The sequence below is a fragment of the Ralstonia sp. 25C genome (assembly GCF_051904805.1).
GTDB lineage: Bacteria > Pseudomonadota > Gammaproteobacteria > Burkholderiales > Burkholderiaceae > Ralstonia.
In genome coordinates this window covers 2,328,778-2,440,004 of sequence record NZ_CP196737.1, presented here as the reverse complement: position 1 = coordinate 2,440,004, position 111,227 = coordinate 2,328,778, and the positions used below count along the sequence as shown (strand labels likewise).

The 111,227-nt window shown below is 64.6% G+C and carries 112 protein-coding genes (2 of these 112 only partly in view); 68 read left to right on the top strand and 44 right to left on the bottom strand.

Annotated elements, in window-relative coordinates; genetic code table 11:
• From ACS7SF_RS11385 to ACS7SF_RS11350, 8 genes are all read right to left on the bottom strand, one after another.
• Positions 1 to 42: the 5' end (the start) of a DUF1120 domain-containing protein gene (locus ACS7SF_RS11385; protein WP_439889892.1), read on the bottom strand. It extends 624 nt beyond the left edge of the window; the window shows 42 of its 666 coding nt (coding positions 1-42); its start codon is at positions 40 to 42; its stop codon lies off the left edge, out of view.
• A gap of 76 nt (positions 43 to 118) precedes the next feature.
• Complete coding sequence (locus tag ACS7SF_RS11380; protein ID WP_439889891.1) at positions 119 to 760, bottom strand: DUF1120 domain-containing protein; 642 nt, start codon at positions 758 to 760, stop codon at positions 119 to 121.
• Between the two features lie 77 nt (positions 761 to 837).
• Positions 838 to 1,476, bottom strand: coding sequence for a DUF1120 domain-containing protein (locus ACS7SF_RS11375; protein WP_439889890.1), 639 nt, complete (start codon positions 1,474 to 1,476; stop codon positions 838 to 840).
• Positions 1,477 to 1,565: 89 nt separating this feature from the next.
• Positions 1,566 to 2,204, bottom strand: coding sequence for a DUF1120 domain-containing protein (locus tag ACS7SF_RS11370; protein ID WP_439889889.1), 639 nt, complete (start codon positions 2,202 to 2,204; stop codon positions 1,566 to 1,568).
• Between the two features lie 246 nt (positions 2,205 to 2,450).
• The gene (locus ACS7SF_RS11365; RefSeq protein ID WP_439889888.1) at positions 2,451 to 4,844 is read right to left on the bottom strand and encodes a fimbria/pilus outer membrane usher protein; all 2,394 of its coding nucleotides are present in this window, start codon (positions 4,842 to 4,844) and stop codon (positions 2,451 to 2,453) included.
• 139 nt (positions 4,845 to 4,983) lie between these two features.
• Positions 4,984 to 5,709 (bottom strand): fimbria/pilus chaperone family protein, encoded by a 726-nt coding sequence (locus ACS7SF_RS11360; RefSeq protein WP_439889887.1) that lies wholly within the window; start codon positions 5,707 to 5,709, stop codon positions 4,984 to 4,986.
• A gap of 236 nt (positions 5,710 to 5,945) precedes the next feature.
• Positions 5,946 to 6,332, bottom strand: a complete 387-nt coding sequence (locus ACS7SF_RS11355; RefSeq protein ID WP_439889886.1) for an antibiotic biosynthesis monooxygenase family protein — start codon at positions 6,330 to 6,332, stop codon at positions 5,946 to 5,948.
• 20 nt (positions 6,333 to 6,352) lie between these two features.
• On the bottom strand, positions 6,353 to 7,432 hold the full coding sequence (locus tag ACS7SF_RS11350; RefSeq protein WP_439889885.1) for an MBL fold metallo-hydrolase: 1,080 nt from the start codon (positions 7,430 to 7,432) through the stop codon (positions 6,353 to 6,355).
• A 173-nt stretch (positions 7,433 to 7,605) separates the two neighbouring features.
• On the opposite strand from ACS7SF_RS11350, the gene ACS7SF_RS11345 reads away from it, so the two are divergent.
• The 23 genes from ACS7SF_RS11345 to ACS7SF_RS11235 all read left to right on the top strand — a co-directional run bounded on the left by ACS7SF_RS11345 (position 7,606) and on the right by ACS7SF_RS11235 (position 30,099).
• Entirely contained in the window at positions 7,606 to 8,103 is a 498-nt protein-coding gene (locus ACS7SF_RS11345; protein ID WP_439889884.1) for a MerR family transcriptional regulator, read from the top strand.
• 167 nt (positions 8,104 to 8,270) lie between these two features.
• Entirely contained in the window at positions 8,271 to 9,452 is a 1,182-nt protein-coding gene (locus tag ACS7SF_RS11340; protein ID WP_439889883.1) for an isovaleryl-CoA dehydrogenase, read from the top strand.
• Between the two features lie 159 nt (positions 9,453 to 9,611).
• Positions 9,612 to 11,462, top strand: coding sequence for a bifunctional isocitrate dehydrogenase kinase/phosphatase (gene aceK / locus ACS7SF_RS11335; RefSeq protein ID WP_439889882.1), 1,851 nt, complete (start codon positions 9,612 to 9,614; stop codon positions 11,460 to 11,462).
• A gap of 23 nt (positions 11,463 to 11,485) precedes the next feature.
• Positions 11,486 to 12,166, top strand: coding sequence for a carbonate dehydratase (gene can, locus ACS7SF_RS11330; RefSeq protein ID WP_439889881.1), 681 nt, complete (start codon positions 11,486 to 11,488; stop codon positions 12,164 to 12,166).
• Positions 12,167 to 12,827: 661 nt separating this feature from the next.
• The gene (locus ACS7SF_RS11325; protein ID WP_439889880.1) at positions 12,828 to 14,009 is read left to right on the top strand and encodes an acetyl-CoA C-acetyltransferase; all 1,182 of its coding nucleotides are present in this window, start codon (positions 12,828 to 12,830) and stop codon (positions 14,007 to 14,009) included.
• Between the two features lie 17 nt (positions 14,010 to 14,026).
• Entirely contained in the window at positions 14,027 to 14,740 is a 714-nt protein-coding gene (locus tag ACS7SF_RS11320) for an SDR family oxidoreductase (RefSeq protein WP_439889879.1), read from the top strand.
• 10 nt (positions 14,741 to 14,750) lie between these two features.
• Entirely contained in the window at positions 14,751 to 15,881 is a 1,131-nt protein-coding gene (locus ACS7SF_RS11315; RefSeq protein ID WP_439889878.1) for an acyl-CoA dehydrogenase family protein, read from the top strand.
• Positions 15,882 to 15,902: 21 nt separating this feature from the next.
• A complete protein-coding gene (locus tag ACS7SF_RS11310; protein ID WP_439889877.1) occupies positions 15,903 to 16,328 on the top strand; it encodes a rhodanese-like domain-containing protein in 426 nt (141 codons plus the stop codon).
• On the top strand, positions 16,325 to 17,023 hold the full coding sequence (locus ACS7SF_RS11305; protein WP_439889876.1) for an HAD family hydrolase: 699 nt from the start codon (positions 16,325 to 16,327) through the stop codon (positions 17,021 to 17,023). Before ACS7SF_RS11310 ends, ACS7SF_RS11305 begins: the two co-directional genes overlap by 4 nt.
• Positions 17,023 to 17,463 carry a YchJ family protein gene (locus tag ACS7SF_RS11300; protein ID WP_439889875.1) on the top strand — a complete coding sequence of 147 codons (441 nt, stop codon included), beginning with the start codon at positions 17,023 to 17,025 and terminating at the stop codon, positions 17,461 to 17,463. The genes ACS7SF_RS11305 and ACS7SF_RS11300 overlap by 1 nt, the downstream gene beginning before the upstream one ends.
• A gap of 16 nt (positions 17,464 to 17,479) precedes the next feature.
• Positions 17,480 to 19,087, top strand: a complete 1,608-nt coding sequence (locus tag ACS7SF_RS11295; RefSeq protein ID WP_439889874.1) for a carboxyl transferase domain-containing protein — start codon at positions 17,480 to 17,482, stop codon at positions 19,085 to 19,087.
• A 34-nt stretch (positions 19,088 to 19,121) separates the two neighbouring features.
• Positions 19,122 to 20,030 (top strand): dienelactone hydrolase family protein, encoded by a 909-nt coding sequence (locus ACS7SF_RS11290; RefSeq protein ID WP_439889873.1) that lies wholly within the window; start codon positions 19,122 to 19,124, stop codon positions 20,028 to 20,030.
• On the top strand, positions 20,027 to 20,821 hold the full coding sequence (locus tag ACS7SF_RS11285; protein WP_439889872.1) for an enoyl-CoA hydratase/isomerase family protein: 795 nt from the start codon (positions 20,027 to 20,029) through the stop codon (positions 20,819 to 20,821). The genes ACS7SF_RS11290 and ACS7SF_RS11285 overlap by 4 nt, the downstream gene beginning before the upstream one ends.
• Positions 20,822 to 20,872: 51 nt before the next feature.
• On the top strand, positions 20,873 to 21,955 hold the full coding sequence (bioB, locus tag ACS7SF_RS11280) for a biotin synthase BioB (RefSeq protein WP_439889871.1): 1,083 nt from the start codon (positions 20,873 to 20,875) through the stop codon (positions 21,953 to 21,955).
• 680 nt (positions 21,956 to 22,635) lie between these two features.
• Entirely contained in the window at positions 22,636 to 24,660 is a 2,025-nt protein-coding gene (locus tag ACS7SF_RS11275; RefSeq protein WP_439889870.1) for an acetyl/propionyl/methylcrotonyl-CoA carboxylase subunit alpha, read from the top strand.
• Between the two features lie 92 nt (positions 24,661 to 24,752).
• On the top strand, positions 24,753 to 25,049 hold the full coding sequence (locus ACS7SF_RS11270; protein WP_439889869.1) for a type II toxin-antitoxin system Phd/YefM family antitoxin: 297 nt from the start codon (positions 24,753 to 24,755) through the stop codon (positions 25,047 to 25,049).
• 7 nt (positions 25,050 to 25,056) lie between these two features.
• Positions 25,057 to 25,452, top strand: a complete 396-nt coding sequence (locus tag ACS7SF_RS11265) for a type II toxin-antitoxin system RelE/ParE family toxin (RefSeq protein ID WP_439889868.1) — start codon at positions 25,057 to 25,059, stop codon at positions 25,450 to 25,452.
• Positions 25,453 to 25,543: 91 nt separating this feature from the next.
• Positions 25,544 to 26,485: a 2-hydroxyacid dehydrogenase gene (locus ACS7SF_RS11260; RefSeq protein WP_439889867.1), complete on the top strand. Its 942-nt coding sequence runs from the start codon at positions 25,544 to 25,546 to the stop codon at positions 26,483 to 26,485.
• A gap of 1 nt (position 26,486) precedes the next feature.
• A complete protein-coding gene (locus ACS7SF_RS11255) occupies positions 26,487 to 27,416 on the top strand; it encodes a hydroxymethylglutaryl-CoA lyase (protein ID WP_439889866.1) in 930 nt (309 codons plus the stop codon).
• 19 nt (positions 27,417 to 27,435) lie between these two features.
• A complete protein-coding gene (locus ACS7SF_RS11250; RefSeq protein ID WP_045202349.1) occupies positions 27,436 to 27,936 on the top strand; it encodes a YbaK/EbsC family protein in 501 nt (166 codons plus the stop codon).
• A 10-nt stretch (positions 27,937 to 27,946) separates the two neighbouring features.
• Positions 27,947 to 28,213 (top strand): DUF1289 domain-containing protein, encoded by a 267-nt coding sequence (locus tag ACS7SF_RS11245; protein WP_439889865.1) that lies wholly within the window; start codon positions 27,947 to 27,949, stop codon positions 28,211 to 28,213.
• 11 nt (positions 28,214 to 28,224) lie between these two features.
• A complete protein-coding gene (locus ACS7SF_RS11240; RefSeq protein ID WP_439889864.1) occupies positions 28,225 to 29,178 on the top strand; it encodes an MBL fold metallo-hydrolase in 954 nt (317 codons plus the stop codon).
• A 135-nt stretch (positions 29,179 to 29,313) separates the two neighbouring features.
• A complete protein-coding gene (locus tag ACS7SF_RS11235; RefSeq protein ID WP_439889863.1) occupies positions 29,314 to 30,099 on the top strand; it encodes a hypothetical protein in 786 nt (261 codons plus the stop codon).
• A 37-nt stretch (positions 30,100 to 30,136) separates the two neighbouring features.
• On the opposite strand, the gene ACS7SF_RS11230 is transcribed toward ACS7SF_RS11235, so the two are convergent.
• Together ACS7SF_RS11230 and ACS7SF_RS11225 are read right to left on the bottom strand one after the other, a co-directional pair.
• Positions 30,137 to 30,643: an AAA family ATPase gene (locus tag ACS7SF_RS11230; protein ID WP_439892746.1), complete on the bottom strand. Its 507-nt coding sequence runs from the start codon at positions 30,641 to 30,643 to the stop codon at positions 30,137 to 30,139.
• Entirely contained in the window at positions 30,643 to 31,569 is a 927-nt protein-coding gene (locus ACS7SF_RS11225; protein WP_439889862.1) for an alpha/beta fold hydrolase, read from the bottom strand. Before ACS7SF_RS11225 ends, ACS7SF_RS11230 begins: the two co-directional genes overlap by 1 nt.
• A 118-nt stretch (positions 31,570 to 31,687) precedes the next feature.
• Between ACS7SF_RS11225 and ACS7SF_RS11220 the strand changes: the two genes are divergently transcribed.
• The 5 genes from ACS7SF_RS11220 to ACS7SF_RS11200 all read left to right on the top strand — a co-directional run bounded on the left by ACS7SF_RS11220 (position 31,688) and on the right by ACS7SF_RS11200 (position 36,134).
• Positions 31,688 to 32,236, top strand: a complete 549-nt coding sequence (locus ACS7SF_RS11220) for a type 1 glutamine amidotransferase domain-containing protein (RefSeq protein ID WP_439889861.1) — start codon at positions 31,688 to 31,690, stop codon at positions 32,234 to 32,236.
• Between the two features lie 80 nt (positions 32,237 to 32,316).
• Positions 32,317 to 33,300 (top strand): NAD(P)H-dependent flavin oxidoreductase, encoded by a 984-nt coding sequence (locus ACS7SF_RS11215; RefSeq protein ID WP_439889860.1) that lies wholly within the window; start codon positions 32,317 to 32,319, stop codon positions 33,298 to 33,300.
• 204 nt (positions 33,301 to 33,504) lie between these two features.
• Positions 33,505 to 34,950 (top strand): DUF1254 domain-containing protein, encoded by a 1,446-nt coding sequence (locus ACS7SF_RS11210; RefSeq protein WP_439889859.1) that lies wholly within the window; start codon positions 33,505 to 33,507, stop codon positions 34,948 to 34,950.
• A 54-nt stretch (positions 34,951 to 35,004) separates the two neighbouring features.
• Positions 35,005 to 35,601 carry a helix-turn-helix domain-containing protein gene (locus ACS7SF_RS11205; RefSeq protein WP_439889858.1) on the top strand — a complete coding sequence of 199 codons (597 nt, stop codon included), beginning with the start codon at positions 35,005 to 35,007 and terminating at the stop codon, positions 35,599 to 35,601.
• A complete protein-coding gene (locus ACS7SF_RS11200; RefSeq protein ID WP_439889857.1) occupies positions 35,598 to 36,134 on the top strand; it encodes a GNAT family N-acetyltransferase in 537 nt (178 codons plus the stop codon). The genes ACS7SF_RS11205 and ACS7SF_RS11200 overlap by 4 nt, the downstream gene beginning before the upstream one ends.
• On the opposite strand, the gene ACS7SF_RS11195 is transcribed toward ACS7SF_RS11200, so the two are convergent.
• Positions 36,131 to 36,988, bottom strand: a complete 858-nt coding sequence (locus tag ACS7SF_RS11195) for a PhzF family phenazine biosynthesis protein (protein WP_439889856.1) — start codon at positions 36,986 to 36,988, stop codon at positions 36,131 to 36,133. The two genes, ACS7SF_RS11200 and ACS7SF_RS11195, sit on opposite strands and share 4 nt — an antisense overlap.
• Positions 36,989 to 37,140: 152 nt before the next feature.
• On the bottom strand, positions 37,141 to 37,995 hold the full coding sequence (locus tag ACS7SF_RS11190) for a 3-hydroxybutyryl-CoA dehydrogenase (RefSeq protein WP_439889855.1): 855 nt from the start codon (positions 37,993 to 37,995) through the stop codon (positions 37,141 to 37,143).
• 173 nt (positions 37,996 to 38,168) lie between these two features.
• On the opposite strand from ACS7SF_RS11190, the gene ACS7SF_RS11185 reads away from it, so the two are divergent.
• From ACS7SF_RS11185 to ACS7SF_RS11155, 7 genes are all read left to right on the top strand, one after another.
• Positions 38,169 to 39,101 (top strand): LysR family transcriptional regulator, encoded by a 933-nt coding sequence (locus tag ACS7SF_RS11185; protein ID WP_439889854.1) that lies wholly within the window; start codon positions 38,169 to 38,171, stop codon positions 39,099 to 39,101.
• Positions 39,102 to 39,290: 189 nt separating this feature from the next.
• A complete protein-coding gene (locus ACS7SF_RS11180; protein WP_439889853.1) occupies positions 39,291 to 39,977 on the top strand; it encodes a hydrolase in 687 nt (228 codons plus the stop codon).
• A 130-nt stretch (positions 39,978 to 40,107) separates the two neighbouring features.
• The gene (locus tag ACS7SF_RS11175; RefSeq protein ID WP_439889852.1) at positions 40,108 to 40,929 is read left to right on the top strand and encodes an alpha/beta fold hydrolase; all 822 of its coding nucleotides are present in this window, start codon (positions 40,108 to 40,110) and stop codon (positions 40,927 to 40,929) included.
• A 54-nt stretch (positions 40,930 to 40,983) separates the two neighbouring features.
• Positions 40,984 to 41,271 carry a XapX domain-containing protein gene (locus ACS7SF_RS11170; RefSeq protein WP_439889851.1) on the top strand — a complete coding sequence of 96 codons (288 nt, stop codon included), beginning with the start codon at positions 40,984 to 40,986 and terminating at the stop codon, positions 41,269 to 41,271.
• A gap of 15 nt (positions 41,272 to 41,286) precedes the next feature.
• Positions 41,287 to 41,694 (top strand): DoxX family protein, encoded by a 408-nt coding sequence (locus ACS7SF_RS11165; RefSeq protein ID WP_439892745.1) that lies wholly within the window; start codon positions 41,287 to 41,289, stop codon positions 41,692 to 41,694.
• Positions 41,695 to 41,704: 10 nt separating this feature from the next.
• Positions 41,705 to 43,543 carry an amidohydrolase gene (locus tag ACS7SF_RS11160; protein ID WP_439889850.1) on the top strand — a complete coding sequence of 613 codons (1,839 nt, stop codon included), beginning with the start codon at positions 41,705 to 41,707 and terminating at the stop codon, positions 43,541 to 43,543.
• Positions 43,533 to 44,240, top strand: coding sequence for a YoaK family protein (locus ACS7SF_RS11155; protein WP_439889849.1), 708 nt, complete (start codon positions 43,533 to 43,535; stop codon positions 44,238 to 44,240). Before ACS7SF_RS11160 ends, ACS7SF_RS11155 begins: the two co-directional genes overlap by 11 nt.
• Before the next feature lie 19 nt (positions 44,241 to 44,259).
• Here ACS7SF_RS11155 and ACS7SF_RS11150 read toward each other — a convergent pair whose 3' ends face one another.
• Positions 44,260 to 44,970, bottom strand: a complete 711-nt coding sequence (locus ACS7SF_RS11150; RefSeq protein ID WP_439889848.1) for a GntR family transcriptional regulator — start codon at positions 44,968 to 44,970, stop codon at positions 44,260 to 44,262.
• A gap of 298 nt (positions 44,971 to 45,268) precedes the next feature.
• On the opposite strand from ACS7SF_RS11150, the gene ACS7SF_RS11145 reads away from it, so the two are divergent.
• From ACS7SF_RS11145 to ACS7SF_RS11120, 6 genes are all read left to right on the top strand, one after another.
• Complete coding sequence (locus ACS7SF_RS11145; RefSeq protein WP_438931324.1) at positions 45,269 to 46,336, top strand: porin; 1,068 nt, start codon at positions 45,269 to 45,271, stop codon at positions 46,334 to 46,336.
• Positions 46,337 to 46,483: 147 nt separating this feature from the next.
• Complete coding sequence (locus ACS7SF_RS11140; protein WP_439889847.1) at positions 46,484 to 47,521, top strand: ABC transporter ATP-binding protein; 1,038 nt, start codon at positions 46,484 to 46,486, stop codon at positions 47,519 to 47,521.
• Between the two features lie 85 nt (positions 47,522 to 47,606).
• Positions 47,607 to 48,872 carry an ABC transporter substrate-binding protein gene (locus ACS7SF_RS11135; protein WP_439889846.1) on the top strand — a complete coding sequence of 422 codons (1,266 nt, stop codon included), beginning with the start codon at positions 47,607 to 47,609 and terminating at the stop codon, positions 48,870 to 48,872.
• Between the two features lie 24 nt (positions 48,873 to 48,896).
• Positions 48,897 to 49,817: an ABC transporter permease gene (locus ACS7SF_RS11130; RefSeq protein WP_438931321.1), complete on the top strand. Its 921-nt coding sequence runs from the start codon at positions 48,897 to 48,899 to the stop codon at positions 49,815 to 49,817.
• Position 49,818: 1 nt separating this feature from the next.
• Positions 49,819 to 50,715 (top strand): ABC transporter permease, encoded by an 897-nt coding sequence (locus tag ACS7SF_RS11125; RefSeq protein ID WP_439889845.1) that lies wholly within the window; start codon positions 49,819 to 49,821, stop codon positions 50,713 to 50,715.
• A gap of 10 nt (positions 50,716 to 50,725) precedes the next feature.
• Positions 50,726 to 51,448 (top strand): aspartate/glutamate racemase family protein, encoded by a 723-nt coding sequence (locus tag ACS7SF_RS11120; RefSeq protein ID WP_439889844.1) that lies wholly within the window; start codon positions 50,726 to 50,728, stop codon positions 51,446 to 51,448.
• Positions 51,449 to 51,461: 13 nt separating this feature from the next.
• On the opposite strand, the gene icmF is transcribed toward ACS7SF_RS11120, so the two are convergent.
• Positions 51,462 to 54,761, bottom strand: coding sequence for a fused isobutyryl-CoA mutase/GTPase IcmF (icmF, locus tag ACS7SF_RS11115; RefSeq protein ID WP_439889843.1), 3,300 nt, complete (start codon positions 54,759 to 54,761; stop codon positions 51,462 to 51,464).
• 286 nt (positions 54,762 to 55,047) lie between these two features.
• Between icmF and ACS7SF_RS11110 the strand changes: the two genes are divergently transcribed.
• The 10 genes from ACS7SF_RS11110 to ACS7SF_RS11065 all read left to right on the top strand — a co-directional run bounded on the left by ACS7SF_RS11110 (position 55,048) and on the right by ACS7SF_RS11065 (position 65,168).
• Positions 55,048 to 55,548 (top strand): hypothetical protein, encoded by a 501-nt coding sequence (locus tag ACS7SF_RS11110; protein ID WP_439889842.1) that lies wholly within the window; start codon positions 55,048 to 55,050, stop codon positions 55,546 to 55,548.
• Between the two features lie 136 nt (positions 55,549 to 55,684).
• Complete coding sequence (locus tag ACS7SF_RS11105; protein ID WP_439889841.1) at positions 55,685 to 56,710, top strand: hypothetical protein; 1,026 nt, start codon at positions 55,685 to 55,687, stop codon at positions 56,708 to 56,710.
• Positions 56,711 to 56,959: 249 nt separating this feature from the next.
• Positions 56,960 to 58,162 carry an ammonium transporter gene (locus ACS7SF_RS11100; protein WP_439889840.1) on the top strand — a complete coding sequence of 401 codons (1,203 nt, stop codon included), beginning with the start codon at positions 56,960 to 56,962 and terminating at the stop codon, positions 58,160 to 58,162.
• Positions 58,163 to 58,236: 74 nt separating this feature from the next.
• Complete coding sequence (locus tag ACS7SF_RS11095) at positions 58,237 to 58,599, top strand: DUF427 domain-containing protein (protein WP_439889839.1); 363 nt, start codon at positions 58,237 to 58,239, stop codon at positions 58,597 to 58,599.
• 155 nt (positions 58,600 to 58,754) lie between these two features.
• Positions 58,755 to 59,480, top strand: a complete 726-nt coding sequence (locus tag ACS7SF_RS11090; RefSeq protein ID WP_439892744.1) for an AraC family transcriptional regulator — start codon at positions 58,755 to 58,757, stop codon at positions 59,478 to 59,480.
• 121 nt (positions 59,481 to 59,601) lie between these two features.
• Positions 59,602 to 60,576: a DMT family transporter gene (locus ACS7SF_RS11085; protein ID WP_439889838.1), complete on the top strand. Its 975-nt coding sequence runs from the start codon at positions 59,602 to 59,604 to the stop codon at positions 60,574 to 60,576.
• 640 nt (positions 60,577 to 61,216) lie between these two features.
• Entirely contained in the window at positions 61,217 to 61,849 is a 633-nt protein-coding gene (locus ACS7SF_RS11080) for a LysE family translocator (protein WP_439889837.1), read from the top strand.
• A 23-nt stretch (positions 61,850 to 61,872) separates the two neighbouring features.
• Positions 61,873 to 63,075 (top strand): low temperature requirement protein A, encoded by a 1,203-nt coding sequence (locus ACS7SF_RS11075; protein ID WP_439889836.1) that lies wholly within the window; start codon positions 61,873 to 61,875, stop codon positions 63,073 to 63,075.
• 125 nt (positions 63,076 to 63,200) lie between these two features.
• Positions 63,201 to 63,908, top strand: a complete 708-nt coding sequence (locus ACS7SF_RS11070; RefSeq protein WP_439892743.1) for a glutathione binding-like protein — start codon at positions 63,201 to 63,203, stop codon at positions 63,906 to 63,908.
• A 63-nt stretch (positions 63,909 to 63,971) separates the two neighbouring features.
• Positions 63,972 to 65,168, top strand: a complete 1,197-nt coding sequence (locus tag ACS7SF_RS11065; RefSeq protein ID WP_439889835.1) for an MFS transporter — start codon at positions 63,972 to 63,974, stop codon at positions 65,166 to 65,168.
• A gap of 307 nt (positions 65,169 to 65,475) precedes the next feature.
• Here the strand turns inward: ACS7SF_RS11065 and ACS7SF_RS11060 are convergent, their stop codons facing one another.
• From ACS7SF_RS11060 to ACS7SF_RS11035, 6 genes are all read right to left on the bottom strand, one after another.
• Complete coding sequence (locus ACS7SF_RS11060; protein ID WP_439889834.1) at positions 65,476 to 65,724, bottom strand: hypothetical protein; 249 nt, start codon at positions 65,722 to 65,724, stop codon at positions 65,476 to 65,478.
• A complete protein-coding gene (locus ACS7SF_RS11055) occupies positions 65,721 to 66,137 on the bottom strand; it encodes a VOC family protein (RefSeq protein ID WP_439889833.1) in 417 nt (138 codons plus the stop codon). Before ACS7SF_RS11055 ends, ACS7SF_RS11060 begins: the two co-directional genes overlap by 4 nt.
• On the bottom strand, positions 66,137 to 66,634 hold the full coding sequence (locus tag ACS7SF_RS11050; RefSeq protein WP_439889832.1) for a helix-turn-helix domain-containing protein: 498 nt from the start codon (positions 66,632 to 66,634) through the stop codon (positions 66,137 to 66,139). Before ACS7SF_RS11050 ends, ACS7SF_RS11055 begins: the two co-directional genes overlap by 1 nt.
• A gap of 27 nt (positions 66,635 to 66,661) precedes the next feature.
• Positions 66,662 to 67,873 (bottom strand): PLP-dependent aminotransferase family protein, encoded by a 1,212-nt coding sequence (locus ACS7SF_RS11045; protein ID WP_439889831.1) that lies wholly within the window; start codon positions 67,871 to 67,873, stop codon positions 66,662 to 66,664.
• A 164-nt stretch (positions 67,874 to 68,037) separates the two neighbouring features.
• A complete protein-coding gene (locus ACS7SF_RS11040) occupies positions 68,038 to 68,226 on the bottom strand; it encodes a hypothetical protein (protein ID WP_426396492.1) in 189 nt (62 codons plus the stop codon).
• A 58-nt stretch (positions 68,227 to 68,284) separates the two neighbouring features.
• Positions 68,285 to 68,680 carry a PRC-barrel domain-containing protein gene (locus ACS7SF_RS11035; RefSeq protein ID WP_439892742.1) on the bottom strand — a complete coding sequence of 132 codons (396 nt, stop codon included), beginning with the start codon at positions 68,678 to 68,680 and terminating at the stop codon, positions 68,285 to 68,287.
• 270 nt (positions 68,681 to 68,950) lie between these two features.
• Here ACS7SF_RS11035 and ACS7SF_RS11030 point away from each other — a divergent pair, with 270 nt between their 5' ends.
• The gene (locus tag ACS7SF_RS11030; protein WP_439889830.1) at positions 68,951 to 69,427 is read left to right on the top strand and encodes a hemerythrin domain-containing protein; all 477 of its coding nucleotides are present in this window, start codon (positions 68,951 to 68,953) and stop codon (positions 69,425 to 69,427) included.
• A gap of 23 nt (positions 69,428 to 69,450) precedes the next feature.
• Positions 69,451 to 71,247 (top strand): thiamine pyrophosphate-requiring protein, encoded by a 1,797-nt coding sequence (locus ACS7SF_RS11025; RefSeq protein WP_439889829.1) that lies wholly within the window; start codon positions 69,451 to 69,453, stop codon positions 71,245 to 71,247.
• Positions 71,248 to 71,265: 18 nt separating this feature from the next.
• On the opposite strand, the gene rtcA is transcribed toward ACS7SF_RS11025, so the two are convergent.
• The 4 genes from rtcA to ACS7SF_RS11005 form a co-directional block, all read right to left on the bottom strand.
• On the bottom strand, positions 71,266 to 72,339 hold the full coding sequence (rtcA, locus tag ACS7SF_RS11020) for an RNA 3'-terminal phosphate cyclase (RefSeq protein ID WP_439889828.1): 1,074 nt from the start codon (positions 72,337 to 72,339) through the stop codon (positions 71,266 to 71,268).
• A gap of 68 nt (positions 72,340 to 72,407) precedes the next feature.
• A complete protein-coding gene (locus tag ACS7SF_RS11015; RefSeq protein ID WP_439889827.1) occupies positions 72,408 to 72,992 on the bottom strand; it encodes a hypothetical protein in 585 nt (194 codons plus the stop codon).
• Positions 72,993 to 72,997: 5 nt separating this feature from the next.
• Positions 72,998 to 74,212, bottom strand: coding sequence for an RtcB family protein (locus ACS7SF_RS11010; protein ID WP_439889826.1), 1,215 nt, complete (start codon positions 74,210 to 74,212; stop codon positions 72,998 to 73,000).
• Between the two features lie 380 nt (positions 74,213 to 74,592).
• The gene (locus ACS7SF_RS11005; RefSeq protein ID WP_439889825.1) at positions 74,593 to 76,152 is read right to left on the bottom strand and encodes a vWA domain-containing protein; all 1,560 of its coding nucleotides are present in this window, start codon (positions 76,150 to 76,152) and stop codon (positions 74,593 to 74,595) included.
• A 197-nt stretch (positions 76,153 to 76,349) separates the two neighbouring features.
• Here ACS7SF_RS11005 and rtcR point away from each other — a divergent pair, with 197 nt between their 5' ends.
• The gene (gene rtcR / locus ACS7SF_RS11000; protein WP_439889824.1) at positions 76,350 to 77,951 is read left to right on the top strand and encodes an RNA repair transcriptional activator RtcR; all 1,602 of its coding nucleotides are present in this window, start codon (positions 76,350 to 76,352) and stop codon (positions 77,949 to 77,951) included.
• On the opposite strand, the gene ACS7SF_RS10995 is transcribed toward rtcR, so the two are convergent.
• Both ACS7SF_RS10995 and ACS7SF_RS10990 read right to left on the bottom strand, forming a co-directional pair.
• Positions 77,948 to 78,853, bottom strand: a complete 906-nt coding sequence (locus tag ACS7SF_RS10995) for a patatin-like phospholipase family protein (protein ID WP_439889823.1) — start codon at positions 78,851 to 78,853, stop codon at positions 77,948 to 77,950. The genes rtcR and ACS7SF_RS10995 overlap by 4 nt on opposite strands.
• A gap of 75 nt (positions 78,854 to 78,928) precedes the next feature.
• Complete coding sequence (locus ACS7SF_RS10990; protein WP_439889822.1) at positions 78,929 to 79,207, bottom strand: hypothetical protein; 279 nt, start codon at positions 79,205 to 79,207, stop codon at positions 78,929 to 78,931.
• Positions 79,208 to 79,689: 482 nt separating this feature from the next.
• On the opposite strand from ACS7SF_RS10990, the gene ACS7SF_RS10985 reads away from it, so the two are divergent.
• The gene (locus ACS7SF_RS10985) at positions 79,690 to 80,835 is read left to right on the top strand and encodes an ABC transporter substrate-binding protein (RefSeq protein WP_439889821.1); all 1,146 of its coding nucleotides are present in this window, start codon (positions 79,690 to 79,692) and stop codon (positions 80,833 to 80,835) included.
• Here the strand turns inward: ACS7SF_RS10985 and ACS7SF_RS10980 are convergent.
• Complete coding sequence (locus ACS7SF_RS10980) at positions 80,804 to 81,337, bottom strand: hypothetical protein (RefSeq protein ID WP_439889820.1); 534 nt, start codon at positions 81,335 to 81,337, stop codon at positions 80,804 to 80,806. The genes ACS7SF_RS10985 and ACS7SF_RS10980 overlap by 32 nt on opposite strands.
• A gap of 214 nt (positions 81,338 to 81,551) precedes the next feature.
• Here ACS7SF_RS10980 and ACS7SF_RS10975 point away from each other — a divergent pair, with 214 nt between their 5' ends.
• Both ACS7SF_RS10975 and ACS7SF_RS10970 read left to right on the top strand, forming a co-directional pair.
• A complete protein-coding gene (locus ACS7SF_RS10975) occupies positions 81,552 to 81,815 on the top strand; it encodes a hypothetical protein (protein WP_439889819.1) in 264 nt (87 codons plus the stop codon).
• A complete protein-coding gene (locus tag ACS7SF_RS10970; protein ID WP_426396428.1) occupies positions 81,812 to 82,018 on the top strand; it encodes a hypothetical protein in 207 nt (68 codons plus the stop codon). The genes ACS7SF_RS10975 and ACS7SF_RS10970 overlap by 4 nt, the downstream gene beginning before the upstream one ends.
• 56 nt (positions 82,019 to 82,074) lie before the next feature.
• Here the strand turns inward: ACS7SF_RS10970 and glmS are convergent, their stop codons facing one another.
• The 3 genes from glmS to ttcA form a co-directional block, all read right to left on the bottom strand.
• Positions 82,075 to 83,913, bottom strand: coding sequence for a glutamine--fructose-6-phosphate transaminase (isomerizing) (glmS, locus tag ACS7SF_RS10965; RefSeq protein ID WP_439889818.1), 1,839 nt, complete (start codon positions 83,911 to 83,913; stop codon positions 82,075 to 82,077).
• 116 nt (positions 83,914 to 84,029) lie between these two features.
• Complete coding sequence (glmU, locus tag ACS7SF_RS10960) at positions 84,030 to 85,397, bottom strand: bifunctional UDP-N-acetylglucosamine diphosphorylase/glucosamine-1-phosphate N-acetyltransferase GlmU (RefSeq protein ID WP_439889817.1); 1,368 nt, start codon at positions 85,395 to 85,397, stop codon at positions 84,030 to 84,032.
• Between the two features lie 270 nt (positions 85,398 to 85,667).
• Positions 85,668 to 86,600, bottom strand: a complete 933-nt coding sequence (ttcA, locus tag ACS7SF_RS10955) for a tRNA 2-thiocytidine(32) synthetase TtcA (protein WP_439889816.1) — start codon at positions 86,598 to 86,600, stop codon at positions 85,668 to 85,670.
• 150 nt (positions 86,601 to 86,750) lie between these two features.
• Here ttcA and panE point away from each other — a divergent pair, with 150 nt between their 5' ends.
• The gene (gene panE / locus ACS7SF_RS10950; RefSeq protein WP_439889815.1) at positions 86,751 to 87,707 is read left to right on the top strand and encodes a 2-dehydropantoate 2-reductase; all 957 of its coding nucleotides are present in this window, start codon (positions 86,751 to 86,753) and stop codon (positions 87,705 to 87,707) included.
• Between the two features lie 272 nt (positions 87,708 to 87,979).
• Here panE and ACS7SF_RS10945 read toward each other — a convergent pair whose 3' ends face one another.
• From ACS7SF_RS10945 to ACS7SF_RS10920, 6 genes are all read right to left on the bottom strand, one after another.
• Positions 87,980 to 89,377 (bottom strand): efflux transporter outer membrane subunit, encoded by a 1,398-nt coding sequence (locus ACS7SF_RS10945; RefSeq protein WP_439889814.1) that lies wholly within the window; start codon positions 89,375 to 89,377, stop codon positions 87,980 to 87,982.
• Between the two features lie 345 nt (positions 89,378 to 89,722).
• The gene (locus ACS7SF_RS10940) at positions 89,723 to 90,892 is read right to left on the bottom strand and encodes an ABC transporter permease (RefSeq protein WP_439889813.1); all 1,170 of its coding nucleotides are present in this window, start codon (positions 90,890 to 90,892) and stop codon (positions 89,723 to 89,725) included.
• A complete protein-coding gene (locus tag ACS7SF_RS10935; RefSeq protein ID WP_439889812.1) occupies positions 90,889 to 91,860 on the bottom strand; it encodes an ABC transporter ATP-binding protein in 972 nt (323 codons plus the stop codon). The genes ACS7SF_RS10940 and ACS7SF_RS10935 overlap by 4 nt, the downstream gene beginning before the upstream one ends.
• Positions 91,857 to 92,822, bottom strand: a complete 966-nt coding sequence (locus ACS7SF_RS10930; RefSeq protein ID WP_439889811.1) for an HlyD family secretion protein — start codon at positions 92,820 to 92,822, stop codon at positions 91,857 to 91,859. Before ACS7SF_RS10930 ends, ACS7SF_RS10935 begins: the two co-directional genes overlap by 4 nt.
• A 12-nt stretch (positions 92,823 to 92,834) precedes the next feature.
• Positions 92,835 to 93,602 (bottom strand): TetR/AcrR family transcriptional regulator, encoded by a 768-nt coding sequence (locus ACS7SF_RS10925; RefSeq protein WP_439889810.1) that lies wholly within the window; start codon positions 93,600 to 93,602, stop codon positions 92,835 to 92,837.
• Between the two features lie 84 nt (positions 93,603 to 93,686).
• Positions 93,687 to 94,610 carry a LysR family transcriptional regulator gene (locus tag ACS7SF_RS10920; protein WP_439889809.1) on the bottom strand — a complete coding sequence of 308 codons (924 nt, stop codon included), beginning with the start codon at positions 94,608 to 94,610 and terminating at the stop codon, positions 93,687 to 93,689.
• Between the two features lie 130 nt (positions 94,611 to 94,740).
• Here ACS7SF_RS10920 and rocD point away from each other — a divergent pair, with 130 nt between their 5' ends.
• Both rocD and ACS7SF_RS10910 read left to right on the top strand, forming a co-directional pair.
• Complete coding sequence (gene rocD, locus ACS7SF_RS10915; RefSeq protein ID WP_439889808.1) at positions 94,741 to 95,967, top strand: ornithine--oxo-acid transaminase; 1,227 nt, start codon at positions 94,741 to 94,743, stop codon at positions 95,965 to 95,967.
• A gap of 24 nt (positions 95,968 to 95,991) precedes the next feature.
• Positions 95,992 to 96,921: an arginase gene (locus ACS7SF_RS10910; protein ID WP_439889807.1), complete on the top strand. Its 930-nt coding sequence runs from the start codon at positions 95,992 to 95,994 to the stop codon at positions 96,919 to 96,921.
• 281 nt (positions 96,922 to 97,202) lie between these two features.
• Here the strand turns inward: ACS7SF_RS10910 and ACS7SF_RS10905 are convergent, their stop codons facing one another.
• Both ACS7SF_RS10905 and ACS7SF_RS10900 read right to left on the bottom strand, forming a co-directional pair.
• Positions 97,203 to 97,601: a dihydroneopterin aldolase gene (locus ACS7SF_RS10905; RefSeq protein WP_426396399.1), complete on the bottom strand. Its 399-nt coding sequence runs from the start codon at positions 97,599 to 97,601 to the stop codon at positions 97,203 to 97,205.
• Between the two features lie 21 nt (positions 97,602 to 97,622).
• Positions 97,623 to 98,438, bottom strand: a complete 816-nt coding sequence (locus ACS7SF_RS10900; RefSeq protein ID WP_439889806.1) for an SDR family oxidoreductase — start codon at positions 98,436 to 98,438, stop codon at positions 97,623 to 97,625.
• A 16-nt stretch (positions 98,439 to 98,454) separates the two neighbouring features.
• Between ACS7SF_RS10900 and ACS7SF_RS10895 the strand changes: the two genes are divergently transcribed.
• Entirely contained in the window at positions 98,455 to 99,648 is a 1,194-nt protein-coding gene (locus ACS7SF_RS10895) for a class I SAM-dependent methyltransferase (protein WP_439889805.1), read from the top strand.
• Positions 99,649 to 99,652: 4 nt separating this feature from the next.
• Here ACS7SF_RS10895 and ACS7SF_RS10890 read toward each other — a convergent pair whose 3' ends face one another.
• Positions 99,653 to 100,942, bottom strand: a complete 1,290-nt coding sequence (locus tag ACS7SF_RS10890; protein ID WP_439889804.1) for a muropeptide transporter — start codon at positions 100,940 to 100,942, stop codon at positions 99,653 to 99,655.
• A gap of 97 nt (positions 100,943 to 101,039) precedes the next feature.
• Between ACS7SF_RS10890 and ACS7SF_RS10885 the strand changes: the two genes are divergently transcribed.
• Positions 101,040 to 101,993 (top strand): M48 family metallopeptidase, encoded by a 954-nt coding sequence (locus ACS7SF_RS10885; protein ID WP_439889803.1) that lies wholly within the window; start codon positions 101,040 to 101,042, stop codon positions 101,991 to 101,993.
• An 11-nt stretch (positions 101,994 to 102,004) separates the two neighbouring features.
• On the opposite strand, the gene ACS7SF_RS10880 is transcribed toward ACS7SF_RS10885, so the two are convergent.
• Both ACS7SF_RS10880 and ACS7SF_RS10875 read right to left on the bottom strand, forming a co-directional pair.
• Positions 102,005 to 102,907: an EamA family transporter gene (locus ACS7SF_RS10880; RefSeq protein ID WP_439889802.1), complete on the bottom strand. Its 903-nt coding sequence runs from the start codon at positions 102,905 to 102,907 to the stop codon at positions 102,005 to 102,007.
• 50 nt (positions 102,908 to 102,957) lie between these two features.
• Positions 102,958 to 103,545 (bottom strand): nitroreductase family protein, encoded by a 588-nt coding sequence (locus ACS7SF_RS10875; RefSeq protein WP_439889801.1) that lies wholly within the window; start codon positions 103,543 to 103,545, stop codon positions 102,958 to 102,960.
• 121 nt (positions 103,546 to 103,666) lie between these two features.
• Here ACS7SF_RS10875 and ACS7SF_RS10870 point away from each other — a divergent pair, with 121 nt between their 5' ends.
• The 5 genes from ACS7SF_RS10870 (at position 103,667) to ACS7SF_RS10850 (ending at position 107,913) form a co-directional block, all read left to right on the top strand.
• Complete coding sequence (locus ACS7SF_RS10870; protein WP_439889800.1) at positions 103,667 to 104,188, top strand: MarR family winged helix-turn-helix transcriptional regulator; 522 nt, start codon at positions 103,667 to 103,669, stop codon at positions 104,186 to 104,188.
• Positions 104,189 to 104,211: 23 nt separating this feature from the next.
• Positions 104,212 to 104,817: a DUF6630 family protein gene (locus tag ACS7SF_RS10865; RefSeq protein ID WP_439889799.1), complete on the top strand. Its 606-nt coding sequence runs from the start codon at positions 104,212 to 104,214 to the stop codon at positions 104,815 to 104,817.
• 117 nt (positions 104,818 to 104,934) lie between these two features.
• Positions 104,935 to 105,690 carry a YdcF family protein gene (locus ACS7SF_RS10860; RefSeq protein ID WP_439889798.1) on the top strand — a complete coding sequence of 252 codons (756 nt, stop codon included), beginning with the start codon at positions 104,935 to 104,937 and terminating at the stop codon, positions 105,688 to 105,690.
• A gap of 314 nt (positions 105,691 to 106,004) precedes the next feature.
• Positions 106,005 to 106,913 (top strand): prohibitin family protein, encoded by a 909-nt coding sequence (locus ACS7SF_RS10855; RefSeq protein ID WP_439889797.1) that lies wholly within the window; start codon positions 106,005 to 106,007, stop codon positions 106,911 to 106,913.
• A gap of 124 nt (positions 106,914 to 107,037) precedes the next feature.
• A complete protein-coding gene (locus tag ACS7SF_RS10850) occupies positions 107,038 to 107,913 on the top strand; it encodes a hypothetical protein (protein ID WP_439889796.1) in 876 nt (291 codons plus the stop codon).
• Between the two features lie 78 nt (positions 107,914 to 107,991).
• Here ACS7SF_RS10850 and argC read toward each other — a convergent pair whose 3' ends face one another.
• On the bottom strand, positions 107,992 to 109,005 hold the full coding sequence (argC, locus tag ACS7SF_RS10845; protein ID WP_439889795.1) for an N-acetyl-gamma-glutamyl-phosphate reductase: 1,014 nt from the start codon (positions 109,003 to 109,005) through the stop codon (positions 107,992 to 107,994).
• Between the two features lie 124 nt (positions 109,006 to 109,129).
• On the bottom strand, positions 109,130 to 109,915 hold the full coding sequence (locus ACS7SF_RS10840; RefSeq protein ID WP_439889794.1) for an exodeoxyribonuclease III: 786 nt from the start codon (positions 109,913 to 109,915) through the stop codon (positions 109,130 to 109,132).
• Positions 109,916 to 109,947: 32 nt separating this feature from the next.
• Between ACS7SF_RS10840 and pyrE the strand changes: the two genes are divergently transcribed.
• The gene (gene pyrE, locus ACS7SF_RS10835; protein WP_004635818.1) at positions 109,948 to 110,625 is read left to right on the top strand and encodes an orotate phosphoribosyltransferase; all 678 of its coding nucleotides are present in this window, start codon (positions 109,948 to 109,950) and stop codon (positions 110,623 to 110,625) included.
• A gap of 64 nt (positions 110,626 to 110,689) precedes the next feature.
• On the opposite strand, the gene ACS7SF_RS10830 is transcribed toward pyrE, so the two are convergent.
• Positions 110,690 to 111,227, bottom strand: partial view of a polyphosphate kinase 2 family protein gene (locus ACS7SF_RS10830; RefSeq protein WP_439889793.1) — the 3' portion only. It continues 290 nt past the right edge of the window; only the last 538 of its 828 coding nucleotides appear in the window; the start codon falls outside the window, past its right edge — the gene reads right to left on this strand; its stop codon occupies positions 110,690 to 110,692.

The following is a 111,227-nucleotide window of genomic DNA, read 5'->3' as shown; positions in this document are numbered from 1 at the left end:
CAGCGCGGCCAGTGCGGCGAGGTTGAGCGAGCGAGCTTGCATGTTGAGACTCTTGAATGGATGGGGCGCAATGGAGAGCCAGTGGCCTCTGCCCGATCGCTCAGGCAGGCCGCGTGCCTCACAGACCGAAGGCGTAGTTCAGCGTGATCGAACCGTCGAGATCCACCTTGTCGGTGATCGCGCCGTTCATGGTGGTCGTGCCACCAAGGTAGGGCGTGACGGCGAGGGTTATGCCGAACGCTCTGCCGGACTTTTGCGCGGCACCGACAGCCCAACCGTGCTTAAAGCCAGCGGCCGTGTTGAGAGCACCCGTTGCCACAGGGCTCACGGTGGTACCGGTGGTGCCGAAGAGGCTGGTCGTTACACCGTTGACAGTCGGGTTCGACATGAGTGCCTGGTAGTAGCCAATGTTGCCGGTACCGTTGACCTTACCCATGCCAAAGTTGTTGTTGCCCGCTGTACTGAGCGAGGTCGATCGGTTGTCGATGGAGGTATAGGTCAGGTAGGTGTCGGCATCACAGGTGACCGTCCAGACCTTGCTGATCGGGGTCAACGCGGTGTGCGCGGTACCGGGCTGAATGCGCGTGGGCGAGATGGAACCGAAATCGTAGACACCGTCATCGGCGACGGCCACAGTGCACGTGGGCGCCTTGATGGTGCCTTTCACTTTCAGTTCTGCCGTGGGTGCGGCGGCGTGTGCGGTGGCAGCAGCCAGGGCCAGCGCGGCCAGTGCGACGAGGTTGAGCGAACGAGCTTGCATGTCGAGACTCTTGAATGGATGGGGTGCGATGGAGAGCCTGTGGCCCCCGCCCGATCGCTCGGGCAGGTCGCGCTGTCTTACAGACCGAAGGCGTAGTTCAGCGTGAGCGAACCGTCGAGATCCACCGTGTCGGTGATTGCACCGTTCATGGTGGTGGTGCCGCCAATGTATGGCGTGACGGCCAGCGTTGCGCCAAACACCTTGCCCGACTTGAGCGCTGCGCCCGTGGACCAGCCTTGCTTGTAGCCGGTATTGAGGTAGGCGGTCGCGGCGCTTGTGATGGTCGTGGTGTTGGTCGTAAACGTGCTGGACGCAACGCTATCGACCGTCGGGCTCGACAGGAGCACGTAGTAGTAACCGATCTTGCCTGTGGTGTTGACCATGCCCAGGCCGAAGTAGCCTGGGTTACCTCCAGTGCTCACCGAGGTGGCACGGTTGTCGGTCACGGAGAAGGTCAGGTAGGTGTCGGCATCGCAGGTGACCGTCCAGTTCTTGCTGAGCGCGGTCAGCGCGGTATGCGTGGCGCCGGGCTTGATCAGCGTGGGGCTGACGCTACCGAAATCGAAGAGGCCATCATCGGCGGCGGCCACGGTGCAAGTGGGCGCCTTGAGAGTGCCTTTCACTTTGAGTTCAGCCGTGGGTGCGGCGGCGTGCGCGGTGGCAGCAGCCAGGGTCAGCGCGGCCAGTGCAGCGAGGTTGAGCGAGCGAGCTTGCATATCGAGACTTTTGAATTTGTGGGATGCAGTGGAGAGCCGGTGGCCCCAGCCCGATCGCTCGGGCAGGTCGCGCTGTCTTACAGGTTGAATTACAGGCCGAAGGCGTAGTTCAGCGTGAGCGAACCGTCCAGATCGACTTCGTCAACAAGCGCGCCGTTCATGGTGGTGGTGCCGCCAATGTTTGGCGTGACGGCCAGGGTTGCGCCAAACACCTTGCCCGACTTGAGCGCTGCACCCGTAGACCAGCCCATCTTGTTGCCGCCGGCATAGAGATTGGTGGACGCTGCGCTGCTGATAGTCGTACCGGTGGTCGCAAACGTGCTGGAGGCAACGCTATCGACCGTCGGGCTCGTCAGGTTCACGGTGTAGTAGCCGATCTTGCCGGTGGTGTTGACCGTGCCCAAGCCGAAGTTGTTGGTGGCAACGGTGCTGACCGAGGTCGCCCGGTTGTCAACCACTGAGAACGTCAGAAAGGTGTCGGCATCGCAGGTGACCGTCCAGTTCTGGCTGAGCGGGGTCAACGCGGTATGCGTGGTGCCGGGCTTGATGAGCGTGTTGCCAATGCCACCGAAATCATAGACACCGCTATTGGCGGCAGCCACGGTGCAGGTGGGCACGTCGATGGTGCCTTTCACCTTCAGTTCTGCCGTGGGTGCGGCGGCGTGTGCCGTGGCAGCAGCCAGGGTCAGCGCGGCCAGTGCGATGAGGTTGAGCGAGCGAGCTTGCATGAAAAAACTCCTTGGGGATGCGATGAAAAAGCGGTCGAAATGTGTACTGGGCTCCGGCCTCAGGCCGCCACCTTCTTGGGCGGTAACCGGTGCAGACCTGCCTGGCCACAACTTCATCGTATGAGGCAAGGGGTTTCGAAAAAATGAGAAAAGTCCGATATTCCAGCCCCAGTTCTTCACTGTTGTCCGACCGCGACGCGCATACGTGCGCCGCACCGGGCTAGCCCTCAGCAAGCGGGTTGCTGTTCAACGGCACTGCGCCTCGGCCTCTTCGTATGGGCTGTTCTCGTCGAAGTGTTCAGGAGCGGTATATGAGATCTGGCAACGGGTACCGTTGCCGCCAACCAGGGTCAGCGTTTTGCCGATCTGCTCGTTGGTCAGCATGAAGTTGCCCTCGCCAACGACAATGCCCATGAAAGCGCCGCTTTCGTCATACACGCTGGCGCCCAGCGCGGCCGGGTTGCCTTCGGCGTCTTTGATGGTCAGTAGGAGTTGGCGCTGCGTGGATGCGCCGATGTGGTAAACGCCGACGCTGCCGCGCGCCTGGCCAAGGCTGAGCGTGGTGGTGTCCAGCCGCGTGTTGAGGGGCACGCTGCGCGAGTCCACCTGCAATTGCGAGCGCATATAGGGCAGCACGTTCGGAATGACGGCGGTGCCCAGCGCATTCGTTTTGGACGAGCCTCCCGGCGCCTGCACGCGCAGACCGGCCTGATCCTGCACCGTGAGCAACGCAAAGGTATCGCTGACCGGCGCGGGCGATGTGCCAAAGCCACCGCCGCGAACGTACACCAGCGAGCCTGTCGCCGAGCCGTACACCGAGCGGGCATTGTTGGTCGACTGCCCCACGCCGGCCGAAACCTGGCTGTATGCCGTGCGCAGGTTGGTCGATGCATTCAAGCGTTGATTGTCTTCGGTGCCGGTAACGCCCACCGTGTAGCTTTGATCAGGCCCGATCTTGCCGTCATAGGTGGCGCCGGCTGAGAGTTGGCCGTTGGCATCGCGGTACACGTTGCCGCGCAGCGAGCCACCGCCCAACGGCATGCTGAAGATCAGATACGCGGCGAAGCCTTGAAACGGCTGCTTCTGCAAAGACAAGCTGAGATTGGCCGGCCCGAATTGCCGCGCTAGGTTCAAGTTGTGCGACAAGCCACCGCCCGCGTTGCCAACGCTCTCGTTCGCGTAGTAGCGGTTGTAGCCAACGGTGTAGGAGGCCACGCCCCAGCGCGGGTGGGCCCACACCACCGTGGCTGCCGGGGCATGCTGCAAGCGTGGCGTTTCGTTCAGCCGGTCGGGCGACTCGAAGGCTTCCGTGGCGTTGGCATAGCGTTGGGTGCGCGCCAGCCACGAGGCCGAGGCCGACAGGTTGCCGCCCAATTGGAGCGAGCCCTGGGCACTCACCTCCGCCCCCGAGCCGAAACCCTGCGTGTGTGCGAGGCGCGAGCCCATGGTCAACCACGCCGCGTCCGACACCGACCATGTCGACTCCGCTCCCACGACCTGGTGCGGGGCCGAAAACACGGCACCCGACGTGAGGCGAACCTTCTCGGTGGCATTGAACGACAGCTCGCCCGTTGCCAGCAGCGGGGCCTTGCGTTCGCTCTCGCGATCATACGAACGATAGCGGCCCACAGCGGCCGACCAGTTCGTGGCCTGCTGCGCGGGCCGCCCTGCGGCGAGCGCCGGTACGGTGAAGTGGCGGCGTTGGCCGGTGTCTTCGATCACGTCGACATCAAGGTCGACGCCGCCCGTCATGCCGCTGATTTCCGCCAGCGTGAACGGCCCCGGCTGCACCACGGTGCGATACAGCAGGCGCCCGCGCTGACGCACCTCGATCGTCGCCTGGCTGGTGGCCAGCCCTTGAATCGGGACGGCCAGCGGCGTGGCGCCCAGTTGGGCGTGGTCGACACCGATCTGTGCGCCCAGCATGGGCAGGCCGCCAAAGGTCTGCCCGAAGCCGCTGATCTGCCCCAGTTGGGTCAGCGCTTGCAGCGATTCGACCGGCCGCTGCACATAGGCTTCTTGCTGCTGGTAGCGGCTGCCCTGATCGCCGTGCGTATACACACCGCGCGAGCGCACGCTCCAGCCGCCGGCATTGAAACCGGGCTGCAGGTCTGCCTGAAAGTAGTTGAAGCTGTTGGAGTTAGATTGAATCTGCTGCGCAAACAGGTTGTAGTTCAGCAGCGCCGCCGTGCCACCGCGCAGCATGCCGTCGTCACGCCCTTGCGCGGGGAAGGCGGCTTCAGGCACGGTCAGTTCAATGCGGTATTCCCCCGGAAACAGGCGCGCGTTGGCGCCAGGCCAGAGAGTTTGGAGATCGGAGCACCCATCAGGCACGCCATCGGCCTTCAGGCGCAGCGAAGACAGCAGCCCCGGCGTGATGCACAGATTGCCGTCGTTATCGAAGGTGGCGTCGACCAGGTACTTGCGGCTGGCGTTGACGTTGATCGTCACGGGTTGGACACCCGGCAGAAAGCGCGGCGCCTTGCTGAAGTAGCTGGCGAGGTCGGCCGTAAAACCGAGCCCCTGGAGCGTCTGCACATCAAACGTGACATCCTTGTCTGTCGCGGCCGCGGCATGACTTGCCGGGAGCGCAAGCAGCAGCGCTGCGCACAGTGGCAAGAGCCGGCTCGGAACAGACATGGTTTTCCCTCCCAGAGGAATGTTGGTGAGTCGCGGTGAAGCCGGAGGGAGATTGTGCGGTAGCGCCGCTTGAGTTGAATGGTTGCCTGTCCCTCAGGGCAGGCAACCCGCAGCATGCAGCGGTGCCAAGCGGTGGCGCTTAGTTGACTGTGGCCACCGGCAATTCCACTGGGTCCAGCGTAAAGCCGTAGCGGCTCAGCGGCACGATACCGAGTGTCGTGGGCTGCGAGGTGATCGGTGTGCGCTTGGTGGCCCCGGGCATGACGTACGCGCCGTCCAGGTTCACGACTTGACCGCTGGGCTTGAGCGTCATCGAGCGGCCCAGCCGGATCACATGCTTGCCAGGGTTGTGCAGCACCAACTCGCTGGCCGAGGCGCTGACCTCAAGATCACGCCATGGGTCGCTCACCTTGGGCACTGCCGCCGGCTGGATCATGAAACCGACGTCTTGGCGCACGGGAAACACCATCCCGCTTTTCTCGCTCTGCTGGGTCACGCCTTCAAACGAGGCCTTGAGCATGACTTCACGCTCCAGCGCCGGGCCTTTCTTGAGGATGAAGTTCACCTGCTGGCTCTGGCCCGGATCAATGCGCGTCACCGGCGGCGCCACCAGCACGCGCCCGGCGAAATTGCCGTCGTCCAGATCTGCCAGCTTGGTGACCAGCAGCATCGGGCTCTCTCCGTCGTTCTTCACGTTGAAGGCTACGCGGGAGTCCTGTTCCGACAGGACTACGCCCGGGCTTTGCAAGGTGAAGGTGCCTGCCGCAGCGGGGGTGGCGCAAATGGCCGCGCCCAGTGCCGCGCTACATAGAGCCAGCTTGAGGAACGATCCAACCTTGCGTTGGGTTGCAGTGTGGTGGTTCATGAAGCCTCCGTTGAGATGTGTACTTGGATGACTTCATGCTACGGATGATGGAGATTTGTATAAATGAGAAAAGTCCTATTCGACGCCTCCTGAGGAATTCAAGAAACCCCGATTATTCAAGGACTTACTCGCAACACGGTGCCATACGCCTTGGCACGTTGCTTTGCGTCGCGTGAGCCGAGCATAGCCTTGTCGGCAAGGGCTACGATTTGACTGCGGCGTTGGGCGAACGCGTACTACCGCTCGAACCCATAGTCGTACTCCACCCTGGCAATGCGCAGGTGATACGACGCATACCACTGCTCGCGCCCCATCTTCTGCGCGGCCAGGTGCTCGCTCTGGTTCTTCCACTCGCGGATGGCCTCCAGCGATGACCAGTACGACACCGTGATACCCGGCCGCCCCTGATCGCCCGCCAGCTCATCACGCACGGACTCGATGCCCAGGAAGCCCGGCATGTCGCGGGCCAGTTCGACCATGCGATCGGCCATCGCACCGTAGCCGTTATCGCCATCGGTGCGCGTGGAGGAGAAGATCACGGCGTAGTACGGCGCCGTGGGCGTCTGTGCAGGAAACGGCAACGCGAGGGCGCTGTCGTCGAGAACGTCGTGTTGGTCAGCCATGGTGGGCTCCGGGTCTTCGGTCAGGTTGCGGCGTGAAAGCGGACGATGCCATCGGTGCCGGTCTCGCGCACCAATTCGCTGCGGTGCCAGAGCGCATGCAGGTGGGCCAACGCCTCGCCCATCGCAAACGTCATCTGGTGCACGTCAAACTGGCGCTTGAAGATGACGTTGACGATGTCCCGCGCGGATTGCGGCGCGGTTTTGCATGCGGCCAGCGTATCGGCGAGCCGGTCGGCATGGTGGTAGCGCAGTTGCTGAATGCGCGTATGCAGCCCGCGAAACGGCCGGCCATGCGATGGCAGGATCAGCACATCGGCCGGCAGGGGCTCGTACTTGGTCAGCGAGTCGAGATACAGCGTGAGCGGATCAGCCTCAGGCTCAATGTCGAACACGCTCACGTTGGTGGAGATGCGCGGCAGGACCATGTCGCCGGAGATCAGCACGTTGGCATCCTGGCTGTAGAGCGCGACATGCTCGGGCGCATGGCCAAAGCCGGTGATGACGCGCCAGGTGTGCCGGCCGATGGTGACGACATTGCCATCCATCAGGCGGCGGTACTGACCGGGAACACCGGGCACCAGCGTGCTGTAGTAGTCCTTGCGGTTGCGGATGCGCTCGATGGAGTCGGGGTCTGTCAGGCCATGGCGCTCGAAGTGGCGCGCGGCAAATTCTCCGCCGGCGTTCGACGCCCCTGTGCCGCCCACCAGCATGCGGGCGAAGGCGTAATCGCCCAGGCTCATCCACAGGCGCACGTTCCAGCGTTTCTCATCGCCGCCCTCGCACAGCCAGCTCGACAGACCAACGTGGTCCGGATGGCAGTGCGTGACCAGCACGCGCAACACCGGCAGGCCATCAAGGTGGTTCGCGAAAATGCTTTCCCAATACCCGCGAATGGCTTCGTGGTTGATGCCGCAATCGATGATCGTCCAGCCGTCTTGCCCGTCCTGGTGATCGCGCAGCAGCCAGAGGTTGATGTGGTCCAGCGCAAACGGCAGCGGCATGCGCAGCCAATAGACGCCAGGGGCGACTTCATACCGCGTGCCACCTTCGGGCAGCGTGTCGCCAAAGGGATAGTCGAGTTGGTGTTCGAGCGCGTTCATGGGAATGTGGTCTCGGTCGCCGCCTTGGGAGCAGTCATCAAGCGGTCTTTGCAATTGCGATTTTTGGCAATTGACGCTAACGTAAACGTCAATTCGCCGCCGGCCTTCCATCTTAAGCGAAAACTTCAAGGCACAGCCCGGCGTGCTTCTGCCATCACTGGATTCTCCGCCGTATGTCCGCTTCCACTCCGTCTGCCGCCGCCACGCTGACCGCCGATCTCGAATCGGGCGACGCCTGCGAACAAGCGGACGCCAGCTACACCATCACCGACCTCGCACGTGAATTCGACATCACGCCGCGCGCCATCCGCTTCTATGAAGACCAGGGCCTGCTGGCACCGGATCGCCAGGGCCCGGGCGGACGCCGCCGCGTGTACTCCGCCGGCGAGCGCACGCGCCTGAAGCTGACCCTGCGCGGCAAGCGGCTCGGGCTGTCGCTGGGCGAGATCAAGGAGATCCTCGATCTGTACGAGTCTCCGCGCGATACGGTGCCGCAGCTGGAGCGCTTTCTCGCCTCGCTGGCGCAGCATCGCGCGGTGCTCACGCAGCAGTTGGATGACCTGAACGCCCAGTTAGCCGAGATCGACCAGCACGAGCGTCAATGCCGTCGCCTGCTGGAAGACGCACAGGCCGGCACCGCCAAGCCGCCGAAGCGACGCAAGACCGCGTGATTCGGTGATCTTACGTAGTTGACGTTTACGTCAACGTCAATACAATACGCAACACCCTGCAGCACCCTCCCGGCATCGGTGCGCCTGCCACAAGCGGCGTGCACCGCACCGCGCCAGACCACTTACCAGAGACACTCGCGGCTTGAACCGCGCCCAAGGAGACCACCATGATTGACCTGCCCGGCTTGAAATTCGACTTGGGCGAAGACATCGAGATGCTGCGTTCGGCCGTGCGCGACTGGGCGCAGGGCGAGCTGGCACCGCGTGCAGGCGAGATCGATCGCACCGACCAGTTCCCGATGGACGCGTGGCGCAAGATGGGTGAGCTGGGTGTGCTGGGCATCACGGTGGCCGAGGAATACGGCGGCGCCAACATGGGCTACCTGGCGCACATGATCGCCATGGAAGAAATCAGCCGTGCCTCGGCGTCGGTCGGCCTGTCGTATGGCGCGCACTCGAACCTGTGCGTCAACCAGATCCACCGCAACGGCACGGCGGCCCAGAAGGCCAAGTACTTGCCCAAGCTGGTGTCGGGTGAATGGGTTGGCGCGCTGGCAATGAGCGAGCCGAATGCCGGCTCCGACGTCGTCAGCATGAAGCTGCGCGCAGAGCTGAAAGGCGACCGCTACGTGCTCAACGGCACCAAGATGTGGATCACCAACGGCCCGGACTGCGACGTGCTGGTCGTCTACGCCAAGACCGAGCCCGAGCTGGGCGCGCGCGGCATGACGGCGTTCATCGTCGAAAAGGGCATGAAGGGCTTCTCGGTGGCGCAGAAGCTGGACAAGCTCGGCATGCGCGGCTCGCACACCGGCGAGCTGGTGTTCGACAACGTAGAAGTGCCGGTGGAAAACATCCTCGGCCAGGAAAACGGCGGCACCAAGGTGCTGATGAGCGGCCTGGACTACGAGCGCGCGGTGCTCTCCGGCGGCCCGATCGGCATCATGCAGGCCTGCATGGACGTGGTCACGCCGTACATCCACGACCGCAAGCAGTTCGGCCAGAGCATTGGGGAATTCCAGCTCATTCAGGGCAAGATGGCCGATATGTACACCACGCTGCAGGCGTGCCGCGCGTACCTGTACACGGTCGGCAAGAACCTCGATTCGCTGGGCCGCGACCACGTGCGCCAGGTGCGCAAGGACTGCGCCGGGGTGATCCTCTATACCGCCGAAAAGGCCACCTGGATGGCCGGCGAAGCCATCCAGATCCTCGGCGGCAACGGCTACATCAACGAATTCCCGGTCGGCCGTCTGTGGCGTGACGCCAAGCTGTACGAGATCGGCGCCGGCACGTCGGAAATCCGCCGCATGCTGATCGGCCGGGAGCTGTACGCAGAAACGATGTAAGGCAGGCGGGGGCGGGCGGATGGCACGGCGTCATCCGCCAAACGGATAAGGAGGCGCAACGGTTTCAGGACGCGAACACGACACCGAAGACCCTACAATCGAGGTCTTCCGTGGTCTGCTGGTTTTGTTGCTCTCCCGCCCTCCCCCCGCGCACACGCCATGTCCCACTTCCCCAAGCTCCTCTCGTCGCAGATCGCCTTTGACGTCGCCCGCACGATGCTCGACGGCTTCGACAAGCACTACCGCTTGTTCCGCGAGGTCTGCGTGCAGGCCAAGGCGGCGTTCGAGCACGGGGATTGGGCAGCCATGCAGCAGCTGCAGCGCGATCGCATTGCCTACTACGACGAGCGCGTGCGTGAAGCGTCGGTCATCCTCGAAGACGAATACGACGCCGAGAACATCGACGACGAAATCTGGCGCCAGATCAAGCTGCACTACATCGGCCTCTTGACCAACCATCACCAGCCGGAGCTGGCCGAGACCTTCTTCAACTCGGTGTGCACGCGCATCCTGCACCGCTCGTACTTCAGCAACGATTTCATCTTCGTGCGGCCAGCCATCTCGACGGAATACATCGAGAACGAAGAGTCGCCCACCAAGCCGACGTACCGCGCCTACTACCCTGGCACACGTGAAGGTCTGGGCGATTGCTTCGAGCGCATCGTGCACAACTTCCAGCTCGAAGCCCCGTTTGAAGACCTGCGCCGCGACATCGGTTACCTGATGCGCGCCGTCGAAGAACACTTTGGCGACTACCGCATCGCGCCGAATTTCCAGATCCACGTGCTGTCGTCGCTGTTCTTCCGCAACACGGCGGCGTACATCATCGGGCGCGTGATCAACGGCGATAAGACCTATCCACTGGCCGTGCCCATCATGCGCAATGCGAGCGGCCAGCTGCGGCTGGACACCGTGCTGCTGCGCCCGGAACAGTTGCTGATCCTGTTCTCGTTCACGCACTCGTACTTCATGGTGGACATGGAGATTCCGTCCGCCTACGTAACCTTTTTGCGTGACCTGATGCCGCGCAAGCCGCGCGCCGAGATCTACACCTCGCTCGGCCTGCAGAAGCAGGGCAAGAACCTGTTCTACCGGGATTTCCTCCACCACCTGCAGCATTCATCGGACAAGTTCATCATCGCGCCCGGCATCAAGGGCCTGGTGATGCTGGTGTTCACGCTGCCGTCGTACCCGTACGTCTTCAAGGTCATCAAGGATTACTTCCCGCCGCCGAAGGAAACCACGCGCGAGCTGATCAAGAGCAAGTACCAGCTGGTGAAGCGTCACGACCGCGTGGGCCGCATGGCTGATACGCTGGAATATTCCGACGTGGCCTTCCCGCTCTCGCGCTTTGACGAAGCGCTGATCAAAGAGCTGGAAAAGCATGCGCCCTCGATGGTCGAATACCAGCGTGGCGAAGACGGCAGCGAAGAGATCGTCATCCGCCACGTCTACATCGAGCGCCGCATGACGCCGCTGAACATCTGGCTGCAGGAAGGCACCGATGCGCAGGTCGAGCACGGCATCATCGAATACGGCAACGCCATCAAGGAACTGATCGCCGCGAACATCTTCCCCGGCGACATGCTGTACAAGAACTTTGGCGTGACGCGCCACGGCCGCGTGGTGTTCTACGACTACGACGAGATCGAATACCTCACCGACTGCAACGTCCGCAAGGTCCCGCAGCCGCGCAATGAAGAAGAAGAGATGTCCGGCGAGGTCTGGTACAGCGTCGGCCCGCACGACATCTTCCCGGAGACGTACGGCACCTTCCTGCTGGGCGACCCGCGCGTGCGCGAGGCCTTCCTCAAGCACCATGCGGATTTCTTCGACCCAGCCATGTGGCAGGCCTACAAAGACCGCCTGCTTTCGGGGCAAACACACGATTTCTACGCGTATGACGCGAGCGAACGCTTCGTCAACCGATACGGCGCCGGCGCACAGGGGACTGCAGCCGAACAGACAACGGAACACACAACGTCTGCGCTGCAACGCGCCGCCGCCTAACTCTCTCAACACGACGGGAAACCATGCCGAATCGCATCAAAGCACTGTTTGAAAACAACCGGAAGTGGGTCGAGCGCGTCAATGCGGAAGACCCGACGTTCTTCTCGGCGCTCGCCAACCAGCAGAACCCGGAGTACCTGTGGATCGGCTGCTCGGACTCGCGCGTGCCTGCCAACCAGATCATCGGCCTGCCGCCGGGCGAGGTGTTCGTCCACCGCAACATCGCCAACGTGGTCGTGCACTCGGATCTGAACTGCCTGTCGGTGCTGCAGTTTGCGGTGGAGGTGTTGAAGATTCGGCATATCACCGTGGTGGGGCACTACGGGTGTTCCGGTGTGAAGGCTGCGTTGACCAAGCAGCGCTTTGGGCTGGCGGATAACTGGATTCGTCACGTGCGTGACGTGGCAGAGCAGCATGAGACGTATCTCGGCACGGTGGTGCGCCAACAGGACCAGCATGATCGGCTGTGTGAGTTGAACGTGATCCACCAGGTGAACAACGTCTGCCTGACAACGATCGTGCAGGACGCGTGGGATCGTGGGCAGCCGCTGACTGTGCATGGGTGGATTTATGGCGTGAAGGACGGGATGCTGCGCAATCTGGGCATGGCGGCGAGTTCGAATGAGGAACTGCATGCGCAGTTGGGTGAGGCTTGGAAGAACTACGGGAAGGAAGGGAGTGTGCCGACTCCTGTGGGGTTCTGATTTTGTTGCTGTTTGGGGGGTGGTTTTTTTGTTGGTGGTCCATCCCTTGTTTCATCCCCTGCCGGGGCTGACTCACTTTCTTTGTCTTGCCAAAGAAAGTAAGCAAAGAAAAGCGCGCCCGAGATGGCGACCCATCCCTTGAATTTATGTCGCAAGGAGGGGAAGGGGAAAACTCGCTGCGCTCAAACAGTTCCCCTTCCCTTTTCCTCCTTGCAACAGAAATTCAAGGCGCCATCAAGGGCAGGAACGTCAAAAGCCAAACCATCGACCACCAGTGCAGTAGGGACCGGCAACACAACGCGCAGCAAAGCGAGCAACACAGCAACAAACAAGAGCCACCTAGGACAGCACACCGATGGTGTGGCCGTACCCTGCCCTAGATGGCGCCTTGGATTTTTGTAAGCGGGCGGAAAAAAGACGGGGAACTGTCTGAGCGCAGCGAGTTTTCCCCGTCTCCGCCCGGTTACACAAAGTCAAGGAGGGTGTCGCCATCTCGGGCGCGCCTTTCTTTGCTTACTTTCTTTGGCAAGACAAAGAAAGTGAGTCGCCCCCGGCAGGGGGTGAAAGGGAGATGGACCAACAAGGCCCACCCAAAGCAAGAGACACATAGCCCCTGCACCACAAGTGCAGACCATGTTGAACAGCACACCAGGAGATAGTCATGTCCGACCGCATCATCATCGCCTCAGCAGCCCGCACCCCGATGGGCGCCTTCCAGGGCGAACTCGCCAGCCTCACCGCTCCGCAACTCGGCGCCGCTGCCATCCGCGCGGCAGTCGAACGAGCGGGCCTGAAGCCCGAGCAGATCGAAGAAGTCATCATGGGCTGTGTGCTGCCGGCTGGCCAAGGCCAAGCACCAGCACGCCAGGCCGCATTGGGCGCGGGCCTGCCGCTGTCGGTCGGCTGCACCACAGTCAACAAGATGTGCGGTTCGGGCATGCGCGCCGCGATGAATGCCTACGACGCACTGCTCGCAGGCTCGCTGGATGTGGTGGTGGCGGGCGGCATGGAAAGCATGACCAACGCCCCGTACCTGATCCCGAAAGGCCGCGGCGGCTACCGCATCGGCCACGGCATGATCTACGACCACATGATGTTGGATGGCCTGGAAGACGCTTACGACAAGGGCCGCGCCATGGGCACCTTCGGTGAAGACTGCGCCGAGAAGTACGGCTTCACCCGCAAGGCGCAGGACCACTTCGCGATGACGTCCGTGCGCCGCGCGCAAGAGGCCACCGAGTCCGGCGCGTTCCGCTGGGAAATCACGCCCGTCACTGTGTCGAGCAAGGCCGGCGACACCGTCATCGACACCGATGAAGGCCCGCGCCGCATCAAGGTCGACAAGATCCCCTCGCTCAAGCCCGCGTTCAAGAAAGACGGCACGGTAACGGCCGCTTCGTCCTCGTCGATCAACGATGGTGCGGCTGCACTCGTGATGATGCGCGAGTCGACTGCCAAGCAACTCGGCATCACGCCGCTGGCGGTGATGCTGGGCCACACCACGCACGCGCAGGCACCGGGCTGGTTCACCACTGCGCCGGTCGCGGCCATCGACAAGCTGTTCAAGAAGCTCGACTGGAATTCGGGCAACGTCGATCTGTTCGAGATCAACGAAGCGTTTGCCGTGGTGCCGATGGCTGCCATGCACGACCTGCACATCCCGCACGAGAAGGTGAACGTGAATGGCGGCGCATGTGCGCTGGGCCATCCGATCGGCGCATCGGGCGCGCGCGTGATGGCGACGCTGCTGGGCGCGCTGCGCCACCGTGGCGGCAAGCGCGGCGTAGCTAGCCTGTGCATTGGCGGTGGTGAAGCCACGGCTGTGGGCATCGAACTCTACTAAACGGAACCGCCAGCACGATGACGAATGCAACATCCCGCCGCACGCGCACTGCACTCATCCTGGGCGCGTCGCGTGGCATCGGCCTGGAAACGGTCAAGCAGTACCGGGCCGACGGCTGGCGCGTGATCGCCACCGTGCGCTCACAAGAAGCGGCACAGGCGTTGCAGGCCCTGGGCGCGGAAACGCACGTGCTGGACCTGACGGACGCCAATGCCGTCGCGGGCCTGGCGTGGAAGCTCGACGGTGAAGCGCTGGACGTGGCGATCTACGTGGCGGGCATCTACGGCCCGCGCACGCAGAACGCCACGCCCGTCAGCCAGGCCGACTTTGATGCCGTGATGCACACCAACGTGTGGGCGCCCATGGGCGTGCTGCCCGCCGTGCTGCCGATGGTGGAAGCCGGCCGCAATGGCGCCGACGAGCCCGGCGGCGTGCTGGCCGTCATCTCCAGCCGCATGGGCAGCATCGGCGATATGCAAGGCAACGGAGGCTGGCTGTATCGCGCCAGCAAGGCGGCGGTGAATGCCGTACTGCATGCGCTGTCATTCGACGCCAAGAACGCCACGTGCCTGACCTTCCACCCCGGCTGGGTGCAGACCGACATGGGCGGCGCCGGCGCGGCCATCACGCCGCAAGAGAGCGTGGCCGGTATCCGCCGCGTGATTGCCAATGCCACGCGCGCCGACAACGGCGGCTTCCGCAACTACGACGGCAGCGTCATTGAGTGGTGAGGCAAGAACGATGCTGTTGACCCAAGAACAAGAGATGATCCGCGACGCCATCCGCACCTTCGTGCGGGAGGCGATCACCCCGCACGCGGCTGCGTGGGACCGCGATGGCACGTTCCCGAAAGACGTGCACCGCCAGCTCGGCGAGCTGGGCGCGTATGGCGTGGCGGTGCCGGAAGAACTCGGCGGCGCGGGGCTCGACTACCTGTCGCTCGCGCTGATCCTGGAAGAGATTGCCGCCGGCGATGGCGGTACCTCCACCGTCATCAGCGTGAACAACTGCCCGGTGTGCAGCATGCTGATGGCGTTTGCGAACGACGCGCAGAAGCAGCAGTGGCTCGTGCCGCTGGCGCGCGGCGAGATGCTCGGCGCGTTCTGCCTGACCGAGCCGCACGTCGGCTCCGATGCCTCGGCCCTGCGCACCACTGCCACACGAGACGGCGACCACTGGGTGCTCAACGGCGTGAAGCAGTTCATCACCAGCGGCAAGCATGCCGATGTGGCGATCGTCATGGCCGTAACGGACAAGGCGGCAGGCAAGCGCGGCATCAGCGCGTTCCTGGTGCCGACCAAGACACCGGGCTACATCGTCGCGCGGCTGGAAGACAAGCTCGGCCAGCATTCGTCCGACACGGCGCAGATCGTGTTTGAGGATTGCCGCATCCCCGCCGATTGCCTGCTGGGTGAAGAAGGCGCGGGCTACAAAATGGCACTGTCCGGGCTGGAAGGCGGGCGCATCGGCATTGCCGCACAGAGCGTGGGCATGGCGCGTGCGGCCTTCGAAGCGGCGCTGGCCTATGCCAAGGAGCGCGAGAGCTTCGGCCAGCCGCTGTTTGCGCATCAGGCGGTGCAGTTCCGCCTGGCCGAGATGGCGACGCGTGTGGACGTGGCGCGGCAGATGGTCTGGCATGCCGCCAGCCTGAAGGACGCCGGCCTGCCATGCCTGAAAGAAGCGGCCATGGCCAAGCTCAACGCCAGCGAGATGGCCGAGCGCGTGTGCTCCGACGCCATCCAGGTCTTCGGCGGTTACGGCTACGTGAGCGACTTCCCGGTGGAACGCATCTACCGCGACGTGCGCGTGTGCCAGATCTACGAAGGCACCAGCGATATCCAGAAAATCCTGATCGCCCGCGCCCTCGCGTAGGCCAACAAAGAGCGCACTGCCATGCCCATGAAGAAAGGATTCCGCGCACTGGTCGACCAAGCCATGGCCGAAGTGCGCACGCTCTCGGTGGACGAGGCGCGCGCCTTGATCGACGACCCGGCCGTCCAGTTTGTCGACGTGCGCGACATCCGCGAGTTGGAACGCGAAGGCGTGATCCCGCACGCGCTGCACGCCCCGCGCGGCATGCTGGAATTCTGGGTCGACCCCGAATCGCCGTATCACAAGCCGGCCTTTGCGCAAGACAAGACCTTCGTCTTCTTCTGCGCGGCCGGCTGGCGCAGCGCGCTGGCCACCAAGACCGTGCAGGACATGGGGCTGGAACGTGTCGCCCATATCGAGGGCGGATTCACCGCCTGGAAGGCAGCCGGGGCCCCCGTCATTGCCTACGAAAAAACCGCTTACGAAAAACCGACGAAAAAAGCATGACTGCAGTCTCTCAATCCGCCGCGACCCAACCTCGCCACCCACGCTTTGACGCCATCCTGTTCGATTGCGACGGCGTGCTCGTCGACAGCGAACCCCTCGTCAACCGACTGATCTGGGAGATGCTGACCGAGCTTGGCATCAACATCAGCCCGGAAGACTCCATCAAGCGCTTCCTCGGCAAGGCCATCCGCGAAGAATTGGACGCGATTGCCGAGATGCGCGGCGCGCCGCTGCCGCCCAACTGGCTGTCCACCTTCCACGCGCGCCGCAACGCGCTGCTCGAAGCCGAAGTGGAAGCGGTGCCGCATATCGCGCATGCCATTGATGTGCTCTCCAAGCTGGGCCTGCCGATGGCCGTGGCCTCGGGCGCCGATCGCACGAAGGTGGAGTTGCAACTGAATCGCACCGGTTTGATCGAGCACTTCCGTCCGACGGACGTGCGCATCTTCTCGGCCACCGAAGTCGCGCGCAGCAAGCCGGCGCCCGATGTGTATTTGCTGGCGGCCCGCAGCCTGGGGGTCTCGCCGTCGCGGTGCCTGGTGATCGAAGACAGCCCGACGGGCGTCACCGCCGGCCACGCTGCCGGCATGACGGTGCTGGCCTACGCCGGCCGCAACGCGCCGGGCCCGCTGATCGCCGCCGGCGCCACGCGCACGTTTACCGACATGCGCGAACTGCCGGACCTGCTGGCCTGATGTCCGCGCCCCAAGCCAAGTCCATCGGCCCGACCGACGCGTGCCCCTGCGGCGGTGGCGCCTATGCGCGCTGCTGCGGCCCATTCCACGCGGGCGAGGCGGTGCCGGCCACGGCCGAATTGCTCATGCGCTCGCGCTACAGCGCCTATGTGCTGGGTGACACGACGTATCTGCGCCGCACGTGGCATCCGTCCACCTGCCCCGTCGATCTGGAAACGACTGAAGCGGATGCCGCCGCCACCCGCTGGCTCGGCCTGGACGTGAAGCACCACATAACGCAAGACGCTACGCACGCGACGGTGGAATTCGTCGCCCGCTACAAGGTGGGCGGCCGCGCGCATCGCCTGCATGAAACCAGCCGCTTCGTCCGCCTGGACGCCAGCGGCGCTGAATCCCCTGAGGGCCGTTGGCTGTACGTCGACGGCACCTTCCCCGACTGAACCTCGCACCTCCGCCATGCCGACGCTCGAAACCAAGCTGAACCCCCGTGCCGAAGACTTCAAGGCCAACGCCGATGCCATGCGCACCCTCGTCGCCGATTTGCGCGACAAGGTGGCCCGCATCGCCCAGGGCGGCGGTGATGACGCCCGCGCCAAGCACCTCGCGCGCGGCAAGCTGCTGCCGCGCGACCGCGTGCAGCAACTGCTCGACCCCGGCACGCCGTTCCTGGAGTTCTCGCAGCTGGCGGCGTATGGCATGTACGACGACGCAGCGCCTGGCGCCGGCATCATCACCGGTATCGGCCGCATCTCGGGGCAGGAATGCGTGATTGTCTGCAACGACGCCACAGTCAAGGGCGGCACGTACTACCCGATGACGGTGAAGAAGCACCTGCGCGCGCAGGAGATTGCCGAGCAGAACCACCTGCCCTGCGTCTACCTGGTCGACTCGGGCGGCGCCAACCTGCCGAACCAGGATGACGTCTTCCCCGACCGCGACCACTTCGGCCGCATCTTCTACAACCAGGCCAATCTGTCGTCCAAGGGCATTCCGCAGATCGCGGTGGTGATGGGCTCCTGCACGGCCGGCGGCGCGTACGTGCCCGCCATGAGCGACGAGTCGATCATCGTGAAGGAACAGGGCACGATCTTTCTGGCGGGCCCGCCGCTGGTGAAGGCTGCGACCGGTGAGGTGGTGAGCGCGGAAGACCTGGGCGGTGCCGATGTGCACACGCGCCTGTCTGGCGTGGCGGACTACTTCGCCAACAACGACTCGCACGCACTGGCACAAGCCCGCAGCATCGTCGCCCACCTGAACCGCCGGAAGCCCGAGCAGGTGCAGATTCACGCGCCGGTCGAGCCGCGTTTTCCGGCGGAAGAACTGTATGGCGTGATCCCGACCGATACGCGCAAGCCGTTCGATGTGCGCGAGGTCATCGCTCGCATCGTCGATGATTCCGCCTTTGATGAATTCAAGGCGCGCTACGGCACCACGCTCGTCTGCGGCTTTGCGCGCATCTGGGGCTACCCGGTCGGCATCATCGCCAACAACGGCATTCTGTTTTCAGAGGCGGCCCTCAAGGGCGCGCACTTCATCGAACTGTGCTGCCAACGCAAGATCCCGCTGGTGTTCCTGCAGAACATCACCGGCTTCATGGTCGGGCGTAAGTACGAGAACGAAGGTATCGCCAAGAACGGCGCGAAGATGGTGACGGCCGTGGCGACGGCGCAGGTGCCCAAGTTCACGGTCATCATCGGCGGTTCGTTTGGCGCGGGTAACTACGGCATGTGCGGGCGGGCGTATTCGCCGCGCTTCCTGTGGATGTGGCCGAACGCACGCATCTCGGTGATGGGCGGCGAGCAGGCGGCCAGCGTGCTCGCCACGGTGCGCCGTGACGGCATTGAAGCCAAGGGCGGCCAGTGGAGCGCCGATGAAGAAGCCGCCTTCAAGGCGCCGATCCGCGACCAGTACGAGCGCCAAGGCCACCCGTACTACGCCAGCGCGCGCTTGTGGGACGACGGCGTAATCGACCCGGCCGACACGCGCAGCGTGCTGGGCCTGGGCCTGTCGGCCAGCCTGAACGCGCCGATCGGCGACATGAACTTCGGCGTGTTCCGCATGTAAGCGGGCCGCCGGTTGAATTGAACTGGGGAATGCAGTGAACAAGAAGGTCAGGCGAGCATGGAGCGGCGCGTGTGCGGCCATTGGCTGCGCCGCGCTGCTGACCACCGCCGCCTATGCGCAAGACAAGTCTGCCAGCGGCCTGAGCGAAGCGGTTGTGGAAGTCCCCAAGTCTGCGGGCATCTTCACCGTCAAGCTGGAAACCACGGTCTACAAGCCGGCCGGTGACGGGCCGTTTCCGCTGATCGTGCTCAACCATGGCAAGGCGCACGGCAACCCGGCGTTCCAGAGCCGCGCGCGTTATACCGCACAGGCCGCGGCACTGGTCGCGCGGGGCTATGTGGTGGTGATCCCGATGCGCCAGGGCTTCTCCAAGTCGGGTGGTGCGTATATCGGCGGCGGCTGCAATGTCGAGGCTAACGGCATCGTGCAGACCGAAGACGTGGTCGCCACGCTCGACTACATGACCAAGCAGCCGTATGTGGACCGCGACCGCATCGTCATCATGGGCCAGTCGCACGGCGGCCTCACCACGATGGCCTTCGGCACCATCAGCTACCCCGGTGTACGCGGCCTGGTGAACTTTGCCGGCGGCCTGCGCAACGACACCTGCGTCTCGTGGGAAGACAACCTCGTGCGCGCCTTCGAAAACTACGGGCGCCAGTCACGTTACCCATCGCTATGGTTCTACGGCGACAACGACAGCTACTGGCCCAAGCCGCTGCCGGAGAAGATGTTTGCTGCCTATACCAATGCGGGCGGCAAGGCGCGCTTGGTCGATTACGGCAACTTCCAGAGCGATTCGCACGGCATGTTCGCCAGCCGTGCAGGCCTGGACATCTGGCTGCCCAAGGTGGATGCCTTCCTCCGCGAACTCGGTTTGCCCGCCGGCCCGGTCCCCGCCAACGCGAGCACACAAGACGGCCCCAACAAGGACACGCAATGAACGCCTTCGAAACCCTCGCCTTCGCGCAACACGGCGCGGTCGCCACGCTCACGCTCAACCGGCCCGACGTGCGCAACGCCTTCAACGAGACCGTCATCGCCGAGCTGACCGGTGCGTTCCGCGCACTGGCCGATGAGCCGAGCGTGCGCGCCATCGTCCTAGCCGGCACCGGCCCTGCCTTCTGCGCCGGCGCCGACCTGAACTGGATGAAGAAGATGGCCGTTTACTCCGATGACGAGAACCGCGCCGATGCCCTGCGCCTGGCCGAAATGCTGCGCGCCATCTACACCTGCCCCAAGCCCGTGATCGCGCGCGTGCAAGGCGACACGTATGCCGGTGGCGTCGGCCTGGTCGCCGCGTGCGATATCGTGGTGGCGGTGGAGACGGCCAACTTCTGCCTGTCGGAAGCCAAGCTCGGGTTGATTCCGGCCACCATCAGCCCGTACGTGATCCGCGCGTTGGGCGAGCAGGCCTCGCGCCGCTACTTCATCACCGCCGAGCGCTTCTCTGCGGCCGAGGCGCATCGCCTTGGCCTCGTGCATGAGCTGGTGAACGCTGACTTGCTCGACGCCAAGGTGAACGACATCACCGCAGCACTCGTCGCCAACAGCCCGAACGCCGTGCGTGAGAGCAAGCGCCTCGTGCGGGAGGTGGCCGGTGCGCCCGTCAATGACGCACTGGTGGCCGATACCGCTGAACGTATCGCCGCCATTCGCGCCTCAGAAGAAGGCCGCGAAGGCGTGCAAAGTTTTCTGGGCAAGCGCAAGCCGAATTGGCTGCTGCCGGCCTGAACCGTATAACTACGAAACCACGCATCAAAAAATCATTTGAAGGAAGTCCCCATGCAACACACTCCGCTCAACTTCGTTCCGAACGCCGGCAAGGTGCCCGTCACGCCGGGCCAAGCCCCCGACGCGCGCTGGAGCCGCGAAGCCATCGAAGCGCTGTTCGCGCTGCCGTTCAACGACCTGCTGTTCCAGGCGCAGCAAGTCCACCGCGCCAACTTTGATGCGAACGCGGTGCAGCTCTCGACGCTGCTGTCCATCAAGACGGGCGGTTGCCCGGAAGACTGCTCGTACTGCCCGCAATCGGCGCGCTACGACACGGGTGTTGAGGCTGAAAAGCTGATGCCGATCGACGAAGTGCTGGAAGCTGCATCGCGCGCCAAGCAGAACGGCGCGAGCCGCTTCTGCATGGGTGCCGCGTGGCGCAACCCGAAGCCGCATCAGCTCGATGCTGTGGCTGACATGGTGCGCGGCGTGAAAGCGATGGGGCTGGAGACCTGTGTGACGCTGGGCATGCTCAAGCAGGAACAGGCTGCGCAGTTGAAGGACGCAGGCCTCGACTACTACAACCACAACCTCGACACCGCGCCCGAGTTTTACGGCGAGATCATCACCACGCGCACGTACCAGGACCGGCTCGACACGCTGGAGCATGTGCGTGATGCGGGCATCAACGTGTGCTGCGGCGGTATCGTTGGCCTGGGCGAATCGGTGCACGAGCGTGCGGGCCTGATCGCCGAGTTGGCGAACATGGAGCCGTATCCGGATTCGGTGCCGATCAACAACCTGGTGAAGGTGGAAGGGACGCCGCTGGCGGGGAACGAAGAGCTGGATCCGTTTGATTTTGTGCGGACGATTGCCGTGGCGCGGATCACGATGCCCAAGGCGATGGTGCGGCTCTCCGCTGGCCGTGAGGCGATGGATGATGCGTTGCAGGCGCTGTGCTTTATGGCGGGGGCTAACTCGATCTTCTATGGCGAGAAGCTGCTGACGACCGACAACCCGGAAGCTGACGCTGATCGGAAGTTGCTGGCGCGGTTGGGGATGCGGGTTGAGGTGCAGGATCACATGCACCACAGCGCTGATGCTGCGCACTCGCATTCTTCGCATTGCCATATCGACATTACGCCGGCTGATTGATTTGCTTGGCTTTGTCGGGAGGTGGGTTTTTGTGTTGGTGGTCTGCCTCCCTTTCGTCCCCTGCCGGGGCCGACTCACTTTCTTTGTCTTGCCAAAGAAAGTAAGCAAAGAAAGGCGCGCCCGAGATGGCGAAACACTCCTTGAATTTCTGTTGCAGGGAGGGAGGAGAGGCAAACTCGCTTCGCTCAAACAGCCTCCCCTCTTTTTCCTCCCTGCAACAGAAATTCAAGGCGCCATCTAGGGCAGGGTACGGCCACACCATCGCAGCACAAACGCAGTAGTAGGTACGCGGCAAAACGCAGAGCGAAGCAACCGGAAAGCAACGGCAACACAGCAACAAACAAGAGCCTGACAGAGCACGCACACCAACGGTTTGGCCGTTGACGTTCCTGCCCTAGATGGCGCCTTGAATTTTTGTAAGCGGGCGGAAAAAAGACGGGGAACTGTCTGAGCGAAGCGAGTTTTCCCCGTCTCCGCCCGGTTACAAAAATTCAAGGAGGGTGTCGCCATCTCGGGCGCGCCTTTCTTTGGTTACTTTCTTTGGCAAGACAAAGAAAGTGAGTCAGCCCCGGCAGGGGGTGAAACAAGGGATGGACTACAAGGCCCTTCCTTGGCGAAAGCCAAAAAAGGGATGCACCACAAGTGCAAAAGATGCAGAGAACACCGGAGACAAACACCAAATGATCACCAAACTCCTCATCGCCAACCGAGGCGAAATCGCCTGCCGAGTCGCCGCCACCTGCCGCAAGCTGGGCATCCGCACGGTCGCCGTCTACTCCGATGCCGACGCCAACGCCCGCCACGTCGCCGCCTGCGACGAAGCCATCCACATTGGCGAACCCGCCGCCCGCGACAGCTACCTGCGCGCCGACCGCATCCTCGAAGCCGCACTCGCAACAGGCGCCCAGGCCGTCCACCCCGGCTACGGCTTCCTCTCGGAAAACGAAGCCTTCGCCAAAGCCTGCGCAGACGCCGGCATCATCTTCGTCGGCCCGCCAGCCTCGGCCATTGAAGCGATGGGCAGCAAGAGCGCCGCGAAAGCACTGATGGAGAAGGCCGGCGTGCCGCTCGTGCCCGGCTACCACGGCGACAACCAGGACGCCGCCTTCCTGCGCACGCAAGCCGACCGCATCGGCTACCCCGTGCTCATCAAAGCCAGCGCCGGCGGCGGCGGCAAGGGCATGCGCGTGGTGGAATCGAGCGATGCATTCGAAGCCTCGCTCGCCTCCGTCAAACGCGAAGCTTCAAGCAGTTTTGGCGACGACCGCGTGCTGATCGAGAAGTACCTCACCCGCCCGCGCCATATCGAAATCCAGGTCTTCGCCGACAGCTTTGGCGATGCCGTCTACCTGTTCGAGCGCGACTGCTCCGTGCAGCGCCGCCACCAGAAGGTGTTGGAAGAAGCCCCCGCCCCCGGCATGACGCTGGACCGCCGCCGCGCCATGGGCGAAGCCGCCGTGGCCGCCGCGCGCGCTGTCGGCTACGTCGGCGCCGGCACCGTCGAGTTCATCGTCGATGAAGACGGCACGTTCTATTTCATGGAGATGAACACGCGCCTGCAGGTCGAGCACCCCGTCACCGAAATGATCACGGGCGAAGACCTCGTCGAATGGCAATTGCGCGTGGCCTCCGGCGAGCCGCTGCCGCGCACGCAGGATGAACTGCACATCCACGGCCATGCGCTCGAAGCACGCATCTACGCCGAGAACCCCGACCGCGATTTCCTGCCCTCCATCGGCACGCTGAAGGTGCTGCGCACGCCCACGGCGGTGGAGTTCACCGTCGGCGCGCAGGCCAATGGCGAACCCGCGGCCGTGCGGATCGACGCCGGTGTGCGCGAGGGCGACGCCATCAGCCCCTACTACGACCCGATGATCGCCAAGCTGATCGTCTGGGGCCGCGACCGCGAAGAAGCACTCGCGCGCATGCTTCAGGCGCTGGGCAGCTTCCACCTGGTCGGGCTGTCGTCCAACGTGGCCTTCCTGCGCCGCTTGGTGGCATCGAAGCCGTTTGCGACCGCCGATCTGGATACGGGCCTGATCGCACGCAATCACGACACGCTGTTCCCCGCTGCGCCTGAAGTGCCGCAAGACGCCATCGCCCTGGCCGTGGCCGCACTGCTGGCGCGCGAGGCGCGCAGCCTGCGCACCGACACACGCGATCCGCACTCCCCATGGGCGCGCGGCAGCGGCTGGCGCCTGAACAGCGCGGCAGAACGCTCGCTACGCTTCACCCACGGCGATCAATCCATCGATGCCACGCTCGTCTACGGCCGCGACGGCTCGCGCCTGAAAACCAATGGCGCCGACGCACCCTTCACCACGCAACGCCACAGCGAGACCTTCACCATCGCGCTCGGCTCGCACAAGGCCACCGGCCAGGTGCACGCAGATGGCGACGTCTTCCACGTCTTCACCGGCGGCGCGCACTGGACGCTCGAGCGCCACGACCCGCTCGCCCACGCGGGTGAGACCGACGACGAAGGCGGCAAGCTGACCGCACCGATGCCCGGCAAGGTCATCGCCGTCCTCGCCACGCCCGGGCAGAGCGTCACCAAGGGCGCACCGCTGGTCGTCATGGAAGCGATGAAGATGGAACACACGCTCACCGCGCCTGCGGATGGCGTGGTCGAATCCGTGCTGTATGGCGTGGGCGATCAGGTGACGGAAGGCGTGCAGTTGCTGGCGTTCAAGCCGGCAGAGTGACGCGAAAGCGGGCCGCCAAGAGCCTCGGCGGCTCACTTCTCAGTGCGTGTATTATGTACAGAATTATGTACTGATTTTATGAGGAGCCTGCCATGGCTTTTTCAGCACGCGACGTGATTCCGCTGTCCCAAGCGCGAGCCAACCTGTCAGAGTTGGCCGAGCAGGTCAAAGCTGGCGCAGAGAAGATCGTCACCAAAAACGGCGAGAGCTATGTTGCCTTGATCGACGCGCAACGGCTCGACTACTACCACCAGCTTGAGCGCGCACGGATTCATCTGCTGCTGCTGGACGATGCCGCCAAGGGGCTGGCTGATGTGGAGGCTGGGCGCGTCAAGGATGCCCGACAAGCACTCGGCGCATTGAAGCGCCAGCGTAGCCGCAAGGCATAACTGACGAATGGCGCGCAAACCACGCTTATCCGTCAAGTTGACGGAGAACTTCGAACATAACCTCGAAGCCATTGAAGCGTTCTGGATCGAACGCGATTTTCCAGAAGGCTACGACCGCCTGCTCGATGAATTGACGGAGACCGTTGTTCCCAATCTGGAGCAATTTCCGACGATGGGGCCACCACTACTATCTAGGGCAGCGACATCGGTCGAGGCGCTTACAAAGCAGGGCCAACTGAAACGTCAACTGGCACACGCTGCTGACGGCGAGTTGCGTGAGTACGTCCTTCGGGAGTACCTCGTCTTGTACGCCCATCTCGGTGAAACGATCTACCTGCTGTCGATCCGACACCACCGACAACTGTCCTTCGACTTTGCGCACCTGTGGCCCGGACAGCCCTAAAACCAGCCGCCACGCGCCTCGTCGGCCCCTGCTACACTGCTTGACGTATACGTCAACCGTGCGTCAACCACGCATCTCGAAGTCGCCCCACATGCACATCCAGATCTACACGCCCGACGGCAAGCCCCAACCCTGGCTCGATGGTTTTGCGCAGGCGCTGCCTGAGGCGCGGCTGTCGGTGTGGGAACAAGGTGCGGCGCAGGATGCCGACTACGCGGTGGTCTGGCAACCGCCCGCCGATATGCTGCGCGGGCGCCAGGACTTGCGCGCGGTGTTCAACCTCGGTGCCGGTGTCGACGCCATCCTCGGCCTGCGTGCGCAATCGCCCGACGCCATCCCGGACGGTCTGCCAATCGTGCGCCTGGACGACGCCGGCATGGCCGCGCAAATGGGCGAGTACGTCACGCATGCCGTGCTGCGCTTCTTCCGCCGCCTCGATGAATACGAGCGCCAGCAGCAGGCCAAGATGTGGCGCTTCCTCAAACCGTTCAATCGCGATGAGTTTGTCGTCGGCGTGCTGGGCCTGGGCGTGCTCGGTACGCACATCGCCAAGACGCTAGCGGGCTTCGGTTTTCCGGTGCGCGGTTGGAGCCGTTCGGCGAAGACCATCGACGGCATCGATTGCCGCGCAGGCACCGATGCGCTGCCCGGCTTTCTGTCGGGCACGCGCGTGCTGGTGAACGTGCTGCCGCTCACCGCTGACACCGAGAACGTGATCGACGCCAAGCTGCTCACGCAGCTCACACCGGGCGCGTTCCTCGTCAACGTGGCGCGTGGCAAGCACGTGGTGGAAGACGATCTGCTCGCCGCTGTGCGCAGCGGGCAGATTGCCGGCGCCGCGCTCGACGTGTTCCGCACCGAGCCGCTGCCCGCCGATCACCCTTTCTGGACCGAACCGCGCATCCACATCACGCCGCACATTTCGGCGCTGACGCTGCGCGAGGTGAGCATTGCCCAGATCGCGCGCAAGATCCGCGCGCTGGAAGCCGGCGAACCGATCGTCGGCATCGTCGATCTGCAACGAGGTTACTGAGATGAGCTATCCGCATTTTGTGAAGGTGGTCGAAGTCGGCCCGCGCGACGGTCTGCAGAACGAGAAGGCGCCGGTCTCCACCGACACCAAGGTCGAACTGGTGAACCGCCTGTCAGACGCCGGTTTCGTCAACGTGGAAGCCGCGTCGTTCGTGTCGCCCAAGTGGGTGCCGGCGATGGCCGACGGCGCTGACGTGATGGCGCGCATCCAGCGCCGGCCGGGCACGCTGTATTCGGTGCTCACGCCCAACATGAAGGGCTTCGAGGGTGCCGCTGCGGCGGGGGCCGATGAGATAGTGATCTTCAGCGCCGCCAGCGAGGCCTTCGCACAGAAGAACATCAACTGCTCGATTGCCGAATCGATCGAGCGCTTCGTGCCGGTGGCCAAGGCAGCGAAGGATGCGGGCATTCGCGTGCGCGGGTCGATCTCGTGCTCGCTTGGGTGCCCGTATCAGGGCGAGGTGCCGGTGTCTGCCGTGGTCGACGTGATCCAGCGCATGGCCGACCTCGGCTGCGATGAGATCGACATTGCTGACACCATCGGCGTGGGCACCGCCGGGCGCGTGAAGACGGTGATGGAAGCCGCTGCAGCGACCTTCCCGATCGACCGCCTCTCCGGCCACTTCCACGACACGTATGGCCAGGCGCTGGCCAACATCCTCGCCAGCCTGGAAGTCGGCATCAACATCTTCCACGCATCGGTGGCGGGGCTGGGCGGCTGCCCGTACGCCAAGGGCGCGACCGGCAACGTGGCGACCGAAGACGTGCTGTACCTGCTGCATGGCCTGGGCATCCGCACCGGCATTGATCTGGACAAGGTGGTGCTGGCGGGTGATTTCATCTCGCAAGCCATCGGCCGACCGACCGCTTCACGCGCGGGCCGCGCACTGCTGCTCAAACTGCAGGACCAGATCGCCCAGGCCTGCATCTGAACCTTCACGAAGAACAACGATGACCGCTACCGACACCAACGCCCCCCTGCCTGAATCCGCCCAGCGCGTGGCCGACCACTTGCGCACACTCGGCTACGAGAAAGCCATCGTCATGCTGCCGGCCACCGGCAAGACCTCCGCCGAAGCGGCTGCCGGCCTGGGCTGCTCGGTGGCGGAGATCGCCAAGTCGATCATCTTCCGCCGCGCAGAAGACGACGTGCCGGTATTGGTGATCGCCAGCGGCACCAACCGTGTCGACGAGGCAAAGGTTTCCGCGCACGTGGGTGCCCTCGCCAAGGCCGACGCCAAATTCGTGCGCGAGAAGACGGGTTATGCCATCGGCGGCGTGTGCCCCGTCGGCCATGCGGTCAAGCCCGTGATGCTGCTCGACCGCGACCTGTTCCAGTACGACAGCGTGTGGGCCGCGGCTGGCCATCCGCACGCGGTGTTCAATCTCACGCCCGCCGAGCTCGAGGCGATGACCGGCGCACCCGTCGCCGACATCGCCCAGCGAGATTGATCGAACGCTCATGGACGGCTGTACACGCGCCCAACTCAAGCTCGCGCTCGGCAAGCTGCGCAACAGCCGCGCGCAGGCTGAGCGTGCACTGCCGGTCGCGTCGCCATGCATCAACGTATGCAAGATGAACGATGCGCGCGGCCTGTGCATCGGCTGCATGCGTACCCTCGACGAGATTGCCACGTGGTCGACCATGAATGACGCTGCACGCCTCGCAGTCTGGAAGACCTTGCCCGAGCGCGCGTGCACGTGGCTTAACGACACGCCCTGCGCCTAACCGCCCCCAACATGGCCGAACACGACATCGTCACCCTCCCAGACTCGATGCGCGTGTTCGAGCGTGGTTGGCTGTCGTCCAACAACATCCTCTTCTTCGATGAGGACGCGCACGGCGGCTGCTCGCTGGTCGACTCCGGGTACCTCACACACGCCCCGCAGACCGTGGCGCTGGTGCAGCACGCGCTACAAGGCAGGCCGCTGCGCCGTCTGCTGAATACGCATCTGCATTCCGACCACTGCGGCGGCAACGCGGCACTGCAAGCGCTGTACGACTGCCACACCCGCGTGCCTGCCGCGCAAGTCGCCGACGTGCGCCGCTGGGATGCGGAGGCCCTGAGCTACACCCCCACCGGCCAACAGTGCGCGCGCTTCACGCTGCCCGAAACGGATGCCGACGCCGGCCTCGCAGACGGCATGACCTTGCGCCTGGGCGACTTCGACTGGCAGGTCATCAGTGCACCGGGGCATGACCCGAACGCGGTCATTCTCTTCAGCCCCGATACGCGTGTGTTGCTCTCCGCCGATGCACTGTGGGAACGCGGCTTTGGCGTGATCTTCCCCGAGCTGGAAGGCGAGAGCGGCTTTACCGAGCAGCAGGCGATTCTCGAACGTATCGCGCAGCTCGATGCGCGTGTCGTCATCCCCGGGCATGGCCGGCCGTTCACCGGCGTCAATGCCGCCATTGATGCGTCGCTCAGTCGGTTGGCCTATCTTCGGGTGGATGCGGAGCGCAATGCGCTGCATGCCATCCGCGTGCTGGTGAAGTTCAAGCTGCTGGAGCAGCAAGCGCTCGCCCATGAAGCGCTGGCCGCGTGGTTCACGCAGACGACGTTGATGCCGCGGTTGCAGGGGCGGTTCTTTCCCAACACATCATTGGTCGAGATGCTTGATGCGGCCATTGCTGCGCTGGTTAAGGCGGGGGCGGCAACAGTCGAGCACGGACAGATTCGCAACCGCGATTGACCGCAGAAACACAACCCGGCACGAACTGATGTCCCCTCCGGCGCAGGGTTGCGCCATCGTGTGACCTATCTACGATCGAGCCCGATGGCAAAATGCCATCGCGACGCATTCAATACACAAAAAAGGGGAAGGGGTATGAGGGTCATCCAGTGGCTGCTGCTGGGCGCTTGCTGCGCCATCACGGGCTGCGCATCCATCGTCAGCGGCACCAATCAGGTCGTTTCAGTGGAAACACGCAAGAACGACGTGCCGGTGACCGGCGCAAACTGCAAGCTCGTCAACAGCAAGGGCACGTACTACGTGACAACGCCGGGCACTGTGACGATCCACCGCGCGTATGGGGATCTCAGCGTGCGATGCGACAAGGACGAGATGGCCGCTGGCCTTGCGACCGTGAAGTCGACTACCAAGGCGATGGCGTTCGGCAATGTACTGTTCGGCGGTGCAATAGGTGTTGCAGTGGACACGTCATCAGGCGCGGCCTATGACTATCCCGACGTCATCATGGTGCGCATGGGCACCAACTCGATCGTCAGCATTCCGGCGGTGGCCGGTGGCATGGCCCACACCGAGGTCTCCCTGCCCGCACCGTCGGGCTACGCGGATGCCAGCAACGTCGATGCCGTACCCTACGCGTTTGCCCGAAAGGGCTACACCCGCTACCTCGCGAGCAAGGCTCCCAAGGCATTCGTGCTTGCAGACGGCGGCCACCATACGTATTGGTGGTCCGACAAGGATTCCATCGAGAAGGCCATGACGCTGTGCCACTCGAAGCAGTTCACCAACTGCCAGCTCTATGCCTATGACGATGTCGTCGTGTGGCCACGCAATGCGGTCATTACGCCGGCCGTGCCCGCAGCCACCGCGAACCCGACCGTATCGACAACCGGGTCGACCAACGCGGGTCCTGTCTCGCCTTGATCGCGCGGAAGAACGCCACTCAACGCTGATGTCCTGGTCAAAACGCTGAAGCCGAGCCGTCCAATCGCAACACCTCGCAAAACCCCTCGCCCACGGAGGGCGGCTCGAACAGTGTGGCAACGCTTCTAATGCTCGCCTCCGGCACCCGCTGGTCAGCCGCGCGCAGCGCATTGCGCGCAAGCGCCAGGTCGATTGGCGTGTCGATCCATACAGCGATCACGCCAGCCCCATATCGACGGGCCAGTTCTAGAATCGGCTGCCGATGCCGGATACCGGGCAGCGCAGCATCGAACACAATGCAGGGCGCATAGCGCCGCGCGTTCAAACGGATCCAGTGCGATTTTCCTGCGCCTTGCAGGCCGCAGACGATCAATAGCCGATGCATGCCAGTTGGTGCGGGCCGCTGCAGGTGATCCTCCAGCAGCCGAAAGCAGCGCGCCCAAGCGTCCTTGCTATGCTCGGGCGTCCAGACACGTCCGGAAGGCGTTGCCAGAAACGCATCGGGGTTGATGATGTCAACGTGCGCCACCATCGCTTCCTGCATCACGCGAAGAACGCCTGCATCTCCGTCAACAACGCCTCCGGCGCCTCCTCCGGCACGTAGTGCCCGCACGGCACGGTGCCGCCGCTCACGTTCTCCGCTACGGCCTGCCACAGCTCCAGCGGCTTGAAGCACCGCTGAATCACCCCATGCTCGCCCCACAGCACGCGCAGGGGCACACGCACACGCTTGCCGGCTTCGCGATCGGCGCGATCGTGTTCGAGGTCGATGGTGGCGGCGGCGCGGTAGTCCTCGCACATGGCGTGCACGCAGGCGGGCTCGCGCATGGCGGCGGCGTAGGTGGCCATGGCTTCGGGCGCGAATGGCTGCAGGCCTGCATGGCGCAGCCCCATCAGCTTGCTGATGTAGAAATCGGGCGTCGCGTTGATGAGCGTTTCGGGAAACGGGTGCGGCTGGATCAGGAAGAACCAGTGCCAGTAGGCGGACGCAAACGCCATGTCGGTGTGTTCGTACATCGCCAGCGTGGGCGCGATGTCGAGCAGCATGGCGCGCTCCACGTGCGCGGGGTGATCGACGCACAGGCGATGCGCCACACGGGCGCCGCGGTCGTGCGCGCATAGCCGGAAGCGGCCGAAGCCGAGCGCGCGCATCACCTCCACTTGGTCCTGTGCCATGACGCGTTTGCTGTATTCCACATGCCGGGCGCTGCCTTCCGGTTTGGACGAGGCGCCATAGCCGCGCAGATCGGTCGCGACGACGGTGTAATCACGTGCCAAGTCCTGCGCCACCTTGTGCCAGATCACATGGCTTTGCGGATGCCCGTGCAGCAACAGCAAGGGCGGACCACTGCCACCGATCACCCCCGCAATCTCCACCCCGTTGACGGTCTGGCGGAACGGGCGAAAGCCGGGAAACAGCGCGGCGTCTGCGGCGGCGGTAGCGGCGTCGATGGATAGCGGCGTGGTCATGCGGGTCTCCGTGGTGGTGTGCGATGCGTGCGATGGATGCTCCGCATGCTAGCGCACCGCGGGCATGCACGTTGCGAAGCTGTCCGCTCCGCCCATCTCCATCTGACAGGAGCGCACCATGACTACGCTATCCGGCACCCGCATCGCCATCCTCGTCGACGACCTCTTCGAGCAAGCCGAGCTCGCCAGCCCCAAGCAAGCGCTGGAAGAAGCCGGCGCCACCACCGCCATCATCGCGCCCAAGGCCGGCAGCGTGACAGGGTTGCATCACGACACCAAGGCCGACAAGTTCAAAGTGGATTTGGTGCTGGACTACGCCCGCGCGGAAGACTTCCATGGCCTGGTGCTGCCCGGCGGCGTGTTCAACGCGGATGCGCTGCGCATGGTGCCCGCCGCGCAGGCCTTTGTAAAAGCGTTCGAGCGCGAGCAAAAACCCATTGCCGTGATCTGCCACGGGCCGTGGCTGCTGGTGTCGGCCGGGCTGGTGCGCGGACGTACGCTCACGAGCTGGCCCACGCTGCAGGACGACATCCGCAACGCAGGCGGCATGTGGGTCAACCAGGAAGTCGTGACCGACCGCAACTGGGTCAGCAGCCGCAAACCCGACGACCTGCCCGCCTTCAACCGCACCTTTATCGAATTGCTTGCGCAGCATGCGCATGCCTGAGGCGGATTGCGGCGATGCGGGGTGCGGGATCGTTCCTATAATCGAACGACGCCCTCCGCACACCCTCACCAGGAGCCGCCATGCCCGCCGCCAAGCATCTGCCGCCCGCCCTGCAACATCTGACGCTGCCCGTAATCGGCTCGCCGATGTTCATCGTGAGTTATCCGGAGCTGGTGTTGGCGCAGTGCAAGGCGGGCATCGTCGGCGCGTTTCCGGCGCTCAACGCACGCCCCGCCGAGGTGCTGGACGACTGGCTCACGCAGATCAATGAAGACCTGGCCGCCCACCGCGCCGCACATCCGCACGATGTGGTCGGGCCGCTCGCGGTCAATCAGATCGTGCACCACTCGAATGCACGGCTGGAGCAGGACGTGGCCACCTGCGTCAAGCACAAGGTGCCGATCTTCATCACCTCGCTGCGCGCGCCGGTCAAGGAGATCCTGGATGCCGTGCACAGCTACGGTGGCATCGTCCTGCACGACGTGATCAACCTGCGCCATGCCGAGAAGGCGCTCGAAGCCGGCGTCGATGGCTTGACCCTGGTAGCGGCGGGTGCGGGCGGACATGCCGGCACGCTGTCGCCATTCGCGCTGGTGGGCGAGGTGCGGCGCATCTTCGACGGGCCGATCGCGCTGTCGGGCGCCATCGCCACGGGCGACGCCATCCTGGCCGCGCAGGCCATGGGCGCGGACCTCGCCTACATCGGCACACGCTTCATCGCGAGCAAAGAGGCGCATGCGGCAGAAAGCTACAAGCAAGCGATCCTGCGTGCGGCCGCGTCGGACATCGTCTACACGAACCTCTTCACAGGCGTGCACGGCAACTACATCCGCGAAAGCATCGAATTGGCGGGCCTGGACCCTGCCGCCCTGCCCGAAGCCGACAAGTCGACGATGAACTTTGGCGATGGCAGCTCGCGCGCCAAAGCCTGGAAAGACATCTGGGGCGCGGGTCAAGGTGTCGGCCAGATCGGGGATGTTCCACCCGCCGGGGAAATCGTCGCCCGCCTGAAAGCCGAATATGACGCGGCGAAATTGCGTCTGGCGATCCACCTGCGTCTGTAAGCACGGGCTGGATGGGCGTACCCCACTGCACTTCGATTGACTTGCGGCGGTCGCACTTCTAAATTCAAAAATGCTCAAGAACAAGCGCGGCGACGGGACGCTTATCCCGGGCGACCACGCAAGCGTGTGCGCAATCATCCTTGGGGGGATGTTAGACAGGCGTCTGATTTCCTGTTGCCGCGTACCGACAAGAAGGAGAACACGATGACGCACTGTCTCGCGCCTGCGCGCTGGCTTGCAAAGCTGGCGGCCGTGGCGCTGAGCGTGGTGGCGCTGGCTCTGTCAGGCTGCGCCACCCGGACTCCGGATACCGCTGCAGGCGCCGAACTGCGCTTGCCCCAACCTGGCGAAGCCCAGGTGCGGGCCGCCTACGTATATGCGTTTCCGTTGATGATGACGGACGCCCTGCTGCAGACCACTTCCGCCCAGGCACCCACGGGCCGTTTCATGCACCAGCGCACACTCGACGAAGCGGCTACGCCCGCCGGCGCGCGCACCCGCGTGGATGCGCTCACGAGCAGCGCCTTCGTCGATTTGCGCAACGGCCCGGTGGTACTGAGCCTGCCCGACGTAGGCCGCCGCCACATCTGGGTGGCATTGCATGACGGGTGGACAGACATCTTTGAATCGCTGGGCAACCGCACCACCGGCACGCGCGCCGCGCACTACGCCATCACGCCGCCGGGCTGGGAAGGCACGTTGCCGGCGGGCGTCAAACAGGTCGCCGCGCCAACCAACTTGGTGTGGATCGTGGCCCGCACGCAGACGGCCGGCCAGCGCGATCTGCCCGCCGCACGCCGGGTGCAAGACCGCTATCGCATCACGCCGCTGGACGCCTTCGGCAAACCCGCCGCCCGCGACACCGAAGCGGAAGCCGACGCCGACAAAGCCACCGACATCGACATCAGCCTGGACGCCGCGCGCCGCCGCGTCACCGCGCTCGACGCCAACGCCTACTTCACCCGCTTTGCCGCGCTGCTCAAAGACAACCCGCCGCACCCGGCGGATTCCACGATGGTGCAGTCCCTGCGAGATCTGGGCATCACGCCCGGCGCGCCGTTCGATGCCAAGGCGGTGAACGCCTCCAGCTTGAAAGTGATGGACGCCGGTGTCGACGCGGCACGCAGCACGCTGGAGCTGGCCGTCAAGCAGCCGACCATCACGCAGAACGGCTGGTTCATCCCCCGCTATGTCGGCGCGTATGGGCTGGACTACGCGCAGCGCGCCATCGTGGCGTGGGACGGCGGCGGTGCCGACCTGCCGCAAGACATGCTGATCGCCACTGCCACGACGGACGCCAACGGCCTATCGCTCGACAGCGTGCACCCGTACGTGCTGCATTTCGATCGCAACCAGCTGCCGCCCGAAAACGCCGGCTGGGCCGTGGCCGCCATCGCCATGGCGCCGCAGCCCGCACGTGCAGCGGCGCGGTGGGAACTGCGCAACATGCTCAGCGAAGCGGACCGCCCGCGCCTGAACCCGGATGGTTCGCTCGACATCCTGATCCAGCGCCTGCCGCCCAAGGGCATGCGCAACAACTGGCTGCCACCGCCGACGGGGCCGTTCCAACTGCGCATGCAACTGACCTGGCCCAAGGAGGCTGCGCTGGATGGCTCCTGGGTACCGCCGGCTGTGCAACGGCGAAATTGACTTCCTCCCGCACAATCCAGTTTACTGGACGTGAAATTCCATTAAACTGGATGCATGGACATCCACCAACGCATTGCCCGCCGCCTGCGTGAATTGCGCGACGCGCAGGGCTTCTCGCTCGAAGCCCTGGCCGAACGCAGCCAGGTCAGCCGTTCGGCCATCTCCCTCATCGAGCGCGGTCAGAGCAGCCCGACTGCTGCCGTACTCGACCGGCTCAGCTCTGCGCTGGGCGTCACGCTGGCGTCGTTGTTCGAAGACAGCGCCTCCCCCGCCGCCGAACCTTCACCGGTGGCGCGTGCCGCGGATCAGCCGGAATGGACGGACCCGGGGTCGGGCTACGTCCGCCGCAACCTGTCACCGGCCGCACGCTCGCCCATCCAGCTGGTGGAGGTGCACTTTCCGCCCGGCCAGCGCGTGGCCTACGACACCGGCGCGCGCGACGCCGAAGTCCATCAGCAGTTGTGGGTGATCGACGGCACGATGGAGGTGACCGTGGGCGACACGCACTGGCGCCTCGATGCCGGCGACTGCCTGGCCATGCAGCTCGACCGCCCCATCGTCTTTCACAACCCGAGCAAACGGCCGGCGCGCTATCTGGTGGCGCTCACCACCTTGCCGCCCGCGCTCTCCGCCAGTTGGAGAACCGCATGATCGACACCGTGGCTGTGCGGCGCCTTGGCGCCAATGAGGCGAGCGCCTGCGTCGATGCGCTGGCGGATGTCCTCGTCGATTGCGTGGAGGGTGGCGCGTCGGTCAGCTTCATGTGGCCGCTGTCGCGCGACAAGGCACAGGCGTTCTGGCGCAAGGTGGCCGAAGGTGTCGCGCACGGCGAGCGTGCGCTCTTGATTGCCGCGGACGACACCAGCGCCATCGTCGGCACTGTGCAGTTGATCCTGGCGCAGCCGGAGAACCAGCCGCACCGCGCCGATGTGGCCAAGATGCTCGTGCACCGCCGCGCGCGCCGGCAAGGCGTGGCGCAGCGGCTGATGGCGGCGGTTGAAGAGGTGGCGCGTGCCGAGCGGAAGACAGTACTCGTGCTCGATACTGTCACCGGCGGCGATGCCGAGCGCCTGTACACCCGCGCCGGCTGGCAGCGCGTGGGCGTGGTGCCCGACTACGCACTGATGCCCGACGGCGCCTTCTGCGGGACGACGTTCTATTGCAAGCAGTTGGACGCCGCTTAGATGTTAAGCGTGCCGCGACCGATTTCGATGACGCGGCCACCCACGTGGATCGTGCCATCGGCATCGACCTTCAACGTCAGATGGCACGGCCGCCCCACTGCGGCGCCTTGCTCAATGCGATAGCTCGCCGGCAGCGCATGCTCCGTTGCGCGCAGCCAGCCGCCCAGGTTGGCGCACGCCGAACCGGTGCCCGGGTCCTCCCACAGGCCGGTGCCGTATTCGAAGAAGAAGCGCGATACCACCGGATCATCGCTGCCCGGCTTGGGCATGGTGAACACGTACGCATTGCGCCCGTCGTTGCGGCTGCGCGGCCACGCATCAAAAGCCGACGGATCGGGCCGGGCGCGCTCCACATCGGCGCGTGTCTTGACCGGCACCATTAGTTGCTCGATACCGGCATCGACCCACAGAGGCGGACCCGCCAGCGCGTCGGCGTCCAACCCCAGCATCTTCGCAATGGCCGGATCGGCTTCGCGCGTGCTCAGCGCGCCGGAACGTGGCGGCACGAGCGACCACCCCTCGTCCTGCGCCGTGAGCGACACGATGCCGGACTGGCAACGCAGCGTCAGTTCGTTGCCCGGGCCGTACAGCTCACGCACCACCTGCGCGGTCCCCAGCGACGGGTGGCCGGCAAACGGCATCTCGTAGTCGGGCGTGAAGATGCGGAAGCGCGCCGTGGCGCCCTCCGTGTCATCGGGAAAGATGAACGTGATTTCGGACAGGTTGAACTGGCGTCCGATGGCCTGCATGGTGGCGTCGTCCAGGCCGCGCCCATCTTCAAAAACGGCGAGCTGGTTGCCGCCAAAGGTGGACTCGGCAAAGACGTTAAGCAGGCGGAAGGCGTAGCGCGACATGGTGGCGTCCGGTGTGTGGAAAAGAAAAAGCGGTGTGGCGATGCGTCATCATCAACGCACCGCCACACCGCCACCATGCACACTTGCAGACAGTTTGCGCGAATCCAGCCTGACAGTTGGCGGACAGCGCAAACACCGTCAGCGCTTGCTGCTTACTTGCTGTAGTCGTACACGCCACGCCCCGTCTTGCGACCCAGATAGCCAGCCGCCACCATTTCGCGCATCAGCATGGCCGGGCGGTATTTCGGATCGCCGAATTCGGTGTACAGCACTTCCATCACGGCCAGCATGGTGTCCAGGCCGATCATGTCGGCCAGCGCCAGCGGCCCGATCGGGTGGTTGCAGCCGAGCTTCATGCCTTCGTCAATCTCTTCCGGGCTTGCCAGGCCCTCGCCCAGCACGCAGAACGCTTCGTTGATCATCGGGCACAGGATGCGGTTGACCACAAAGCCCGGGCTGTTCTTGACCGTGATCGGCGTCTTGCCGAGCTGCTTGGCGAGTGCGTTGACCGCAGCGTGCGTGGCATCGCTCGTCTGCAGGCCGCGGATCACTTCCACCAGCGCCATCATCGGCACCGGGTTGAAGAAGTGCATGCCGATGAAGCGGCTGGCATCTTGCAGCACGGCCGCGAGCTTGGTAATCGAGATCGACGACGTGTTGGATGCAACGATGGCGTGCGGTGCAGCCACGGCTTCGAGCTGCTTGAGGATCTTGACCTTCAGGTCGAAGTTCTCGGTGGCGGCTTCGATGACGAGGTCGGCGCGCTTGAGATCGTCGTAGCTGGTCGAGCCCTGGATGCGCGCGAGTGAGGCGGCCTTGTCGGCTTCGGTCAGCTTGTCCTTCTTGATGAGACGGTCCAGGCTGCCGGCCACGGTGGCAATGCCCTTCTGCACGGCAGCATCGCTGATGTCCACCATCACCACATCCAGCCCGACCACGGCACATGCCTGCGCAATGCCGTTGCCCATTGTTCCGGCACCGACGATGCCGACCACTTGAATTGCCATGACTGCTCCTCGCTTGGTATGGAATGGGTATTGGAATGAAACAGATTGCAGAGGATAAACGACGTAGCGATCTGCGGAAAAGCCTTGCCGGCGGTAACGTCACATTCCACCCGATCGCCGTATGATGGCTGCCGTCGCGCCACCCTTTGAGCCCAGGCGCCAGGACGCTGCAAATGGACCGTTTTCTCAGTATCGAAGCCTTTGTGCGCGTGGCCGAAACGCGCAGCTTTGCCGAAGCCGCACGCCAGTTGGGCGTGACCAACTCCGTGGTCACCAACCGCGTGCAGCAACTGGAGCGCTTTATCGAGGCGCCGCTGTTCCACCGCAGCACACGGCATGTGCGGCTCTCGGAAGTGGGCGAGACGTACTACAAGCAATGCGCCGAAGCCGTCTGCATGCTGACGGACCTGACCGACCAGATGCGCGGCCTGCGCGCCACGCCAGTGGGCAAGCTGCGCATTCGCATGCTGCCCGGCTATGCGCTGAACCACTTTGCCGAGCCGCTGGCCCGGTTTGGCGCGCAATACCCCGATATCCAGCTCGACGTGGTGGTGGAAGACAGCGTGGTCGACCCGATTGCAGAAGGCTTTGACGTGGCATTCCAGATCTTCCCGCCCATCAACGATTCGTTGATCGAGAAACGGCTGTTCGTGCTGCGGCGCCTGTTCTGTGCGACACCCGCTTACGTTGAGGAGTACGGTCTGCCGCAACAGCCGGCTGATCTCCTGCAGCATGCCCTGGCCCTGTACTCAGGCTATCCGACGCGCAAGCGCTGGACGTTCTTGCAAGACAGCGAGGTGCGTGCGGAACTCGAGTTGCCGGAGCAACTGCGCTCAAACTCCGTCCATCTGCTGCGCGACTACGCGCTCACCAGCGCCGGCATCGCGTGCCTGCCCACACTGGTGGTGAGCGATGACCTGCTCGCGGGGCGCCTCGTCCCAGTATTGGCCGACTATGACCTGGTACCGCTGCACTTCTCTGCGGTGTATCCGGAAACGCAGCGGCAAGCCGTCAAGGTCCGCGCGCTCATCGATTGCCTGGTCAGCCACCATGCAGGCGAGCCCGCCTGGGACGTGCCCTTGCTCGCGCGCGGGTGGATCCGCTGAGGGCGCGAAATATTTCTCCAAACCGCGCGGATTGTTCGTCAATCGCAAATACTGCCCTCGCCGTTTTTGGCGTTGTACACGCAGCGCAGATTCCTATCATGGATAGGCCCCCCGATTGCCGTGCGTTCTGCATGGCACAAACTCGCGGCGGCATTCCCTCATCTGCATGACGCCTCACCGGATACGGCCATGACGAACCCCAAGCTGGAAGTCCTCACCCCGCAGAACTGTCAACTGATCTTCATCGACCATCAGCCGCAAATGGCCTTCGGCGTGCAATCGATGGATCGACAAACGCTGAAGAACAACACCGTCGGCCTTGCCAAGGCGGCGAAGATCTTCAACATCCCCACCACCATCACCACAGTCGAATCGCAAAGCTTCTCGGGCTATACCTACCCCGAGCTGCTCGACGTGTTTCCGGATCAGCAACTGCTCGAACGGACGTCGATGAACTCCTGGGATGACCAGAAGGTGCGCGACGCGCTCGCCAAGAACAACCGCAAGAAGGTCGTCGTCTCGGGCCTGTGGACGGAGGTGTGCAACTGCACCTTTGCCCTGTCGGCCATGCACGATGCCGATTACGAGATCTACATGGTCGCCGACGCATCGGGCGGTACATCGAAGGAAGCACACGACTACGCCATGCAGCGCATGGTGCAGGCCGGTGTGGTGCCCGTGACGTGGCAACAGGTGCTGCTGGAATGGCAGCGCGACTGGGCCCATCGTGATACGTATGACGCCGTGATGAAGCTGGTGAAGGAGCACTCGGGCGCCTACGGCATGGGCGTCGACTACGCTTACACGATGGTGCACAAGGCACCGCAACGCACCGCCACGCCGCACGAGGCGCTGGCTCCGGTGGCAGCCAACTGATCGCGCTGCCGTACAAACACCGACGTCGTTCCTGCGGGCGACGCATGCACAGCAGGACTGCTGCATGCGCCGCCCGGCTGACCATCCGGGCCCTCCGGACCCGCCCACCGACTCTCACCCACTCTCTCCCATGCAAACGATTACGACCCAAGACGGTACGCGCATCTTTTACAAGGACTGGGGCAGCGGCAAGCCCGTCGTCTTCTCGCACGGCTGGCCGCTCAATGCCGATGCGTGGGACGCGCAGATGCTATTCCTCGTGCAGAAGGGCTTTCGTGTCATCGCTCATGACCGGCGCGGCCATGGTCGTTCCGATCAGCCCTCGCAAGGCAACGACATGGACACCTATGCCGACGACCTAGCGGCACTGCTCGATGCGCTCGACATCCAGGGCGCCACGCTGGTCGGCCACTCCACCGGCGGCGGCGAGGTCGCGCACTACATCGGCCGGCATGGCACCAAGCGCGTCGCCCGCGCCGTACTGATTGGCGCCGTGCCGCCCATCATGCTCAAGACGGCTGCCAACCCGAACGGCTTGCCGATTGAGGTGTTTGACGGCATCCGCAAAGGTGTGACCGACAACCGCTCACAGTTCTATCGCGATCTGGCCACGCCGTTCTTCGGCTTCAACCGGCCGGGCGCGAAGGTCTCGCAAGGCACCATCGATGCCTTCTGGGCGCAGGGCATGACCGGCGGCATCCACGGCCAGTACCTGTGCATCAAGGAGTTCTCCGAGGTCGACTACACCGAAGACCTGAAGAAGATCGACGTGCCGGTGCTGTTCCTGCACGGCGACGACGACCAGATCGTGCCGATCGACGATTCGGCCAAGCTGGGTGTGGAGCTGGTGAAGAACGGCACACTGAAGGTCTACCCGGGCGGCTCGCACGGCATGTGCGTGACTGAGGCGGACAAGGTCAACGCTGACCTGCTGGCCTTCCTCACCGCCTGACCAGCACGGGCGGCGCACCTCGGGCGCGCCGCCCTTCGCACTCTGGAGTGCCACATGAAGCCCTATCTCATCTCCCTTGGCGTCGGCCTGCTGGTCGGCCTCATCTATGCGCTGCTGCACGTGCGATCCCCTGCGCCGCCGGCCATTGCGCTGATCGGGCTGCTTGGCATGCTGATCGGCGAGCAGATCGTGCCGACCGCGCAGCGCCTGCTGGCGGGCGAACCGATCACCATGGCGTGGTTCCGCCAGGAGTGCGTGCCGAAGATCACCGGCGCACCGCCCAAGGCACAGCCGTCTGACATTGCTACCACCGGCGACCGCGCGCCGGGCAACCCAAGCTGATGCCATGACCCGCCTATCGCTGGAACCCACTGCCGCTGCAACAAACAACACCGCGCTGCACACGCCAGCCTGCTGTTCCTACGCGTCACCGGCAGCGCGCTGCTCATTGCCGTGCACGGCCTGCCCAAGGTGCTGCACTACAGCCAGGAACTCACGCGCATCGAAGACCCGTTCCACATGGGCGCCGCACCTACGTTGCTGCTGGCGATCCTGTCGGAGACCATTTGCCCGCTGCTGATTGCGCTTGGCGTGCTGACGCGCCTGGCGTGCCTGCCGATCGTCTTCACGCTGCTGGTGGCCATGCTGGTGGTGCACCCGGACTGGTCGCTCGCCGAGGGGCAGTTCGGCTGGATGCTGCTGATCATCTTCACGACCGTGCTGATTGCGGGGCCCGGGCGTTTCTCGCTGTTTCCCAAGTACTGACACCGACACCATGACTGCCGACCTCATCCTGCACAACGGCCGCATCCACACGGTCGACCGCGAACGCCCCAGTGCCAGTGCCGTTGCCGTGCGCGACGGCCGCTTCGTTGCCGTGGGCGACGACGCCACCGTGATGGCGCAACGTAGTGCCACCACCCAGGTCATCGACCTGCGCGGACGCACCGTCATCCCCGGCCTGAACGATTCGCACCTGCACTTGATCCGGGGCGGGTTGAACTACAACCTGGAACTGCGCTGGGAAGGCGTGCCCTCGCTGGCCGACGCGATGCGCATGCTCAAGGAGCAGGCCGCGCGCACGCCATCGCCGCAATGGGTGCGCGTGGTGGGCGGCTGGACGGAGTTCCAGTTTGCCGAGCGCCGCATGCCCACATTGGAGGAGCTGAACCAGGCCGCGCCCGACACGCCCGTGTTCGTGCTGCACCTGTACGACCGCGCCCTGCTCAACCGCGCGGCGCTGCGCCAAGTCGGTTACACCAAGGACACGCCGAACCCGCCCGGCGGCGAGATCCAACGTGATGCTTCCGGCGAGCCCACCGGCATGCTCATCGCCAAGCCCAACGCGATGATCCTGTACGCGACGCTAGCTAAGGGGCCGAAGCTGCCGCCCGAGTACCAGGTCAACTCCACGCGCCAGTTCATGCGCGAGCTGAACCGCCTGGGCGTGACCAGCGCCATCGATGCCGGCGGCGGTTTCCAGAACTACCCGGAAGACTACGAGATCATTCGCGAGCTGTCGGCACAGAACCAGCTCACCATCCGCATCGCTTACAACCTCTTCACGCAGAAGCCCAAAGAGGAACTGGCCGACTTTAAGAACTGGACCGGCAGCGTGCAGTACCGCCAGGGCGATGACTTCTTCCGCCACAACGGCGCGGGCGAAATGCTGGTCTTCTCCGCCGCGGATTTCGAAGACTTCCTGCAGCCGCGCCCCGACCTGCCCGAGACGATGGAGCAGGAGCTGGAGACCGTGGTCCGCCACCTCGTCGCGCAGCGCTGGCCGTTCCGCCTGCACGCCACGTACGACGAATCCATCTCGCGCATGCTCGACGTATTCGAGCGCGTGAACCGCGACATTCCGTTCAACGGCCTGCCATGGTTCTTCGATCATGCGGAGACGATTTCGCCGAAGAACATCGAACGCGTGCGCGCACTCGGCGGCGGCATCGCCATCCAGGATCGCATGGCCTTCCAGGGCGAATACTTTGTCGACCGCTACGGCGCAGCCGCTGCTGAACAGACACCACCCATCAAGCGCATGCTGGCCGAAGGCGTGCCCGTGGGCGCGGGCACCGATGCCACGCGCGTGTCGAGCTACAACCCGTGGACGTCGCTGTACTGGCTGTCGAGCGGTCGCACGGTAGGCGGCATGGCGCTGTATCCGGAAGGACTGCCGCGCGAGGTGGCGCTGGAGCTGTACACGCACGGCAGCGCGTGGTTCTCGGCGGATCAGGGCAACAAGGGGCAGATCAAGGTCGGGCAACTCGCCGACCTGGCGGCGTTGTCGGCGGATTTCTTCAGCGTGCCCGAGGCGGATATCAAGACCATCGAATCGGTGCTGACGGTGGTGGGTGGGCGCATCGTCTACGGCGCAGCGGAGTTCACGGAGTTCGGCCCGCCGCCGATTCCGGTGCTGCCGGAGTGGTCGCCCGTGTCGCGTGTGCCAGGGCATTGGCGGCCGGCTGCGCCGTTGCAGCAGCAGGTGCACCACTGCGTTGGGTCATGTTCCGTGCACGGCCATGCGCACCAGAAAGCGCGCACGGCCAATGTGCCGACCACCGACTTCCGCGGCTTCTGGGGCGCCTTCGGGTGTTCGTGCTTTGCCTTCTGAAATCGCAGCAACGCCGTCGGCAGCGTCGCCGTCGGCACGCTTCCTGATCGCGCAGGGCAGCCTGCTGGCCTTCGTGGCCGGCTATGTAGATGTGGTGGGCTTCGCCGCGCTGTTCGGGCTGTTCACTGCGCATGTCACGGGCAACTTCGTGATGATCGGGCTGGAATTGGCCGGCACCGGACAAGGCGTGCTCGCCAAGCTGCTGGCGCTGCCGATGTTCGTGCTGGCCGTGGCGGCGAGCAAGCTCGCGGTGGCGGCGCTCACGCGGCGCGGTGTGGCACCGCTGCGGCCGCTGCTGCTAGCCCAGGCTGGGCTGCTGCTGGCCTTCATGGTGGCGGGCTTGCTGGCGTTGCCGATTCAATCGGCTGATGCGCCGGCCACGATTGTCGTCGGGCTCATCGGCGTGGCAGCCATGGGCGTGCAGAACGCCAAGGCGCGCATCGTGCTGTCCGAACACGCTCCCACGACCATCATGACGGGTAACACCACGCAGATCGTGATTGATGTGGTGGAGCTGCTGTCGCCAGGAAGTACGCAGAAGGAAGCGGCGCGCACGCGGTTGCGGAAGATGGTGCCGCCGTTGTGCGGGTTCGCCATGGGCGCGGTGCTGGGGGCACTGGCGTTTTCTTTCTTGTCGTTCTGGTGTGTGCTGCCACCGGTGTTGATTTTGCTGGCGCTGGCGCTCATGCAGCGCTAGGCCATCGCCCTGCCGCCTGTCAGACCTTGACGCGGTGGAACAGCTTGGAGAAATCGATCGCCTCCACCTGGCGCGGCTCAATCTCCAGCGCGGCGATGTACTCCCCAAGGTGCTCGCCCATCAGCCGGGCGGCGCGCTCGCCGTCGCGACGCTCCACTGCATCCAGAATGGCCAGGTGCTCGTCATGGCCGCAACTCGGTCGCGCAGGCGATTCATAGAGCCCGATCAGCAGCGATGTGCGCGCCACCAGCGTGCGCAGCATCGACGTGATGATGGGGTTGCCGTTTGCCTCGGCCAGCTGGATGTGGAAATCGCCCGAGAGGCGAATCCAGTCTCGCCAATTGCCGGACTCACGGCTGGCGTGTTCGGCAGCCGCCAGCGCGCGCAACTCGGCTAATTGCTGCGCAGTCGCGTGCTGCGCCAGTTCTCGCACCGAGCCGGTTTCCAGAATCAGCCGCGCACCAAAGACCTGGCGCGCTTCCGTGGCGTCGTGCACGGCAATCGTCGCGCCCCGGTTGGGCTGCAGCTCGACCACCCCTTCATGCGCCAGCTTGACCAGCACCCGGCGCAATGTCCCCCGCGTGATACCGAACGCCTTGCAGAGCTGCGCCTCGACCAGGCGGGTGCCCGGCGGCAGCTTCTGTTCAAGGATGGCGTCGTACACCGCATCGGAAATGCGGGCGTTGACTTCGGCGTTGTTGCGGCGGGGGGAGGAGGTCGGGGGGGTCATCGGCTCGGGCATCCCGTCATTCTAATCGAGCAAACCGCGCTTGGATTGTGCACAACCCTGAGGCCAATCTGGCCGACGTTGGTGCGGCATTCTCAAGAAACATCTCCCGAACGCTAGCGTTTTTGCACCAGAAGCAAGCGAAACCCCGCCATTTTGCTTGGCACGGTTACTGCATATAGACAAGCGTGATTGTGCACAATCCAAACGAAGCTTGTACTCAACATAGAACGTAATGCCGGGGGCGGCTACTGCCCTTGCAAATGCGGCCGCACCAACTCTTTTAGGGGAATCACCTGTCATGAGCACCACTATCAAGCTGGGCGCCGCCGCCCTGGCATTCGGGCTGTCCGGCGTGGCCGCTGCGCAATCGAGCGTCACGCTGTCGGGCGTGATCGATACCGGCGTCAGCTGGACCAACCACGCCGGCAACGGCTCGCAAAGCCTGACCGGCGTGTCGGACAGCATCCTGGGCGTCTCCAACTTTGGCCTGAGCGGCAAAGAAGACCTGGGCGGCGGCGTGAGCGCGCTGTTCAATCTGCAGGCGGGTTTCAACCCGAGCAACGGACGCATGTCGTCCAACGGCACGCTGTTTTCGCGCAATTCGTATGTCGGGCTGAGCTCATCGTCCGGCACGCTGACCGCCGGCAAGCAGTGGAACTTCAACGACGACTGGCTGGTGGGCAGCGTCTTCAAGGGCGGCTACAACTCGGGCTCGATCTTCAAGTTCAGCGAGTTCGACGCCGTGAGCGAGCTGTACAACAACACGGTGAAGTACGTATCGCCCACGCTGGGCGGCGCGCAGTTTGGCGCGATGTATGGCTTTGGTGAAACCGCCGGTTCGCTGTCGCAAGGCTCGCTGTTCAACCTGGCGGCACGCTATAGCGGTGGCCCTGTGTACCTGGCCGCCAGCTACGATCAGGAGCGCGACGGCAGCGGCACGGGCTCGCTCTACAAGCTCTTCACCGTGGGCGGCAGCTACACGTTTGGCGCGGCCAAACTGCGCCTCGGTGCGGCGCGGGCCGATGTGGGCGGCACGGGGGCGTTCCAGTCGATCCCGAGCATGTCGGCACGCAAGGCCTACGCCGTGGAAGGCGGCGTCGATTACGCCTTCACCACGGCCTTTACCGGCTCGGCCGACGTGCTGTATCGCCGAAACACGACGCTGTCGAACAGCTCGATGGTCTACCGGCTGCTGGGGCTGTACAGCCTGTCGAAGCGCACAACGCTGGTGGCCAACGTGGCGTATCTGAAGAACTCGTCGAGCGCGACGGAAGCGCTGGTCAACACCACGTCGGGCGCTATCGGCGGCGGTGTGGCGGGGACGAGCCAGACCTCGGTGGCGCTGGGCGTGCGCCACACCTTCTGATCCGCGCGAAGGCAGCCGCGCCACGTGCCCCGGTATGTGGCGCGGTTGCCCTCTGATGCGACGGCACGCACCAGAACGACGCATGCCACGCGTGCGCGCGGCGAAATGGCCACGCGCAGACAGGCACACCTATTGCACCACCCCGACATGACCCGCGCACCCACCGCCCCCACCGACTCCCTCGAACTCGTTGCGCTGACCAAGCGTTACGCATACGACGCCGTGGCCGTCGACGCCATCAACCTGCGCGTGCCGGCCGGCAGCTACTGTTGCTTGCTTGGGCCATCGGGCTGCGGCAAGTCGTCCACGCTGCGCATGATTGCCGGCCACGAGCACGTGAGCGACGGCGACATCCTGCTGGGCCACCGCAACATCACCAATCTGCCGGCGGCCGCGCGCGGCACGGCCATGATGTTCCAGAGCTACGCGCTGTTTCCACACCTGAGCGCGCTAGACAACGTGGCCTTCAGCCTGAAGATGCGCGGCATCAGCGCGGGTGAACGGCGCAAACGCGCACAGGCACTGCTGGAGCGCGTGGCGATGGGCCACCTGGCGCAACGTCGGCCGGGCGAACTGTCGGGCGGCCAGCAGCAGCGCGTGGCACTGGCGCGCGCGCTGATCATGGAACCGCGTGTGCTGCTGCTCGACGAGCCGCTCTCGGCGCTCGACCCGTTCCTGCGCACGCAGATGCGCGCCGAACTGCGGCGCTGGCAGCAGGAGCTGGGCCTGACCTTCGTGCACGTTACGCACTCGCAGGAAGAGGCGATGGCCCTGGCCGACCAGATGGTGGTGATGAACCACGGCCGCATCGAACAGGCCGGCAGCCCGCGCGAGGTCTACAACCAGCCGGCCAGCGCATTTGTCGCCACCTTCATCGGCGGGCACAACCTGTTGGAAGACGCGGATGGACCGGTGGCTGTGCGCATTGATCGCATGGCACTGCATGCCGATGAGTCCACCGCCGGCGATCGTCCGCGCGTGCGGGGCCGCATCTGCGACATCGAATACCAGGGCACGCACGTGCTGGTGGGGATGGAGGGCGTCACGCTGTCGCCTTCGCAACACCTGACCGTGAGCCTGCCTGAATCCGACCGCGTCATCCCGCACCTGGCGCTGCATCAGCCCATCTGGGCCTCGTGGGATGCCGCGCAGGCGCACCGGTTACCGAGTCTGCCGGCTACCTGAGACCCGAGTATCCAAGACCAAACATTCCAATCCGCAGCCTGACGGCTTCAGGCGATGCCTTCACCTTCCTATCAGGGGTTGCTTCATGTCTGACGATTCCATCGACTTCAAGGCCGGCCGCCGCACCGCACTCAAGGGCATGGCCGCCATTCTGGCCACCGGCGTGGCGCCAGTCGTCCTCGCGCAGGAAAAACCGACGCTGCGCTACCTCGGCACCGCGGTCAACCAGGACAAGGCCATCGCCGAGAAATTTGAAGCCGACACCGGCATCCGCATCCAGTACGTGGCCGTCACCACCGATGAGGTGACCAAGCGCGCCGTGACCGCGCCGAGCAGCTTCGACCTGATCGACACCGAGTACTTCTCGCTCAAGAAGATCGTGCCGACCGGCAACCTGCTGGGCATCGACGCACGCCGCATCAAGAACGCCGACAAGATCACGTCGCTGTTCACCAAGGGCGAAGTGGCCGGCAAGAAGGTGGGCGACCAGGGCACCGCGCCCAAGAAGGTCATGTACCTGCCGGGCGCCAACGCCACCACGTTCTCCACGTCGCCCACGCAGTTCATGACGCTGATCCCGACCGTGTACAACGCCGACACGCTGGGCATCCGCCCCGACCTCATCAAGCGCCCGATCAGCTCGTGGGCCGAGCTGCTGAACCCGGAGTTCAAGGGCCGCGCATCGATCCTGAACATTCCGTCGATCGGCATCATGGACGCGGCGATGGTGGTGGAAGCCAAGGGCCTGCACAAGTACGCCGACAAGGGCAACATGACCCGTGCCGAGATCGACCTGACCATCAAGACGCTCATCGAAGCCAAGAAGGCCGGCCAGTTCCGCGCACTGTGGAAGGACTTCAACGAGAGCGTGAACCTGATGGCCTCGGGCGAGGTGGTGATCCAGTCGATGTGGAGCCCGGCGGTGACGGCCGTGCGCAGCAAGGGCATCGAGTGCACGTTCCAGCCGCTCAAGGAAGGCTATCGCGCGTGGGCAGCCGGCTTCGGCATTCCGAAGACGGTGTCGGGCAAGAAACTCGACGCGGCGTACGAATTCATCAACTGGTTCCTCGACGGCTGGGCCGGTGCGTACCTGAACCGCCAGGGCTATTACAGCGCTGTGCTGGAAACGGCCAAGGCCAAGATGGAGCCGTATGAGTGGGCCTACTGGATGGAAGGCAAGCCCGCCGCCAAGGACATCAAGAGCCCCCACGGCGACGTGCTGGCCAAGGCGGGCAGCGTGCGCGACGGCGGCAGCTACGAACAGCGCATGGGCGGCATCGCCTGCTGGAACGCGGTCATGGACGAGAACGAGTACATGGTCCGCAAGTGGAACGAGTTTGTCGCTGCTTGATCGCCTGAGCACCCCACCATCGTCATGACACAAGCCACACCGTCAGCATCGACCAACAACGCACCCGCCACCGGTACCTTGCGTCCGGGCCTGCAGGCGCTGCCGTTTGCGGCGGTGTTCGTCGTGTTCTTCCTCATCCCGCTGGGGCTGGTCGCGATGGTCAGCTTCTGGGATTTCAACGAGTACGCGCTGCTGCCAACCTTCACCTTGCGCAACTACGCCAAGCTGTGGGAAGGCTGCAGCCATCTCAATGAATACGGCGACTTGTGCGTGACGGCGTCCACGTATCTGTCGACGCTGCGCTTTGCGCTCGGCACCTGGGCGCTGACGCTGACGCTGGGCTTTGCGCTGGCGTATTTCCTGGCGTTTCACGTGCGATCGGCTGCGGTGCAGACGCTGCTGTTCGTGGTCTGCACGGTGCCGTTCTGGACGTCCAACGTGATCCGCATGATTTCGTGGATTCCGCTGCTGGGCCGCAACGGCCTGGTCAACCAGACCCTGCAGGCCATGCACCTCATCAACCAGCCGCAGGACTGGCTGCTGTACTCGAACTTCTCGGTGCTGCTGGCCTACGTGCACCTCTACACCATGTTCATGATCGTGCCGATCTTCAATTCGATGATGCGCATTGATCGCGCCTTGCTCGAAGCCGCGCGCGATGCCGGCGCCAGCGCATGGCAAACGCTGTGGCACGTGATCGTGCCGCTGTCGCGCAGCGGCATCCTGATCGGCTCCATCTTCATCCTGACCATCGTGATGGGTGACTTCGTGACCGTGGGCGTGATGGGCGGCCAGCAGATCGCCTCCGTCGGCAAGATGATCCAGGTGCAGACGTCGTACCTGCAGTTTCCGCTGGCGGCGGCCAATGCCGTGGTGCTGCTGCTGACGGTGCTGATGATCATCTGGGGCCTGACCCGCGTGGTCGACATCCGCAAGGAGCTCTGACATGCGCCCACGTTTTCGTGAACCACGCGCCCCGGGCTTCTGGCCGCTGGCGTGCCTCTTCGCGCTGTTCGTGCTGTTTCTCTACGGCCCCATGCTGACGATCTTTGCGCTCAGCTTTCAAGGCCCGGAGGGCGGGCTGACGTTTCCGATGAACGGGCTGTCACTGCATTGGTATCGGCAGCTTGCCGAGGGCCTGGGCGTGGTCGATATCGGCGCAGCGTTCCGGCGCTCGCTGGCGCTCGGTGCGGTGGTGATGGCGCTGACCATGGGGCTTTCGCTACTGGCGGCGCTGGCCTTTCGCAAGCGGTTGCGTGGGGGCGGAACGCTGTTCTACGTGACGGTGGCCAGCCTGATCATGCCGTCGATCGTGGTGTCGCTCGGTATCGGCCTGCAGTTCCGGCTGGTCAACACGGGCCTCAAGGCCCTGCTGGCCGCGTTGGGCGCCACCGAGCAGAGCGACAGCTTCGGCTCCACGCTCGGCCTGTGGAGTTCCGCACTCGGCGCGCACCTGACGTGGACGCTGCCCTTCGGGCTGCTCATCATGTTTGCCGTCTTCAATCGCTTCAACCCCGCCTATGAGGAAGCCGCGCGCGACCTGGGTGCCACGCCGTGGCAGACCTTCCGCCATGTCGTGTTGCCGTTGATCGCCCCATCGCTCATCGGCGTGGGCATGTTCGGCTTCACGCTCAGCTGGGATGAAATCGCGCGCACCTCGCAGGCCATCGGCGACGTCAACACGCTGCCGCTCGAACTGCAGGGGCTGACCACCACCGTCACCACGCCGGCCATCTACGCGCTGGGCACGCTCACCACCGTGGTGTCGTTCGTGGTGATGGGGCTGACGATGCTCGCCATCGTGCGGTTGCGCCGCCGCCAGAGCGCAGGGCGTGTTGACTGAACACTCGCGAATGACCATCGCTCCTGAATCGGCCGGCCAGCGCCGACTGTTGCTGATCAACCCGAACACCACGGTCGCACTCACGCAGACGCTCGCCCGCTTCGTGCAGGCCGCGTTGCCGAGCGATGTGGTGGTGGAATCCGTCACCGCCCGCTTTGGCGCGCCGTATATCGCCACCGAAGTCGGCTATGCGGTGGCCTCGCATGCGGCACTCGACGCGTGGACGACAGCGCTGCAGCGTCCACCCGACGCCGCCATCATCGGCTGCTTTGGCGACCCGGGGCTCTTCGCGCTGCGCGAGGTGGCGCCTTGTCCTGTCACCGGCCTCGCGGAAGCTGCGTTGATGGAAGCGGCCACGCACGGCACTTGCGCAGTCGTGACGGGTGGGCATGCGTGGGGACCGATTCTGGAGCGCTTGCTGCCTACGCTGGAACACGGCCACACCGTGCGTGACATCCATACCGTGGAACTCGACGGCGCAGCGCTGTATGCAGCACCAGACGCAGCGGAGCAGATTCTGATTGGTGCGTGCACGACGGTGCTGCGCCGCCAACCAGTGGATGCCATTGTGCTGGGGGGTGCCGGGCTCGCTGGCCTGGCACAGCGTCTGCAACCCCACGTTCCCGTACCGCTCATCGATAGCGTGACAGCGGCGGCGCGCCAGGTGTGGGATGCGCCGCGCGGGGGGCATGGTGCGCTACCGGCGTGGGTTGCGCGCGCCATGCATGCGTGAACACGCGCCGCGGCTACATGTTGCGGCGGTACTGCCCACCCACCTCGAACAACGCATGCGTTATCTGCCCCAAGGAGCACACACGCACCGCGTCCATCAGCACCGCAAACACGTTCTCATCCTCAATCACCGCCCGCTGTAGGCGCTGCAGCATGGCCGGCGATTCCGCAGCATGCCGCGCATGAAAGTCCTCCAGGCGCTTGAGCTGACTCCGCTTCTCCTCCTCGCTTGACCGCGCCAACTCGATATGTGGTGGCACCACGTTCTCCGCCTCCGGGTTGCGGAACGTGTTCACCCCAATGATCGGCAGCGAGCCATCGTGCTTGCGCTGTTCATACAGCATCGACTCCTCCTGAATCTTGCCGCGCTGGTAGCCCGTCTCCATCGCCCCAAGCACGCCACCGCGCTCGGCAATGCGCTCGAACTCCTGCAGCACGGCTTCTTCCACGAGGTCCGTCAACTCGTCGATGATGAAGCTGCCTTGGTTCGGGTTCTCGCACTTGGCCAGTCCCCACTCGCGGTTGATGATGAGCTGGATGGCCAACGCGCGCCGCACTGACTCGGCCGTGGGCGTGGTGATCGCCTCGTCGTAGGCATTCGTGTGCAGGCTGTTGCAGTTGTCGTAGATGGCGATCAGCGCCTGCAGCGTCGTGCGGATGTCGTTGAAGGCAATCTCCTGCGCGTGCAGGGATCGGCCCGACGTCTGCACGTGGTACTTCAGCTTCTGGCTGCGCTCGTTCGCACCGTACTTGTCGCGCATCGTCACCGCCCAGATGCGGCGAGCGACACGGCCCAGCACGTTGTATTCCGGGTCCATGCCGTTGGAGAAGAAGAACGACAGGTTGGGCGCAAAGTCATCGATGTGCATGCCGCGCGCGAGGTACGCCTCCACATACGTGAAACCGTTGGCGAGCGTAAAGGCCAGTTGCGAGATTGGGTTCGCCCCCGCCTCGGCAATGTGGTACCCCGAGATCGACACCGAGTAGAAATTGCGCACCTGCTGGTGCACAAAGTATTCCTGGATGTCGCCCATCACCTTGAGCGAAAACTCGGTCGAGAAGATGCAGGTGTTCTGCCCCTGGTCTTCCTTGAGGATGTCGGCCTGCACCGTGCCGCGCACGTTCTGCAGCACCCACGCGCGGATCTTCGCTTCTTCGTCTGCCGTCGGCTCGCGCTGGTTGTCGGCGCGAAATTTGGCGAGGTTCTGGTCGATGGCAGTGTTCATGAACATCGCCAGGATCGTCGGCGCGGGGCCATTGATCGTCATGGAGACGGACGTATTCGGGCTGGTCAGGTCAAAGCCGTCGTACAGCACCTCCATGTCGTCCAGCGTGGCGATCGACACGCCCGAGTTGCCGACCTTGCCGTAGATGTCGGGGCGCACGGCCGGGTCTTCGCCGTACAGCGTGACCGAGTCGAACGCGGTGGAGAGCCGCTTGGCGTCCATGCCCTCGCTGACGAGCTTGAAGCGGCGATTGGTGCGGAAGGCATCGCCCTCGCCCGCGAACATGCGCGTGGGGTCTTCGTTCTCACGCTTGAAGGCGAACACGCCGGCGGTGTACGGAAAGCTGCCGGGAACGTTCTCGCGCATCAGCCAGCGCAGCACTTCGCCGTCGTCTTCGTACGGCGGCAGCACGACCTTGCGGATGATGGTGCCCGAGAGCGTGGTATGCGTGAGCGCCGTGCGGATTTCCTTGTCGCGGATTTTGACGACGTACTCGTCGCCGGAATACGCGCGGCGCAGGTCGGGCCACATGGCGAGCAGCTTGCGCTCGGTGGCGCCGAGTTGTGCGTCGCGCTCGGCGGCCTGCTTGTCGAGCGCGGAGAGCGTCTGCACGCTCGCACCGGCGCGCTCCAGCATGAGCCGGCTGGCCTGCAACTGCTGACGCTCGCGCGCGAGGCAGCTTTGCATCTGCACGCGGCGGTGATAGCCGCGCACGGTGTCGGCCAGTTCCGCCAGATAGCGCACGCGTGCGGGCGGCACGATCGCGTCGTGGCTGGTCGAGCATTTGCCCGCCGGGCGTGGCAGCGTGCGATCCGACAACGTCATGCCGCGCTCAGCCAGCCCGTCCGTCAACCGGTCGGCCAGCGCGTGGTACAGCGCCGTCACACCGTCGTCGTTGAAGTGCGACGCCTGCGTGCCGAACACCGGCATGTCTTCGGGCCGTGCTTGCCATTGCTCGCGGTTGCGCTGCACCTGCTTGGCGACATCGCGCCACGCGTCCTGCGCGCCCTTGCGGTCGAACTTGTTGATCGCCACCAGGTCGGCGAAGTCGAGCATGTCGATCTTCTCCAACTGGCTGGCAGCGCCAAACTCGGGCGTCATCACGTACAGCGACAGATCGACATGCGGCACGATGGCCGCATCGCCCTGGCCAATGCCGGAGGTCTCGACGATGATGAGGTCGAAGCCCGCCGCACGGCAGGCGGCAATTGCGTCGGGCAATGCGTCGGAAATCTCGCTGCTCGCCTCGCGCGTGGCGAGCGAGCGCACGAAGATGTGCGGATGGTTGATCGCGTTCATGCGGATGCGATCGCCCAGCAGCGCGCCGCCCGACTTGCGCCGCGATGGGTCGATCGAGATGACGGCGATGCGCAACGTGTCACGCTGGTCGAGTCGGAAGCGGCGGATCAGCTCATCGGTGAGCGACGACTTGCCCGCGCCGCCCGTGCCGGTAATACCGAGCACGGGTGTCGACGCAGTTGCCGCAGCGGCATGCACGGCCGCGCGCAATGCCGGATCAATATGGCCGGACTCCAGCGCGGTGATCAGTTGCGCAAGCGCGCGACGGTCGCCATTGGCAACGGGCTCCAGCGTGGTGGGCGCATAGGTGGAGAGGTCGATATCGCAGCGCCGCACCATGTCGGCAATCATGCCGGCCAGGCCCATGCGCTGGCCATCTTCGGGACTGTAGATGCGCGCGACGCCGTAGTCCTGCAGCTCGCGGATCTCTGTAGGCACGATCACCCCGCCACCGCCGCCGAACACCTGGATGTGCTCGCCGCCGCGCGCACGCAGTGCGTCGATCATGTACTTGAAGTATTCGACGTGGCCGCCCTGGTAGCTCGACACGGCAATGCCCTGCACGTCTTCCTGCAGCGCGGCATTGACCACCTCGTCCACCGAGCGGTTATGCCCGAGGTGGATCACCTCGCAACCCATCGACTGCAGGATGCGCCGCATGATGTTGATCGACGCGTCATGCCCGTCGAACAGCGAAGCGGCCGTCACGAACCTCACCTTGTTGCGCACCGGCGCCGGCTCAGTCGCGGGGGTCGGGTCAGCCGCGCGGGCAGCGGAAAGATCGGTCATGTCTCCACCTTGGGTATAAGTGGGCGCCGGCGCTGGATGTGTTCTAGGCCGCACAGGATGCGGCGTGCCGGTCAGCAAGTCGAACAGACAGTATTTTCGGGGCTGACCGAAACGTCAACTCGCCCCACATGGCGCCCCGCCCCGTAAGCCGATTCTTATTTTTCGGACCGTTCTGACGGAAACGTCGGCCAACTTCGCGCAACATTCCCCTCACACAAATCACAGGAATTCACGTCGACCCACGCACGGGTCAGGCGGGCGATCGGCCCGGGCGTGTCGACGATACATGGCTCACACTTCTTCTTTTGTCTCGCGGCTTCGCGGCATCGCCATTGGCGCTGCGCTTCTGGCGGGCGCATCGCCGGCGCTGGCCGACATCTTCGAACCCGGCGATGAAATCTCCGTCCAGGCCAGCATCTACAACATGCACTACAGCCGGGACGATCACTACATCAAATACTCGCCGCTGCTGGGTGTTGAATGGCGCCGCGACAATGGCTGGCTGGTGGGTGGCGCGGTGTTCCAGAACTCGTTCGGCCAGCCGACGCAGCTGGTGTACGGCGGCTACCTGTGGAACCTGGGCAACACCAACTTTTACGGCAAGCTGACCGGCGGCATCCTGCACGGCTACAAGGGCGAGTATCAGAACAAGGTGCCCCTGAACTACAAGGGCTTCTCGCCGGGCATCCTGCCGGCGCTGGGCTACAAGGCCGGCCAGTTCCGCACGGAGGTCCAGCTGTTCTGGACCAGCGGGTTCATGGTGACCGTGGGCTACTCCTTCAAATAAGCCATTCCCCGCCCGGGTCGCCCCTAACCAACACGCGGCGGCCCTCTCGGTGCAACCCCCGGCTTGCACACAATCGATACAAATCGCTACAGTCTTGCTTTGGCCGGAAACGGGACGGCCGGAGGGGGACATTCCAATGCCAAGCCGCGCCACGAAGCGCTGGTGTCTGATCGCCTTGCTGGCGTGGTCTGGCCACGCGCTGGCGTGGGACTACACGCCTGGCGCCATCCCGGGGCTGATCAGCGTGCTTGGTTTCCTGACGGCGCAGACACAGGCGCTTGACCGTGCCATCCAGCGCTTTCCTGCGCAGCGCGAAGAGCTGATCCGCGCACGCACCCAGTTCGACAACACGTTTCCGCAGGCGCTGGTACGCACCCGCCGCCTGATCGCCGGCATTCCGCTGACGGATGACGAGCGCCAGTTGCTGATTGAGCGCGCACTCGACCTCCACCAACCCAGCGTGATGACCGCCACGCAAACGGAGAAGACCGCGCACGCCCTGGCCGAGCGCGTGATAGCACGCGCCCAGGGGGCCCAAGACCGCCCGACCCTACAAGCCCTGCTGGCCGTCGTGTATGACGAGCGCCCGGCCGATGAGCTGGCCAGCCGCTTTACGCAAACCGTCACGCTGGCCGACTGGCCGAACGCGCGTGGCGCGAACCTGGCGCTGCGGCTGCCGTTTTCATGGGAGCGCGTGCCGCCCACCGCCCCGCGCAAGCCGGACCCGGCCCGCGTGGCCATTGGAGCGTGGGCCAACCAAGGCGGCTCGGGGCTCTCGCGCATTGAACTGATCGTGCGCCCCACTGAAGGCGAGCCCGAAACCGTGCCCGACAACCGCGAGCCACGCTGGATGCGCGATGCCGTCCGTCAGGCGGTGGCCGTGCCATGCCGGCTTGTCAGTTGGGGCACACAGTCGTTCGGAGGCCGGCCGGGCATCTGGGCTACGTATATCGGCGAGTCGCCCGGTCCACGGGTGGCGCGCGCCGGCGGCAATACGCTGGTGGGCCGCGTCATCATCGTGCCCACCGACGGCGCACTGGTGATGCTGCACATGCAGTCCCCGGCTACCTCGCCCGAGCAGGCCAGCGCCGTACGCCAGCGCTACGAGGCCCTGTGGAACACGGTCGCGAGTTCGCTCGCCGTCTCGGTGCCCAAGCCTTAGGCGACAAACGCACCATCACGGCGCACCTCAGCCGTCATATCGCACCAAATCCAAGCGCAACCGCCCCAAATTCGGGCGCCGGTACGCCCCCTCTCGAGCCATGTCGCTCACGCGCACGGCGACGGTGCGCTGCGTAACGTCTTTGCACACAGTTGGAACAGTTTTTGCGTCTGTCGGCGTTTTTTGCGTCATTTGTGGGCATGTATTGCACCCGGATGGCGCGACCCATCCACCCGCACGACAACCGCAATGAACACCATCAAAACCGGGGGCGACGCGCTCTTCATTCTGCTGGGCGCGATCATGGTGCTGGCCATGCATGCCGGCTTCGCGTTTCTAGAGCTGGGCACCGTCCGCAAGAAGAATCAGGTCAACGCGCTGGTCAAGATCCTGGTCGACTTTGCCGTGTCGACCATCGCGTATTTCTTCATCGGCTATTCCGTTGCGTACGGCGTCAACTTCTTCACGGGCGCCGATGTGCTCGCCCAGCAGAACGGCTATGCGCTGGTGAAGTTCTTCTTCCTGCTGACATTTGCGGCGGCCATCCCGGCCATCATCTCGGGCGGCATTGCCGAGCGCTCGCGCTTCGAGCCACAACTGGCGGCGACCTTCGTGCTGGTGGGCTTCGTCTACCCGTTCTTTGAGGGCATTGCCTGGAACGAACGCTTCGGCATCCAGCACTGGCTGCAGGCCATGACGGGCGCCGAGTTCCACGACTTTGCCGGCTCGGTGGTGGTGCACGCGGTGGGCGGCTGGATCGCGCTGCCGGCGGTGCTGCTGCTGGGCGCGCGCCATGGCCGCTATAAGGACGACGGCCGCATCGCCGCGCATCCGCCGTCGAACATCCCGTTCCTGGCGGCTGGTGCCTGGGTGCTGGCGGTGGGCTGGTTCGGCTTTAACGTGATGAGTGCGCAGACGCTGGACAAGATGAGCGGGCTGGTTGCCATCAACTCGCTGATGGCCATGGTGGGCGGCACGCTCACCGCGTGGTGGACGGGCAAGAACGACCCGGGCTTCTCGTACAACGGCCCGCTCGCCGGCCTGGTGGCGGTGTGCGCCGGCTCCGACGTGATGCATCCGCTGGGCGCACTGGCCACCGGCGGCATTGCGGGTGTGCTGTTCGTGTGGATGTTCACGCGCGTGCAGAACGTCTGGCGTATCGACGATGTGCTCGGCGTATGGCCCCTGCATGGGCTGTGTGGCGCGTGGGGCGGCATCGCGGCCGGCATCTTCGGGTTGAAGGCGCTGGGCGGACTCGGTGGCGTGTCGTTCTGGGCGCAGGTCGTGGGCACAGCAGGTGGCATCGTCATCGCGCTGATCGGCGGCACGGTGGTGTACGGAACGTTGCGCAAATGCGTGGGCCTGCGGTTGGACCGCGAGGCCGAATTCATGGGCGCGGACCTGGCGATCCACCGCGTGTCCTCCACGCCGGAATCGGAAACGCACTGGTAAGCCCATCAACCGAACGTCGAGTGCGGCGCTTGCTAGAGTGAAAGGCGTTCCCTAGCCCACTGCAGGAGTGCCGCATGCCCGATCTCGATGTCGATCCGAACCACCCCATCACCGTCGAAGCGAACCCGCGCCGCGTGACGGTGACGTTCAACGGCTACACCATCGCCGACACACGCATGGCGCGCACGCTACGCGAGGCATCGTTGCCGCCGGTGCAGTACATCCCGCGCGACGATGTGCAGATGAACCTGCTGGAGCGCACGCAGCATCACACGCATTGCCCGTACAAGGGTGACGCCTCGTACTACACCATCGTGGCGGATGGCGAGCGCGCGGAAAATGCCGTCTGGACATACGAAAGTCCCAAGCCCGTTGCGCGCGAGGTGGGCAGCTATCTCGCCTTCTATCCGAACAAGGTGACGATTCGGGAGGAATAACTGCCCGCCGCTGACATGCCGCTGTCACGCGCGCGATGCACGATGTGCGCGTTCCTCTTCTCACGGAGCCTCTTTCCGTGAAAGTTCAAAACCCGGCGCGGGATGACCCTGTGGCCGGGTATTTTTTTGCCCGGGAGCCGGTGTATCCTGCGCCGATGCTGGACTTCCGCACCTACGGCCTCGCCGCGCCTCCGCACGCACACGACTACATGCAAGTCGTGATGCCCGCACGCGGCATCCTGGAGATGGACGTGGACGGCCGCGGCGGCCGCGTCGACACACACCACGCCGCGCTCATCCCCGCCGGTGCTACGCATGCGTTTGAAGCTACGGGCGCCAACCGCTTCATCGTGTTCGACATCCCAGGCCAAACCGTGGACGCACCCAGCTTGGGCGGTCTGGCGGATCGCGTGTTCTTTCCGCTCACACCCGGCCTACGTGCGTTGACCACGTGGCTGCAAGATGCGCCCATCGTCGATGCCGTCTTGGCGAATGCGTGGTCATCCCTGGCGTTGGCAACGCTCGCCGCGCATCCGGCCAACCAGTCCACGCAACTGCGCGCACGCCCCGATGCCCGTGCCGAGCGCGCGTGGCACGCCATCGAACACCGCTACGCCGAACCGCTCACCGTGGAAGCGCTCGCCGCCGACGTGGGCGTCAGTGCACGACGCCTGGCGACGCTCTTTCGCGCCGCGTATGGCACGACGCTGCATGCGCGCCTGGCCGAAGTCCGCTTGCGCCACGCGCTGACGCTGCTCGAAACCACCACCCTGCCCATCGCCGAGATTGCCGCGCGCACCGGCTACTATGACCAAAGCGCCCTCACACGCCACCTCAAGGCCGCGCACGGCATCACGCCGGCGGCCGTGCGGCGCAGCTAGGGTCAACAGACCCTATCCATCTCGTTTCCGTTTTTGCCAACGCGCGGCCGTCTTCACCAAGACGCCCCGCGCATGCACGCGCACAGTGCCGGTTTGATTGACCCACTCGACCGGACTTCTCATGGCTGTTGGCGACGCTGCCGCAACCCACCTCCACCACCCCCAGCACAACGGGCGCGACCAGCTCGTCGGGCTGGGATGCGGCGTCACGGCTGGCGCGCTCTGGGGGATCATCTTTTTGGCGCCGAAGATGCTGCCGCAGTTCTCGCCGCTGGCGCTCTCGGCCGCGCGGTATGTGTTGTATGGCGTGCTGTCACTAGTGCTCGCGCTGCCCGTGTGGCGCACGCTGTGGCGCAAGACAACGCGGCGCGATTGGGTAGCGCTGCTGCTGTTATCGCTGCCGGGCAACATTCTTTACTACCTGTGTGTGGCGGGGGGCGTGCAGCGGGCGGGCGTCGCGCCGGCATCGCTCATCGTCGGGCTGCTGCCGGTGACGGTCAGCCTGGCCGGCGCAGCGGAACGTGGCAGCTTGCCCCTGCGGCAATTGGCCCTGCCGTTGCTGCTGGCGGTTGCCGGCGTGGTGTGCATCTATCTGGATGCGCCGGCCATGCATGCGGATGCGGGCGACAGCGCGTACTTCATCGGCTTGCTGATGGCGGCCGGAGGGCTCCTCTGCTGGACCATCTACGCAGTGTGCAATGCGCGGTACTTGCGCAAACATCCGCAGTTTTCTAGCCGGGAGTGGTCGCTGTTGACGGGCGTGGCCACGGGGGCGCTGTCATTGGCGCTGGCCGTGCCGGCGTTCTTCGTGCCGGGCATGGCGACATCTTCAGCGCAGCCTGCATCGGCTTGGTGGATGTTCTGGCTCGTGAATGCCGGCGTGGCGCTCGGGGCGTCTGTGCTGGGCAATAGCCTGTGGAATGCGGCCAGCCGCAAGCTGCCGTTGACGCTGTCGGGGCAGTTGATTGTGTTTGAGACGGTGTTTGCGTTGCTGTATGCGTTTGTTTATGAGGGGCGGTGGCCGCATGGGTTGGAGGTGGCGGCTGCACTGTTGTTGGTGGGTGGGGTTGCTTTGGCCGCTCGGCGGCACGGGTAGACAGGCTTTTTGGTTTTGGATTTTGGCCTTGGTGGTCCATCCCCCTTTCGTTCCCTGCCGGGACCGACTCACTTTTCTTTGTCTTGCCAAAGAAAAGTAAGCAAAAGAAAGGCGCGCCCGAGATGGCGAAAGATTCCTTGAATTTGCGTAACCGTGCGGAGGCCGGGAAAACTCGCTTCGCTCAGACAGTTCCCGGCCTTTTTTCCGCCCGCTTACGAAAATTCAAGGCGCCATCAAGGGCTCAACGTCAAAAGACAAAGGCCAACCCCTCGCGAGGTTGGCCTTGTCGTTTTGGCTTGCGCACCGATGGTTTGGCCTTTGATTTTCCTGCCCTAGATGGCGCCTTGGATTTTTGTTGCGGGGAGGAAAAAGGAAGGAGCCTTGTCTGAGCGCAGCGAGTTTGGCTCCTTCCCCTCCCCGCGACACAAATCCAAGGGGAAGTCGCCATCTCGGGCGCGCCTCTCTTTGCTTACTTTCTCTGGCAAGACAGAGAAAGTGAGTCGGCCCCGGCAGGGGACGAAACGCAGGACGCACCCCCAACCTCAAAACCAAACCCGAAGGAAATCCCCCCACTCCGTTTGACGCCACAAACTTTTCATGGATAACTGTCAGCCCATTCCCAACAAAGACAGAGCCCACCATGACCCTCCAAACTTGGCTGGCCTTCATCGGCGCCAGCATCATCATCCTGCTGATTCCCGGCCCCACCATCCTGCTGGTGATCGGTGATTCGCTGGCCAACCGTGGCCGTTCGGCGTGGAGCACGGTGGTGGGCGTGGCCGCAGGCGACACTACGGCGATGGCCGTCTCGCTGGCGGGTGCGGGCGCGCTGCTCGCGGCATCGGCCACGGCGTTCACGGTACTCAAGCTCATCGGTGGTTCGTACCTCGTCTACCTGGGCATCAAGTCCATCCTCTCTGCCCGTCGCCTGCGCGACGATGCGCCTGAGAGCACGATCCCCGTGCAGCAAAAGTCCGCCGGCCGGCGCTTCCTGTCCGCCTGGACGGTCACCGCGCTCAACCCCAAGAGCATCGTCTTCTTTGTCGCGTTTGTGCCGCAGTTCATGTCGGCCGAGCAGACCTTCCTGTCGCAAAGCGCAATCCTGCTGCCCACGTTCGTGATCCTGGCGGCCGCCAACGCCTCCATGTACGCGCTGGCTGCCAAGCTGCTCGCCAAGCGCCTGACCAGCGTGGCTGCGCAGCGCCGCTTCGGCTACACCGGCGGCGCGGTGATGGTGGGTGCAGGCACGCTGACGTTGGGCATGCAAGCCTGATCACGGTCCCCTTCCCCCTTCCCATGCCCCGCAGCTACCTCCGTCCCGCGCCAACCACCACGGCTGGCGCGCACGGCCACCACCGTGTCACGAACATCGAACTGTTCTTCGACCTCGTGTTCGTGTTCGCGGTGACGCAGCTCTCGCACCTGTTGATCGGCAACTTCACGCTCGAAGGCGGCGCGCAGGCGCTGCTGCTGATGCTGGCGGTGTGGTGGGTGTGGATCTTCACCTCCTGGGTGACGAACTGGCTCGACCCGGAGAAGCTCGCCATCCGCATGTTGATGCTCGTGCTGATGACGGCGGGGCTGCTGCTCTCGGCGTCGCTGCCGCAGGCGTTTGGCTCGCGCGGACTGGCGTTTGCGCTGGCCTACGTCTTCATGCAGTTCGGGCGCACGGTGTTCTTCCTGTGGGCCGTGCGCGGCGAATCGCTGGCCATGCGACGCAATTTCCAGCGCATCGGCGTGTGGCTCGGCGTCTCGGCGGTGCTGTGGCTGGTGGGCGGGCTGTCGGACGTGCCCGTGCGCTGGGTGTGCTGGACCACCGCGCTGGCCATCGAGTGGCTCGGCCCCTCCACAGGCTTCTACACGCCCGGCATCGGCCGCTCCACCACCGACGACTGGAACGTGGAAGGCGGCCACATGGCCGAGCGCTGCTCGCTGTTCATCATCATCGCGCTGGGTGAATCGGTGCTGGTAACGGGCTCGACGTTTGCCGGGCTGGAATGGAACGCCGCCAACATTGCCGCGATGGCGATGTCGTTCATCGGCAGCCTGGCGATGTGGTGGCTGTATTTCGACACGATTGCCGAGCGCGGCGCGCAGACCATCTCGCACTCGGCTGACCCGGGCCGGCTGGCGCGCCTAGCCTACACCTACATCCACGTGGTGCTGGTGGCGGGCATCATCGTTGGCGCGGTGGCCGATGAGTTTGTGCTGGCGCACCCGGTGGGCCACGCCCATGCGGGGACGGCGCTGGCCGTGATGGGCAGCGCGATGCTGTATCTGCTCGGCAACCTGCTCTTCAAGTGGGCGATCTTCGGGCGGCTGCGTCCGGCGCACGCGGTGGGGCTGGTGGTACTGGCCGGCGCGTGGCTGCTGGCGGGCGATCTGCCTGCGCTGGTGGTGTCCGCCCTGGCGACGGGCGTGCTGTGCGGCACTGCCGCCTGGGAGTGGTACGCACACTCGTGCGAGACCCTGGAGCCCGCGCAGGCGCGCGGACACTGAGCGGCACTGAGTGGTCACCTTGGGCCGCCAAGTGGCCACCTGAAATTTCCCGTTTTTGGCGATTACAAAAGGCCACTCGCCCGCATAATCTGTCAACCAACATGACAGAACACGAGGGCCCCGCCATGATCGACCTCTACTACTGCGCCACGCCCAACGGCCTGAAGATGGCGCTGTTCTTTGCCGAAACCGGCTTGCCGCACCGCGTCATTCCCGTGGATATCAGCCGGGGGGACCAGTTCAAGCCGGAGTTCCTCGCCATCTCCCCCAACAACAAGATCCCGGCCATGGTCGACCACGACCCCGCCGAGGGCACCGAGCCCGTGGTGCTGTTCGAATCGGGCGCCATGCTGCTCTACCTGGCCGAGAAAACCGGCCAACTGATGCCCACCGACCTGCACGGCCGCATGGAAGTGCTCAAGTGGCTGTTCTGGCAGGTGGGCGGCCTGGGCCCGATGGCCGGGCAGATCGGCCACTTCAACGTATACGCCCCTGAGCGCGTGCCCTACGCCATCGACCGCTACACCAAAGAGACCAACCGCCTGTACGGCGTGCTCGACCGCCGCCTAGCCGATCGTCCGTACATTGCCGGCAATGACTACACCATCGCCGACATCGCGGCCTACCCGTGGATCGTGCCGCACGCCGGGCATGGGCAGGATCTGAACGACTTCCCGCACCTGCAGCGCTGGTTCGAGGCCGTCGGCGCACGGCCGGCGACGGAACGTGCTTACGCCGGTGTGGAGCGCGCCTACTCGCGCCGCCGCGAAGACATCTCCGACGACGAGCGCGCCGTGCTGTTCGGCCAGACTGCCGACTCCACCGCGCGCTGATACCTGCGGGGGCCTCCGCGCTTCGTCACCCCTTTCGCTTTCCTCTTCTGACAGGAGCCGACCATGCCGGCATCGCTGTGGTGGTTGTGCCTGGGCGCGTTCGCCATCGGCACCGAAGGATTCATGATTGCCGGGCTGCTGCCGGTGTTGGCCGCAGACCTGGGCGTGAGCGTGCCGGCGGCCGGGCAGCTCGTCACTGTGTTTGCCGTGACGTATGCCGTGGGCTCGCCCGTGATGGCGACGCTGCTCGGCAACGTCGACCGACGCCGCGTGCTGATTGGCGCGCTGGCCATCTTTGCGGCGGGCAACGTGCTGGCGGCGGGCGCGCACAACTTCGGCCAATTGATGGCGGCGCGCGTACTGCTGGCACTGGCGGCCGGCGTATTCCTACCGACCGCCAATGCGGTGGCAACCTCGCTGGTACCGGCGGCGCGCAGCGGCACGGCGCTGGCCATCATCACGGGCGGCGGCACGGTCGCGGTGGCGCTCGGTGTGCCGCTGGGCGCGTGGATCGCGGCGCAGGGCGACTGGCGTTCGACCTTCCTGGCATGCGGCGTGTTGTCGGCACTGGCCACGGCGGGCCTCGCCTTCGGCCTGCCGCGCGCCCTGCCGCATAGCGTGACCACGCTGGCGCAGCGCCTGAGCGTGGCGCGCCGGCCCGGCATGCTGAGTGCGCTGGCGGTGTCGGCGTTGTGGGCCGCGGGCGGCTTCACGTTCTACACGTATGTCGCGCCGTTCTTTGTGCAGGGGCTGGGCTTTGCGCCGCAGCACGTGGGCATCGTGCTGTTCTTGGTCGGCAGTTTTGCCGCGCTGGGCACCGGCCTGGGTGGGCACATGACGGACCGCGCAGGCGTGGCGCGCGTGCTGACCGTCAGCAGCGCAGGCATCGTGCTGGCGTTCTCGGTGCTGTCGCTGTCAGCGCAGGTGCTGCACGGTGCCACAGCAGGCGCCATCGCCATCGGCGCGGTCGTGCTGTGGGGCATGGCGGGCTGGGGCTTCGGCCCGGCCCAGGCCACGCGACTGATCCGCCTCGCGCCCGACGTGTCGCCGATCACGCTGTCGCTGCATGCGTCTGCGGTGTATGTGGGGATTGCGCTGGGGTCAACCGTGGGGGCGCTGGCACTGGCCCATGGCGGCCCGGGCATGCTGGGATGGGCGGCGGCGGGGTGCCATGTGGTGGCGGTGGTGCTGTGGCGGAGGGGTGGGCGGCATGAGCCGGCGCAGACTGTCAACCAACCGGCCACATCGGTTGCCCATTGAAGATTGGGGTCTGGAACCTCTAGCGCCGAGTTCCGAACCCGACGATTGGACCTAAAAGCCTCACGCCCCGAGTTCTGAACCCCATGCTTGCGCCTAAAACCTTCATACCTTCGAGTTCTGAACTCGGCGTTTGCGCCTAAAAGCCTCGTGCCCCGAGTTCCGAACGCCGCGCCTGAGGCTCAAACACCCACGCTCGGCGTTCCGAACTCGGCCGTCACGGACCTCGAAGCGCCGTGCATGGCGCTACGAACTCGACGGGCGGGCCTAAAAGCCTCACGCGCCGAGCTTCGCACTCGGCGCTTCAGCCTCAAACCCTCGCTGCCGGAGCTTGACGCTCGACACGCTCCGCACGCCGCTCGTCGCGCCGATCCAAGTACGGCAGCGCAAACAGATACAGCCCCGTGATCATCAACAGCGCCAGCGGCAGCAGCGGCGCATAGGTGATCCACGCAGGCGGCGTCCCGCGCGTCATGGCGACAAAGTTGGCAATGACCGTGAGCGTGAAGGCCATCGACACCCAGCGGTGAAACTGGCGAATGCCGGTGCGCGCGCTCACTTGGCACCTCCGGCAGCCTGGATCATCTTCCAGCCGTTGCCGGCCGGGTCGCGAAAGCCCGCATCCACGCTGCCGAAGCGGTCGATGGGTTCTTGCGTGAACTCCACCCCGCGCTCGCGCAGTTGCGCGTAGGCGGCCCGGCAGTCGGCCACGGTGAGCACCAGCGGCGGCATCGCACCCTTGGCGACCATGGCGCGCAGCGTCTGCGCGGTGACTTCGTCGTGGATGGGCGGCCCCGGCTGAAACAGGCCAAGCTGAAACGACGGCTGCTCCGGATGCTGCACCGTCAGCCACCGGTACGGGCCGTTGCGCACATCGGTATGCACGCGAAAGCCCAGCTTGTCGACATAGAACGCCAGCGCCGCATCCTGGTCGTCCACATACAGCCCGACGACGTTGATCCCTTGGCTCATCACCGCTCCTTGTTGTTGGTGGGTGACGGATTTGTACCCTCGGTCACCTGCCGACGCTTCTCCGAAACTGCTGTGATGAGGTCGGGCCGCTGTGCCGCCTTCAGCACGCAGGCAGGCACGCGGTCGAGTTGTTGCTGCGGTGCGGTGGCCTGGGCCTCGCGGCGCAGGGCGCTGGGGCTCTGGCCGGTGATGTCGCGAAAGATGCGGCCGAAGGTGCCGAGGCTTTCCCAGCCGGTGGCGTAGGCGATTTCGATGATGGGCAGGTCGGTGTCGCGCAGGAGCGTGGCAGCCTGCTCGATGCGGCGCGTGAGCAGGTAGCGGTGCGGCGGAATGCCGAAGGCCTGCTTGAACGAGCGTGCAAAGTGCGCCTCCGACACGCCGCTCACTTCGGCCAGCCGCTTGACGGGCCAGGCCTCGTGCGAGGCGGCGTCCATGCGGTCTTTGGCGCGCAGCAGGCGGCGCAGGAGTGCCGGCTCCTGCTGCGCGTCAGCGGGCATCTTGGCCACCGCTGCCTGCGCCCGCGATCAGCCGAGCTTGAACTCGCCGATGGCGCCGGCCAGCTTGCGCACGCCCTCTTCCACCTGGGAGAGCGACGACGTGGCATACGACAGGCGCAGCGTCGAGCGGTCCGGGTCCACCGGGTAGAACGCCGCGCCCGGCACGAAGGCCACGCCACGCTCGATGGCCACCTTGGCGACGTCTGCGGCATTGCGGCCCGGCAGCGCGCCCCACAGGAACATGCCGCCGCGCGGGCGGTTGAAGGTCAGTTCGCTCTCGGGCAGCAGTGCACGCAGGCCGTTGGCCATGGCGTGGGCGCGCTCGGCGTAGGCAGCGCGGGTGCGCGGCAGCACGGTGTCGAGACGATTGCTGCGCAGGTAGGCGGCGGCCGTGGCCTGTGCAAACGTGGAGGTGTGCGCGTCGGCAAACTGCTTGACCATGACGGCGTTGCCCAGCACCGGCTGCGACGCGATCATCCAGCCCACGCGCAGGCCCGGCGCCAGCACCTTCGACAGGCTGCCCAGATAGATCACACGGCCCTGCGCGCCGTCGGTCTGTTGCGACAGGGCGTACAGCGACGGCGGCGGGGGTGCGTCGAAATACAGCTCGCCGTAGGGGTCGTCTTCCACCAGCAGCAGGTTGTGCCGCACGGCCACGTCCAGCAGGCGCTTGCGGCGCTCCAGGCTCATCAGCGCGCCGCTCGGGTTGCCGAAGTTGGGGATGACGTAGAGGAACTTGGGGCGCGCCCCGGTAGCGAGCGTCTTTTCCAGCGCATCGATGTCCAGCCCGTCTGCATCGGTCGGCACGCCGGCCACCTTGGCGCCGTACAGCTTGAAGGCCTGAATGGCGGCCAGGAACGTAGGCGCTTCCGTCAGCACCGTGTCGCCTTCGCCGATCAGCACCTTGCCCAGCAAGTCGAGCCCTTGCTGCGAACCGGTGGTGACGAGGATGTCGGTGTTGGCGATGGTGGCGCCACGCACCTTCATCAGCTCGACGATGGCCTCGCGCAGCGGCTCGAAGCCCTCGGTGGCGCCGTATTGCAACGCGCGGGCGGCGTCGTTGGCGAGGGCGCTGTCGGCGGCGGCCTTCAGGCCTTCCACGTCGAACAGGGCGGAATCGGGAAAACCGCCCGCAAACGAAATCAGGCCCGGCTTGCCGAGCACCTTGAACAGTTCGCGGATGGCGGAGGTTTCAACGTTTTGCAGGCGCGGGGCCAGCAGCGATTGCAGGAAATCCATGGCGGCGTGTCTCTGTAGTTCGAGTGCCCGCCACTTTACGTGATGTGCGCCGCGCGCGCATGCCGCATGCGCATGTGCCCGCCACGGCGCAAGAGGGTTGTCCAGAAACGGTCCAGAAAAACGCCCGCACGCCACCGGAAATTCGGGTGATGCGGGCGGGGAGCTTAGCGATGATTGCTGTTGCGGTTGCGCTTGTCGTTGTGCGCGTCGGTGTCCTTGTCCTTATCCACCACGCGCGTGATGCCCCCTGTAGAAGGCGGGTCGCTGGCGGGGAAGGTGTCTTCCACGGCCTTTTCAACGAGGTCTTCGCGCTTGTGTGCAGTCGGGTTCTTTTCCTTCTTACCCTTTTCCATAACGGCCTCCTGTTTCATGCGGGGTTCATCACACACACGCGAACAACGTGCCTGCGCGTCAGTACTCCTCCCAATACGGGCGTGAGCCGTAGTACTCGTGCACGGACTCGGCCCAGGTCGGGTCGGCCATCGTGGGCCAATGATCCTTGTCGAAGCCGGGGGCCGCGTCCAGGCGCTCCTTGTTGGCATCGAGCACAAAGCACTTGCGATCCACATCGAGCGACATGGCGCTCCACGGCACGGCAAAGAGCTTGTCGCCAATGCCAAGGAAACCACCCACCGACATCACCGCATAGGCAATGCGCCCGCGTTGCACGTCGAGCATCACGTCGGTGATCTTGCCGAGGTCGTCGCCGGTGAGGTTGACGACGCGGTTGCCCTCCAGCGTGTCAGCAGCCATGAGTTCCGGCCCGGGCCCGGGCGAAGTGGGATCGGCGCGCCCGATGATGCGCATGCGCACGCCGGCCGTGCTGCTCGTGCCTGCGCCCAGGCCGGTTGCGGATGTTGTGTAGTCCATAGCCATAGCAATACCTCCCATGAGTAGGTGAAGAACAATGCGCGGCGCTCGCACAAGTCATGCACGAGCCCGTGAGCAACCACTGCCCTTAGCACAAAACCTGCCTGCCCACGCGAACCACTCCGCCGCCGTGCACGGCATGGCGCTTGCTCGACGGTACGGCGTCGATCCACACCGACCCACACCACCCCCACACCGGAGAGCCCCATGAACAAAGCCGAAATCCCCGTCGCGCAACGTGCCGTGCTGGCCATGCTGCTGGACGATCATCGCGAGGTGAAAAAGCTGTTCAAGACATTCCAGCAAGAGAAGGACAAAGGCGCGTCTGAGCAGATCGTGCGCGAAGCGTGTGAAAAGTTGACCGTCCACACGCAGCTGGAAGAAGAACTGTTCTACCCATTCGTGCGCGACAACGGCGGCAAAGTGTTCAAGGATCTCCTCGACGAAGCCGTAGTCGAGCACGCCACCGCTAAGGCGCTGATCCAGCAACTTGCCGGCATGCACGCAGGCGACGATCTGTTCGCCGCGAAGTTCACCGTGCTGGCCGAGTACGTCTCGCACCACGTGGAGGAAGAGGAGACGGAGCTGTTCCCCAAGCTGATCCATCAGCACGTCGACCTGGCACCGCTGCAGGAGCCCATGACCGCGCGCAAGGAAGCGCTGCTGGCCGAGCACGCCGCCTGATACCGGACAACAGGACATCCATCATGCAACCCACCGTGAGCGATTTTCTTGTCGCGCGTCTATACGAATGGGGGGTGCGCCGTATCTATGGCTACCCCGGCGACGGCATCAACGGCATGTTCGGTGGGCTGCAGCGTGCCGGCGGCAAGATCGAGTTCGTGCAGGCGCGCCACGAAGAGATGGCGGCCTTCATGGCGTCGGCGCACGCCAAGTTCACGGGCGAGCTGGGCGTGTGCATGGCCACCTCTGGGCCGGGCGCGGCCCACCTCGTCACGGGCCTGTACGACGCACGGTTGGACCACATGCCCGTGCTGGCGATTGCCGGACAGCAAGCGCGCACCGCCGTCGGCGGGCACTACCAGCAGGAGGTCGATCTAGTGGCAATGTTCCGCGACGTGGCAGGTGCGTTCGTGCACCAGGCCAGCGTGCCGGCGCAGGTGCGGCATCTGCTCGACCGTGCCGTGCGCATCGCCATCGGGCAGCGCCGCGTGACGGCACTCGTGCTGCCGAATGATCTGCAGGAAATGCCCTACAGCGCGCCGCCGCACGCCCACGGCACCGTGCATTCGGGCGTGGGCTACAGCGCGCCAACGGTGGTGCCGCAGGCCGTTGATCTGGAGCGTGCGGCAGATGTGCTCAACCAGGGTCGCCGCGTCGCCATGCTGGTGGGTGCGGGCGCACTCGGTGCCAGCGCGGAAGTGGCGGCCGTGGCGGACACCCTGGGCGCGGGTGTCGCCAAGGCGCTGCTCGGCAAGGCCGTGCTGCCCGACGACGCGCCCAACGTCACAGGCGCAATCGGCCTGCTCGGCACCGAGCCCAGTTGGGAGCTGATGAACCACTGCGACACCCTGCTGATGGTCGGCTCGGGCTTTCCGTATGCGGAATTTCTGCCCAAGGAAGGCCAGGCGCGCGGCGTGCAGATCGACCTGGACCCCGGCATGCTCGGGCTGCGCTACCCGATGGAAGTGAACCTGGTCGGCGACAGCGCGCAGACATTGCGCGCGCTGCTGCCGCTGCTGCAGCGCAAGACCGACACGTACTGGCCCGAGCGCATCGCGCGCTGGAATGCGGATTGGTGGAAGACACTGGAGCAGCGCGCGTTGCAGCCGGCTTACCCCGTCAATCCGCAGCGTGTGTTCTGGGAGCTGTCGCCCCGGCTGCCCGCCAACGTGATCGTCACGAGTGATTCCGGCACCTGTGCCAACTGGTATGCACGCGACCTCAAGTTCAAGCCCGGCATGATGGGCTCGCTCTCGGGCGGGTTGGCGTCGATGGGTGCGGCGGTGCCGTACGCGATTGCGGCCAAGTTTGCGCACCCCGATCGCCCCGTCATCGCACTGGTGGGCGACGGCGCCATGCAGATGAACAACATGGCCGAGCTGATCACCGTGGCGAAGTATTGGAAGCGCTGGAAATCGCCCAAGTGGATCTGCATGGTCCTGAACAACCAAGACTTGAATGAAGTCACCTGGGAGCAGCGCGTGATGGAAGGCGACCCGAAGTTTCCGGCGTCACAGGACATCCCCGACGTGCCGTATCACCGCTTTGCGGAGTTGATCGGCTTGAAGGGGCTGTATGTCGACAACCCGGACCAAGTGGCCGGCGCGTGGGAGGAAGCACTCGCTGCGGAGTGCCCCGTTGTGCTGGAGGTAAAGACCGACCCCGACGTGCCGCCGCTGCCGCCACACGTCACGCTGCAGCAGGCGCGCAACTTTGCGACGGCGCTGGCGTATGGCGACCCGGACGCCAGCGGCGTGCTGCGCGGAACCGCGCGGCAGGTGTTGTCGGCGCTGTTTCCGGTGCACAAAGACAAGGACTGAAGCGGAAACGCAGCGCGCTCAACGTACCTCGACGTGCACGGCGCCGGACTCCAGCGGGCGCACGTCCACTTCCACCGGCAGGAATTTCTCGATCACGCCGATGTTGGTGAGCAGATGCGATGAGGCCTCCACCACCGTCAAGCTTCCGGCACCGGCCAGCGCCATCGGCAACACGAGCTGATCGGCAAGGTACTCGTCGACGGCCGCCGTGCTCTGCAGATAGCGCTGTGCCGCGTGCGCGACTTGCTGGCCGATCGTTTCTGCCGTCACGCCACGTTCACCAAAGCCGGTGAAGACCTCGGTGACGTGCTCGTGCACGATGTCCAGCACCAGCGCGTTGCCGGGGCCTTCTGCGTTGCCGAGGTCACGCACCGTGCCTTCGATACCGGGGACCAAGCGACCGAGCGTATCCAGCTCGCGCCGCGCGACACCGCCGCGCACGCCGGCAACGATGCCTTCGGCACGCAGCGCCTGCTGCGCACCGCGCTCCGTCAGATGCAGCGCGTGCAACGCACCCGCACACGGCGTGACCGTCGCCACCACCTCACCGCCGCCCGCCGGGTAGAAGCCGTGGCGCTTGAGCGCAAGCGTCTGCGTCATGCCCATCCGTGCCATCAGCGGCAACCATGCGCGGATGAGGAAGTTGACCGGGGGCGCTGCGCGGTTGTGCGTGCCGCCGCTCACCGACACGGTGCTTGGCGCATCGGCAAACCACAGTGCAGGCAGGATCGTCTGCAGCACCAGCGTGCAGCTACCGGCTGTGCCAATGGCGAAGCGGTAGTCGCCACCGCGGATGGCGCCGGGCGTGAAACGCAGCGTCTGCGAGCCCGCTTCTGCGCCTTCCACCGTGGCGCCACTGATCTCCACCGCCGCCTGCACGGCGGTCAGATGCTGGCGCAGCAAACCCGGCTTGGAACGCTTGGCGCGGATGTTCTCGATCTGGAACGGGGTGCCCGTCAGCATGGACAGCGTGAGCGCCGTGCGGAGGATTTGCCCGCCGCCCTCGCCTTGTGCGCCGTCGAGTTCGATGCATGCGGCGGGTTGTGCTGCTCGTTGTTCTTGTTGTCGTTGTAGTTGTAGTTGGGTGTTCATGGTTTGTTCTTCTTGTTGGTATCGAGACACCTTGTTCAGCAAACGCAAGACGTCGTCGCTCGCGACACTCAGTCGGAGGTGCTCGCCGCCAGTGCACAGACTGTGCCGCGTCGTGCGTTGTACACGGTCAAGCACCAGATGCCCCACCACTCCTTGCCCGCATCGAAATAGCTGCTCCAGTTGCTGCGTTCAGGCTCCTCGTCAGGATTGCCGACCCAGTCGAAAACCTCGACCTCCTCGTCTGCCAACAAACCAAGCATCGCCAGCCATTCGCGAAAATCCGCGACCTTCAGCGTCGTCGAATAGGGTGGAACCAAAAACGCTTGCTCTAGAGGTCCACCCGCTTCGGTCAATTCAACCACCTTGTCGTGGCCGAGTTTCACCGGCCGCGCAGCAGGCAGATCAACGACCAATTCGGGCCATTCGTACGAGGCGTATTCCGGGTGCTCGGCAATCACTTTGGCTCGATGCTTCCTGAGGTCCGTTGCGACTTCGTCGAACAGACCCGCGAGCACTTGGCGATGCGTTTCTTCTCTAAGCGCGGTGTGCCCTGGCATCCGGTAGAGCTTGAAATCAAAAACGGAGCCGGCCGCCCACAACCGCTGACGCAACGCTTGGTGATCACGATCCTCCAAGCTCTCTAGCATGTTCATTAGCCTCACCCCTTCACACACACCACCTGGCGCAGCGTATGCACGATCTCCACCAGATCCGCCTGCGCTGCCATCACGTGGTCGATGTCCTTGTAGGCCATCGGGATCTCGTCGATCACGTCGGCATCCTTACGACATTCCACGTGGGCCGTGGCGCGAATCTGGTCGTCGACCGTGAAACGCTTCTTGGCCTGCGTGCGGCTCATCGTACGGCCCGCACCGTGGCTGCACGAGCAGAAAGCCTCTTCGTTACCCAGCCCGCGCACGATGAAGCTCTTCGCGCCCATCGAACCCGGAATGATCCCGAGCTGTCCCTTCTGCGCCGATACCGCGCCCTTACGCGTGACCAGCACATCGCGCCCGAAGTGGGTTTCGCGCTGCACGTAGTTGTGGTGACAGTTCACCGCTTCCACGTCCGCCGCGAACGGCTTGGTGATGACCTTGCGCGCGGCAGCGATCACGTTCTGCATCATCGTGGCGCGGTTGCGGCGTGCGTAGTCCTGCGCCCAGCCCACAGCTTCAACGTAGTCGTCGAAGTGCTGGCTGCCTTCTTCAAAGTACGCCAGGTCACGATCCGGCAGGTTGGCGATGTGCTGTCGCATATCGGCCTGCGCCAGCTCAATGAACAGGTTGCCGATCGCGTTACCCACGCCGCGCGAACCCGAGTGCAGCATGAACCAGACGCGTTGTTCTTCATCCAGGCAGACCTCGATGAAGTGGTTACCCGTACCCAGCGTTCCCAGGTGCTTATGGTTGTTCGTCTTGTTCAGCTTCGGGTACTTGTCGGTGATGCGCTTGAAGCCGTCGACCAACTCACCCCACATGGCGTTGACCGTTTCCGGCGGCGTGTTCCAGGCACCCTTATCGCGCGGACCCGGCGTACGGCCGTGCGGCACCGCGGCTTCGATGGCGCTACGCAGGCCGTGCAGGTTGTCCGGCAAGTCTGCGGCCGTCAGCGTCGTGCGCGCGGCCATCATTCCGCAGCCGATATCCACGCCCACGGCCGCCGGGATGATCGCGCCCTCGGTCGGAATCACGCTCCCGATGGTCGAACCCTTACCCAGGTGCACGTCCGGCATCACCGCCAGGTGCTTGAAGATGAACGGCATCTTGGCCGTGTTCATCAGCTGCTTACGGGCGTCATCTTCTACCGGCACGCCGTTGGTCCAGAGCTTGATGTCGGCGCCGTTATCGACGTGGAGGGTGTTGTACTTGCTCATGATCTTTCGTTGCTTGCGTTCTTTTCATTATGGGGCCCGATGTCGCATTCGCAGTGACATCGAGCGTTGCATTAGGGTCGGCGACTAAAGTTGGCGAAACTCGCGCTCTATCCACTGAGCTACGGTCCCCCTGATTTGGGACCAGCGGGATTCGAACCCGCGACCTCGATCGTGACAGGATGTAGTTCCGCCGGCATTCGCCGAAAAAACAAAAGGTGGTGCGACTAGGGGAGCGAGTGGTCTCACGCTTTCGCGCGGGTCGGGTTCGAACCGACTAGATACCGATGTACACCCGCAGGCATTCGCACCTGGCGCGTCAGGACAAGCTCTTCAGCATTCGTAACGCGCCGGTAAAACGTTGTTGTTCATCACATGACGGCCTACAGCACCGTCGCCTCGATGGCCTCGACCCAGTGGCCGGCACCAAAACTGCCAGACGCAAACTGTGCGATCACGTCGAACACCGCATCGCCAAAACCGCCGACGTTGAGGATGTCCTCACGCTCCATCGCCTGCGTGGTGCCGTATGGCTGCAGATCAATGCAGACCAGCTTGGCTTGCGGGTTACGCAGCTTCAGCAAGTCCCACTGCAGCATCGTCTGAGTGGCACCGTGGCGCGTGGCGTCGACCCACGACTCGTTGTCCGACACCAGGATCACCACATCGACCTTGGCACGCTCGGCCACCAGCTTGGCCAGCGGGGCGGAGCAGTTGGTACCGCCGCCACCGATGGCCGCCAGCTTGTCGGCATTGGTCATGACCGAATCGCGGGCGTTCAGACGCACATCCACCACACGCTGCTCGAACGGCAGCACACGCGCCTTCGGATGCGAGCGCAGGATGGCGGCCGCCACCAGCGCAGCCACGTCGATACAGCGCACGACCGAAGTCGCGCCTTGTCGCCAGCCCGTCACCGGGCTGCCCATCGAGCCGGACACGTCCGGACACACGACCACGTTGCCCTCCAGCTTCGGCACGTTGGCCAGCGAGACATCGAGCGCGTCCTGCAGCGCTTCACGCACCGCCAGCGGCACCGGGTCCACTGCCGAGCGATAAGCCGCCAGCAGTTGGTACGGATACACACGCGCCTTGCGCACCTGCGCCGCATCGGCCAGACGCGCCGCCACACGCTTCGTCACGCCCGGCAGGCTGAATGCACCCTGGCGAGCCAGCGTATTCAGGTTCATCCGCAGCGCGTGCCAACCCATGCGCTGCGACAACACCACCCATTGCGCGGCGTTCAGCGGCGCATTGGTCAGTAGTTGGAACGGCACGTCCGGCAACGCCTTCGACTCACCGGCGCGAAACGCACACAGCTCTCGCGTCAGCGGCGGCAGTTGTGCAGCGTCGTGCGGCTTGCCGATCAGCCACGCGAAGAAGGCTGCGCGCCAGGCTTCCGCCGGCTTCGGGTGCACCATCTTCACGACATCCGCCAGCGACGGCGCGTTGCCCACGGCAGCCTGCAGCAGTTGCGCTTCCGTGGCGGTGTTCAGCCACGTCTGCACGAGCTTCTTCGGGCGGCTGCCGAGCGACTTGCGACCGGCGGCGCCGCTGCGCACGATCTGCACGAAATTGCGCAGCATCTTGCCGGTGTCGATCGTGCGGCTGAACACCGTCGGCAGCAGCGCACTGCCCTTGGCCGCCAGCACGGCGGTCAGCAGGGCCGGCATGTCCTTCATCAGGCCGCGCTCGCGGCTGTACACCGCGGTCTTGGCGATGAAGGCGTCGTCCACTTGCTGCGCCAGTTGCAGCACGTCGGCCAGTTGCGTCTCGGCCGAAGCGTAGAAGGTGTGGTTCAGGCAGCCCGTCATCGCCAGTTGCGCCAGCTGGTGCTGGGGCGATAGCGCATACGCCGGGGCGCCTGACTGGTTGATCGCGTCGGTCGCATTCGCCTGGACCGTCTTCGCGAGCAAGGTCTGGAACAGTTGCTGGTTAGCCATTTGGCATCTCGCGTTGTGTTGTTGATGCCTTCTCTAGTGCAATGGGTATGCCAGGTCACTTCATGCCGGCCGCATATCAACCTATCCCATTGATTTCATTGGATTTACGGAGGGCGACCGCAGATGTAGGCACGCCAGACTTCCTGAAAATACGATCCATTGATATATTGATTTATCTTTTTGGATAGCACTTCTGTATGCGCAAAACCGTCGCCATCGGCTTCGTGGGCACCACGCTCGACTACGTGGGCAAGGGCGCCCAGCGTTGGGAGCGCTGGCGGCCCACCGTGGGCCTGTGTCAGCAAGACGACCTCGTTATCCACAGGTTGGAGTTGCTGCACGACGCGCGCAGCCGCAGCCTGTTCGAGCGCCTGCGCGATGACATCGCGGCCGTATCGCCCGAAACCGAAGTCCGTAGCGTCGAAATCGCATTGCGCGACCCGTGGGATTTCGAAGAGGTCTACAGCACGCTGCACGACTTCACGCGCGGCTACGCCTTCGACACCGAGGCCGAGGACTACCTCATCCACATCACCACCGGCACGCACGTCGCGCAGATCTGCTGGTTCTTGCTGGCTGAGGCGCGCTACCTGCCGGCGCAACTGATCCAGACTGCGCCGCCGCGCAAGAAGGAGCTCGGCAACACGGCGGGCAGCTACAGCGTCATCGACCTGGACCTGTCGCGCTACGACAAGATCGCCACGCGCTTTGCGCGTGAGCGGGAAGACACCGTCTCGCTATTGAAGTCGGGCATTGCCACGCGCAACCCGGCGTTCAATCGGATGATCGAGCAGATCGAGCGCGTGGCGTCGCGCTCGAAGGCGCCGATGCTGCTGTTCGGGCCGACGGGCGCGGGCAAGTCGTTCCTCGCACGCCGGGTGTACGAGATGAAGAAGGCGCGCCATCAACTCGCCGGCCGCTTTGTCGAGGTGAACTGCGCCACGCTGCGCGGCGACAGCGCGATGTCCGCCCTCTTCGGCCACGTGAAGGGCGCCTTCACCGGTGCGCAGACCGAGCGCGCGGGCCTGCTGCGCAGCGCGGACGGCGGCTTGCTGTTCCTCGACGAAATCGGCGAACTGGGCCCGGATGAGCAAGCCATGCTGCTCAAGGCCATCGAAGAGAAGCGCTTCCTGCCCTTCGGCAGCGACCGCGAAGTGGAGAGCGATTTCCAGCTCATCGCCGGCACGGTGCGCGACCTGCGGCAGTGGGTGGCGGAAGGCCGCTTTCGCGAAGACTTATACGCGCGGATCAACCTGTGGACCTTCGATCTGCCCGGCTTGGCCGATCGCCCGGAAGACCTGGAGCCGAACCTCGATTTCGAGCTGGCGCGCTTTGCCCGCGAGCACGGTGAACAGGTGCGCTTCCACACCGAGGCGCGGCGTATCTATCTGAAGTTCGTCACCTCGCCGCAGGCACGCTGGACGGGCAACTTCCGCGAGCTGTCGGCCTCCGTCACGCGGCTGGCGACGCTGGCTGAGGGCGGCCGTATCACCGAAGCCGATGTGGCGGACGAAATCGCGCGCCTGCAGCGCACGTGGGCCGAACCCGCTTCGGCGGACGACGACGGCGCCCTCACTGACCTGCTCGGCGACGAGGTTGCTTCGATCGACCTGTTCGACCGCATGCAACTGGAAAACGTGATTGCCGTATGCCGCACGTCGACGTCGTTGTCGGACGCAGGGCGGCAGCTCTTCGACGTGTCGCGCACCGAGAAGGCGAAAGTGAATGACGCGGATCGGCTGCGCAAGTATCTCGCGCGCTTTGGGTTGGATTGGGCGCGCGTGCGGGCTGACGGCTAGTCAGCAGACAGCACATCTGCAGTGCAACTCGGATGGCCGGCATCGTGATGGTGTTCGCGCAAGGCGCCTGGGACACCCGTGGCAGCCAGACCACCGGCGGCCAACCATGCGGCGGTAGCGGCGGCGGCGCGGTCGATCAGCTCCGGGCAGCGGGTGTAGTCATACGGCGAGATGTCGAGCGGACACAGCGGCGGCACCACGGTGATGGGCACTTGCCCCGCCCAGCGCTCCAAGTCCTGCACGAGCTGCCGAGCCACCAATAGCGACAGCGCATTGAGCGCGTGCTCGATGGCGCTGCGCGGGGCGCGCCGGTCTGCACAGGCAAACCCCGCCGGCAGCACTACCACGCGCGTGGCACCCAGCCGGATGGCGGCGGAGATCGGCGTGTTGTTGGCGACACCGCCATCGATGAGGAGTTGCTCGCCAATGCGCACCGGCGGAAACACACCGGGGATGGCCGCGCTGGCCAGCACCGCCTGCACGATCTGGCCGGAGGACAGCACCACTTCGGCCCCGGTATGCATGTCGGTGGCAATGACATGCAGCGGCAGCGTAGCCGTCTCGAGCAGCGCCTGCGCAAAGTGCCGCGTGAGCAGTCGCTGCAGGCCCGAGGCCTCCACCAGGTGCGCGCGCTTGCCGCCCAACATGCCCAGCATCGCGCGCCACGACCACGGCATCACGTCGGCACGCCGAACGCTGCGCCATAGCGCCTCAAGCTGCGCGGTGCCGGCTGCGTGCGGGTTGCACGCAAAGAACGCCGCATTGATGGCCCCGGCAGAGGCGCCGATCACCATGTCTGGCACCACGCCCCAGGCCACCAGCTCGCGCAGCATACCGGCCTCGATGGCGCCCAGACTGCCACCGCCAGCAAAAACAAACGCCGTTTTCTCCGCCCTATCCATCAACAATGCTGTGCCGCAGCACAAGAGTCCGCCAACGTTGACTGGAATTAGAGTAGGACTCTGCGGCGACCGTGGCTAGGAGCGCATAGACCCGCGTGCTGCATCGGCCATCGGCTTCGAGTGCAGGAAGCCGAACAGCAGGGTCAGCAGCACGCTGCCCAGCAGCGGCCCCTTGTACAGCGCGACCTTCTTGAAGCAGAAGACCACTTCCAGCAGGTGCACGGCCACCAGCACTCCGGCCACGATGCGCACCCAATCGATGGCATTTGGCGACAGTGGCAGCGCTGTCATGTAACTGGCCAGTGCCACGCCATAGACGGCGAGCAGGACGATCTTGCTGAAAAAGTTGAACATGCCAGGGGCTCCAGAAACGTCGATCATCAATGCGCAAGCAAGCATACCGTCCAGCACCCAGGCCGTATCCGCTTCAAACGCGGGGGTAGACCGCCTCCTCGATTTTGTCTCGACGCACACGGAGGCAGGAGCGCAACAGCAGATGGAACGCGCCTGCCAATCAACATTTTGGTGCATTGAGCAGGTGACTCAAACCCCTCCAATATCCACGGCCCTGTCGTCGTTACCGGCGTGCGCACGAGCACGTGCCGACCATCACGACGCGGAGGAATCCGATGTCGCCATCATCGGGGTACCCACCGGGTGCGCGTTCGTGACGAACGCTGGGCAAACACGGACGGAAGTACTGGCCACACTAGAAATCATCGAGGCTGGGCGGACGTCGTCGACAGGGTCCCAATCGTGACCGCCATTTGAGACACGGCGGTACGCGTTCCCGCTCTTGCCGGCATGCGCCGGCGCTTTTTTAGGTGATAACAATAATGAAGATGAAACGCTTTGCCATGCTAGGGGCTGTGGCAACCGTATTCCTGTCGGCCCAGGCCGTCGCCGATGTTGTGACGGTGGCCCAGGTGCTGCCGCTGGAGGGGTCCGTGGAGCCGTCAACGCGCGCCACGGCGGACGCAGCGGAGTTGTACCTGCGCAAGGTCAACGAGGCGGGTGGCGTGAATGGGCACACCATCAAGGTGGTCACGATCAACGGATCGAGCAACTTGGACACTGCGGCGCAACGCACAGGCGACGTGATCCGCCAGCATCATCCGGCTGCCCTGCTGAACTACTACGGGTCTGCGCGCACCGCCACGCTGATCAAGAGCGGCGTTCTGGAGACCAACCGGACACCGGTGCTCGGCGCCATCGTATCGTCCACGCAGGTGCGCCAGAGCGCAGACAACAAGTGGGTCTTCTATGTACGCGCGGGCCTCAAGGCGGAAGCCGAGCAGATGGTGCGGCAGAGCGTAGTACTGGGCGGCAAGCGTATTGCCGTGTTGCACCAGGGCGATGCCTTTGGCGAGGATGGGCTGAACAAGAGCACGGCCGCCATGCAATCCCTAGGGCTCAAGCCTGTGCTGACGGTACCCCTGGCGACCAAGACGATGGATGCAGCGACGCTGAACAAGCTCGCAGAAACCGTGCTGAAAGCTGAGGCTGACGTGGTGTTGATGTTCTCTGACAGCGTGAACATCGGCGGCTTCCTGCGGGCCTACCGCGAGCGCGGCGGCAATGCGGTGGTGACGACCGATTCCACCCCATCGGCCGACGAACTGGTGCACGCATCGAGCCCGGATCTGGCGCGGGGTGTTTGCATCGCAGAGGTGATGCCGGCGCTGGCCAAGCGCAATACCAAATTGGCGCGTGCCTTCATCGCCGACATGACGGCGGCCGGCCGCCCGGATCTGGCCAAATCGACGACAGCGCTGGAGGGTTATGCGTCGGCCAAGCTGTTCGTGGAGGCGCTGCGCAAGGTCAACGGCCCCGTGACCGGAGAAGCCATTCGAACAGCCCTGCAGACGCGCGGGCCGTTCGATCTGGGCGACTTCGATTTACATTACGGGCCGTCGCAGTTCGAAGGCTCGCGCTACGTTGATATCGGCATCATTGGCCGGGACGGGCGCGTGCTGAATTGAACTGAGGAAACGAGAGCGTTTCAAATTTCGCACCGGCACCCCGCCAAGCGACGCAGAGTAACGCCCGGCCGCCCTCAGCGGCTGGGCACACATCACCGATTTCACCCTCACATCGGACGGGATTCTCCACTGCGGGGCAAACGGAAAATGAAAGCGTTCCAGTTGCTGCCACGTAAGGCTTTGCGGTGAGCGGAACAGTCACGAAAGAGTCGTCGTATTGCTTGAAGAAGTAGAACACGGCGGCGTCTCCCGGAATATCGGCGGTCGATGCGCCCGTTGCCTTCCGGCATGCGCGTGCCGGAAGGATACGAGGCACGCCATCGGCGCACACGCCTGAAACACCCGGCACCCGATATGGATACGCGTGTGCCGAGATCACGACGCGCACAAAAACTGCATGCCGTTTTTTTAATTCCATCCACGCGAGATCAAAGAAAACTTCACAGCGGCATGCATTGAAGATTTTCCAGCGTCGACCTACGCTGAAGCTCGAATTTACCAACAGCCCGCAGTTTCTCTCCCTCCAGCGTATTGAGGGATCAGGCTTTTCGCGCTTCGCACTCCAATATTAGGCACACACTTAATTCAGGCAATCAACGCATGCCTGCATTGATAACCAACAACAAAGGGGGACATTTCATTGGATTGCAAAACCGTGCGCCCATTTTGGTGGCGCATTCTCATTCATTTCCTCTAACTCGTATTAGGGTGGTTTTATGGCCTTTAACAATGTAGGACCACTGACACTGCTCAACCCCGGCCAGACGGCGCACTGGTGGTACACCCGGAACAACGGAGAAGACTTCGGCACGCAGTTCGCCAGCGCCGATATCAAGACGCCCAACTCCGGCGCCGTGCACCTGGCCAACGATCAACGCAAGGAGAAGGACAACGCCGGACACACGACGTATTTCGTGTCCATCACGAACCAGGGGCCAGGCGTCTGCTGGCACAACCTTCAAGGTGGGGGGATGGTATGAAGATCACCGTCGTCGTCGATGCCAAGGGCACGCTGGTTGCCGCGCAGCAGCACAACGGCCAGAGCAAGGAAGCCGGGCTGGTGGCCGGCCCTGGGCAGAAGGTGCACGAGCTGGACGTGCCCTTGCAGGAACAGGACTTCAAGGATGCGCAGCTGTTCGTAAGCAAGCTCACACCGCACATCCAGAACATCCGAGTGCACTGAGGGAGCACCTGCCCGTGGCGAATAAAAAAGCCAGGCGATCTGCCTGGCTTTTTTGCTTATTCCACCGTGACCGATTTGGCCAGATTACGCGGCTTGTCGACGTCCGTGCCACGCGCCAGCGCGGTGTGATACGCCAGCAATTGCAGCGGCACCACGTGCAGGATCGGCGAGAGCTGGCCATAGTGCTCCGGCATGCGGATCACCTGAATCCCATCGCTGGACTGGATGTGCGTATCCGCGTCGGCAAACACGTACAGTTTGCCGCCGCGCGCACGCACTTCCTGGATATTGGACTTCAGCTTTTCCAGCAACGCATCGTTCGGGGCCACCGTCACCACCGGCATCTCGTCGGTCACCAGCGCCAGCGGGCCGTGCTTCAGTTCACCCGCCGGGTACGCCTCGGCGTGGATGTACGAGATTTCCTTGAGCTTGAGCGCGCCTTCCAGGGCGATCGGGTAGTGCAGGCCACGACCCAGGAACAGCGCGTTCTCGCGGCGGGCAAATTCTTCCGACCACGCGATGATCTGCGGCTCCAGCGCCAGCACGGCATTCAGTGCTGACGGCAGGTGGCGCAGGTGGCGCAATGCATCCTCTTCCTGCTCGGTGTTCAGATGGCCGCGCAGCTTGGCAAACGTCAGCGCCAGCATGTACAGCGCAGCCAGTTGCGTGGTGAAGGCCTTGGTGGACGCCACGCCGATCTCGGTGCCGGCGCGCGTAAGGAACTTGAGCTCGGTCTCGCGCACCATGGCGCTGGTGCCCACGTTGCACACGGCCAGCGTGTGCGTGTGGCCCAGCTCGCGGGCGTGGCGCAGCGCGGCCAGCGTGTCGGCGGTTTCGCCCGATTGCGAGATCACGACGACCAGCGCGTTCGGGTTGGGCACCGTCTCGCGGTAGCGGTATTCGCTGGCGACTTCCACCTGGGTGGGGATCTTGGCGATCGATTCCAACCAGTACTTGGCCGTGCAGCCCGAGTAGTAGCTGGTGCCGCAGGCCAGGATCAGCACGCTGTCGATCTTGGGCAGGATTTCAGCAGCACGCGGGCCAAAGAGGTCGGGCGCAAAGCCTTGCACCCCTTCGAGCGTGTCGCCCAGAGCGCGCGGTTGCTCGAAAATTTCCTTCTGCATGAAGTGGCGGAACGGCCCGAGTTCCACGGCGGCAGCATAGCCGCCCACTTCCTTCACTTCACGCTCGACGATGCGGTCGTGCACATCGGCCACGGTAAAGCCTTCGCGCGTGATCTCCACCACGTCGCCTTCTTCCAGGTAGGCCATGCGGCTGGCGGTGCCGGCCACGGCCAGCGCGTCGGAAGCGAGGAAGGTTTCGTTCTCGCCAATCGCCACCACCAGCGGCGAGCCAGCGCGCGCGCCCACCACCACGTCGGGGTTGTCACGCGCGAACACGGCAATCGCATACGCCCCATGCAGGCGCTTGACGGACGCACGCACCGAAGCGAACAGGTCCCCACGCGTGGCACTGCTCGGGTACGTGTAGGCCTGGTGGATCAGGTGCGCGACCACTTCCGTGTCCGTCTGCGATTCAAAACCGTAGCCGACGGCCTTGAGCTCGTCACGCAGCGCTTCGTAGTTCTCGATGATGCCGTTGTGCACCAGGGCGATGGTGTCGCCCGAGAAATGCGGGTGCGCGTTGACGGTGTCCGGCTTGCCGTGCGTGGCCCAGCGGGTGTGGGCGATGCCGATGGCGCCGTCCAGGTGGCTGGTCTGCGCCTGCGTGTCGAGATCGGCCACGCGCGACACGGTGCGGGCGCGCTCGAGCTGGCCATCGCGTTGCACGGCCACACCGCACGAGTCATAGCCGCGGTATTCCAGACGGCGCAGCCCTTCGATCAGGACGGGAACGATATTGCGCGTGGAAACCGCGCCAACGATACCGCACATGTTGATTTCTCCGGTTGGAGCGTGGCCGCATCGTCAATGTGCGCCGCACTCGGTATTTCAGTATCGATGCTCATGTGCCACAGCGGCATCCGCTGTTCGGCGCAGGAGACCCTCTGTCAGCCTGCTTTCTTCTGCTTCACTGGGCGCTGCCAACTGTCGATGGTGACCTGCCGAGCACGCGACACCGTCAGCTTGCCCTCGGGCGCATCCTTGGTCAGCGTGGTGCCGGCGCCCAGCGTGGCGCCCTTGCCCACGCGCACCGGTGCCACGAGCTGCGAGTCCGAGCCGATGAAGGCGTCGTCCTCGATGATGGTGCGGAACTTGTTCGCGCCGTCGTAGTTGCAGGTGATCGTGCCGGCACCGATGTTCACACGCGAGCCGACCGTCGCATCGCCCACATAGGCAAGATGGTTGGCCTTGCTGTGCGCCGCGACCTGGCTGTTCTTCACCTCGACGAAGTTGCCGATGTGCACGTCTTCAGCCAGTTCGGTGCCCGGGCGCAGGCGCGCGTACGGGCCGATACGCGAATCGGCGCCCACCTTGGCTTGTTCGATGTGGCAGAACGGCAGGATCTCGGCGCCGGCGTCGATGGCCGCATCGCGGATCACCGCATTGGCGCCGATGCGCACGCCATCGCCCAGCGTGACGTTGCCCTCGAAGATGCAGTTGACGTCGATCACCACGTCGCGGCCGCACGTGAGCTTGCCGCGCACGTCGATGCGCGCCGGGTCGACGAGCGTCACGCCGTCTTCCAGCAGTTGCTGCGCGAGGTTGCGTTGGTGAATGCGCTCAAGCTCCGCCAGCTGCACCTTGCTGTTCACGCCCAGCGTTTCCCACTCGGCCAGCGGGTGGGCCGAGGTGATGGCCACGCCTTCAGTGGCGGCGCGCTCGATCACGTCGGTCAGGTAGTACTCACCTTGGGCGTTGTTGTTGGACAGCGTGGCGAGCCAGTGCTTGAGCTTGCCCGTGGGGCACACCAGGATGCCCGTGTTGACCTCGTGAATGGCCAGTTGCGTTTCGTTGGCGTCCTTCTGCTCGACGATGCGGGTGATGCGGCCGGCGGCGTCGCGCACGATGCGGCCGTAGCCGGTCGGGTCGCCCAGGTGCACGGTCAGCACACCCAGGTGGTCATTGCCTGCGGCGCCGACGAGCGCGCTGAGCGTCTCGGCGCGGGTCAGCGGCACATCGCCGTAGAGCACGAGGGTAGGCACGCTCTCGTCGAGCTGGTCGACGGCCTGCATGACGGCATGGCCGGTACCCAGTTGCTGGTCTTGCGTGGCAAAGGTGATGTCCGGCGCGCCAACCATCTCGCGCACCCGATCGCCGCCGTGGCCGACCACCACCACCAGCCGCGTCGGCGACATGGAACGCGCGGTTTCAATCACGTGGGCCAGCAACGGTTTGCCTGCCAGGGGGTGCAGCACTTTCGGCAGGGCGGAGCGCATGCGTTTGCCCATGCCTGCGGCCAGGATGACGATATTCACAAGGAGATTCCTAAAGTGACGCGAAGCGATGGCCTGCGGCGCGTGTCCGCGACCCTCTTCTCAGAGAAGCCAAACCGCCCGCAAACCCTTTTGCATAGCGCCTTTGCGGCGGATAAGACACATGTAAAAATTTTAGCATGGGGCCCACCCTCCCCCAGAACCGGCCAAACGGTCGAATTGTTGCAATTGCGCCATGACCGGGCTGGTTAGCCCGCCGGCTGGTCAGGCGGATGGCGGACACCATGGCGGGCCCGGCCAGGCGCGTTGCGCTCAGCTTGCGGCGGGTGCGTCGGCCGGCTTGCGCTCCGCGTTACGCTCAAAGCGCACGAACTCGATGCGGTCGTCATGCGAGCCCGCGAACACCAGCGGTGCCTGGTCGTAAGCGGTCTGGCCGAACAGCGAGTCCTCACCAATCTTCGCCAGGCCGGTGGTCAGGCCGTTGAAGTCGAACAGGTCGGTATCGGCCAGGTGCGACGGCACGACGTTCTGCAGCGACGCGAAGATGTTGTCGATGCGGCCCGGGTTCTGGCGCTCCCATTCCAGCAGCATCTCCTTGACCTTCTTGCGCTGCAGGTTCTCCTGCGAGCCGCACAGGTTGCATGGGATGATCGGGAACTCCATCGCGCGGGCGTAGGAGGCGATGTCCTTTTCTGCGCAGTAGGCCAGCGGACGGATGACGACGTGGTCGCCGTTGTCGGTGGCCAGCTTGGGCGGCATCGCCTTCATCTTGCCGCCGAAGAACATGTTCAGGAAGAACGTGTTGACGATGTCGTCGCGGTGGTGGCCCAGCGCGATCTTGTTGGCGCCCAGTTCCTTGGCCGTGCGGTAGATCACGCCACGGCGCAGGCGCGAGCACAGCGAGCACGTGGTCTTGCCCTCGGGCACCTTCTCTTTGACGATCGAATACGTGTCCGCCTCGACGATCACATATTCCACACCCACCTTTTTCAGGTACGCGGGCAGCACGTCTTCCGGGAAGCCGGGCTGCTTCTGATCGAGGTTCATCGCGATCAGCTTGAAGTTGACCGGCGCGCGCTTCTGCAGCGCCATCAGCACCGACAGCATCGTGTACGAATCCTTGCCGCCGGACAGGCACACGAGGATGGTGTCGCCATCGTCGATCATCTTGAAGTCGCCGATGGCGCGACCGGCCGCCGACTGCAGGCGGGTTTCGAGGCGGTGAAAATTATTGGAGAACGTCATGGCATCTCGACCCCGCCAGCGCTGAATAATGGCCGAACGGGCGTCAAATCGTGAGGAAAATCAGCATTTTAGCGCGCGCGGGGCGCCCTCTGCAGGGTCGGGCGAACCGGCCTAGAATCGTTTGATTCCTTTTTCCCTACGGAGACGACGATGCGGATTCTGGTGCTGGGTGCCGGTGGTACCGGCGGCTATTTCGGTGGGCGGCTCGCCCAGGCGGGTGCGGACGTGACCTTTCTCGTACGCCCTGCGCGTGCAGAGCGGCTGCGCGCGCACGGTCTCGTGATCCGCAGCCCGCACGGTGATGCGCAGTTGCCGGTGCAACTCATCACCGCCGACCAGGCAGCAGCCTGGGGCCATGCCGATCTCGTGCTGCTGAGCTGCAAGGCCTATGACCTGGAAGATGCCATCACGGCGATTCGCCCGGTGGTGGGTGAACGCACGGTGGTGCTGCCGGTGCTCAACGGGCTGGCGCATCTGGACCGGCTTGACGCGGCGTTCGGGGAATCGCGCGTGCTGGGCGGGCTGTGCCACATCAGCGCAACCACCGCGCCCGATGGTGCCGTGCTGCACCTGAGCAATGGGCAAGGTGCTGCGATGCACTCGATCACCTTTGGCGAACGCACACCGCACGCGCCGCGCGAGCGTACCGAGGCCATTCGCGACGTGTTTGCCACGGCGCAGTTCGACTCTGTGCTGGCGGAAAACGTCATGCAGGACATGTGGGAGAAGTTCGTCTTCCTGACGTCGCTGGCGGCGATGACATGCCTGATGCGGGCGACGGTGGGCGAGATCGTGGCTACCGACGAGGGCCGCGCGCTGAATGAAGCGATGTTTGCGAGTTGCGAGGCGGTGTCGGCGGCGTCGGGGTATCGGATTCGGCCGCAGGCGCGTGAGCGGGGTGTGAATGTGCTGACGCAGGCGGGCTCACCGCTGACGGCGTCGATGCTGCGGGATCTGGAGAACGGTGGCCGCGTTGAAGCTGACCATATCGTGGGGGATATGTTGCGGCGGGGGCGGGCGTTGGGCGTTGATGTTTCGCTGCTGCGGGTGGCGTTTGCGCATTTGCAGGCTTACCAGCAACGCCTGTTGCGGGCGGGGGTAGTTTAGTTCTTTGCGCTTTGGGTCCACCCGTTGTTTCATCCCCTGCCGGGGCTGACTCACTTTCTTTGTCTTGCCAAAGAAAGTAAGCAAAGAAAGGCGCGCCCGAGATGGCGACTTCCCCTTGAATTGATGTCGCAGAGAGGGGAAGGGAAAAACTCGCTTCGCTCAAACAGTTTCCCTTCCTTTTTCCTCTCTGCAACAGAAATTCAAGGCGCCATCTAGGGCGGAAACGGCCAAACCGTCGGGGCGCTTATGTTGGCGACACCGTCTGGTTTCTCTTACTGCCAGCCGCCGCCCAGTGCCTGCATGAGTGCGGCGGAATCGAGCAGCCGATCCGCTCGACTCTGTACCTGTTGCAGCGTGGCTTGGTTGACCTGGCGTTGCGCGTCGAGCAACGCCAGCGTGCTGATACCACCGGCAGCGTGGCGCGCCTCTGCGGCGCGTAGGGTCTGTTGCGCTTGGTCGGTTGCCAACGCTCTTGCTTGCAGTGTTTGGGCATCGTTGTGCACGGCATGCAGTGCGTCGGCGACTTCCTGCAAGCCCTGCAATACCGCCTGCTTATACGCGGCACCCGCTGCGTCGTAAGCGGCTTCGGCTTCGCGCTTTTTTGCGCGCAGGGTGCCGCCGTGGAAGATCGGCTGCGTGAGCCCGGCGCCCAGGTTCCAGATGCTCGATCCCGAGCCAAGCACGTTGCGGAAGCTGGTCGTTTCCGAACCCAGGCCGGCGGACAGTGTGATGCGCGGGAACAGGTTGGCCGTGGCCACGCCCACGTTGGCGCTGGCTTCGTGCCACATGGCTTCGGCGGCGCGGATGTCGGGGCGGCGCTGTGCGAGCGTGGATGGCAGCGACAGCGGCAGCGGGTCGGGCAGATGCAGCGCGTCGAGCGTAGGCAACGCCGGCAGCCCACCGCCGGGCTCACGGCCCAGCAACACCGACAGCCGATGCCGCTGCTGCGCAGCCTGCTGCAGGAGCGGCGGCAACGTGGCGTCGGTCTGCGCGACCAGCGTGCGCTGCGAAAACGCATCGACTTGCGCAACGCCGCCGAGGCTCAGCCGCCGCTCAGTGATGTCGAGCTGCTGGCGCTGCTCTGCCACCAACCGCTGCGTGGTCGCGATCTGCGCATCGAGCGCGGCAATCCGCACCGCCGTCGTCACCACATTGCCCGCCAGCGACAGGCGCGCGGCCTCCAGCTCATAGCGTTGCGTATCGACCTGCGCACGCGATGCCTCCAGCGCCCGGCGCACGCCACCAAACAAATCGAGCGCATACGACACCGACAGCGACGCCGAATACAAGGTAAACGGCCCCGGCTTGGGCGTGTTGAAGCCAAACGCCTCCGGATTGATCTGCTGGCGCACCGCAGACACACTGCCATCCACAGAAGGCATCGCATAGCCGAACTGCGCCTCGGCTTCCGCCTGCGCCTGCCGCAAACGCGCTTCCGCCTGCGCCACCGACGGACTTGCACGCAGCGCTTCATCCACCAGCGTATCCAACGCCGGCGATTGGAACAGATGCCACCAATCCGCCGGGACATTCGCATCCGCCAGATGCTGCACCTCGCCACCAGCAACCGGCGCGGACGCGGTCTCGCGCGCCACAGGCTGCGCGGAATAGCCGGGTGCAGCCGGCCCGGCCGGCACCTTGAAGTCCGGCCCAACCGCACAACCGCTCATCAGCAGCGCCGCCGCAGACGCAGCAGTGAAAGCCGACGCGCGCCCCACCCCAAACCGCAAAAACGCCAACGCATATACCCAGACGGTGTGGCCGTACCCTGCCCTAGATGGCGCCTTGAATTTCTGTAAGCGGGCGGAAACAAGACGGGAAACTGTCTGAGCGAAGCGAGTTTTTCCCGTCGCCGCCCGGTTACGGAAATTCAAGGGATGGGTCGCCATCTCGGGCGCGCCTTTCTTTGCTTCCTTTCTTTGGCAAGACAAAGAAAGGGAGTCGGCCCCGGCAGGGGACGAAACGCGGGATGCACCACCACCATCCAACCCAAAGACCATCCGCATAGCCCCACCTCAATCCAACGTCCTGCGATAAAACCGCAACGCAATCCCCAGCACCACGACAGTGAACACCATCAACGGCCAAATACTCGGCCACAGCTCCACCCACCCATTCCCCTTGAGCAAGATCCCGCGCGTGAGCCGGTTGAAATACGTCATCGGCAACGCATTACCGATCACCTGCGCCCACTTAGGCATCCCCACAAACGGAAACATGAACCCCGACAGCAGAATGCTCGGCAGGAAGTAGAAAAACGTGAGCTGCGTCGCCTGCAACTGATTCTGCGCGAGTGACGACAACGTGATCCCCACGGTCAAGCTGGCCACGATAAACAGCAGCGCCGCCACGTAGACCATCCACACACTGCCGACAAACGGCACATGAAAAACGAAGTACGCCGCGGCCAGAATGATCGTCAGTTGCACCAGCCCGATGAAGATGTACGGCACGATCTTGCCGGTCATCACCTCGAGCGGACGCACCGGTGTGGCAAGCAGGTTTTCCATCGTGCCGCGCTCGCGTTCGCGGGTCATGGCCAAGCCCGTCATCATCACCATCGTCATGGTGAGAATGGTGCCGATCAGGCCGGGGATGATGTTGTATTGCGTGATGCCTTCCGGGTTGTAGAGCTTGTGCAGACGCACATCGAATGGCGGTGTGCTGCCGCTACTGTTGCCACCATTCGCACCGGCCAGCGGCGACAACGCGCCCTTCATGTCCTTGCTAACCACGCTCTGCACGAGCTGCGAAACAGAGGCCAGTGCCATGCCGGTCGCGGCCGGGTCCGTGGCGTCAGCCTCGACCAGCAGAGAAGGTTTTTCACCACGCACCAGCTTGCGCGTGAAATCCGGCGGGATGGACACAACAAACTGCAGCTGCCCTTTCGCCAGCGCCTCGCGTCCAGCGGTTTCATCGGGCAGCGTGGTGGTCACGTCAAAGTACTCGGAGTTGCGCATGGCAGCGAGAAAGCTGCGCGTGAACTCGCTCTGGTCCGCAGCAATCACACCGGTCAGCAGGTGCTTCGGGTCGGTGTTGATGGCGAAGCCAAACAGGAACAACTGCATGACGGGGATGCCGATCATCATGGCGAACGTCACGCGGTCCCGCCGCAGTTGCAGGAACTCCTTGAGCACCACGCTCCACCAGCGCACGAAGGAGAAACGCTCGCCGTTGAGCTTCATGGCTGCGCTCCGTAGTTGTCGGACGAGCGCCGCATCATGTGGATGAACGCATCTTCGAGGCCCGTGCTGATCGGCTCTGTGTGCACGCCCGCTTCGGTAGAGAGACGGCGCAGCGTGGTTTCCAACGCTTGCGCATCCGAGCCCGTCACGTGCAACACAGAGCCAAACGCAACGGTCTGATCCACACCCGGCTGGCCTTCGAGCTTGCGCCCCAGCTCCACGAGATTGCCGCCCGACACCGACCACGTCGACAAGCGCTGACTGGCGACCACGTCGGCGGCCGTGCCTTGCGCGAGCAGCTCGCCATAGGCGATGTAGGCGAGCTTGTGGCAACGCTCAGCTTCATCCATGTAGTGCGTGCTGACGAGCACCGAAATGCCCTGCGCCGCGAGCCGATGCAGCTCCTCCCAAAAATCACGGCGCGCTTTGGGGTCGACACCCGCAGTGGGTTCGTCCAACAGCAGCAGTTCGGGCTTGTGCAGCATGCAGGCGGCCAGCGCGAGCCGCTGCTTCCATCCGCCCGAGAGCGCTCCGGCCAGCTGCTTGGCGCGCGACGCCAGGCCGAGATTTTCCAGCGCGTGATCGACCACCTCGCGGCGATTGGGCATCTCGTACAGGCGCGCCACGAAGTCAAGGTTCTCGCGGATGGAAAGGTCATCCCAATACGAAAACCGCTGCGTCATGTAGCCCACGCGCCGTTTGATGTGTGCGGATTCCTTGAGGATGTCGTACCCGAGGCACGTGCCGCTGCCGCTGTCGGGCGTGAGCAGCCCGCACATCATGCGGATCGACGTGGTCTTGCCGCTGCCGTTGGGGCCGAGAAAGCCGAAGATCTCGCCGCGTGCGACCTGCATGGAGAGGTCTTTCACGACATGCTTATCGCCAAAGTGCTTGTTCAGGCCGTGCACGTCGATGGCGTAGTGACCCACACCCGCGCCGTCACCATGATGGTTGTCCGCAGCGCTCATGGCAGCGTCACCTCGACCGGCTGGCCGGGTCGCAACTTCGGGCCATCGGCGGCCGCGGGCCGCGCTTCAACCATGAAGACGAGCTTGTCGCGCGTGGCGTTGCTGTAGATGACGGGCGGCGTGTACTCCGCTTCCGTGGCGATGTAGGTGACGGTGGCGTTGACGTCGGCAGCACAGCCATCGCAGTGCAGGCGCGCAGCCTGCCCTGGCTTGAGCGCACCCACCACGCCTTGCGGCACGAAGAAGCGCACCTTGACGTTGCCCGGCGGCAGCATGCGCACCACAGGGCTGCCGGCACCGACCCACTCGCCTTCGCGATACAGCGTGTCGAACACCAGGCCCGCCTGCGTGGCCTTCTGCGCTTTCTGGTCCAAGCGCCATTGCGCCTGCGCCACGGCCGCACGCGCTGCCTCCACCTGTGCAGACTGCGCGCGGATCTGATCATTGCGCGCAGGCAACTGCGCAATACGCAGTTGGTTCGTCAATTCGCGCACGCGCTGCGCGTTGGCCTGCGCGGTTAAGCGGCTGCTGTCCAACTGCGCCTGAGCGATGCCGCCCGCACGGAACTGCGCCTCATCGCGCGCAAGTTGGATGGCGGAGAGCTTGTCCGCCGACACTGCCTGCGCCAGTTGCGCACGCACGGCATCCACTTCCGGCACACGCCGGCCGAGGTTCAAGTCGGCGAGTTGCGCTTCAGCGGCTTGCAGTTGTGCGGCGGCTTGTTGACGCGCGGCGGTTTCATCAACGGATTCCAGTACGAACAAAGGTGCGCCCACGCTGACGTTCTGCCCGCGCAGCACGCCCAGGTGTTCGAGCCGCCCACCCACAGGCGAAGCCACGTAGACGAACTCGCCTTCCACATAGCCCTGGTAGGTGGGGGTGTCATGCTTCGTGCAACCTGCAAGTAAAGCGCCTGCGGCTGCCACACATACTGCCCCACCCTTCCACATCACTGGACGCATGCGCCCTCCGAATCACCGAGTGGCCGATTTGCTGGATTTGCTGGACTTACTTGATTTGCGCTCTATGCGCTTGGGCTGCTTGCCACCGTCCTGTTCGGGCGCGGCAGCGGGGCCGATGCCGTGCAGCAACAGCGCGGCCACGTGCTGGCCGATCGCCTCATCGCTCACTTTGTCGGCCAGTGGAAAGCGGCTCCACAGCGTGCGCGTAGCCAACGGCAGCATCGCCAGGCCAATGACCGACACCATCACCAATGGCGGCTGCAGCGCCGCGTTCACCAGGCCGGCGGCTTGCGCACGGGCAAAGCGGTCGACCAGCAAGGTGGCGCGCTCCAACGCGATGCGCTGGACCACACGCTCGCGCAACTGGCCGCCTTCGGTGGCGATCTCGCGAATCCACAAGGTCGGGAACCACGGCGTGGCCGATGCCACCGCCACCATACGCTGGGCGACGCCGGCCACGGTTTGCGCGAGATCAGGCAGGTGGCCATCGCTGGCGATCAGCGCCAGCGCCGGGCCCGTCACCTGGTCGACCAATGGCCGGATGCGCGCCTCGACCACCGCGTCGAGCAGTTGGTCGCGCGTCTTGAAGTGGTAGTGCACCATCGGCGCGGTCACGCCGGCCTCGCGGGCGATGGCCGCCAGCGTGGTCGGCCCAACCCCATCTCGGGCGAACAGCGTGACGGCAATGTCGAGCAGCCGGTCGCGCAGGTCGTCTTGCGCGGGGCCAGCTTGACGACGCGGGCGGCCTGGGCCACGAGGAGGAGGTTTGCGGGTTGCCATGCCGCGAATATTAATTGTCGAATTAATTAATTTCAAGGCAACCGGTTTGCGCTGGCGCAAAACCGCTTGGCAGTCAGCGAACGGCTATGTCTTCACGGAAGCATCGAGTTGCGCAAGGCGCACGAGCAGCCGGTCCTGCGCTTCACTCGGAAAGCTCGACGTGCGGCGTACCGCAAACACGGTGTTCAGACAACGCCGCGCCGTGATCGGCCGCACGACGTGCAGGCGCCCCCGCTCCACCGCGTCTTGAATGGCGTGCAGCGGCAGCACCGACCACCCCATGCCGGCCTCCACCAGCGTGCTGACCTCTTCGATGTCCGACACGTGATGCGCACTCACCGTCGTTTCGGGCAGGCGCCGGAACAGTGCCTTGAACCAGAGCCCGTACACGGCATCCGATTCGTCATAGGTCACGAGTGGCAGTGCGGCGCAGTCCGACAGCGTGCGTGGGGCGTCGCGATCACGCAGTGCGCGAGCGCCGCACGCCAGGACGAACTCTTCCGTGTAGACAGCGTGGTGCTCGAACAGGCGCGAGGTGCGTGGCGTGTAGACGAACCCGAGGTCAGCCCGGCCCGATTCCACGTGCGCGAAGACCTCCTCATCGCTGCCGAACGCAAGCTCCAGGCGGACATCGTCGAGCAGCGGGGCATCGGATTCCGGTGATGGCGTCAGCAGTGCCGGCATCAGCACATATCGACCAAAGCTGGAGCCGCTGGCCAGCTTCAGGGACACGCGCTCCATCTCGCCGCTGTGCAGTGCGGCGCGTAGCTCGTCCAGCCCGGCGAACGCATCCCGACACCACGCTCGCACGGAGGCCCCCGCGCGCGTAAGGACCAGCTTGCGCCCAGAACGCTCAAACAGCGGCACGCCCAACCATTGCTCCAGTTGCCGCATCTGGTAGGACAGCGCCGGCTGCGACACGGCCAGGCGATCCGCCGCACGAACGAAGCTGCCCTCGTTGGCGACGGTGAGAAAGCTATGCAGGTAGCGCAGCGGAGAGTGCGACATCGTTTGGGAGCGGCCTGGAAAGTGACGCCTTAATCCATCAAATTTTTGGATCGAAAAACCAAAAACATTCGATTTGATTTCAAGTCTGTCAGATCGCACAATCCGCCGCAAGAACGCGATGGAGGCCATCATGACAACCGCAACGCAACATCCGAGCTACGCATTGGAAGACCGTTATGGCGCGCGCAACTACGCGCCGCTGCCCGTCATGCTGGAACGCGGCGAGGGCGTCTGGTTGTTCGATACCGATGGCCACCGTTACCTCGACATGATGTCGGCGTATTCGGCTGTCAGCTTTGGGCATTCGCATCCCAAGCTCGTGGCGGCGCTGGTGGAACAGGCGCGGCGTCTGACACTCACGTCGCGCGCGTTCCACAACACCGAGCTCGGTCCCTTCCTGGCTGACGTCTGCCGCATCACGCGCATGGACCGCGCGCTGCCGATGAACACGGGCGCCGAAGCCGTCGAAACCGCCATCAAGGCGGCCCGCAAATGGGCGCGCGAGGTCAAAGGCCTGCCGCCCGAAGCGGCGGAGATCATCGTCTTCGAAAACAACTTCCACGGCCGCACGACGACCATCGTCGGGTTCTCGTCGCACGAGCAATATCGCTACGGCTTCGGACCGTTCGCGGCGGGCTTCCGGCGCATTCCGTTTGGCGATGCCGATGCGCTGCGTGCAGCCATCGGACCCAACACGGGCGCCATCCTGGTCGAACCGGTGCAGGGCGAAGGCGGCATTGTGGTGCCGCCGCCGGGCTACCTGAAACTCGCCCGTGAGTTGGCGACGCAACACAACGCACTGCTCGTCTGTGACGAAGTCCAGACCGGCCTGGGCCGCACCGGCGATGTGCTGGCGAGCTGGCACGACGGCGTGGAAGCCGATCTGGTGGTGCTTGGCAAAGCGCTGGGTGGCGGCATGGTGCCGGTGTCGGCCATTGCCGGACGCGAAGCGGTGATCGGCGTGTTCCAGCCGGGCGACCATGGCTCCACGTTTGGCGGCAACCCGCTGGCGGCGCACATCGGACGTGCGGCACTCGCCTTGCTGATCGAAGAACAACTACCGCAGCGCGCCGCGCGCGTGGGCGAAACGTTCATCAACGAACTGAAATCGCTGATTGGCCATGGCGTGCGGCAAGTGCGCGGGCGCGGCCTGATGATCGGCCTGCAACTCGATGCCGACATCGATGCACATGACTTCGCCTTCGCGCTGGCAGAACGCGGCGTGCTGACGAAGGACACCTACGGCAACGTCGTCCGTCTGACACCGCCGCTGGTAATCGGCGAAGCGGAACTGGCACTGGCGCTGGAGGCCATCCGCACGACGCTGGCCGACTGGCCGCGCCGCAAAGCGGCCTGAACATGCATTCACAAGGGGAGTGACATGACCCACATGGACCTGATCGGCGCGGCCATTGGCTGCGGAGCGCAAGACGACGGCTGCAAGGACGGCCCGCGTGCGCTCCTGCAAGCCGGCGCGCTGGCGCGTCTACAAACGCCCAATGCGCACGCTGCGCTCGTACACGACATCGAACTCGCGACGTCTGCGGGCCACAGCCGATCCGCACGGCTCGCGGCGCTGCCGGGCGTGGCCGGGTTCTCGCGCGCGCTAGCCGATGCGACAGCCCACAGCGTGCATGCGGGGCATGTGCCGGTCGTCATCGGCGGCGACCACTCGTGCGCCATCGGCACGTGGTCGGGGGTGGCCAATGCGCTGCGTCCGCAAGGCTCCCTCGGCCTGATCTGGATCGACGCCCACCTCGACAGCCACACGCCGCAGACGAGCGACTCCGGCGCCATTCACGGCATGCCGCTGGCAGCGCTGCTCGGCCACGGCGCACCCGCGCTCACGGAAATACGCGATGCCGCGCCCAAGCTCCTTCCGCAACACGTGGTCGTCATCGGCGCACGGAGCTACGAACCCGCCGAGCGCGCACTGCTCGACCAGCTTGGCGTACGCGTGATCGACGCCGAGGAAGTCGCGCGCGTCGGACTGCGCGCGGTCATGGCCGATGCCGTCCGCATGGTGACGTCGGGTACAGCCGCCTTTGGCGTAACGCTCGACCTGGATGCCTTTGACCCCGCCGTGGCACCGGGCGTGGGCTCGCCCGAGCCGGGTGGCCTCACCGGCCAGGACATGACACAAACCCTCGCGGCCTGCGCGCGCGATGCCCGCTTTGTGGCATTTGAACTGGTGGAATACAACCCACGCCACGACAAGGGCGGGATCACCGCGCAACTGGCGCTAGACCTGCTGGGCAGCGTCGCGGGCGCATTGCACGCCCAGCGCAAAGAGTACGCAACGGCAGCGTAGGAGCCGAACCTTTGGCGACACACTCGGCGCCCCGACGGTTTGGCCGTTGACGTTCCTGCCCTAGATGGCGCCTTGAATTTCTGTTGCAGAGAGGAAAAAGGAAGGGAAACTGTCTGAGCGCAGCGAGTTTTTCCCTTCCCCTCTCTGCGACATAAATTCAAGGGGAAGTCGCCATCTCGGGCGCGCCTTTCTTTGCTTACTTTCTTTGGCAAGACAAAGAAAGTGAGTCAGCCCCGGGAGGGGATGAAACAAGGATGCACCACCAACAAAAGAACGGGCGCTTACGCCTGATCCTTAATCCGAAACACCTCCACCCCCACCGACTCACAATCCGGATACACATCCGGCTTCTCCGTCGACACCCGCGCCGCCAGCACATGCGGGTGCTTGAGCATAGCCGCCAGCACGTCATCACACAGTGTTTCCTGCAAGTGAACATGCCCCTGCGCCATGCGCCGCGCCACCGTCTCACGCATGAAATCGTAGTCCACCACTTCATGCAGCTTGTCCTGCGTGGGCGACGAATATTCCAGCGGCACGTACAGCTCGATGTTGATCAGGACACGCTGCTCGCCCTTCTTCTCGAAGTCGTGCACGCCGATGTTGATCTGCACCTCGTAGTTGCGCAAAAACATGCGGCGGCAGTTCGACAGGCGCGGGTGGGATAGCAGGGAAAGCATGAGAGGCGTCCGGGGGAAAAATTATTCAGTGAGGAACATCACGTCGCGGGCCAGCGGCATCAGATGCTGGCCTCCGTCGACGAACAGCGTGGTGCCGGTGACGGCGCGTGCGGTGGCGAGGTAGCACACCGCCTCGGCAATGTCTTCGGGCGTGGACGACTGGCCCAGCGGCGTCATCTGGTGTGCGCGCGCAAAACCGCCTTGCGACTGGTCGCCCGACACCATCGTGATGCCCGGGGCCACACCCACCACGCGCAACGCGGGGGCCAGCGCCTGCGCCAATTGCATCGTCGCGGTGGACAGCGCCGCCTTCGACAGCGTGTATGAGAGGAAATCCGGGTTCAGGTTGTCCAGCTTCTGGTCGAGCAGGTTGATGACCACGCCGCGCACGGCGTTGTCGTCCGGCTGCGCTGCGACGAGCGCACGATGCAGTTCGCGCGACAGCAGCAGCGGCGCCGCCACGTTCGTGCGCATGTGCGTATCGAGCGACGCATAACTGAAGCTGGTCGCCACGTCGTACTGGAACAGCGACGCGTTGTTGACCAGGCAGGTGGGCGTACCCAGTGCAGCGATGCAGTCGGTGATGAGGCGGCCAGCGGCGGCTTCGTCCGACAGGTCCGCCTGAAGCACGGCGGCGCGGCGGCCCATCGCCATGATCTCGGCGGCCACAGCGTCGGCCTCGGTGCGCGAGCGGTGGCAATGCACGGCCACATCCCAGCCGTGGCGGGCCAAGGCCAGGGCAATCACGCGGCCCACGCGGCGGGCGGCGCCCGTCACCAGGGCAATGCGGGCTGGCGGGGTCGATGCGGCATTCGATTGAGTCGGCGTCTGCGCCATTGTTTACAATCCGGCGATGAGCAAAACCGTGAGTTTACCGCTTCCCAACGAGGCGGCGCAGGCGCAATCCGCGCACCTGTTCGCCCTGATCGCCGACGCCATTGCGGCCGCCGGCGGTTGGCTTCCGTTCGACCGCTACATGGAACTGGCGCTCTACGAGCCCGGCCTGGGCTACTACAGCGGCGGCGCGGCCAAATTCGGCCGCCGCGTGGAGGATGGCGGCGACTTCATTACCGCCCCCGAGTTGACGCCGTTCTTCGGCCGCACCGTGGCGCACCAGATCGCGCAGGTGCTGCAAACGCTACCCGAAGGGCAACGCCACGTGCTGGAGTTCGGCGCCGGCACCGGCAAGCTGGCCGCCGACATCATCACCGAACTCGATGCACTGGGCGTACGGCCTGACAGCTACGGCATCGTCGAACTGTCTGGCGAGCTGCGCCAACGCCAGCAGGAACGCCTGGCCGCGCTCGGCCACGAGCTGGCCGCCCTCGCGCAGTGGCACGACACGTTGCCCGCAAAGTTCATTGGCGTGATGGTCGGCAACGAAGTGCTCGATGCGATGCCTGTGTCGCTGTGGTCGCGGCGTAGCGGCGTGTGGCACCAGCGCGGCGTGAAGCTCGACACTGAGCAAGGCTTGCAATGGGAAGACCGCCTTGTCGATCCATCCGAGGTGCCCGCCAAGCTCGCCGCCCTGCCCGGCACGGATGACCTCATCACCGAGTCGCATGAAGCCGCTGAGGGCTTCGTCCGCAGTACCGGCGCTGCGTTGGAGCGCGGCCTGCTGCTGCTGATCGACTACGGCTTTCCGGCGGCCGAGTACTACCACGCGCACCGCGCCAACGGCACGCTCATGTGCCACTACCGCCAGCACGCGCACGACGACCCATTCTGGCTGCCCGGCCTGCAGGACATCACCGCGCACGTCGATTTTTCGGGGATTGCCCAGGCGGGCCAGGAGGCGGAGCTGGAGCTGCTCGGCTATACCAGCCAGGCGCGCTTCCTGTTGAGCGCGGGCGTGGGCGAACTGCTGATGACGCTCGATCCGTCCGACCCGATGCAGTTTCTGCCGGCGGCCAATGCCGTACAGAAGCTGCTGTCGGAAGCGGAGATGGGCGAGCTGTTCAAAGCGATTGCCCTGGGCAAGGGCATCGACGCGGCGCTGCCGCTGGCCGGCTTTGCGGATGCCGACCGCTCAAACCGCCTAGGCTAGTCAATCAGGCGGACGCTGCCTTGGCCGCTTTGGCTTCCAACGCGCGTTCGTTCTGCTCGGCTTCGTAGCGGCCGATCGTGCCGCGCATCCACCACAGCAGCGCCACGCCCGGAAAGGCCAGCGCGACCGACATCAGGTAGAAGGTCGGCCAGCCGTAGGCTGCCACGAGGTAGCCTGCGGTTGGCCCGACGTACACACGGCCGATGGAGGCCAGCGCCGACAGCAACGCGTACTGCGTCGCCGAGAACGACCGATTACACAGCGCCATCAGCAGCGCCACGAACGCCGCCGTGCCCATGCCGCCGCAGAGGTTTTCAATGCCGACGGCCAGCGCCATGCTCCACAGGTGCTTGGGGCTGACCGACAGCGCCCAGTAGGCAAGGTTGGACACCCCTTGCAGCACGCCGAACAGCAGCAGCGATCTCACCAGCCCCAGGCGCACCATGAGCGTGCCGCCGTAGAGCGCGCCGACGATGGTGGCCGCCAGCCCCAACGTCTTGTTCACGATACCGACCTCGCCGGCCGAAAAACCGACGGCGCGAATCAGGAAGGTCGTCGACAGGCTGAGCGCAAACGCATCGCCCAGCTTATAGAGCACGATCAGCGCCAGCAGCGCCCAGGCGCCACGGCGCGAGAAGAAGTCCTTCAGCGGCCCGAGCACTGCTTCCTGCAGCGTGCGCGGCGGGCGCGCCGACACCTCGGGTTCCGGCGACCACAGCGTCGTGAAGATGCCGAGCGCCATCAAGCTGGCCATCAGCAGGTACATGTTGCTCCAGCCCATCACGCGATCGGCCAGGTACAGCGCCAGGCCACCCGACACCAGCATCGCGAGCCGGTAGCCGAGCACCTTGACCGCCGCGCCGACGCCACGCTCGCTGGCGTGCAACACATCGGTGCTGTACGCATCGAAGACGATGTCCTGCGAGGCCGACAGAAACGCCACCAGCACCGCCAGCCCGGCGAGCGTCCACAGCGCAGCGTGCGGCGGCGTGAAGGCCATGGCGGCAATCGACAGCACCAGCCCCGCCTGCGTGATGACCAGCCAGCCGCGCCGACGGCCCCCGATCGGGGGCGTGAAGCGATCCATCAACGGCGCCCACAGGAATTTGAAGATGTACGCCTGCCCCACCAGCGAGAACAGTCCGATGGTGCGGATATCCAGCCCCTCCACCGTCATCCATGCCTGCAGCGTGCCGGAGGTGAGCGCCAGCGGCAGGCCGGAAGCAAAGCCCAGCAACAGCATCGCGCCGATGCGGCGGTTGCGGAAAACGTCGAGGTAATCGTGATAAGTCATGCGGCGGGCCGGAGGCGAATGCGGGTGCGGGTTGCCACGAAGCGTGGCTGCAGGCGTAGGCCGATATTATGTCGCACTGATACGGCTCACCACCTCCATGTTCCGCCTCACGTTGCACACTCGGCGCCTCCTGCTCGCTGCCATCGGCCTCATGCTCGCTACGTGGGCCACTGCCATGGACGGCCCCCTGCCCGTGCCCGCCGACGGCGTGAAGCTGGAAGCGCCGACCACCACGTCGCCCAACATCCGCCTCGTCATCCCGTCGGACGAAATCGACAAGCGTGCATTGGCGGAGTACCGGCAGGTCGTCGACAACGCGGCGAAAGAAGGCGCACTCGCCCCCGACAACGTGCCGGATCTGATCCGCATCCGCGCCATCACCCAGCGGCTGATTCCGCAGGCGCCGCGCTGGAACGCCGACGCCGCGCACTGGCAGTGGGAGGTCAACCTGATCGGCGCCAATCAGGTCAATGCGTTCTGCATGCCCGGCGGCAAGATCGCCGTGTTCTCGGGGCTGCTCGAGCAATTCAAGCTGACGGACGACGAACTCGCCATGGCGCTGGGCCACGAGATCGCCCACGCGCTGCGCGAACATGCCCGCGCCCGTGCCGGCCAGCGTGAGATCACCAACCTGGGCGCCAACGTGATCTCGCAGTTGTTCGGCTTCGGCAACCGGGGCGATACGGACCTGGGCGAAGGCGCCAAGATGCACCTGCTCGCCTTCTCGCGTGCCGAAGAAACGGAGGCCGACCTCGTCGGCATGGACATCGCCTCGCGCGCCGGCTACGACCCGCGTGCGGCGCTCACGCTGTGGCAGAAGATGGGCTCGATTGGCGGGGCAGAGCAGAAGCAGTTCCTGTCGACGCACCCGTCGGGGCGCACGCGCATGGTGGTGCTGTCGCGCCATCTGCCGGAAACGCTGCCGCTGTTTGCCGATGCGCTGCGCATGCCGATGGCGAAGCTGCCGGAGTATCGATCGAACATGCAATATCTGGGCGCGGCGCCTGTTGATAATGGCGACGAGGCACCCATGCAGCCGATGCGGCGGTAGCGGGCGCGCTGTCAGCGCCCGCGCGGCTGCAGAGGCGCTGCCGGAGCCACGCTCGTGCGCCGACCGTGCCGAGAGAGCGCCATCCCCGCCACCGTCGCACCCAGAATCAGCAGCGCACCGGCCGTCTGCACCGGCGTGAACCATTCGCCCAGCACGAGCGCGCCGAGCACCGTGGCCGTCAGCGGGCTCAGCAGCGAGAGGAAGGTCACGTCCGCGCCGAGCACACCAATGCCACGCACCCACAGCCAGTAGCCAAGCGCCGTGCCGATGGGCACCAGATACAGAAAACCGACGACATTGCGTGCCGTCAGCGCGGGCGGCAGGCCTTCCACGAGCAACGCCACCGGCAGCAGCACCAGCCCGCCCAGCGCGAGTTGCCATGCCGCCAGCGCGAGCGGTGTGCCGATGCGGCCCCAGCGTTCGATCAGCACCGTACCTGTTGCCATCGACAATGCGGCCGCTAATGCAGCCCCCACGCCGATCGCATCCAGCTTGGCTTCCGGCCCAAGAATCAGCAAACCCACACCCAGCGAGCCCGCCAATGCGGCCGCCAGTTGGGCCGGCCGCGGCGTGCGGCGCAGCAGCGGCCACGCCAGCAGCCCCACCACCAGCGGCTGCGCCGACATGATCGTCGCGGCCACACCGCCCGGCAGGCGCTGGGCCGCCACGAACAGCAGCGCGAAAAACACGCCAATGTTCGCCAAGCCAAGAAACATCAGCGGCAGCAGCTTGTCACGCGGCGGCAGACCCGGACCGAGCAGCATCAGCAGCACACCCGCCGGCAGCGCCCGCAGTGCGCCCACCAGCAACGGATGGTCAACCGGCAGCGTCTGGGTGAACACCAGGTAGGTGGTGCCCCACAACATGGGCGCCAGCGCAGTGACCAGCATGACAGCCAGGCGATTCGACGGCATAGCGCCTCCCTCTTTAATATTTCGACATCGAAATAATTGGACAACCAAAATTACGCAGGAAACCGCCCGCTAAACGCGAGCTCGTTAACCGGTCGACGCGGGGTCGGCCCCTCATGCTCCCGCAGGGGCTCTGGCAGCGACGACAGCGTGCCGCGACGTCCCACCGCCACGGCAATCTCGATGTGAAAGCGTTCCGGCACATGCAGCACGGTCCTCGCCTGGTCAAAGTCCACGCCAGCCATGGCGCGCGCGTGATATCCGAGGCTGACCGCCTGCAGCGCCAGTTGCGCCCACGCCGCGCCCGCATCAAAGCTGTGCGTGCGCGAGGGCACGTCGGCGGCTGCATCCCCAGGACGAACGAGCGTATCGGACAACACGAAGATCAGCGCCGAGGCGTGCTGCGCCCAGTCGCCATTGAACGGGACGAGCAAATTCAGAAAGTCCGCCCAGTGCGCATCGTCGCGGCAGGCGTAGAGAAACCGCCACGGCTGATAGTTGTAGGCCGACGGGGCCCAACGCGCCGCCTCGAGAATACGCAGCAGATCGGCCTCGGGCATGGGCTGGCCGTCATAGGCGCGCGGCGACCAGCGCGCCAGGAAAAGAGGATCGATCGGATGATCGGCGAGTCGTTCGGTCATGAGTTTCTTCCGTGTGCCAGTGCGGCGCGGCGTCGATTGCCCCGCATCGGCAAACCCGATACGATTTCAAGCATCTCGACATCAAGTAGTTTGACGTCGAAATACTAGGATGAGGTTTTCGATGCGTCAAGGTGATCCCGGCAATCCCCCATCGTCCCAAGGGGGACCGATCGACAACATCCTCGCGCAATGGCGGCGCGAGCGGCCGGATGTCGACCCAAGCCCGATGGCTGTCGTGGGCGAGATCTGGCGCGCAGGTGAGCGGCTGCGGCAAGGCGTGGTGGCCAACGTGGCGAGCGCGGACCTGGACTTCGCCGGTTTTGACGTCCTGCTCACTCTGCGCCGCAACGGCCGCACACAGGCACTGTCGCCCTCCGCACTGGCCAAGGACATGATGCTGTCCACCTCTGCCATGACCAATCGGCTGGATCGGCTGGAAAAGCGCGGCTTGATCGCCCGCAAGACGGCCCCGGAAGACCGGCGCGGCTTGCAGATCATGCTGACGGATGCGGGTTTTGCGCTGGTGGATGGGTTGGTCGCCTCGCACGTGGCGACAGAAGAGCGGATGCTCGCGACGCTGAGCCAGGCGGAGCGGGCGATCTTGCGGGAGTTGCTCAGCAAAATCAGCGGGCTGACGGACTAAACCAACCGCAGGAGAAGGCAACCATGCTGAAGCGCTTCAAGAACCTGTTCAGCCGGCCCGCGCCGACCCCCGTATCGGAAGACCCGCTGCAGGACGACGACATCCTGCGCGAGCATGGCGCTCCCAGCGCGGAAGCCATCGATGCATTGGCAGCGTTCGTGCGGCTGGTAGCGGCGCCGCGCGGGCAAGCGGAGGCAGACCAACTGGCGGCTACGGTGCGAACCGGCGACCTGCCCGGAGACGACATCACCGAGCTGCTGACATGGTCGATCGCCCGAGACCTTGGCGACGGCACGCCCGGGACGCTCACCGTCTGGGTCGACTGGAAAGCGTCAGATGAAATCGAATGGCAGGTGGAGAAGCTGCTCGACACGCTGGGCATCGATGCGCGTTGGGAATGGGCAGTCGCGGAGCCCGAACGCACTGTCGCCCTTGGCCTGCTCGACTTCGGCGCGTGGCTCCGTCCGCATGGCTACGAACTGCTCCACGTGGATACCGGCGGCGACGACTACTTTGCCCTGCCCATCCGCACGGATTTGCTCGATGACGCGCTCGCACACGCGCAGCGGGCGGGATTGAAGGCGGAGCAGGCAGACGACTTCCGCGTATCGCAAGGGCTGTCGCTCTAGTCCAGCCCACCACAACGCCCCCGTAAGCAGACGGGTCGCGCTCGCGGCCATTCCTCATTACGATGGCTCCCCAGGCATGCGCGGGGCATGCCGTGTTGTGCCGAATAGGGGAAAGCTGTGAGCCTGGCCGTGCTGTGTGTACTGGTGATCGTGGCGGCCGTGTGCGCGGCACGCGGTCGACGTCGGGCTGCGCGTTCACTGGCGGCAGTGTCGGCCGTGCTGGTGGTGGCGATTGGCTGCGGGCCGGTGCCGGCGTGGCTGCTCGACTCGCTCGAAAAGCCGTTTGAAAACGAACCGACCCTCACCTGGGGCACGCGCAATGCCATCGTGCTGCTGGGCGCGGGCACCTTCCGCATTGGCAAGACGGTCGAGCCCGGCGTTTTCTCGTACCCGCGCCTCGTCGAGGCTGCGCAGATCTACCAGGCCTGCAAGAAAGCCAACGGCGATTGCAAGATCCTCGTGAGCGGCGGCGATGCCCGCCACCATGGCGAGCCCGAGGCCACCGTCTACCGCCGCGAACTCATCGCCCTGGGCATCGACAGCGCCGATGTGCTCATGGAACCGAAGAGCATGAACACATGGCAGAACGCACAGTTCTCGCGCGCGGTGCTGGCGGACTACAAGCCGGAGCGCACCATGCTCGTCTCTTCGGCCATCCATTTGCGGCGCAGCCTGCTGTACTTCGCCCACTTTGGCCTGTCGCCAACGCCCGTTCGCGCCGATGATCTTCAGGCCACGGCATCCCCCTTGCCGATGGCGTACAACTTTGCGTTAACCGACTTCGCGCTGCACGAGTGGATCGGCATTGCGCGGTATCACGTCTACAACGCGCTCGGCTGGAATCCGGCACGCGTGAATCCGGGCGAGTCGTAAAGCCTTCCCGCCAACCGTTCGAAGTGCCGCTCTAGTGCTTCCGGGGGGCAGCAAAATTCCGGCACCGACCTATACTTTGTGCATCGCAACATCCGAGTCTTGCAATGCGCCGCCTTGGTCGTATTGACGCTCACCCTCTCATCACCATTGGCAAGCTCGCTTGCCACCACCCGCCCACTGGGCGCGGCCAACCCTGACGGGAATCGCTGACGATTCCTGCGCCAGCAAGCGGGCCGCTGCGTAGAGCAAATAACGCAGCGCCCGCCCCGCCAGCCAACACCTCAGAAACAAACCTATAAGCAAGGGGAACCCTCATGCCTCAAGTCACGGCAAACAAACTGCCGGTCAAACTGCTCGCGTTCGTCTTTGGCGCCCTGGCGGCGCTGGTGATCGCCCGCACCTTCCTGCTGAACTGGCAGATCATTCCGCCCGGCTACACGGGCATCAAGATCAACCGGCTCGTTGATCGCGGCATCACGCGCGAGAACGTGGTCACCGGCTTCGTGTTCTACAACCCGGTACAGACGGTGGTCATCCAGTACCCCACGTTCGTGCAGCGCGTGGTGTGGACGCAAGATTTGAACGAAGGCCGCGCACTCAACGAAGAGCTCACCTTCAACACCAAGGACGCCGTGCCTGTGAACGTGGACGTGGCCGTCTCGTACCAACTCGACCGCGACAAGGTGCCGGCGTTCTACACCAACTTCCGCGCCGACCACATCGAGAGCTTCACACACGGCTATCTGCGCGATACGGCGCGCAACGTGATCGTCGCCATCGGTTCGGAATACAGCTTTGACGACGTGAACGGCGCGAAGAAGGAGGAGTTTGTCGCGCGGCTGACCAACGAGCTGGACACGCGCCTCACGCCGCTGGGCGTGTCGATCAAACAGTTCGGCATCGTCGGTTCGCTGCGGCCGCCGCGTACGTTGCTCGACGCGGTGAGCGCCAAGACCAAGGCCATCCAAGACGCCATCCGCACCGAAAACGAAGTGCGTTCCGCCCAGGCCGAGGCCAAGAAGAAAGTGGCGATTGCCGAAGGCGAAGCCGCCGCCAACCGCGCACTGGCTTCTTCGCTGGATGACCGCCTGCTCGCATGGGAACGCCTGAAGCTGGAGCGTGCCGCCATCGAGAAGTGGAACGGCGTGACGCCGAGTGTGATGGCGGGCGGCAATGGTGGTGGGATGTTGTTCAACATTCCGGCAACAGGGCAGAACCGCTGAACCGTTACACCAAATCGCCGCCCGCTGCATTGGCGGCGACTTAGTGCTGGATGGCAAGCGCATGCAAAGGCGACTCAAGCGGCATATAGAATGCTCCCCTGACCTCCGTTCAATGGCGAGACACATGACATCTTCCGGCACGCCTTCGCGCCGAACCCGGTTGTGGGGACACTTTCTAGCGGCCTTGATGATCGCAATGCCGATCAGCGTTCGTGCCAGTGACCCAGAAATCCTCGCAGCGCTCGATGCTCGGCAGTATCAACGCCTGGACGCAAAGCTCAACGGGCTACAGAAAGACTATGAATCGGGGCGCCTCGATGAGATTTCGCTGCGGAACGCATTCGCACCGTTTTATCACCTGACACCGCAGCAAATCACCACCATGCAAGATTGGGTGAAGTCATCACCCAACTCGTATGCGGCCCACCTTGGCTGGGGAATCTTCCTGCGTCGCGCTGCGCTCGATGCCCAAGGCGGACAGCGCATCGCTGAACTATCCAGCGAAAAACTCGATTCGCGAACCCGATTGCTGGAAGCGGCCAAACCTGAGCTGCAACGCGCAAAAGCGCTCACTGCCAAGCCAATGCTCGCGATCTTCCATCTGATGGGCGTCTCTCTTTTCCAGGGCGATCAAGTTGCCTCACGGACACTAGCTAATGAAGCCAACAAGATCGACCCCAAGAATCGTCTGGTACGAGATCGATATATGGTGACACTGACTCCGCGGTGGGGCGGCTCTTATCCCGCAATGCGGTCATTCATTGCCGCCTCGCGCACTGAGGGGTTGGACCCCGAGGGCATCAGACACCTTGAAGCCATCATGTATGACGACATGGGCCACTCTGCGATGGAGGCTGGCGATCGCGCAGAGGCATACAAGTATTTCAGGATGGCTTTGGACCTCGACGCAAGAATCGGCGGGTCGTTCAGAGAGGACTACCTGATGACCTCCAACGCATATGTCTGCGGTCAAGACCGCGATGCTAAGTACTGTAAATAACGCTACCGCCCCCGCATCACTCATGCACAAAGAAAAACGCGCCTTCGGGCGCGTTTTTCGTTTCAGCTCAAGCCGCGATCAGCTCGCGAAGCCTGGGGCGGCCTCACGCACGGCATGCGCGGCGCCCACTTCGGGAATGGGCGCGTCCACGTGCAGGCTGGTCGCCTCATCCACGCCCAGGTGCACGTTCATGCATTGCACTGCAGCGCCAGCGGCACCCTTGCCCAGGTTGTCCAGGCGGGCGGTGACGACCATGCGCTCGTCCGAGCCGAACACGAACAGATCAGCGCGGTTGGTGTCGTTGGCGCCCTGCACGTCGAAGAAGCCGTTGTCGAGCGTCGCGATGTTGTCCGCCGGAGCCACGCGGATGAACTGCTCACCTTGGTAGTAATCGGCGAAGACGCGGGCGATGTCCGCCGGGCTCACCTTGCGTGCCAAGTGCTGCGGGTGCAGGCCGATCGTCACGGCCAGGCCCTTGAGGAAATTGCCGACCACCGGCGTGAAGATCGGCGGGAGCGACAGGTTGCTCTGTACACGCATCTCCGGCAGGTGCTTGTGCGCCAGCGCCAGCGCGTACGGGCGCGGGCTATCGAGCTTCGGATTATTGGCGGCCAGGTAGTCGGCAATCATCGCCTTGCCGCCGCCGCTGTAGCCCGTGAGCGAAAACGCGGTGACCGGGTAGTCGGCCGGCACGATGCCCGCATCCACCAGCGGGCGCATCAGCAGCACGAAGGCGCTGGCGTGGCAGCCCGGCACGGCGATGCGCTTGGTGTTGCGCAGGCGCTCGCGCTGGCCGCGGGCCAGTTCCGGCAGGCCGTACACCCAGCTATCGTCCGTGCGGAACGCGGTGCTGGCGTCGATGATGCAGGTGTTCGGGTTGTTGACCAGCGAGACAGCCTCGCGCGAGGCGACGTCGGGCAGGCACAGGAATGCGACATCGGCGGCATTCAGGAATTTGGCGCGCTCGGCCGAGTCCTTGCGCTTGTCTTCGGCGATGCGCAGCAGCTCGATATCGTCGCGTTGCGACAGATAGTCGAGCAAGCGAAGGCCGGTGGTGCCTTCCTGACCGTCGACGAAAACCTTGAATGCCATGGCGATCTCGCTAAAAAAACTGGAGCAGAAAAAAACGCCGGCACTCGCCGGCACGTGAGTTTTGCATTGTAGCGGCTGCCGAAGAATTTTCTGCGGCAGCGCAACAACGTGATGCTTATGCCACTTACCAGTGCACGGGCGCGTCGTAATCGACGGTGAGCGGCGCGTGGTCACTGAACTTGATGTCCTTGAACACCGACGTGCGGCGCGCCGTGGCGGCAATGCCCGGCGTGGCGATCTGGTAGTCGATCCGCCACCCGACGTTCTTTGCGTAGGCCTGGCCGCGGTTGCTCCACCACGTGTACTGCTCGGGGCGCTGGTCCAGCGTGCGGAAGACATCCACATAGCCGACCTCGTCGAACAGCTTGGTCAGCCACGCGCGTTCTTCGGGCAGGCAGCCGGAGTTCTTCTGATTGCCCTTCCAGTTCTTGATGTCGATTTCCTTGTGAACGATGTTGACGTCGCCGCACAGCACGACCTCGCGGCCCTTTTCGTGACGCAGGTCTTTCAGGTGCTGCATGAACAGGTCCATGAAGCGGAACTTGGCCTGCTGGCGCTCTTCGCCGCTGGAGCCCGAGGGCACGTAGACCGAGATGATCGACAGCTTGCCGTAGCGCGCCTCGACGTAGCGGCCTTCGGCGTCGAACTCGCCGTTATCGAAGCCGATGATGACTTCGTCCGGCTTATGGCGCGTGTAGATGCCCGCGCCGCTGTAGCCCTTCTTCACCGCGTGCTGGAACACGCCGTGGTAACCATGCGGCGCCAGAAATTCGGGCGTCATGTCGTCTTGCGCGCATTTCAGTTCTTGCACGCAGACGAAATCGGCGTCCTGCTTGCCCATCCAGTCGAAGAAGCCTTTGCTGGAGGCAGAGCGAACGCCGTTGAGGTTGGCGGAAATGATGCGTAACATGGCGGGACTTTTTTGCAGACCAGAGAAAAAAGATGAGCCAAAACAGCGAGTTGCGCCAATCCTTCATCCGCTTTGCGGTGGAAGCCGGCGTGCTGTCGTTCGGGGAATTCGTGACCAAGGCGGGGCGGACATCGCCCTATTTCTTCAACGCCGGCAAGTTCGCAGACGGCGCGCTGCTGGGCCAAGTCGCGCAATTCTATGCGAAAACCCTGCTGGACTCGGGTGTCGAGTTCGACATGCTGTTCGGGCCCGCTTACAAGGGCATCACCCTGGCATCGGCCACGGCGGTGGCCCTGGCGGGGTTGGGTCGCAATGTGGGCTTTGCGTACAACCGCAAGGAAGCCAAGGACCACGGTGAAGGCGGCAGCCTGGTGGGCGCCAAGCTGCAGGGGCGCGTGGTGATCGTCGATGACGTGATTTCGGCCGGTACCTCGGTGCGCGAGTCGGTCGAGCTCATCCGCGCGGCGGGGGCCACGCCGGCTGCCGTGCTGATCCTGATGGATCGGATGGAGCGTAGCGGTAACGCGGTGGATATCGGCGAGCGCTCTGCGGTGCAGGATGTGCAGGCTCAATACGGCATGCCGGTTGTGTCGATTGCCAATCTGGATGATTTGCTGGGGTATCTGGATAACGCTGGCGACCCGGCGCTGGCTGGGTACCGTGAGAAGGCAGCGGCCTACCGCGACAAGTACGGCGTGAGCGCGATCTGATTCTGCGTGCGTTGCGATAAAAAACCCGGTGAAGGATCTCACCGGGTTTTTTCTTTCCAACCCGCTATTCGATCGTCAACCCCGCAACCTCGGGATTCCCCGCCGGATACTTCGGCTTCATCGCCTCCAGCGTCTGCAGCAGAATCTCCGCCACCATCAGGTTCCGGTGGGTCTTGGAGTTGGCGGGAATCACGTACCACGGCGCATGGGGCGTGGCGGTGGCGTTGATGGCGTCTTCATACGCGCTCTGGTAATCGTCCCAGAGTTCGCGCTCCGAAATATCGGACGGGTCGAACTTCCAGTGCTTGTCGGGGTTATCGACGCGCCCCTGCAACCGCGCACGCTGCTCGTCTTTCGAGATGTGCAGGAAGCATTTGATGATCGTTGTGCCGGTGTCGGTCAGCATCTGCTCGAACGCATTGATGTGGCCGTAGCGGCGCTTGCACTCGGCAGCGTTGATCATGTCGTGCACACGCGTGATGAGCACGTCCTCGTAGTGGCTGCGGTTGAAGATGACGATCTCACCGCTCCCGGGTGTGTGCACGTGCACGCGCCAAAGATAATCGTGCGCCAGCTCCTGCGGCGTCGGTGCCTTGAAGCTG

Excerpts from the sequence above, each read along its gene's own strand:
- ACS7SF_RS11260 (WP_439889867.1), top strand. The coding sequence starts at position 25,544 with ATGCACATCCAGATCTACACGCCCGACGGCAAGCCCCAACCCTGGCTC.
- ACS7SF_RS10985 (WP_439889821.1), top strand. The coding sequence starts at position 79,690 with ATGAAGATGAAACGCTTTGCCATGCTAGGGGCTGTGGCAACCGTATTC.
- ACS7SF_RS11040 (WP_426396492.1), bottom strand. The coding sequence starts at position 68,226 with ATGGAAAAGGGTAAGAAGGAAAAGAACCCGACTGCACACAAGCGCGAA.
- ACS7SF_RS11370 (WP_439889889.1), bottom strand. The coding sequence starts at position 2,204 with ATGCAAGCTCGCTCGCTCAACCTCATCGCACTGGCCGCGCTGACCCTG.
- glmS (WP_439889818.1), bottom strand. The coding sequence starts at position 83,913 with ATGTGCGGTATCGTTGGCGCGGTTTCCACGCGCAATATCGTTCCCGTC.
- ACS7SF_RS11230 (WP_439892746.1), bottom strand. The coding sequence starts at position 30,643 with ATGCAGGAAGCGATGGTGGCGCACGTTGACATCATCAACCCCGATGCG.
- rtcA (WP_439889828.1), bottom strand. The coding sequence starts at position 72,339 with ATGAACACCCAACTACAACTACAACGACAACAAGAACAACGAGCAGCA.
- can (WP_439889881.1), top strand. The coding sequence starts at position 11,486 with ATGCCGAATCGCATCAAAGCACTGTTTGAAAACAACCGGAAGTGGGTC.
- rocD (WP_439889808.1), top strand. The coding sequence starts at position 94,741 with ATGACAACCGCAACGCAACATCCGAGCTACGCATTGGAAGACCGTTAT.
- ACS7SF_RS10875 (WP_439889801.1), bottom strand. The coding sequence starts at position 103,545 with ATGACCGAACGACTCGCCGATCATCCGATCGATCCTCTTTTCCTGGCG.
- ACS7SF_RS10945 (WP_439889814.1), bottom strand. The coding sequence starts at position 89,377 with ATGAGCGGTTGTGCGGTTGGGCCGGACTTCAAGGTGCCGGCCGGGCCG.
- panE (WP_439889815.1), top strand. The coding sequence starts at position 86,751 with ATGCGGATTCTGGTGCTGGGTGCCGGTGGTACCGGCGGCTATTTCGGT.
- ACS7SF_RS11160 (WP_439889850.1), top strand. The coding sequence starts at position 41,705 with ATGACTGCCGACCTCATCCTGCACAACGGCCGCATCCACACGGTCGAC.
- ACS7SF_RS11220 (WP_439889861.1), top strand. The coding sequence starts at position 31,688 with ATGACTACGCTATCCGGCACCCGCATCGCCATCCTCGTCGACGACCTC.
- ACS7SF_RS10900 (WP_439889806.1), bottom strand. The coding sequence starts at position 98,438 with ATGGCGCAGACGCCGACTCAATCGAATGCCGCATCGACCCCGCCAGCC.
- ACS7SF_RS11120 (WP_439889844.1), top strand. The coding sequence starts at position 50,726 with ATGACCATCGCTCCTGAATCGGCCGGCCAGCGCCGACTGTTGCTGATC.
- ACS7SF_RS11175 (WP_439889852.1), top strand. The coding sequence starts at position 40,108 with ATGCAAACGATTACGACCCAAGACGGTACGCGCATCTTTTACAAGGAC.
- argC (WP_439889795.1), bottom strand. The coding sequence starts at position 109,005 with ATGGCATTCAAGGTTTTCGTCGACGGTCAGGAAGGCACCACCGGCCTT.
- ACS7SF_RS11305 (WP_439889876.1), top strand. The coding sequence starts at position 16,325 with ATGACTGCAGTCTCTCAATCCGCCGCGACCCAACCTCGCCACCCACGC.
- ACS7SF_RS10880 (WP_439889802.1), bottom strand. The coding sequence starts at position 102,907 with ATGCCGTCGAATCGCCTGGCTGTCATGCTGGTCACTGCGCTGGCGCCC.
- ACS7SF_RS11105 (WP_439889841.1), top strand. The coding sequence starts at position 55,685 with ATGCCAAGCCGCGCCACGAAGCGCTGGTGTCTGATCGCCTTGCTGGCG.
- ACS7SF_RS11205 (WP_439889858.1), top strand. The coding sequence starts at position 35,005 with ATGGACATCCACCAACGCATTGCCCGCCGCCTGCGTGAATTGCGCGAC.
- ttcA (WP_439889816.1), bottom strand. The coding sequence starts at position 86,600 with ATGACGTTCTCCAATAATTTTCACCGCCTCGAAACCCGCCTGCAGTCG.
- ACS7SF_RS10865 (WP_439889799.1), top strand. The coding sequence starts at position 104,212 with ATGCTGAAGCGCTTCAAGAACCTGTTCAGCCGGCCCGCGCCGACCCCC.
- ACS7SF_RS10910 (WP_439889807.1), top strand. The coding sequence starts at position 95,992 with ATGACCCACATGGACCTGATCGGCGCGGCCATTGGCTGCGGAGCGCAA.
- icmF (WP_439889843.1), bottom strand. The coding sequence starts at position 54,761 with ATGACCGATCTTTCCGCTGCCCGCGCGGCTGACCCGACCCCCGCGACT.
- ACS7SF_RS11215 (WP_439889860.1), top strand. The coding sequence starts at position 32,317 with ATGCCCGCCGCCAAGCATCTGCCGCCCGCCCTGCAACATCTGACGCTG.
- ACS7SF_RS11380 (WP_439889891.1), bottom strand. The coding sequence starts at position 760 with ATGCAAGCTCGTTCGCTCAACCTCGTCGCACTGGCCGCGCTGGCCCTG.
- ACS7SF_RS11320 (WP_439889879.1), top strand. The coding sequence starts at position 14,027 with ATGACGAATGCAACATCCCGCCGCACGCGCACTGCACTCATCCTGGGC.
- ACS7SF_RS11235 (WP_439889863.1), top strand. The coding sequence starts at position 29,314 with ATGAGGGTCATCCAGTGGCTGCTGCTGGGCGCTTGCTGCGCCATCACG.
- ACS7SF_RS11070 (WP_439892743.1), top strand. The coding sequence starts at position 63,201 with ATGATCGACCTCTACTACTGCGCCACGCCCAACGGCCTGAAGATGGCG.
- ACS7SF_RS10975 (WP_439889819.1), top strand. The coding sequence starts at position 81,552 with ATGGCCTTTAACAATGTAGGACCACTGACACTGCTCAACCCCGGCCAG.
- ACS7SF_RS11080 (WP_439889837.1), top strand. The coding sequence starts at position 61,217 with ATGACCCTCCAAACTTGGCTGGCCTTCATCGGCGCCAGCATCATCATC.
- rtcR (WP_439889824.1), top strand. The coding sequence starts at position 76,350 with ATGCGCAAAACCGTCGCCATCGGCTTCGTGGGCACCACGCTCGACTAC.
- ACS7SF_RS10920 (WP_439889809.1), bottom strand. The coding sequence starts at position 94,610 with ATGTCGCACTCTCCGCTGCGCTACCTGCATAGCTTTCTCACCGTCGCC.
- ACS7SF_RS11010 (WP_439889826.1), bottom strand. The coding sequence starts at position 74,212 with ATGAGCAAGTACAACACCCTCCACGTCGATAACGGCGCCGACATCAAG.
- pyrE (WP_004635818.1), top strand. The coding sequence starts at position 109,948 with ATGAGCCAAAACAGCGAGTTGCGCCAATCCTTCATCCGCTTTGCGGTG.
- ACS7SF_RS10935 (WP_439889812.1), bottom strand. The coding sequence starts at position 91,860 with ATGAGCGCTGCGGACAACCATCATGGTGACGGCGCGGGTGTGGGTCAC.
- ACS7SF_RS11240 (WP_439889864.1), top strand. The coding sequence starts at position 28,225 with ATGGCCGAACACGACATCGTCACCCTCCCAGACTCGATGCGCGTGTTC.
- ACS7SF_RS11030 (WP_439889830.1), top strand. The coding sequence starts at position 68,951 with ATGAACAAAGCCGAAATCCCCGTCGCGCAACGTGCCGTGCTGGCCATG.
- ACS7SF_RS10940 (WP_439889813.1), bottom strand. The coding sequence starts at position 90,892 with ATGAAGCTCAACGGCGAGCGTTTCTCCTTCGTGCGCTGGTGGAGCGTG.
- ACS7SF_RS11325 (WP_439889880.1), top strand. The coding sequence starts at position 12,828 with ATGTCCGACCGCATCATCATCGCCTCAGCAGCCCGCACCCCGATGGGC.
- ACS7SF_RS11180 (WP_439889853.1), top strand. The coding sequence starts at position 39,291 with ATGACGAACCCCAAGCTGGAAGTCCTCACCCCGCAGAACTGTCAACTG.
- ACS7SF_RS11050 (WP_439889832.1), bottom strand. The coding sequence starts at position 66,634 with ATGCCCGCTGACGCGCAGCAGGAGCCGGCACTCCTGCGCCGCCTGCTG.
- ACS7SF_RS11225 (WP_439889862.1), bottom strand. The coding sequence starts at position 31,569 with ATGACCACGCCGCTATCCATCGACGCCGCTACCGCCGCCGCAGACGCC.
- ACS7SF_RS11140 (WP_439889847.1), top strand. The coding sequence starts at position 46,484 with ATGACCCGCGCACCCACCGCCCCCACCGACTCCCTCGAACTCGTTGCG.
- ACS7SF_RS11170 (WP_439889851.1), top strand. The coding sequence starts at position 40,984 with ATGAAGCCCTATCTCATCTCCCTTGGCGTCGGCCTGCTGGTCGGCCTC.
- ACS7SF_RS11190 (WP_439889855.1), bottom strand. The coding sequence starts at position 37,995 with ATGGCAATTCAAGTGGTCGGCATCGTCGGTGCCGGAACAATGGGCAAC.
- ACS7SF_RS11245 (WP_439889865.1), top strand. The coding sequence starts at position 27,947 with ATGGACGGCTGTACACGCGCCCAACTCAAGCTCGCGCTCGGCAAGCTG.
- ACS7SF_RS11100 (WP_439889840.1), top strand. The coding sequence starts at position 56,960 with ATGAACACCATCAAAACCGGGGGCGACGCGCTCTTCATTCTGCTGGGC.
- ACS7SF_RS10930 (WP_439889811.1), bottom strand. The coding sequence starts at position 92,822 with ATGCGTCCAGTGATGTGGAAGGGTGGGGCAGTATGTGTGGCAGCCGCA.
- aceK (WP_439889882.1), top strand. The coding sequence starts at position 9,612 with ATGTCCCACTTCCCCAAGCTCCTCTCGTCGCAGATCGCCTTTGACGTC.
- ACS7SF_RS10870 (WP_439889800.1), top strand. The coding sequence starts at position 103,667 with ATGCGTCAAGGTGATCCCGGCAATCCCCCATCGTCCCAAGGGGGACCG.
- ACS7SF_RS11210 (WP_439889859.1), top strand. The coding sequence starts at position 33,505 with ATGACGCACTGTCTCGCGCCTGCGCGCTGGCTTGCAAAGCTGGCGGCC.
- ACS7SF_RS11375 (WP_439889890.1), bottom strand. The coding sequence starts at position 1,476 with ATGCAAGCTCGCTCGCTCAACCTCGCTGCACTGGCCGCGCTGACCCTG.
- ACS7SF_RS11300 (WP_439889875.1), top strand. The coding sequence starts at position 17,023 with ATGTCCGCGCCCCAAGCCAAGTCCATCGGCCCGACCGACGCGTGCCCC.
- ACS7SF_RS11285 (WP_439889872.1), top strand. The coding sequence starts at position 20,027 with ATGAACGCCTTCGAAACCCTCGCCTTCGCGCAACACGGCGCGGTCGCC.
- ACS7SF_RS11250 (WP_045202349.1), top strand. The coding sequence starts at position 27,436 with ATGACCGCTACCGACACCAACGCCCCCCTGCCTGAATCCGCCCAGCGC.
- bioB (WP_439889871.1), top strand. The coding sequence starts at position 20,873 with ATGCAACACACTCCGCTCAACTTCGTTCCGAACGCCGGCAAGGTGCCC.
- ACS7SF_RS11315 (WP_439889878.1), top strand. The coding sequence starts at position 14,751 with ATGCTGTTGACCCAAGAACAAGAGATGATCCGCGACGCCATCCGCACC.
- ACS7SF_RS11350 (WP_439889885.1), bottom strand. The coding sequence starts at position 7,432 with ATGAACGCGCTCGAACACCAACTCGACTATCCCTTTGGCGACACGCTG.
- ACS7SF_RS11150 (WP_439889848.1), bottom strand. The coding sequence starts at position 44,970 with ATGACCCCCCCGACCTCCTCCCCCCGCCGCAACAACGCCGAAGTCAAC.
- ACS7SF_RS11075 (WP_439889836.1), top strand. The coding sequence starts at position 61,873 with ATGCCCCGCAGCTACCTCCGTCCCGCGCCAACCACCACGGCTGGCGCG.
- ACS7SF_RS10925 (WP_439889810.1), bottom strand. The coding sequence starts at position 93,602 with ATGGCAACCCGCAAACCTCCTCCTCGTGGCCCAGGCCGCCCGCGTCGT.
- ACS7SF_RS11345 (WP_439889884.1), top strand. The coding sequence starts at position 7,606 with ATGTCCGCTTCCACTCCGTCTGCCGCCGCCACGCTGACCGCCGATCTC.
- ACS7SF_RS11125 (WP_439889845.1), top strand. The coding sequence starts at position 49,819 with ATGCGCCCACGTTTTCGTGAACCACGCGCCCCGGGCTTCTGGCCGCTG.
- ACS7SF_RS11015 (WP_439889827.1), bottom strand. The coding sequence starts at position 72,992 with ATGAACATGCTAGAGAGCTTGGAGGATCGTGATCACCAAGCGTTGCGT.
- ACS7SF_RS10990 (WP_439889822.1), bottom strand. The coding sequence starts at position 79,207 with ATGTTCAACTTTTTCAGCAAGATCGTCCTGCTCGCCGTCTATGGCGTG.
- ACS7SF_RS10905 (WP_426396399.1), bottom strand. The coding sequence starts at position 97,601 with ATGCTTTCCCTGCTATCCCACCCGCGCCTGTCGAACTGCCGCCGCATG.
- ACS7SF_RS11090 (WP_439892744.1), top strand. The coding sequence starts at position 58,755 with ATGCTGGACTTCCGCACCTACGGCCTCGCCGCGCCTCCGCACGCACAC.
- ACS7SF_RS11355 (WP_439889886.1), bottom strand. The coding sequence starts at position 6,332 with ATGGCTGACCAACACGACGTTCTCGACGACAGCGCCCTCGCGTTGCCG.
- ACS7SF_RS11275 (WP_439889870.1), top strand. The coding sequence starts at position 22,636 with ATGATCACCAAACTCCTCATCGCCAACCGAGGCGAAATCGCCTGCCGA.
- ACS7SF_RS10850 (WP_439889796.1), top strand. The coding sequence starts at position 107,038 with ATGACATCTTCCGGCACGCCTTCGCGCCGAACCCGGTTGTGGGGACAC.
- ACS7SF_RS11045 (WP_439889831.1), bottom strand. The coding sequence starts at position 67,873 with ATGGATTTCCTGCAATCGCTGCTGGCCCCGCGCCTGCAAAACGTTGAA.
- ACS7SF_RS11200 (WP_439889857.1), top strand. The coding sequence starts at position 35,598 with ATGATCGACACCGTGGCTGTGCGGCGCCTTGGCGCCAATGAGGCGAGC.
- ACS7SF_RS11145 (WP_438931324.1), top strand. The coding sequence starts at position 45,269 with ATGAGCACCACTATCAAGCTGGGCGCCGCCGCCCTGGCATTCGGGCTG.
- ACS7SF_RS11365 (WP_439889888.1), bottom strand. The coding sequence starts at position 4,844 with ATGTCTGTTCCGAGCCGGCTCTTGCCACTGTGCGCAGCGCTGCTGCTT.
- ACS7SF_RS11195 (WP_439889856.1), bottom strand. The coding sequence starts at position 36,988 with ATGTCGCGCTACGCCTTCCGCCTGCTTAACGTCTTTGCCGAGTCCACC.
- ACS7SF_RS11110 (WP_439889842.1), top strand. The coding sequence starts at position 55,048 with ATGGCTCACACTTCTTCTTTTGTCTCGCGGCTTCGCGGCATCGCCATT.
- ACS7SF_RS10855 (WP_439889797.1), top strand. The coding sequence starts at position 106,005 with ATGCCTCAAGTCACGGCAAACAAACTGCCGGTCAAACTGCTCGCGTTC.
- ACS7SF_RS10895 (WP_439889805.1), top strand. The coding sequence starts at position 98,455 with ATGAGCAAAACCGTGAGTTTACCGCTTCCCAACGAGGCGGCGCAGGCG.
- ACS7SF_RS10885 (WP_439889803.1), top strand. The coding sequence starts at position 101,040 with ATGTTCCGCCTCACGTTGCACACTCGGCGCCTCCTGCTCGCTGCCATC.
- ACS7SF_RS11025 (WP_439889829.1), top strand. The coding sequence starts at position 69,451 with ATGCAACCCACCGTGAGCGATTTTCTTGTCGCGCGTCTATACGAATGG.
- ACS7SF_RS10970 (WP_426396428.1), top strand. The coding sequence starts at position 81,812 with ATGAAGATCACCGTCGTCGTCGATGCCAAGGGCACGCTGGTTGCCGCG.
- ACS7SF_RS10995 (WP_439889823.1), bottom strand. The coding sequence starts at position 78,853 with ATGGATAGGGCGGAGAAAACGGCGTTTGTTTTTGCTGGCGGTGGCAGT.
- ACS7SF_RS11055 (WP_439889833.1), bottom strand. The coding sequence starts at position 66,137 with ATGAGCCAAGGGATCAACGTCGTCGGGCTGTATGTGGACGACCAGGAT.
- ACS7SF_RS11310 (WP_439889877.1), top strand. The coding sequence starts at position 15,903 with ATGCCCATGAAGAAAGGATTCCGCGCACTGGTCGACCAAGCCATGGCC.
- ACS7SF_RS11135 (WP_439889846.1), top strand. The coding sequence starts at position 47,607 with ATGTCTGACGATTCCATCGACTTCAAGGCCGGCCGCCGCACCGCACTC.
- ACS7SF_RS10840 (WP_439889794.1), bottom strand. The coding sequence starts at position 109,915 with ATGTTACGCATCATTTCCGCCAACCTCAACGGCGTTCGCTCTGCCTCC.
- ACS7SF_RS11360 (WP_439889887.1), bottom strand. The coding sequence starts at position 5,709 with ATGAACCACCACACTGCAACCCAACGCAAGGTTGGATCGTTCCTCAAG.
- ACS7SF_RS11185 (WP_439889854.1), top strand. The coding sequence starts at position 38,169 with ATGGACCGTTTTCTCAGTATCGAAGCCTTTGTGCGCGTGGCCGAAACG.
- ACS7SF_RS11255 (WP_439889866.1), top strand. The coding sequence starts at position 26,487 with ATGAGCTATCCGCATTTTGTGAAGGTGGTCGAAGTCGGCCCGCGCGAC.
- ACS7SF_RS10890 (WP_439889804.1), bottom strand. The coding sequence starts at position 100,942 with ATGACTTATCACGATTACCTCGACGTTTTCCGCAACCGCCGCATCGGC.
- ACS7SF_RS11265 (WP_439889868.1), top strand. The coding sequence starts at position 25,057 with ATGGCGCGCAAACCACGCTTATCCGTCAAGTTGACGGAGAACTTCGAA.
- ACS7SF_RS11065 (WP_439889835.1), top strand. The coding sequence starts at position 63,972 with ATGCCGGCATCGCTGTGGTGGTTGTGCCTGGGCGCGTTCGCCATCGGC.
- ACS7SF_RS11035 (WP_439892742.1), bottom strand. The coding sequence starts at position 68,680 with ATGCGCATCATCGGGCGCGCCGATCCCACTTCGCCCGGGCCCGGGCCG.
- ACS7SF_RS11085 (WP_439889838.1), top strand. The coding sequence starts at position 59,602 with ATGGCTGTTGGCGACGCTGCCGCAACCCACCTCCACCACCCCCAGCAC.
- ACS7SF_RS11340 (WP_439889883.1), top strand. The coding sequence starts at position 8,271 with ATGATTGACCTGCCCGGCTTGAAATTCGACTTGGGCGAAGACATCGAG.
- ACS7SF_RS11130 (WP_438931321.1), top strand. The coding sequence starts at position 48,897 with ATGACACAAGCCACACCGTCAGCATCGACCAACAACGCACCCGCCACC.
- ACS7SF_RS11005 (WP_439889825.1), bottom strand. The coding sequence starts at position 76,152 with ATGGCTAACCAGCAACTGTTCCAGACCTTGCTCGCGAAGACGGTCCAG.
- ACS7SF_RS11295 (WP_439889874.1), top strand. The coding sequence starts at position 17,480 with ATGCCGACGCTCGAAACCAAGCTGAACCCCCGTGCCGAAGACTTCAAG.
- ACS7SF_RS11095 (WP_439889839.1), top strand. The coding sequence starts at position 58,237 with ATGCCCGATCTCGATGTCGATCCGAACCACCCCATCACCGTCGAAGCG.
- ACS7SF_RS11270 (WP_439889869.1), top strand. The coding sequence starts at position 24,753 with ATGGCTTTTTCAGCACGCGACGTGATTCCGCTGTCCCAAGCGCGAGCC.